Genomic DNA, 113,057 nt, shown 5'->3' with positions numbered 1-113,057 from the left:
CGCCCCGGACACCCCCATCAACCAGCACCGACATCTCGGAACCTCCTCGCAGCTCCACGGTCAGGCGGCACCTGTGCGACAGGGGGACCCGTCCTCGTGCACGCCTCGCAGTCGAACAGACGTTCTATCGAACGTCCGTGCGAATGTCTATCACCCGGAGCCGACAAAATCGAGCGAACACGGCGTGTCGTTCGAACAGATGTTTGATATCTTCCGATCATCGCGCTAGCGTCCTCGACCAGCACAAGGGCCGGTTCCGCGAGACATCGACCAGTGTCCGGCCGTCCGGAAACACGAGTTCGGCGCCGCCGGTGACACGCCGGGCAACGACGACGGCAACGCCCGCGACGGGCAGCAGCGAGAGCGGTACGGCGACAACAGCGACATTGCAACAACAGACAGCGACGGCGGGACGGCGGAACGAACCCGGCACCACAAGCACACACGCAACAGCACGACAACAACAGCAGTAGCAGCAGAGCAGAGCGAACGCAGTCGCGGCGGCACGCCGGCGGCCACGGTGACACCGAGCGGCACCACCGTGGCACGGGTGGCGGGGACGGCCGGACCGGCGGACCCCCGCGGCGATTCGCCGAGGGCCCGCGCCGGTGCGGTACCGGCGGGGGCGGACGTGGCGGCAGCGGTGCCGGCACGGGGCACGGCATCAACCGGGAGGCAGCACAGTGGCACGTGGGAGCAAGGACGAGACACCGGGCAAGGTGCACACACTGCCCGAGGTCGAGGACACCACCGACGGGCTGACTCCACGCCAGCGGCAGGTGCTGGAAGTCATCCGCGCGTGGGTGGACCGTTTCGGCTACCCACCCAGCGTTCGCGAGATCGGCGAGGCCGTGGGCCTGAACTCGACCTCCTCGGTCTCGCATCAGCTACGGGCCCTGCAGCGCAAGGGATACCTGCGCCGCGACGCCAACCGGCCACGCGCCGTGGGCGTGCTCGCCGCCGACGCCGATCCCGCAGCGACAGCGGAGGCAGCCGAGGCCGCCGAACGGATGCCGAAGCCCGCCTACGTCCCGTTGCTCGGCCGGATCGCCGCCGGTGGGCCGGTGCTCGCGGAGCAGGCGGTCGAGGACGTGTTCCCCCTGCCACGGGACATCGTCGGCGAGGGCGAGGTGTTCCTGCTCAGCGTCGCGGGCGACTCGATGGTCGACGCGGCCATCACCGATGGCGACTGGGTGGTCGTCCGGCAGCAGCCCGAGGCGGAGAACGGCGACATCGTCGCCGCGATGATCGACGGCGAAGCGACGGTGAAGACGTTCAAACGTAAGGACGGCCACGTCTGGCTGATGCCGCACAACGAGGCGTACGAACCGATCCCCGGCGACGACGCCAGCATCCTCGGCAAGGTCGTGGCCGTGCTGCGGCGGCTCTGACCCCGCGGAGTCAGCGACGCCGGGACGACCAGGCCCGGAAACCGACGAGCGCCCCCATGGCGACGAGCACCGAGATCACCGCGGCGGGCAGTGCCGGGATGCCCGCCCCGTCCGCTGAGGCAGCTTCCCCCGCACCCGCCGGTTCGGGCGAGCCCTCCGGGGTGTCACCGTCCTCTGCCGAACGGGCGGTGGCCAGTGCGGCGGCCTCGGGCACCGAACGCAGTGGCTCCCCGGCGCCCTCGCTCGCCGCCAGCAGCGCACCGTCCGGCGCGAACGCGATCGCCTCGCCCTGCCGCTCACCGGGCAGCGGAACCCGCACCGGTTCACGGCCGAATGCCGCGAGGACATCACCGTCCGGTACCGCGTACAGGTAGGCGTCGGTGTAAGTCCGGATGGCCACCACCGAACCGTCGGCGGCCGAGGCGGCACCGGTCACCAGGACCGAACCGGCCGAGCCCACCGGCCCGCCCGGGGTGTCGGTCGACTCGATGTCGAGCGAGCCGACCTTCTCCAGGTCCACCGGCCCCGGGCTCGACAGCGGGCCCACCGGCCGGTACACACCGGAACCGCCGAGCACGTTCTTCGTCACGATGTACGGCACGCCCGCGCCATCGAGCAGCAACGCCTCCGCGTCGTGCGCCCCGTCCGGATACCGCAGCCGGTACAGGGTCGCCGCCCCATCCGGGGTCACCGCGTGCAGCGCGACGGTCTCCCGCCGCTTGCGATTGTCACCGGTGTCGGCCAGCCAGAAGGTGCCGTCCGCTCCTCTGGCCAGGTCCTCCACGTCGAACGGGTCCGTCTCGGCGTTGATCACCCGCTGCCGGGCACAGTCCCGGCCCAGAACAACGATCTCGATCCGGGTTCCCCCGTCGCTGACCGCGTAGACGTGGTCCTCGTCGGCGACCATGCCGGACAGTTCGGCCAGCCGCGGGTCGTCCACCGTGCACACCGTGCGTGGTGCGGGCGGCTCGGCGGAGGCGGCGGGCACGGTGGTCGCCGCGGCCACCACCGAAACGGCGGCGAGCACGGCGGTCCGGCGGATCTGTGTCACGGCACCGACGCTAGTGGCCCGGCGCCGGGATCGGGGCGAACGACACCACCGCTCAGGCGGGCGAGCCGTGCACGACGAACTCGCTCAGTGCCGCGGCGAGATCGGGATGCACTCTGGCCCGCAGTCGCGTTCCGTCCTCGACGTGATCCTCGGCGAGCACCTCGCCGTCGGCGTGGGTTCGCGAGACCAGTTCCCCGCGGGTGTACGGGATGAGTACCTCGACAACGACCTCGGGACGCGGCAACCGGACGGCGATCGCCTCGGCCAGTGCGGGCACGCCCTCGCCGGTGCGTGCCGAGACGGCGATCGAACCCGGCAGCACATGCCGCAACCTGGCCAGCGCGATCTCGTCCGCCGCGTCCGACTTGTTGATCACCAGCAGTTCCGGCGGCAACGGCTCGGTGCGCTTCCCGGTGATCTCCGCCAGCACCTCGTGCACGGCGTTCACCTGCTCCTCCGGCGCCTGGTCGGCACCGTCCACGACGTGCACGAGCAGGTCGGCGTCCGCCGCCTCCTCGAGCGTCGAGCGGAACGCGTTCACGAGCTGATGCGGGAGGTGGCGGACGAAACCGACCGTGTCCGTCAGGGTGAACACCCGTCCGTCCGAAGTGGACGATCGCCTCGTGGTCGGGTCCAGCGTCGCGAACAGCGCGTCCTCGACGAGCACGCCCGCGCCGGTGATCGCGTTGAGCAGACTGGACTTCCCGGCGTTGGTGTAGCCCACGATCGCCACGCTGGGCACCTCGTTGGCGACCCGGCGGCCGCGCTTGGTCTCGCGGATGGTGTCCATCGACGCGATCTCCCTGCGCAGCTTCGCCAGCCGCTTGCCGATCCGCCTGCGGTCGGTCTCGAGCTTGGTCTCACCGGGACCACGCAGGCCCACTCCGCCGTTACCGCCGCCCGCCCGGCCACCGGCCTGCCGGGACAGCGACTCACCCCAGCCGCGCAACCGCGGGATGAGGTACTGGAGCTGGGCCAGTTCGACCTGGGCCTTACCCTCCCGTGAACTCGCGTGCTGGGCGAAGATGTCCAGGATCAGCGCGGTCCGATCGATGACCTTGACCTTCACCTTGGACTCGAGCTGCCGCAACTGCCCGGGTGAGAGTTCACCGTCGCAGATGACGGTGTCCGCGCCGGTGGAGCGCACGATTCCGGCGAGCTCGCGGACCTTGCCCGAACCGATGTAGGTGGCCGGATCCGGACGGGTCCGGCGTTGCACTATGCCTTCGAGCACCTCGGAGCCGGCCGTCTCGGCGAGCCGGGCCAGTTCGGCCAGCGAGGCCTCGGACTGTGCTGCGGTGCCCTCGGTCCACACGCCCACCAGCACCACACGCTCCAGGCGCAACTGCCGGTACTCGACCTCGGTGACGTCGTCGAGCTCGGTGGACAACCCGGCCACGCGGCGCAGCGACGCGCGGTCCTCGAGTTCCAGTTCGCCCGTCGAAGGATCGTCCTCGTAGGCGGGCCCGTCGACAGCTTCGATGTTGGTCAAGGGTCTCCCGTATGTCGGTGGTCGGTGTCGTTGTTCCATCGTCCCACGTGTCGGGGAAGAATCCGAGCGGATTACCCCGGGAGCGGGGCCGCTAGACCGGGGGTGCCGCAGCGGCGAGTTCGCCCCGCCTGCCCACGAGGTCAACCGGATGAGCCGCGCCGGTATTCCGGCGGCGAGCTGCGTTCGCCACGGGCGGAGGGCATCCGGGTGATAAGTGATGGACGCCTGTCTGGCAGGGGCGGCACGGTGTTCCCATGCCCACCGCCTCGCTGTTCCGTCACGCGGATTTCCGTCGGCTGTGGGCCGGGGACACGGCCAGCCAGTTCGCCACCTTCACCGGCCACACGGTGCTGCCCCTGCTCGCGGCGACGGTGCTGTTCGCCTCGCCCGCGCAGATGGGCCTGCTGGCGGCGGCCGAGCACGCGGCCTTTCTGCTGCTCGGGCTGCCTGCCGGGGTATGGGTGGACCGGATGCGCAGGCGGCCGTTGATGATCCGGGCCGGCCTGGTGCGTGCCCTGCTGCTGCTCAGCGTGCCGCTGGCCGGCTGGTTCGGCGTGCTGACGCTGACCCAGCTCATGCTGGTCGCCGCCCTGGTCGGCGTGTCGACCCTGTTCTTCGACATCGCGTACCAGTCGTTCCTGCCGTCGCTGATCGGGCGGGCGCGCCTGCTCGACGGCAACGCGAAGTTGCAGGCGAGCCAGTCGGTCGCGCAGGTCGGTGGGCCCGGGATCGGCGGCGGTCTCGCCCAGCTCGCCGGGGCCGCGAACGCCGTCCTGCTCACCGGCTGCGGCTACCTGGTGTCGGTGTTCGCCCTGTGGCGGATCCGTTCGGTGGAACCGCGACCCTCGCGGGACGTGGACACCACCCTGCGCGCCGAGGTGGCCGAGGGGTTGCGATTCGTGTTCGGCAACCCCTCGCTGCGGGCGATCGTCTGCGCGACCGCCACGGCGAATCTGTCCGGCGGCGCGTTCACCGCGCTGGAGGTCCTCTTCCTGACCCGTGACCTCAGTCTGCCCGCCGGGGAGGTAGGGCTGCTGCTCGCGCTGGGCGGGATCGGCGGGGTGACGGGGGCGCTCACCGCCCGGGCGTGGACCGCGCGGCTGGGACAGGCGCGTGCGATCTGGCTGGTCCCGTTGTGCACTTGGCCCTCTGCCCTGCTCGTCCCGCTCGCGGCGCCGGGCTGGCGGGTGCTGCTGGTGGCCGCCGGGCTCGCCGGGATCGCCTACGGCGGCGTGGTCTACAACGTGGCCCAGGTGACCTACCGGCAGGCGATCTGCCCGGACCGGCTGCTCGGCCGGATGAACGCCAGCGTCCGCTTCGTCGTCTGGGGCGTGCTGCCGATCGGCGGTCTGGCCGGCGGGTGGCTGGCCGAGGCGATCGGCGTGCACGGTGCGATCTGGGCGTGCACTGCCGTCATGGCACTGGGGCCGTTCTGGGTGATCTGCTCACCGCTGCGGCGCGTCCGGGACCTGCCCTCGGATCCGGACGCGGGACGACCGTGACTCGACGGACGGGCCCGGCTCGCGGGCTGGGGCCGTGGCGTGGACCGGTCTCCGCGACGGCCGGACTTGCGCGCGCGGAAGTCCGGTGACGGGGATCAGCGGATCGAGACGCCTCAGCCCGCGTCGTCCCACCAGCGGGTGTCGAGTTCGCCCCTGGCCACCAGTACCGCCGACCCGGTGAGCGTGGACTCCCCGGACCCGACGGTCACCGCGACGGTGCCACCGAGAATGTCCACAGTGGATTCACCGGTGTCGGTACCGGCCAGGTGCAGGGTCGCCGCCACGGCCGCGACGGTGCCGGTGCCGCAGGCCCGGGTCTCCCCCACGCCACGTTCGAACACCCGCATCCGCAGCGAGGCGGGGCCCGTCGTGTCGACGAACTCCAGGTTCACCCCGTGCGGGAAGAAGTCCGTGTCGTAGACCGGGGCCTCGCCGAGATCGAGGGTGTCCACGTCCCCGTCGGTGAAGGACACCAGGTGTGGATTTCCCACGTTCACGGCGACACCGGAGAACTCCCGGCCGCCGACCGTGGTGACCGAACTGCCGGTGACCGTGGCCGGTCCCATGTGGACGGTCACCGAGCCGTCCGGGTGGGCACGGACCAGTCGCTCGCCGGCCCTGGTGGCCACGGCGAACTCGTCGGCGGTGACCAGGCCTGCGTCGACGAGGTAGCGGGCGAAGACCCGCACGCCGTTGCCGCACATCTCGGCGATCGAGCCGTCCGCGTTGCGGTAGTCCATGAACCACTCGGCGCCCGGCCCGGCACCGTCCCGCCCGGCGCCACCCTGCTCGCCGAGGGCCGCGGTGCGGACCACACGCAGCACCCCGTCCGCGCCGAGGCCGGCCCGGCGATCGCACAGCGTCGCCACCCGGCTCGGGGTGAGGTCCAGTCGTCCGTCTATGTCGGGCAGCAGGACGAAGTCGTTCTGTGTGCCGTGTCCCTTGAGGAATTCGATACCGCCCATGCACCCAAGGTTACGTGCTGAGCGCGTCGAGGACGCGTCCGGTCAGGCCGTCCGCGGCACCGTCGAACCAGCGGATCCGCTCGTCCCGGCGGAACCACGATCGCTGGCGGCGGACGAAACGGCGGGTGGCCCGCGCGGTCGCGGTCGCCGCCTCGGCCAGATCGCCCTCGCCGTCGAAGACGCGCAGCACCTGCTGGTAGCCCAGTGCCCGGGCAGCGGTGGTGCCCCGGCGCAGGCCGGCCTCCTCGAGTGTGCGGACCTCCTCGGCGAGCCCGTCCGCGAACATGCGCCGCACCCGCAGGTCGACCCGCGCGTCGAGCTCGGTCACCTCGCGGTCGACACCGATCAGCACGGCGCCGTACCGGGCGGGTCCCGGCACCGGCAGGTTCGCGGAGAACGGTTCACCGGTGATCTCGAGGACCTCCAGTGCCCGCACGATCCGGCGCGCGTTCGACGGCAGGATCGCGGCGGCCGCGGCGGGGTCGAGCACGGCGAGCCGCTCGTGCAGCGCGCCGGAGCCGAGCGCGTCGGCCTCGGCGGACAGCCGGGCGCGCACGGCCTCGTCGGTGCCGGGGAAGCGCAGGTCGTCGAGTACGGCCTGCACGTACAGCCCGGATCCGCCGACCAGCACCGGCACGGTGCCCGCCGCGAGCAGGCCCTCGACGACGGCGCGGGTGTGCCGCTGGTACGCCGCGACCGACGCGGTCTCGGTGACGCCCAGTACGTCGAGCAGGTGGTGCGGCACGCCGCGGCGTTCGCCGGGGGTCGCCTTGGCCGTGCCGATGTCCATACCCCGGTAGAGCTGCATGGCGTCGGCGTTGACCACCTCACCGCCGAGGGCCAGCGCGAGTTCGACGCCGAGCGCGGTCTTACCGGTCGCGGTGGGGCCGACGACGGCCACCGGCCGGGTCATCCGGGGACCCGCCCGGACATCCCGGCCCGTGCCGTCACCGGGCCGGACTCCGGTCGTCGGAGTGTCTCCTGGGCTCGCACGATCACGTGGAGCGAGGCTACCGGTGGCCGGTGATCGCGCGCCGGAGTACCACCGAAGGCGCTGACCTGTTTGAATGCCGTCAGGGGCGCGAGCGTCCCGACGACACCGAAACACCACCGAGCACGACCCGGCCGCACCCTCGGGTGGGGCGCCCGCCGCCGGCGGGCTGACAGGCAGAAGGAGCCGGCGATGGCCGAGCAGAACACGCCCAGTGGTACCGGTGCCCCGGCACCCCACCCGGTCCCGCACGCGGTCGGCGGCACGCACGCCGCGCCCCCGGTGCCGCAGGCCGAGCCGCACCCGGACCGCTGGGGGCGGGTGGACGGGGAGGGCAACGTCTACGTCCGGACGACCGACGGCGAGCGCGCGGTCGGCGTCTGGCAGGCCGGCTCGCCGGAGGAGGGGCTGCTGCACTTCGCCCGCCGCTTCGACGATCTGCGTACCGAGGTCGAGTTGCTGGAAACGCGGCTGTCGGCGGGCAGCGGCGATCCCAAGCAGTCGCTGCACAGTGCGACCCACCTGCGGGACGGACTGGCCGACGCCGCCGTCGTCGGCGACCTCGCCGCACTGCGGGCCAGGGCGGACCATGTGGTCGCCCACGCCGAACGGTCCCTGGCCAACGCGAAGCAGGAACGCGAGCAGGCCCGTACCGCCGCGGTCGGGCAGAAGCAGGCACTGGCCGAGGAGGCGGAGAAGATCGCCGCCGAGTCGACGCAGTGGAAGGTCGCGGGCGACCGGCTGCGCGCCATCCTCGACGAGTGGAAGACGATCAAGGGCGTCGACCGCAAGACCGACGATGAGCTGTGGAAGCGTTTCTCCAAGGCGCGTGAGGGGTTCAATCGCCGTCGCGGTTCGCACTTCGCCGAACTGGACAAGCAGCGGGCGGCGGCGAAGAGCCGCAAGGAGGAGCTGATCGCGGAGGCGGAGGCGATCTCCGGCTCCACCGACTGGGGGACGACGGCCGGGCGGTACAAGGACCTGATGGCCGAGTGGAAAGCTGCCGGCCGGGCCCCCAAGGACAGCGACGACGCGCTCTGGCAGCGCTTCCGGGCCGCCCAGGACGTGTTCTTCGCCCACCGTTCCGAGGCGTTCTCCGAGCGGGACGCCGAGTTCGCGGGCAACGCCACCCAGAAGGAGGAACTTCTGGGTGAGGCGGAGAAGATCGATCCGGCGGCGAACCTGGACGCCGCGAAGGCGCAGCTTCGCCGGATCCAGGAGCGCTGGGACGAGATCGGCAAGGTGCCTCGCGAACGCATCCGGGATCTGGACGGCAGGCTCAAGGCGGTGCAGGACAAGGTCCGCTCGGCGGAGGAGTCCAAGTGGCGCCGCTCGGACCCGGAGGCGCAGGCGCGCGCGGCGCAGTTCAGGGAGCGGGTCGAGCAGTTCGAGTCGCAGGCGGAGAAGGCGCGTGCGGCCGGCGACGAGCGACGGGCGAAGCAGGCCGAGGAGCAGGCGGCGCAGTGGCGCGAGTGGATGGCCGCCGCGGAGCAGGCGGTCGCCGACCGCTGAGCGGGTGAGTGTGGTGTCCGGCCCGGGTGCGCGTCCGCGGCCCGGGCCGGTTCACGTCCGGGACCAGGCGGTGCGCATCCACAGCACGGCCAGCACGACCATCGCGATGATGGACAGGATCATGCCGGCACCCGGACCGCCGCCGACCGTGCCGGTGGCCGCCGAGGACTGCTGCGACCACACGGCGAGCATGCCGTCGACGGAGGCGAACCAGCCGCCGACCGCGCCCACCCAGGTGAGCCACCAGCGCCGGGTGAGCAGTGCGAGCACGGAGCCGACCACGCCGACGAGGGTGGCCGTGGCGGCGAACAGTCGCGGGATCGCGCCGCCGTCGCCGGTGACCAGCACCTGCCAGCCGGAGATCTCGCCCACCCATGGCAGCAGCAGGCCGGCGACGAGCAGCAGCACGGCGAGCGCGATGGTGACCGCGCGCTGCTGACCGAGGACGACCGTGCGGGCGGTGCGCGCACCGACCTGGTCGATCTCGGCGGCGAGCCCGTCCACGTCGGTCGCGGCGTCCGCCTCGGACCTGGCTTCGTGGCCCCCGGTGGTGTCCGGCATCAGGCACATCCTCCCGCGACGGGCAGCGGTGCGGGCGCGCCGAACGAGGGCAGGCCCAGCCCGACACCGTCGGTTCTGGGACGCAGGCCGGCCTCGGCGTTGTCACCCGCCCTGGTGCGCCGGTGGGTCGTCAGATCCCCGTCGGCGACGAGGTGGTGCGGTGCGGCGTAGGTGATGGCGGTCTCGACGACGTCGCCCGGCCGGACGGCGGTGTCCACCGCGGCGCCGACGGGGACGAAGTGCACCAGCCGCCCGTCCCGGGCCCGGCCGCTCATCCGGTCGGTGGCGGCGTCCTTGCGTCCCTCGCCGGTGGCCACGAGCAGTTCGACCGTGCGTCCGAGGAGTTTCTTGTTCTCTTCCCAGGAGATCTCGTTCTGTAACCGGACCAGTCGTTCGTAACGCTCCTGCACGACCGGCTTCGGAAGCTGGCCGTCCATCTCCGCGGCGGGCGTGCCGGGCCGTTTCGAGTACTGGAAGGTGAAGGCACTGGAGAACCGGGCCCGCCGGACCACCTCGAGGGTCTGCTCGAAGTCCTTCTCGGTCTCGCCGGGGAAACCGACGATGATGTCGGTGGTGAGCGCGGCGTCCGGCATCGCGGCCCGCACTTTGTCCACAATGGACAGGAAACGCTCGGACCGGTAGGAGCGGCGCATGTCCTTGAGCACCTTGTCGGAACCGGACTGCAGCGGCATGTGCAACTGGTGGCAGGCGTTCGGCGTCTCGGCCATTGCGTCGATGACGTCCTCGGTGAACGAGGCCGGGTGCGGCGAGGTGAACCGGACGCGCTCAAGGCCCTCGACGCCACCACAGGCACGCAGCAGCTTGCCGAAGGCCTGCCGGTCGCCGAACTCCACTCCGTAGGAGTTGACGTTCTGCCCCAGCAGGGTCACCTCCAGCACACCCTCCCCCACGAGCGCCTCGACCTCGGCGAGGATGTCTCCGGGGCGGCGGTCGCGCTCCTTGCCGCGCAGCGCGGGCACGATGCAGAACGTGCAGGTGTTGTTGCACCCCACCGAGATCGACACCCAGCCGGAGTGCGCGGAGTCGCGCCGGGCAGGCAGCGTCGAGGGGAACGTCTCCAGCGACTCGAGGATCTCCACCTCGGCCTCGGCGTTGTGCCGGGCCCGTTCGAGCAGGGTGGGCAGCGAACCGATGTTGTGCGTGCCGAACACGACGTCCACCCAGGGGGCACGCTTGACGATCTCGCCGCGGTCCTTCTGCGCCAGGCAGCCGCCGACGGCGATCTGCATGCCGGGCTTGGCGTCCTTCGCCGGGCGCAGGTGCCCGAGCTGGCCGTAGAGCTTGTTGTCGGCGTTCTCCCGGACCGCGCAGGTGTTGAACACGACCACGTCCGCGGCCTCGTCGCCCGCGGGGACGTATCCCGCCTCTTCGAGCCCGCCCGCGAGCCGCTCGGAGTCGTGCACGTTCATCTGGCACCCGAGGGTGCGGATCTGGTAACTCCGGCTCACCCGTTACTCCCGCATCGCCTGACAGCCTGAAACCGTGAACCCTCAGGGTATGCCCCCTGCCCGGGCGGCCGGACGCTGGCCGCGACCGGGAGTGGGGCCCGTCCGCCCGGGGTTCGCGCTCAGAGCCCGAGGTGGAGGCGGAGGGCATCGTCGAGGCGGTGCATGAGCGCGGGCGGGACGCGCCCCGCGCGCCGCCCGACCCGGCCCACCGAGACCGAGCGCACCTGTTCGGCCTGCGCCTTGGAGTCGAGGGCCAGACCGCAGTCCTGCGCGGGCAGCAGCACCTGGAACGGGTAGACGCTGGTCACGTTCGAGGTGACCGGGACGACGGTGACGACCCCGCGCCCGCGCCGGGCGGCGACCGCGTTCGCCCCGTCGTTGCTGACGATCACCGCCGGGCGGGTCTTGTCCGCTTCCGAGCCGCGCACCGGTTCGAGGTCGACCATGCGGATGTCGCTGCGGCGCATCAGCGGATGCCGGCGTGCGCGTGGCCGGCGATCCCGTCGCCGGTCGCGGCGTCCCAGGCCTGCTCGCCCTCGTCCGTCCACTCGTCCCAGGCGGCGCCGTAGGCATCCTCGAGCTGTGCGGTGCGCAGTAGGTCGACGGCACGCTGGATGACCGCGGAGCGGGATCGGATGTCCGCTCGCGCGGCGTAGTCGTCGATGAACGCCACATCGTCCTCGGCCAGGCTCACGCTCAGTTTCACAGGGTCAATGCTACTCATGGTGCCACCCGGGTGCCACCAGCTGCGGCACCGCCCTCGGGCACCGTGCGTGCCGGTCGCCCCGCTACAGTGACCCCGCCTACGGCCATCCGGGGGGCCATCGGTCCTACATCGGGTGACACGTAGGTTGCGTTTTGATCCATTACGACCTCCCGGTGCGTCGTTCGGTGTTAGATGCCCGGAGTCACCGAAATACAGCTATGCCCCGAGCAGCTCGCCAACTGGAGGCCAGATGACCGCAGCGACGCCCGCGCCGCCGATGATCAAGGCGGCCGCCGTGAACAAGTTCTTCGGCGACCTGCACGTACTCAAGGAGATCGACTTCGAGGTCGAACGCGGCCAGGTGGTCGTGGTCCTGGGACCGTCCGGGTCCGGCAAGTCGACGCTGTGCCGCGCGATCAACCGGCTGGAGCCGATCAACTCCGGCGAAATCGCCGTGGACGGCAAGCCGCTGCCCGCCGAGGGCAAGGAACTGGCGGCACTGCGCGCGGACGTCGGGATGGTCTTCCAGTCCTTCAACCTGTTCGCGCACAAGAGCATCCTGGACAACGTGATGCTCGCGCCGCTGAAGGTCCGCAAGGTCTCCTCGACCGAGGCACGCAAGAAGGCCATGGAACTGCTGGAGCGGGTCGGCATCGCCAACCAGGCCGACAAGTATCCGGCGCAGCTCTCCGGCGGTCAGCAGCAGCGCGTGGCGATCGCCCGCGCGCTCGCGATGAACCCGAAGGTGATGCTCTTCGACGAGCCCACCTCGGCACTGGACCCGGAAATGGTCCAGGAGGTCCTGGACGTGATGACCGACCTCGCCAAGGAAGGCATGACGATGCTGGTCGTCACGCACGAGATGGGCTTCGCCCGCCGTGCCGCGCACCGGGTCGTGTTCATGTCGGAGGGCGAGATCGTCGAGGACTCCAGCCCCGAGGAGTTCTTCACCGCCCCGAAGTCGGACCGTGCCAAGGACTTCCTCGGCAAGATCCTGACCCACTAAGAGATCCGCGGCGCGGGTTTCCGTGCCGTCGCAACCAGAAAGCGGGAGAGTGCACATGAGGATCCGCACCCTTGCGGTCGGACTGATGGTGGGCAGCCTTGCCCTGACCGCCTGCGGCAAGGAAGGCAGCCCGACCGACCAGGGCTCGGCCCCGCAGCAGGAGGCCGCCCAGGACGTCACGGTGGCCGGCTCGCCGACCTTCGACAAGATGAAGGCCGCGGGTCGCGTCTCCATCGGCGTCAAGGAGGACCAGCCGGGTCTGGGATACAAGGACCCGACGACCAACGAGTACTCCGGCTTCGACATCGAGATCGCCAAGCTCGTCGCGGCGAAGCTCGGCTTCGGCGATGACAAGATCGACTACAAGGCCGTTCCCTCGGCCGGTCGCGAGCAGGCCATCGCCGCCGGTGACGTGCAGTACTACGTCGGTACGTACACGATCAACGATAAGCGCAAGGAGCAGATCAGCTTCGCGGGCCCGTACTTCGTGGCCGGTCAGGGCCTGCTGGTGAAGGCGGACAACACCGACATCACCGGCAAGGACACGCTCAAGGGCAAGAAGGTCTGCTCGGTCACCGGCTCGACGCCGATCCAGAAGGTCCGCGACGAGGGCCTGACCGAACCGGGCAACATCGTCGAGCTCCAGCAGTACTCGCAGTGCATCTCGCAGCTCGACGCGGGCCAGGTCGACGCGGTCACGACCGACGACGCGATCCTGAAGGGCTACGCGGCGCAGGAGACGGACAAGTTCAAGATCGCCGGCGAGCCGTTCTCCGACGAGCCCTACGGCATCGGCCTGCCCAAGGAGGACAAGGCCCTGCGGGACAAGGTGAACGACATCCTGCAGGCCTCGATCGACGACGGCACCTGGCAGACCATCTACGACAACACGCTGGGCAAGTCGGGCGCTCCCGCGGAGAAGCCGACCATCGAGCGGTACTGATTCGACGGACACTAGCCGGCGGGGCGCCTTGCGTCCCGCCGGTTTCCGTACCGGGTCCGAAATCTTCGTCCCCGATCGCAAAAGGCACCAAGGAAGATCATGGATGTCCTGCTAGACAACCTCGACCTGTACGGTCCGGGTTTCCTGACCACGATCGAGCTGTTCGCGCTCTCGGCCATCGGAGCCCTGATCCTGGGCACCTTTCTCGCGATGTTGCGAGTCAGTCCGGTGCCGGTGTTCCGTATCGTCGCGACCACATACGTCACCCTGTTCCGGAACACCCCGCTGACGCTGATTTTCTTCTTCTTCGCGTTCGCGTTCCAGTTTCTGGAGATCGTGCAGATCTCCTTCTTCACCGCGGCGGTCGTGGCTCTGAGCCTCTACACGGCGGCGTTCATCTGTGAGGTCGTCCGCTCGGGTATCAACACGGTGCCGGTCGGCCAGGCCGAGGCGGGCCGGGCCCTGGGACTCACGTTCGGCCAGATCCTCGGCAACGTGGTGCTGCCGCAGGCGACCCGTTCGGTGGTGCCGCCGATGGTCAGCACCCTGATCGCGCTGCTGAAGAACACGACGATCGCCGCGGGCTTCTCGGTCGTCGAGGCGGGCGCGATCCAGGCGTACCTGTCCGAGCGCGGCTACAGCGTGCTGATCGGCCTGCTCTGGGTGGCCTTGTTCTTCGTCATCCTCGTGACCCCCCTGACCCTGCTGCAGCGCAGCCTCGAGAAGCGGTGGAGCGTGGCCCGATGAGTTCCGTCCTGTTCGACATCCCGGGCCCGAAGGCCCGGCTCCGCAACCGGCTCTACGCCGTGATCGGCACCGCCGCCATAATCGGGCTGCTGGCGTTCGTCATCATCAGGTTCGCCGCCGCCGGCCAGTTCGAGGGCAAGCTCTGGAGCTGGCTTCAGTACGAGACCGTCCAGATCGGCATCGTCCAAGCGCTCGGCAACACGCTTCGGGCGTTCGCCGTGGCCGCGGTGCTGGCGCTGATCTTCGGCGCGGTCTTCGCCATCGGCCGACTCTCCGACAAGGCGATCTTCCGGATCCCGTCCACGGCGATCGTGGAGTTCTTCCGCGCGATCCCGCTGGTAGTGATGATCTTCATCTTCTACTACGGCATGAGCGTCGGCGCGCCCTTCTATGCGGTCGTGCTCGGATTGACGCTGTACAACGGCTCGGTGCTGGCCGAGGTCTTCCGTGCCGGTGTCATTTCGCTGCCCAAGGGCCAGAGCGAAGCCGCCTACGCCGTGGGCATGCGCAAGACCCAGGTGATGACACTGGTGCTGCTGCCCCAGGCGTTGCGTGCGATGCTCCCGGCCATCATCAGCCAGCTCGTCGTGCTGCTCAAGGACACCGCACTCGGCTTCATCATCACCTACGAGGAACTGTTGCGCTACGCACGTTACCTCGGTGGCCTGGCCGAGTTCGGCCGTCCGCTGGTGCCGATCACTATCGTCGTCGCGGCGGTGTACATCGCGATGTGCCTGCTGCTCACCGGTCTCGCCCGTTATCTGGAGAAGCGCAACCGGCGTAGCAAGAAGGCGCCGGACGGGCCGACGGAAGCGGACAACGAACTGGCTCTAGCCAACGCCAATACCGGCCAGCTCCGGTAGTTCGTCAGCGGTACCGACCTACCCGACGCCCGGTGTGCGATTCGCACACCGGGCGTCGTCGTTGTCGGGGTTCGACGTGAACCCCTTGTCCCACAACGCTTTGCACACCGACCGTGCCCCTTCGGCGCTTACCGCGCGGCCGTCACGGCGCTAGGCTCGGACACGACCTGGTGGCGAGGAGAAGCCCGATGACGCAACCCGACCAGTACGACGTGATCGGCGAACTGTACGAACGGACCAAGGCCCTGCCGGTGTGCCGGGCGGAGACCGCGACGCTGATGTCCGCACTGCCGTCGCTGGCCGGACGTTCGGTACTCGACGTCGCCTGCGGCACCGGCTACTACCCGCGGTTGTTCAAGCGGGCCGGGGCGGGCCGGGTCACCGGAGTCGACTCCTCACGGGTGATGATCTCCTACGCCTCACGGGTCGAGGAGCACGATCCACTCGGCATCTCCTACGAGGTCAGCGATGCGGCGACGCTGCCCCGCTACGGCGAGTTCGACGTGGTGACGGCCGTGTGGCTGCTCGGCTACGCCGAGGGTGAGACGGCGCTGGACGGAATGCTCACCAACCTGCGGGCGAACCTCGCCGAGGGCGGGACCTTCGCCGCACTCGTGCCCAACCCGGAGATCGACTGGGACGGTCTGGGAATCCTGCCCCGGTACGGCATCGCGGCGCAGCGCACCCGCGACTCCAAGGGCAGACAGGGTTACGCGGTACGTGTCGAAGGCGACCCGCCGTTCGAGTTCGAGGGCTACACCTGGCCACCCGGCGTCATCGAGTCCGCGATGAAGCGCGCCGGGTTCACCGGTGTGCTCCGGCACGATCCGGTCGTGCCGGAGCCGAGCGACCACCCGCACGACACCGGCTACTGGGACGCGCTCTTCGCGAATCCGACGTTCGCCGTCTACAGCGCCCGCTGAGTGGCTACCTGCCGCGGCGGAACAACTTGTTGCCGAGCCAGACGATCGGGTCGTACTTCTGGTCGGCGACCCGTTCCTTCATCGGAATGAGCGCGTTGTCGGTGATGTGGATGCCCTCCGGGCACACCTCGCTGCAGCACTTGGTGATGTTGCAGTAGCCGAGACCGTGTTCTTCCTGCGCCTCCTCGCGCCGGTCCGCGACGTCCAGCGGGTGCATCTCCAGTTCGGCGATCCGCATCAGGTAGCGCGGCCCGGCGAACGATTCCTTGTTCTCCTCGTGGTCGCGGATGACATGGCAGGTGTCCTGGCACAGGAAGCACTCGATGCATTTGCGGAACTCCTGCGAACGTTCGACGTCCACCTGCTGCATCCGGTACTCCCCCGGCTTCAGCCCCTCGGGCGGGGTGAATGACGGGATCTCCCGGGCCTTGGTGTAGTTGAACGACACATCGCAGACCAGGTCCCGGATCACCGGGAACGTCCGCATCGGCGTGACGGTGATGACCTCGTCCTCGGTGAAGGTCGACATCCGCGTCATGCACAGCAGGCGTGGCCTGCCGTTGATCTCCGCCGAGCAGGATCCGCACTTGCCCGCCTTGCAGTTCCACCGCACGGCGAGGTCCGAGGTCTGGGTCGCCTGCAGGCGGTGCAGGATGTCGAGGACGACCTCGCCCTCGTTCACCTCGACCGTGTAGTCCCGCAGCTCGCCGTCCTCGGAATCCCCGCGCCACACCCGGAAACTGGCCTGGTAACCCATCAGTCGGTCCTCCCGGGGTGCGACGCCAGTTCTGGGTCGGTGTAGTACTTCTCCAGTTCCGTCAGCTCGAACAATGCGATCAGGTCGTCCCGCATCGGCGTCTGCTCCTTGCGGGACACCTCGACGGCAGGCGCGACCGGATCGTCGTCCGCGGTCGAGCAGACCAGCAAAGCGTTGCGCCACTGGGAATCCATCTGCGGATGGTCGTCGCGGGTGTGCCCGCCGCGGCTCTCCGTGCGCAGCAGCGCGGCCCGCGCGACGCACTCACTGACCAGCAACATGTTGCGCAGGTCCACGGCGAGGTGCCAGCCGGGGTTGAACTGCCGGTGCCCCTCCACGACCACGTTGCCGATGCGCGACTTGATGTCGGCCAGCTTCTCCAGTGCCCGCTCGATCTCCTCGGCCTTGCGGATGATCCCCACCAGATCGTTCATCGACTGCTGCAGCTCGGTGTGCAGGGTGTAGGGGTTCTCCTCGGTGCCCCCGCCGGGCGGATCGAAGGGCGACAGCGCCATCTTCGCCGCGGCGTCCACATCGGACTCCGACACCGCTGGCCTCGACTCCAGCGAGTCCACATAGGACGCCGCACCGAGACCGGCCCGCCTGCCGAACACCAGCAGGTCCGAGAGCGAGTTGCCCCCGAGCCGGTTCGAGCCGTGCATCCCGCCGGAGCACTCCCCCGCGGCGAACAGACCGGGCACACTCGCCGCCGCGGTGTCCGGATCGACCTCGATCCCGCCCATCACGTAGTGGCAGGTCGGCCCGACCTCCATTGGCTCCGCGGTGATGTCGACGTCGGCCAGTTCCTTGAACTGGTGGTACATCGAGGGCAGTCGCTTCTTGATCTCCTCGGCGGGCAGGCGGCTCGCGATGTCCAGGAACACGCCACCGTGCGGGGAGCCGCGGCCCTCCTTCACCTCGGAGTTGATCGCGCGGGCGACCTCGTCACGGGGCAGCAGGTCGGGGGTGCGGCGGTTGGCCTCCTGGTCGGTGTACCAGCGGTCCGCCTCCTCCTCGCTGTCGGCGTACTGGCCTTTGAACACGTCGGGGACGTAGGAGAACATGAACCGCTCGTTCTCGGTGTTCTTCAGCACGCCGCCGTCACCGCGCACGCCCTCGGTGACCAGGATGCCCTTCACACTCGGCGGCCAGACCATGCCGGTCGGGTGGAACTGCACGAACTCCATGTTGATCAGCTTCGCCCCGGCGCGCATCGCCAGCGCGTGCCCGTCACCGGTGTACTCCCAGGAGTTCGAGGTGACCTTGAACGACTTGCCGATACCGCCGGTGGCGAGCACCACGGCGGGCGCGTCGAACAGGATGAAGCGGCCGCTCTCGCGCCAGTAACCGAAGGCGCCGGAGATCCGGCCGTCGTCGGTGAGCAGCTCGGTGACCGTGCACTCGGCGAAGACCTTGATCTTGGCCTCGTAGTCGCCGTGCTCGGCGAAGTCCTCCTGTTGCAGGGACACGATCTTCTGCTGCATGGTGCGGATCAGTTCGAGCCCGGTGCGGTCGCCGACGTGGGCCAGGCGCGGGTAGGTGTGGCCGCCGAAGTTGCGCTGGCTGATCCGCCCGTCGGCCGTACGGTCGAACAGCGCACCGTAGGTCTCCAGCTCCCACACCCGGTCCGGCGCCTCCTGCGCGTGCAGCTCGGCCATCCGCCAGTTGTTCAGGAACTTCCCGCCACGCATGGTGTCGCGGAAGTGCACCTCCCAGTTGTCCCGTTCGTTCGCGTTGCCCATCGACGCCGCACAGCCGCCCTCGGCCATCACCGTGTGCGCCTTGCCGAACAACGACTTGCACACCACCGCGACGCTGAACCCGCGTTCGCGGGCCTCGATGACCGCGCGCAGGCCAGCACCGCCCGCACCGATCACCACAACGTCGTAGCCGTGCCGTTCCACCTCGGTCATGAAATGTGCCACCTCGGAATGTGTTCGCGCGCCACGCGGGCCCGCGCCGGTCAGTTGACGAAGCGCAGGTCGGCGATGGCGCCGCTGGAGACGAGCATGACGTACAGGTCGGTGAGCATGAGGGTGCCCAGCGTCGTCCACGCCAGCGTCATATGCCGATTGTTGAGTTTGGTGATCTGGGTCCAGATCCAGTACCGCACGGGGTGCTTGGAGAAGTGTTTCAGCCTGCCCCCGGTGATGTGCCTGCACGAATGGCAGGACAGCGTGTACGCCCAGAGCAGCACCACGTTGACCACCAGGACGACGTTGCCGAGCCCGAAGCCGAAACCGCCGGTTTCGCCGTGGAAGGCCAGGATCGCGTCGTAGGTGTTGACCAGCGAGATGATCAGGGCGACGTAGAAGAAGTACCGGTGCGCGTTCTGGATGATCAGCGGCAGCCGGGTCTCCCCGGTGTACTTCGCGTGCGGTTCGGCGACCGCGCAAGCCGGCGGCGACAACCAGACGGACCGGTAGTACGCCTTGCGGTAGTAGTAGCAGGTGAGCCGGAATCCCAGCAGGAAAGGCAGTGCCAGGAATCCGAGCGGGACGATTCCCGGCAGTTCCCCGAACGGCGTGCCGAAATGGCTGGAGCCGGGGACACAGGAATCGCTGAGACACGGCGAGTAGAACGGCGTCAGGTAGTGATACGCGTCGACCCAGTAGAAGTCGCGCATGAACGAGCGGATCGTCGCGTAGACGACGAAGACGGCCAGTCCGCCGGTCGTCAGCAGTGGCGACAGCCACCACCGGTCCGTACGCAGGGTCCGGTCGGCGATCCGGGCGCGTGCGCCCGAGAACACTCCGGTCCCGCTCCCGCCTGCCCTGCCGCGAGCGGGCGCGCTCACCGCTGGTGACGCTGGTAGCCGCCGACGCCCTCGTCATCGGCGCCGTGCCACAGGGACTCGTCGTACGGCGTGTCCGGGACGACGATGCTCTCCGGTGCCGAGGCGGAACGTTGCAGGGGCGCGGGCTGCACCTGGTCGAGTTCCACCGCGTCGATGTCGAGGCGTTCGATGTCGTTGCTCAGCCTGCGGACCGCGGGGGCGTCCCCGTAGCGCGCTCGCAGGGAACCGACGCATTGCCGCAGTTGCCCGATGGTGCGGCGAAGTTCCGTGAGTTCGGTGGTGGTCATCGGTTCTACCTCCGTCAATTCGTAGCGCGCGCCACGCTGCTTCCCTTCCGCCGTGCCCGGCGGCCGCGGCGTCGCGCTACCGACCTTGCCTTGCGGTGTGCAGTGTGACAAGTAGCACACCAGCGTGCCGACTCAGTGATGGGGGTCACGTTTTGTGATCTTCTGGATCGATTTTGTTGCGGGCGGGTGTCTGGGTTAGTGTGGCTGCTGTCACCACCGAGCGACGTCAGTGCCGCCGTCCGCCGGACCACCAGTCCCCGGCCGCGTCTGGCATTTCCGTGGTCGCGGTATTCGCGCCGAGACGGGTTCCTGACGGTGCTGGCGGAAAGCCCGAGTACGACATCGGTACGAGGACTCATCCCCGCCCCCAGGCAACCGTCTCGATCACGAATCCCCTCGACCGGGAAGTACCGGACACGCCCCAGTGATCCGAGGCGGAATTCTTCATGAGCAGTGCGCATCACGACCCCGTCCACCCCGTCGTCGCCGACGTCACCCGGCGCCTCGTCGAGCGCAGCGCGGCGACCCGCACCGCCTATCTGGAACGCATGGCCGCCACCCGCGCCCAGGGCCCGGCGCGTGCGGGGATGGCGTGCAGCAACCTGGCGCACGGTTTCGCCGCCTGCGAGGGTTCGGACAGGCTGGCAATCCGGGGACTGCGCAAGCCCGGCATCGCGATCGTCTCCGCGTACAACGACCTGCTCTCGGCACACCAGCCGCTGCGGGACTTCCCCGAGTGGATCAAGTCCGCTGCCCGCTCGGCGGGTGGCGTGGCGCAGTTCGCCGGTGGTGTTCCGGCCATGTGCGACGGCATCACGCAGGGCCGTGCCGGCATGGAGCTGTCCCTGTTCAGCCGCGAAGTGATCGCGATGGCCACCGGTGTCGCGCTCTCCCACGAGATGTTCGACGGCGCCCTGATGCTGGGCGTGTGCGACAAGATCGTTCCCGGCCTGCTCATCGGGGCGCTGTCGTTCGGTCACCTGCCGATCGTGCTGGTGCCTGCCGGGCCGATGACCTCCGGTCTGCCGAACAAGGAGAAGGCGCGCGTCCGGCAGCTCTTCGCCGAGGGCAAGGCGACCCGGGAGGACCTGCTGGAGGCCGAGTCGGCGTCCTACCACTCGGCGGGGACCTGCACCTTCTACGGGACCGCGAACTCGAACCAGATGGTCGTCGAGGTGATGGGCCTGCACCTGCCCGGTGCCAGCTTCGTTCATCCCGGGACCCCGATGCGCAAGGCGCTGACCGAGGAGGCGGGGCGGCGGGTCGTCGCACTGGCCCGGGACGAGGAGTACACGCCCATCGCCGAGGTGGTCGACGAGAAGGCCGTCGTCAACGGCGTCGTGTCGCTGCTGGCGACAGGCGGTTCGACCAACCACACTCTGCACCTCGTCGCCATCGCCGCGGCGGCGGGGATCCAGCTCACCTGGGACGACTTCGCCGACCTCTCGGCGATCGTCCCGCTGCTGGCGAACGTGTACCCGAACGGCAGCGCGGACATCAACCACTTCCACGCCGCCGGCGGCGTGCAGTTCCTCGTGGGCACCCTGCTCGACCACGGTTTCCTGCACGAGGACGTGCGCACCGTGGCCGGCGACGGACTGCACCACTACCGCCGCGAACCGGTACTCGACGGGGACACGCTGACCTGGCGGGAGGTGCCCACGCGCAGCCTGGACCGCGACGTCCTGCGCTCCGCCGACGATCCCTTCGCCCCGGACGGCGGACTCCGCATGATCTCCGGCAACCTCGGGCGGGCCGTGATCAAGGTGTCCGCCGTCGCCCCGCAGCGGCGCGTGGTGCACGCTCCGGCGCGGGTGTTCACCACACAGGAAGGGTTCGACGTGGCCTTCCGGGCGGGCGAGCTCGATCGTGACATCGTCGTGGTGATCCGGAACCAGGGTCCGCAGGCGAACGGGATGCCGGAGCTGCACGGTCTCACTCCCGCACTGGGCGTGCTGATGGATCGCGGACACCAGGTGGCGCTGCTGACCGACGGCCGGATGTCCGGCGCCTCGGGCAAGGTTCCGGCCGCCATCCAGCTCACGCCGGAGGCCGCGGCGGGCGGGCCGCTGTCCCGGGTGCGAGACGGCGACGTCGTCCGGCTCGACGCCGATGCAGGTGAGCTGGACGTGCTCGTCGAATCCGCGGAGCTGGCTGCCCGTCCGGTGGTCGACGGTCCGCCGGACGAGGCATCCTGGGTCGGGACGGGACGCGAACTGTTCGCGCCGTTGCGCCGGGCCGTCGGCCCCGCCGACCAGGGCGCCACGGTCTTCGGCGCGGTGACGCCGGGGCACTTCGGCGTCCCGGCGGGTGCCCGGTCCTGACGGACCGACCGGAACACCATTTCCTTTGTGCCGCAACGACAATCCACTCCATGGAGGTTTCCGTGACCACCGGGTCAGACCTGCTCGACCTGTCCCCCGTGATGCCTGTGGTCGTCCTCGACGACCCGGCCGACGCCGTTCCGACCGCGCGCGCCCTGCTCGCGGGCGGGGTACCGGTGATCGAACTGACCCTGCGCACCGACACCGCACTGGAATCGATCCGCCGGATCGCCGCGGAGGTACCCGAGATCGTGGTGGGAGCCGGAACGGTGACCACACCGCGGCACGCGCGACAGGCGGCCGAGGCGGGTGCGGGGTTCCTCGTCACCCCCGGGGTGACGGACGCCGTGCTGGACGCCGCCGCTGCCACCGGTCTGCCGTTCCTGCCGGGCGCGAGCACCGTGTCGGAGGCCATGCGGCTGGCCGAGCGCGGTCTGGGTGCGCTGAAGTTCTTCCCCGCCGAGGCGTCCGGTGGTACCGACTTCCTCCGGTCGGTCGCGGGGCCGCTACCCGCCCTGCGCTTCTGCCCGACCGGCGGGATCACCGCCGGCTCGGCGGGTGGCTATCTGGCCCTGCCGAACGTGGGCTGTGTCGGTGGTTCGTGGCTGACACCGAAAGATGCGGTGGCCGCTCGGAACTTCGGGAAGATCGAACTTCTCGCGAAGCAGGCCGCGGCCCTTCGCTGACGGACGGCACGCAGCAGCGGCGAGCCGTGTGTGTGGCGCGCGGGGGTGATGTCAGTCGGTGGTGATGTCGTCCAGCATGGTCGACTCAGCTCCGAGGTCGCGCAGCTCCTCGCGGATCACCGCGTACGACAGGCCCTGTGAGTAGCCCTTGCGGCCGAGCATCCCGAGCAGGCGCCGGGTGACGGTCTGCTCGTCGAGATGGGTCATGGTGCGCAGTCTCTTTCGAACGAGTTCACGGGCCCGTTCGTCTTCCGCGTCCCGGTCCACCTCGTCGGCGGCCTCCGCGGCGATGTCCCCGTCGACGCCCTTACGACGCAGTTCGGCGACCAGTGCCTTGCGGGCCAGGCCCTGGTTGCCGTGCCTGCTGCGGACCCAGAGTTCGGCGAACGCCCGGTCGTCGACGAGCCCAGCCTGGTCGAGCTTGCCGAGTATCGTCTCACCGATCTCCGGGTCGAATCCCTTGCGCCGCAACGCTTGCCGCAGCTCGTCCTTGGAGCGCGGACGGGCGGCGAGGAGATCGAAGCAGACATCCTTCGCCTTGGTCCGCGCCTCCTCTGGCGGCAGTTCGGCGGGATTGACCTTGGCCATGCCGGAAACACCCCTTCTGACAGACCGTTCCGGGCGCGGCGGCGCCATACCGGATCCGGTCCGACCTCGGCCGCACACCGGTGGATGCACAGCATCGGCACACCCACCGGACCGGCCGTTCTCACTGCAGGGTCAGAGATCCCTGCCGGATCAGAAGTCCACCGGGGCGGGGACGATCTCGTCCTCGTCCAGCTTCGCCCCGATGCCCAGCTTGTCCTTGATGCGCTTCTCGACCTCGTTGGCGATGTCCGGGTTGTCCAGCAGGAACTTACGGGCGTTCTCCTTGCCCTGACCGAGCTGATCGCCCTCGTAGGTGTACCAGGCACCGGACTTGCGCAGGATGCCCTGATCGACGCCCATGTCGATGAGCGAACCCTCGCGGGAGACGCCCTTGCCGTACAGGATGTCGAACTCGGCCTGCTTGAACGGCGGCGCGACCTTGTTCTTGACGACCTTGACCCGGGTGCGGTTGCCGACCGGCTCGCCACCGTCCTTGAGCGTCTCGATCCGGCGGACGTCCAGCCGGACCGAGGCGTAGAACTTCAGCGCCTTGCCACCGGTGGTGGTCTCCGGGGAACCGAACATCACGCCGATCTTCTCGCGCAACTGATTGATGAAGATCGCTGTGGTGCCCGAGTTGTGCATGGCACCGGTGATCTTGCGCAGCGCCTGGCTCATCAGCCGGGCCTGCAGGCCCACGTGCGAGTCACCCATCTCGCCCTCGATCTCCGCGCGCGGCACGAGTGCGGCCACCGAGTCGATGACCAGGATGTCGAGCGCGCCGGAGCGGATCAGCATGTCCGCGATCTCCAGCGCCTGCTCACCGGTGTCCGGCTGGGACACCAGCAGCGCGTCGGTGTCCACGCCGAGAGCCTTGGCGTACTCCGGGTCGAGCGCGTGCTCCGCGTCGATGAAGGCGGCGATGCCGCCGGCCTTCTGCGCGTTGGCGACCGCGTGCAGCGCGACGGTGGTCTTACCGGAGGACTCCGGCCCGTACACCTCGACCACCCGGCCGCGGGGCAGCCCGCCGATGCCGAGGGCGATGTCGAGGGCGATGGCGCCGGTCGGGATCACCGCGATGGGGGCACGGCCCTCATCGCCCAGGCGCATCACGGATCCCTTGCCGTACTGCTTGTCGATCTGCGCAAGGGCGAGCTCGAGCGCCTTGTCCCTGTCCGGTGCTGCCGGCATGAAAACCACCTCGCTGATTGAGCCTGTGGGGCTGTTTGGCTTGTGCGGAGCTGTCTGAAGCTGTCGTCGGCGACGCTACGGGCGGGGGCCGACAATTCCAGGCCCTAGGCGGCGATCTGTGGATCGTTGACCCCGATGTGGACAACACCTTAGCCGAACACCTGTTCGACCTCCGGAGTGACACACCCTCCGCGTAGACTTTTCCGGCCGTCCGGAGCGGGCACCGCCGCTAACGCCGCTCCGCCGGGACGTCGAACGCGAAGCAGACCTCGCCCCAGATCGTTTTCGGCGACACCCCGGCGGACAGGGCCTGCTCGACGGTACGGCCGCCGAGACCGCTGAGGACGTGGTCGCTGCTCAGGGTCTCGGCCCGCAACGCGCCGAACTCCTCCGACATCAACCGCCGGAACACCGTGATTCGCATCGGTTCCAGCGTAACCGCGACCGGGATGGGTACCGTGGCCGCATGGACATCGCCCAGGACATGCCGAGCTGGGGTTCGACCGCACTGACGCTGGCCTCGATCGCGGCACTGGTCTCCGTGCTGGTGGTGCTCATCCTGCAGTGGAAGCGCAACGGCGGCGGCAAGCGGTAGCCGTTACTCCCCCGGCTGGATGTTCTGCTCGAAGTAGTCCGAGATCGCCGAAGGACTGGACGCGGTCGGCTGGTCGGTGGAGTTCACCTGGTAGATGAACCCGACGAGCGGGCGATCCGGCACGGTGAAGACCAGCACCGAGGAGTTGCGCCCCGCGGCCGCGGTGTACCGGCCGGTCAGCCCGTTGCCCTTCCAGTCGGCCTGCACCTGATCGCCTCCGGTGGAGCTGAGCAGTCCGTCGGTGTATTGCGAGAGCAGGTCGGGTGAGCTGCCGTGGATGTAGGTGACCTGAGCCCCGGCCAGCCCGGGAGCCGAGCAGGTAGCGGTGACACCGAGATTCTCCTGGTCGGGAGCGGCGGGACTGTTTCCGGCGCCGGTGACGCACTGCCCGTCGGCGACCCCGCCCGCGAGCTGGCGCAGGCAGCCGGTGAAGCCCTTGTCGTCGGCCTGGCCGGGTTGCGCGCACTCCTGCGCGGTGTAGGTGGCGGCCGCGGATCCTGAGGGCACGAGGAAGAACGCGGCCACACCACCGATCAGCAGCACGGCGGCCACCGCGATGCCGATCAGCAGCTTCTTCCGGCCGCCCGCTCCGCTCTCCGTCTCCTTCGCCACCGGGAAACTGGGGAAGTTCGACGGCGCCTGCTGTCCGGACGCACCGGGTCCGCCGGGGCCGCCGCCCTGGTAGCCGCCGTACTGCGGTGCCCCCTGGTAGCCGCCGGGGGGCGGGGGTGCCTGGGCGGCATGCGGTCCGGTGCGGTGCGGTGCGGTCTGTGGGTACGTCCCGGTGGCGGCGACCTGCCCCTCGACGTTCTGTGTCCGCATGCTGAGGCCGTCGGCGGCGACATGGTGGGCACCGAGCGCCACCGCCGTCTCGGGCTGGTCGAGGCTCGCCGGGACGACCCCCAGCTTCTCGGCGATCATCGTACCGACCAGCGGCAGCCTGCTCGAACCGCCGACCAGGTAGATGCCCGCCAGGTGCTCGGGTGCCAGACCGGCCGAGCGGACCGTCCTGGCCAGTAGTTCGACACTGCGCAGCATCGCCGGCCGGACCAGCGCCTCGAGCTCCGCTCTGGTGACGAGCACGTCGGCGAAGGGTTCCGGCATCGGCACCTCGGTCTGCGGATGCCGGGAGAGCGCCTCCTTCGCCGCCTTGACGTCCTCCTGCAGCGCGCGCCGGGTCCGCCGGTCCGGGGTGGACTCCGGGCGCAGCAGTCGCTGCCAGCGCTGCGGATCGCGGTGCGAGACCTCGCGGCCCACGTGCACCAGCAGGGCCTGGTCGACGTCCAGCCCGCCGAGATCGGGCAGACCGTCCTCGGCGAGCACGGTGAACCCGTTCTGGGTGGCGCCGACGACCGCGACGTCGAAGGTGCCCGCGCCGAGGTCGTAGACGGCGAGCGCCTGACCGGGGGCGAGCGTCTTGCCGGGGAACGAGGCGAAGTGCGCGGCCGCGGCCACCGGCTCCGGGACCAGGGACACGGCCCGGCCCATGCCCGCCAGGCGCGCGGAGGAGAGCAGCACGTTGCGCCGCACCGGCCCCCACTGCGCGGGGTGGGTCAGCCGCACCTCGTCGGGCTGGTCCCCGCCGAGCTGGCGGGAGGTCTCCTCCAGCACCCGGCGCAGGATCGCCGCGAGCGCCTCGTTCACCGGGACGATGTCGTCGCCGAGCAGCAGCGTCTGCTCGTCCACGCGGCGCTTCGGGTTGGGCTCGAAACGGGTCGGGTCCAGACGCGCGCGACGTTCGGCGTCCCGGCCGATCATCAGCGTGCCGTCCTCGCCCGCGAACACGGCGGAGGGCATGGTCGCCGAGCCGTCCACCTCGACCACCCGTGGCGCACGTCCGTGTGCGGACAGCACCGCCACCGTGTTGGACGTACCGAGATCCACCGAAAGGACCCGCACAGCTCTCCCTCGCATGTCGTGTGCCGGGCAGGGATGCCCCGTGCGGCCCGCCGCGCCCCGCCGGCCGCGACCGGCACGATCCGCCCAGCTCCGCGATGATGCTGCCATGCCCGTGCCCCGGACGGGGACGGGCCCGCCGGATCGGTGACCCCCGCCGAAACTGTCGGTGCGGAGCGCGAGGATGGTGCCGTGGCTGCTTCCGGGAGCACGTCCGGTCCGCCGGACGTGCTCGACCTGTTCTCCCCGGCGACGCGTGACTGGTTCGCCGGTGCCTTCGCCGCGCCCACCAGCGCGCAGGAGGGGGCATGGCGCGCGGCGCACGCCGGCGAGCACGCGCTGGTGGTGGCACCGACCGGTTCGGGCAAGACGCTGGCGGCTTTTCTCTGGGGACTGGACCGGCTGGCCGCCGGCCCCGGCCCGGAGTCGGCCACCCGGCGCTGCCGGGTGCTGTACGTGTCGCCGCTGAAGGCGCTGGCGGTGGACGTCCAGCGCAATCTTCGCGCGCCGCTGGCCGGGATCTCGCAGGCCACGCGCAGGCTCGGTTCGCCCGCCCCGGAGATCGAGGTCGGCATGCGCACCGGGGACACCACCGCGGCCGAACGACGCGGCTTCAGCCGTACCCCACCGGACGTGCTGGTCACCACCCCGGAGTCACTGTTCCTGGTCCTCACCTCGGCCGCCAGGGAGTCGCTGCGCGGGGTGGAGACGGTGATCGTCGACGAGGTGCACGCCGTGGCCGGGGGCAAGCGGGGCGCGCACCTGGCACTGTCGCTCGAACGACTGGACGAACTGCTCCCCCGGCCTGCCCAGCGGATCGGACTGTCGGCCACGGTCCGCCCGGTCGACGAGGTCGCCGCGTTCCTGGCCGGCGGCCGGCCGGTCCGGGTCGTGCAGCCAGAACTCGCCAAGACGATCGAGGTGCGGGTCGAGGTCCCGGTGGACGACATGGCCAACCTGGACGCCCCGGGTGCCCCAGGACCGGAGCCGGGAAGCGGGGACGAGGACGCCCCGCTCGACGAACTGCCGGCCACCGCCGGGCGCAGGCCGTCGATCTGGCCCGCGGTGGAGGAACGGGTGCTGGAGCTGATCCGCGCCCATCGGTCGACGATCGTGTTCGCGAACTCGCGCCGCCTCACCGAACGGCTGACCTCACGGCTCAACGAGCTCGCGGCGGAGGCCACCGGTGGCGCTCCGGCGGGAGAACTGGTCGCGGGGCAGGGATTCCCGGCGGAGGCGATCGGCGAGTCGGGCCTGAGCACCGGCGCCGAGGCGACCGTGGCCAGGGCGCACCACGGGTCGATGTCGCGTGAGCAGCGCACCCGCGTCGAGGAGGAACTCAAGAGCGGCACCCTGCCGTGCGTGGTGGCCACCTCCTCGCTGGAGCTGGGCATCGACATGGGCGCGGTGGACCTGGTGGTGCAGATCGAGGCCCCGCCGACCGTGGCGTCCGGCCTGCAGCGGGTCGGCCGGGCGGGGCACCAGGTGGGTGCGGTCTCGCAGGGCGTCATGTTCCCGAAGTTCCGCGGCGACCTGGTGTCCTGCGCGGTGGTGTCCGAGCGGATGTCCGCGGGCGCCATCGAGGCCGTGCGCTACCCGCGCAATCCGCTCGACGTGCTCGCCCAGCAGATCGTCGCGATGGTCGCGCTGGAGCCGCGCGGGGTGGAGGAACTGGCGGCGGTCGTGCGGCGGGCGGCGCCGTTCACCGCCCTGCCCGACGACGCGCTGCACGCCGTGCTGGACATGCTCTCCGGCCGTTACCCCAGCGAGGATTTCGGCGAGCTGCGGGCCCGGATCACCTGGGACAGGGTCGCCGGGCAACTGCACGGACGGCCCGGGTCCCAGCGGCTCGCGGTCACCTCCGGCGGCACGATCCCCGACCGGGGCCTGTTCACCGTGATGACGCCGGGGGCGGAAGGCAGGCCAGGATCGCGGGTGGGCGAGCTCGACGAGGAGATGGTGTACGAGTCGCGGGTCGGCGACACGATCCTGCTCGGCACCTCCTCGTGGCGGGTCACCGACATCACGCACGACCGGGTACTGGTGGTTCCCGCTCCCGGGGAACCGGCCAGGATGCCGTTCTGGAAGGGCGACGCTCCGGGCAGGCCGCTGGAACTGGGCAGGGCACTGGGCGCCTTCCTCCGCGAACTGTCCACATCGGACTCCGAGACGGCGCGGGCGCGGGCCGCGGCGGCGGGGCTGGACGAGCGCGCTCGCGACAACCTGCTCGGTTATCTCGACGAGCAGCGGGAAGCCACCCGGCACGTGCCGAACGACCGGACGGTGCTGCTCGAGCGGTTCCGCGACGAACTGGGTGACTGGCGGGTCGTTCTGCACTCGCCGTTCGGCGGGCAGGTCAACGCCCCGTGGGCGCTGGCGATCGCGGCACGGCTGCGGGAGAACCGCGGGGTCGACGCCCAGGTCGCGCACTCCGACGACGGGATCGTGCTGCGGCTGCCGGACGCGCTCGACGAGGACGGGGGGTCGGTACTGGTCGGTGTCGAGGACGTGCTGCTCGATCCCGAGGAGGTAGAGGCCCTGATCGTGGCCGAGGTCGGCGGTTCGGCGCTGTTCGCGTCCCGGTTCCGCGAGTGCGCGGCGCGATCGCTGCTGCTGCCCCGGCGCGACCCGCGCAGGCGCACTCCCCTGTGGCAGCAACGGCAACGCGCCTCCCAGCTTCTCTCGGTCGCGGCGAAGTACGAACGGTTCCCGGTGGTGCTGGAGGCGATGCGGGAATGTCTGCAGGACGTGTACGACGTCGGCGGGCTGCGGGACCTCATGGCGGACGTGCACGCCCGGCGGATCCGGGTGGTGGAGGTGGAGACGCCGTCGCCCTCGCCGTTCGCGCGCAGCCTGCTGTTCGGCTACGTCGGTATGTTCCTCTACGAGACCGACGCACCGCTGGCCGAGCGCCGGGCGGCCGCACTGTCACTGGACTCGACGCTGCTGGCGGAACTGCTGGGCACCGAGGCGATCCGGGAACTGCTCGACGCGGAGGTCGTCGCCGAGGTCGAGCGCTCGCTGCAGCGGCTCGATCCCGACCGGCACGCGCGGCACGCCGAGGACGCCGCGGACCTGTTGCGCTTCCTCGGTGACCTGTCCGTCGAGGAGGCGGCCGAGCGCGGTATCGAGAGCGGGTGGCTGGCCGAGCTGGAGACGGCACGCCGGGCCATCCGGGTGCGGATCGCCGGGGCCGAGCGGTTCATCGCCATCGAGGACTCCGGCCGGATGCGGGACGCGCTCGGAGTGGCGCTGCCGGTCGGTGTGCCGGAGGCGTTCACCGAACCCGTCGCCGATCCGCTCGGTGACCTGCTCGCGCGGTTCGCCCGTACCCGTGGCCCGTTCGCGGTGTCCCGGGCGGCGGAGCGGTTCGGGCTCGGCCCGGCGGTGGTCTCCGGCGTGCTGGACCGGCTGACCGGCGAGGGCAGGCTGGTGCGCGGCGAGCTGAGTCCGGAACCGTCCGGTACCGGCATGGAGTACTGCGACGCGGCGGTACTGCGCCGCTTGCGCAGGAGCTCGCTTGCCAGGCTGCGCGCGGAGGTCGAGCCGGTGGAACCGGCGGCGCTGGGCCGGTTCCTGCCCGCCTGGCACGGAATCGGCGCACGATTGCGGTCGGCGCCGACCGCCGACGACGTGTTGTCGGTGGTGGAACAACTCGCCGGAGCGCCGCTGCCGGCGAGCGCGCTGGAATCGCTGGTGCTGCCGGGCAGGCTCCCCGGTTATCACCCCGCGCTGCTGGACGAGCTGACCACGGCGGGCGAGGTGACCTGGAGCGGGTGCGGGGCGCTGCCGGGCAGCGACGGCTGGGTGGCCCTCGCCCCGTCCGACGTCGCCGAACTACTGCTGCCGGATCCCGAGGACGACCCGCCGGAGAGCCCGCTGCACGCCGCCGTGGTCTCCGCGCTGGATGGTGGCGCGCTGTTCTTCCGGCAGCTCACCGACCGGGTGGCCCCGTTGCTGGAGGCCGCGCCGGGAGACGGCGACGTGGTGGCCGCGCTGTGGGACCTGGTGTGGGCGGGCGTGGTCACCGGCGACACACTCGCCCCGCTGCGTGCGCAGGTGGCCGGGCGCGGGGCCGCGCACAAGCCGCGGCGGTCGGCACCGCGAGGACGGTATGCCCGGCTGCGGGCGGGGCGTCCGGCGATGCCGTCCCGGACCGGCCCGCCGACCGTCGCCGGACGGTGGGCGCTCGTGCAGCCCCGAGCCGCCGATCCGACCCGGCGGGCTCTGGCCCGGACCGAGGCGTTCCTGGAACGGCACGGGGTACTCACCAGGGGCGCGCTGGAGACCGAGCGGGTGACCGGTGGTTTCTCGGGGGTATACAAGGTTCTCCGTGGGATGGAGGACTCCGGGCAGGTGGTGCGCGGGTACGTCGTGGAAGGACTCGGCGCGGCGCAGTTCGCGGCGCGCGGCGCGGTCGACCAGTTGCGTGCACTCGCGGATTCCGGCGCTCCCAGGGACAGGACGGGCGCGGTGGTGCTGGCGGCCACCGATCCCGCGCAGCCCTACGGTGCCGCCCTGTCCTGGCCCGCGGCCCTGGGCGACACCAAGCACCGGCCCGCGCGCAAGGCCGGGGCGCTGGCGGTGCTCGTGGACGGTGTCCCGGTGCTCTACGTGGAGCGGGGCGGGCGCTCGCTGCTGTCGTTCACCGAGGACGCGGACACGCTGCGGGCCGCGGCGCACGCGCTGACCGGCGCCGTCCGGGACGGATGGCTGGGCCAGTTGGCGGTGCAGCGCGCCGACGGCGAACAGGCGCTGACCTCGGAGCTCGCCGTGGTGCTGCGGGAAGCCGGTTTCCGGGCAACGCCGAAGGGCCTGCGGCTGCGCGCCCAGTGACCGGGCCGGGAACGCCAGGGCCGGAGCGGGCTCTCTAGACTGCGGCGCGAGCACACTGGGAGGGGAACTGTCATGGCAGTGCGCGAACTGCGCTACTTCGGGGATCCGGTGCTGACCTCGGCGTGTGACCCGGTGAAGACCTTCGACAAGGCCACCCAGGCCCTGGTGGCGGACCTGATGGACACGGTGAGAGCGCCGGGAAGGGCAGGCCTCGCCGCACCGCAGATCGGTGTCGGGATGCGGGTGTTCAGCTATGACGTCGACGGCCTGTCCGGCTATGTGATCAATCCGGAGATCGTGGAACTCTCGGCGGAGACGCACGAGATCGGCGAGGGATGCCTGTCCGTGCCGGAGCTGCGGTTCCCGACCGAACGGGCGCAGCGCGCCGTGGTGCGCGGGGTCGACCTGCGCAACGAGCCGATCACCGTGGAGGGCAGGGACGTGCTCGCCCAGTGCCTTCAGCACGAGACCGACCACCTCGACGGGGTGCTGTATCTCGACCGGCTCACCGCGGATCGCAAGCGTCAGGCGTTCAAGCAGGCACGTGGTACGTCGTGGTTCTGGAACGGTTGACCCACGCCGTCGGCGGCCGCTCGTCGGTCGTCACCGGCGGGATCGACCGCGCGAGACGGTCACCGTCCGGAACACCTGCGCCGGAGCCGGGGCCTCGCCGGACGCGGACCGGCGAGCAGGAGCCCTCGACGGCGGATCGTTCCACCCGGCGCTGAGCGGGCCGCGGACGCGTCGTGGCGGTACCGGGCCTGGCCCGACCCACACCGTCCACAATGGAATTCCACGTGGCGGCCAGGCGGGCCGGCCAGGAGAGCTCGGTGTCGGCGAGATCGTCATGATCCGGTGGCGATCTCCCGCCCGGACGGTCCCGCACCGCGCACCTGAGCCCTGACCCGGCGGAACGCGCGTGACAGGATGGACCGATGGCCGCCGGAACGGACCCGTCGAAGGCACCGCGCCGTCCCTGGCGCGGGGTGGGGGCGGACGAACGGCAGTCCCGGCGCCGGGAACAGCTGATCGACGCCGCCTTCGCCGTGCTGGGCGCCGAGGGCGCCGCCGCCGTCACGATGCGCGGCGTGTGCCGCGAGGCGAAGCTCACCGAACGGTACTTCTACGAGAACTTCGCCAGCCGCGCGGATCTGCTCGTCGCGGTACTGGAGGCGACCACCGCCTCGGCCAGGGACACACTGATCGCCTCACTCGACGAGGGGCCGAGCGAGTTCCACGCCCTGATCCGGCACGCGGTCCGCGCGTTCACCGGTTTCGTCACCGCTGACCCACGCCGCGGCCGGGTGCTGTTCGTCGAGTCGATGGCCGCCCCCGAACTCACCACCCGTGCCATCGAACTCGTCGACGAGTTCACCGTGACGATCGCCGGGGCGCTGCGCGGTTCCCGGCCCGGCGGCGACGATCTGGATGTCGAACTGAACTCGCAGGCGGTGTTCGGCGCGCTCGCCTTCCTGTACCAGGTCTGGCTGGAGCGGCGGGTCGCACTGCCCGTGGACCGGTTCGTCGAGCACGTCTCGCAGGTGATCGAACACCTCGGCCAGGCCAGCTCGGCACCCGCCGGCGGCTGAACTCCGCGACCCGCACGCGCCGTCCTCGTCATCACGGGCGACACCCGCGCCCGCCGGCCGGACTCCCGGTACCTCCACCGGCGATCAGTCGCGCGCACACTTTGACATCAGTTGATGTTGACATTGATTGATGTCAGAAATACCGTCGGGCTTGGCACGATGAGCCGACGCGAGGAGGCATCCGATGGCCGCGACACGGTCGAGGACCGTCACCCGGGCCCGGAACGAGCCCCCTCCGGCGCATCGGGTGCGGGTGGCGATCATCGGCGCCGGATTCGGCGGCCTCGGCATGGCGATGCGGCTCAAACAGGCCGGCATCGACGATTTCGTGGTGCTGGAGCGGGCCGCCGAGGTCGGCGGCACCTGGCAGGTCAACACCTATCCGGGCGCGCAGTGCGACATCCCGTCGATCCTGTACTCGTTCTCCTTCGCCCCCAATCCGAAGTGGACCCGGCTCTACCCGCTGCAACCGGAGATCCACGAGTACCTGCGCGACTGTGCGGAGAACTTCGGTCTCGGTCCACACCTGAGGCTGGGCCACGAGGTGCTCGACGCCTCCTGGGACGAGCGGGCGGGACACTGGACCATCGTCACCGGGCACGGAACCTGGCAGGCGCAGATCCTCGTCGGCGCGATGGGCCCGTTCAGCGAACCCGCCACGGCCGACCTGCCAGGCCTGGATTCCTTCCAGGGCAAGGTCTTTCACACGGCGGCGTGGAACCACGAGCACGACATGTCCGGCGGGCGGGTGGCCGTCATCGGCACCGGCGCGTCGGCCGTGCAGATCATCCCCCGGCTGCAGCCCCGGGTCGGCGCACTCACCGTCTTCCAGCGCACGCCGACCTGGATCCTGCCGCATCCGGACCGGTCGATGACCGGACGGTCGCGCCGGATGCTGGAGCGCTTCCCCGCCGTCCAGCGGATGGCCAGGACCGGCATCGACCTGTTCCACGAATCGCTGGTACCGGGGTTCGTGTACCGGCCGGGACTGCTCACCTGGATGGACCTGCTCGGCCGCGCACATCTTCGCCGTCAGGTACGGGACCGGGAACTACGCGCCAAGCTGACCCCTGCGTACAAATTCGGCTGCAAACGCCCGACGTTCTCCAGCACGTACTATCCGGCGCTCGCCGCGGCCAATACCGAGGTCGTCACCAGCGGCATCCGCGAAGTCCGCCCGGACGGGATCGTCACCGCGGACGGCGTGACGCACGAGGTGGACACCATCGTCATGGGCACCGGGTTCCGCACCACCGACAACCCGGCGTTCGGCCGTCTGCGCGGCCGCGGCGGGCGCCCCCTGAGCGAGGTCTGGGACGGCGACGCGAGCGCCTACCTCGGCACCACGATCAACGGCTTCCCCAACCTGTTCTTCTTGCTCGGCCCCAATTCAGTGGTCTACACCTCTCAGGTGGTGACCATCGAGGCGCAGGTGACCTACGTGCTGAGCTGTCTGCGCGCGATGGACCGGCGATCGCTGACCAGCATCGAGGTGCGCGGGGACGTGCAACGGAAGTTCGTCGAGGCGGTGGACCGCGGACTGCGCGGCTCGGTGTGGAACTCGGGCGGCTGCGACAGCTACTACCTCAACGACGCCGGCCGCAACCATGTGTTCTTCCCCGGATTCAACCGGCGTTTCCGCGCCCGCACCCGGAACGTCGACCTGTCCGAATACCACACCACCGGCCAGGGGAAAGCCATGCGCCACAACGGGTCCGGCTCGACCGAGAGGAGTTCCTGATGTTCCCGTTCAGCCGGCACGGCCGGAATCCGGTGATCGATCCGCGGGGCGCCCGCCGGTACACGGCGGAGGCACACACCATCGCCGCACGCGAGGTCGAGTTCTCCTGGGACGGCGTGCCGATGCACTACGTCCCCGGTGAGGTGATGGCCACGCACAGCATCAACTTCATGCACCTGGTGCTGCCCGAGGGTGAACGCGCGATGTCCGGCGCGCTGGCCGAGGCGCTACCGCTGATCGAGGACCAGCGGTTGCACGAGGAGGTCGTCGGCTTCGTCGGGCAGGAGGCGACGCACGCCTCCTCGCACGAGGGGGCGCGGGAGCACCTGGCGTCGATCGGACTCGACGTCGAGCCGATGGTGCGGACGATGGAGTGGCTGGTCGACAACGTGCTGAGCGACCGCGGACTGACCGGGCGGGCCCGGCACGCCTGGCTGTGCGAGCGACTCGGCATGTTCGCCGCGCTCGAGCACTACACCGCGGTGGCCGGGGAATGGCTGCTGCACGCGGGTGAACTGGAACGGGCCGGAATGCATCCGATGATGCTGGATCTGGTGCGCTGGCACGGTGCCGAGGAGGTCGAGCACCGCAACGTCGCCTTCGACGCCTTCATGTACGTCGACGGCAGTTACGCCCGCCGGGTCCGCACCGCGCTGCTGGCGAGCGCCACCCTGGCCGTGCTGTACCTGTCCACGCAGGCATATCTGTTCCGCAAGGACCCGTCACCTGGCAAGGGGCGCTTCTGGTTCCTCCAGCTCATCGGTACCGCACGCCGGGGCCTGATCCCCGACCTGCGGTTCCTGGTCACCGAGATCCCGAAGTACCTGCGTCCCGGATTCCATCCGTCCCAGCTCGGGAGCATGGACGCCGCGATCCGCTACCTGTCCGGCTCCCCCGCCGCGAACGCGGGACGAGAGGGGCTCCGGGGATGACGCCGACGGCACCGGGCGGGTTCCGGCCCGGCCCCGTACTGCGCGCGGTGGGCGGGTTCAGCGCCGCCTACCGGCGGCTGTTCGCCGCGAGCCGGGTGGCACCGCTGCTGTCCCGCCCGAATCCCGTGCGCTACGAGGGATTCGACCTCGACCTCGTGATCCGCGGGACGCGCCGGGTGGCCGACGAGGTGCTCGCCCTGACACTGAACGCGGCGGACGGCGGCGAGCTCCCCACGTGGGTTCCGGGCGCCCATGTCGACGTCTTCCTGCCCTCCGGCAGGCAGCGGCAGTACTCGTTGTGCGGGGACCCGGCCGATCGGTCCGTCTACCGGATCGCGGTGCGCCAGATCGGCGACGGGCTGGGTGGCTCCCGGGAGATCCACGAGGAGCTGCGCGTGGGCGACCGGCTCACCGCGCGCGGCCCCCGGAACGCCTTCCGCCTGGTCGAGGCGGACTCGTACCTGTTCGTCGCCGGAGGCATCGGAATCACGCCGATCCTGCCGATGGTGCGCGCCTGCCACCGCCGCGGTGTGCCGTGGCGGCTGGTGTACCTGGGCCGATCGCGCGACGACATGCCCTTCCTGGACGAACTCGCCGGATTCGGCAGCGGCGTGACCCGGATCCGGCCGGACGACGAATACGGCCCGCCGGACCTCGGCGCCGTTCTGCCGGCCACCGCACCGGGAGCCGCCGTCTACCTCTGCGGGCCGCCCCCGCTGATGGCCGCGGCCCGCGCGGTCGCACGGAAGACGGCGGGGTCACTGCACGCGGAACGATTCTCCGCGCCGCCGGTCCGCGAGGGCACTCCGTTCGAGATCCGGTTGCGGCGAAGCGGAAGGACGGTGTTCGTGGGCCCGGACGAGTCCGCGCTGACGGCCATCCGCCGGGAAGTCCCCGGCCTCGCCTACTCCTGCCGGCAGGGTTTCTGCCGGACCTGCGAGGTACGGGTGCTGGAGGGCAGCGTCGAGCACCGGGACACGGCGCTGCCCACGTCCGCCCGGGCGGACGCGATGCTCGTCTGCGTATCCCGATCGGCCGGCGGACCACTCACCATCGATCTCTAGGGCGGCGACGATGACACACTGGTATCCGCTCGCCGAGAGCGACGACGACTTCCTGCGCACGGCCGGACTCCGGTTCGCGCACACGATCGGTATCGACGCCCCACCGGAGGTGGTGTGGCGAGTGCTCGCCGCGGACGACGCCCTCACCTCCTGGGCACGCGGGATCACCGGCACCCACTGGACCTCGCCCCGGCCGTTCGGCGTCGGCACCACCAGGACGGTGACGGTCGGGCACGGCGTCGCCGCGCTGCGGGAACGGTTCTACCGGTGGGACGAGAACGAGCGGATGACGTTCACCGTGGACGCGGCGAACCGGGCGGGGCTGCGCCGGTTCGCCGAAGACCTGGTACTCACGGTCCACTCCGGCGGCACCCTGCTCACCTGGACGTTCGCCGTCGAGACCGCGTCCTGGTCCGCGCCCGCCGCGGCGCTGCTGCGACCGTTCGCGCATCGGACGACCGCGGCGTGGGCCCGAGGGGTGGCGCGGCGGGTGTCCGCCCGATCCGGTGGGGCATGCCGGTGAGCGCCACTCCCCGCCCGAAACCGCCTGCCAGTTCCCGCACGGAAGGTACAGACATGGTGATCAGTCCCGGCGCAGTTCTCGCGGGCATCGTCCGGGATCTCGGCATACCGTTGCCCGGCAAGGGAATCGACTACGACGTCGCGGGCCGGACCGTCCTGATCACCGGTGGCGGTGACGGAATCGGGTTCGCCCTGGCACGCGTCCTGCATTCCCGCGGCGCCACCGTGGCCCTGATCGACGTCGACGAGGCGGCGCTCGTCCGCGCGGCGGCGGGCCTCGGCGGGCAACGGGTGCTGACGGTGACCGCCGATGTCCGGGATCGCGGTGCGATGCGGTCGGCGGTGCGCGAGGTCCGTGCCCGCACCGGCCGGCTGGACGTGGTCGTCGCGAACGCCGGTGTGACACCACCTCCGGCCACCCTGCGGCAGATCGATCCGGCCGGGTTCGACCGGGTGCTCGGCGTCAACCTCACCGGCGTGTTCAACACCGTCCATCCGGCGATCGACGAGGTCGTCGCCCGCAGGGGACACATCGTCGTGGTGTCCTCGGCCGCCGCCTTCGCCCCAGGTCCCGGCGGTGCGGCCTACATGATCAGCAAGGCCGGGGTCGAGCAGCTCGGCCGCGCGCTGCGGCTGGAGATCGCCGGCGAGGGCGCGACGGCGGGCGTGGCCTACTTCGGCATGGTGGACACCCGGCTCGCCAGGGCGACGCTGGACGAGGACCCGATCGGCAGGCAACTTGATGCCCGGCTGCCCGCCCCGCTGCGCCGCCGCATCACCGCCGACGCCGCGGCCGCGGTACTCGCCGACGCGATCTCCCGGCGCGCCGCGCGCACCGTGGCCCCGGCGTCGTGGCAGGGCTGGGCGTTGCTGCGCGGCCTGGTGAACGTGTTCGCCGACGGCTACCTGGCGGCGGACGTCAGGATGCACCAGCTCGTCCGGGCGCTGGAGGCCGGGAACGAGGACCCGGCGGACGGCTCGCGGACGAACCCGGCACGAACGCCGCGGTGACCACACGGGGGCAAGGCAGTGGCGACGGCGACCGGCCGCTCACACCTCCGGCATCGCCCTGGCGAGGCGAACTCGTCCGCGCAGGCGGCGGCCGGGACCATTGGCACGCGGGCCCCGGCGTGAGTATCCGCTGCGCGCCTGGGCACGGCGCCGCTCGGCAGCCACGGCGCGAGCCGCGAGCCGGTACGACGGAGGATCGGCAGTGCTTCCCCACACGCCGGTCATCTCGTCGCCAGCCTGAGCAACGCCCACAACTGGCCCACCGCGTCGTCGTCGTGCCCGTCCAGGGTCACCGACCACCAGGGCTGGCGTCCCCACATCCACAAGTAGACTTTCTCCGCCGTGCCGGAGACGAAACCGTCCGCCATCTCCGCCTCCGCTGGGGAACATCGCCAGGCCGTGGTCTCCGCCGGTCCCGCCCGTGCGATCCAGTTGTGTCCGCCCGCGCGGACCCCCACCGAACCGGCGCGGGTACCGGTGAGCCCGAGCATCGGCAGTCTCTGCGCGAACCAGAGCGCGAGCGCCTCGTCGGCCCCGTCCGCCGCGATGTCCTCGTCGACCGGGCTTACCTGGTCCGGAGTCGCGGCCTGCTGCGCGTCGACCCGGTGCACGACCGTCTCGTGCACCATCCGGCGACACCAGAAACCGTACGTCCGGTCGGCGGGCCACCAGCTTCCGGCGCGTTCTCCCGGATCGTGCCGGGACAGTTCGGCGAACAGGGCGGCGTACCCGGTTTCCAGGTACTCCTCCAGGGTCTGCCCGCGGACCGGTTCGCGTTGCCATTCCGTCGGCTGCCGCCCGTCGGCGAGCCAGCCGAGCGCGACCCGGTACACGCTGCCGACGTGACGGAGGAGCTCACCCGTCGTCCACCCCGGGCAGGTCGTCACCGGGATGTCCGGTTGCACCGCGTGCGTGATCTCGCCGAGCAGTTCCCCTTCCATCCCAAGCACTTCCAGCAGCCGGCCGTGATCGACGAGTGCCTGCCCCCGCATCACCCGGCCCCGTGGATGACGCGCGTGACCAGAGTGAGGAAGTGCGCGGTCTGCCGGTGCAGCTCGTCCGCGGACTGAGCGCTGACCATCCGCGTGATGCCTGCCTGCGCGGCGGCCCGGGTGGCGGAGTTGGCGGTGTAGAACGCCGCCCACTCCCGCAGTTCCGGAGCAGCGGAGTCGAGCAGCACCCAGACACTGGCCGGCCGTGCCCGGCCACGGTGCGGCCTGCCACGGGCCGAGAGCACCGCAGCGGCGGCCCGCAGCGCGGACAGATACGAGCCGATGAACCGCTCCGCCGGGTCTGCCTCACCACCGGCCTCGGCAAGCCCTCGCCGGGCCTGCCGGAGCAGCGACTCCGCCGCCCGCGCGACCGGCGGACGGAACTGCATCGGCAGCACGGGCTGCGTACCGTGCTCCGCCGGATCGGTACCCCCGCTTTCCGGGATCGCGCCCGCCTCGGCGTTCTCCCGGACGGGTTCCGGTGCGGTTCGCCGGGCGGACGTACGTTGTGCCTGCCCGCGCGCCGGACCACGGCCCGGGACCGCGGCGCAGCCTCGCGCGGCGGTTCCTCCTGTGCCCTCTAGGGGCGCGACCGTGATGGACACGGCGACCTCCTCGGTGCACAGACGACTGTGCACATGGCTGTGCGGTCGCGACGGCTGACCTGCCGCCGCATCGGCGGGTGACCCGGATGGCACCCGGCGTGGAGACGCTTCCCCCGCCCCCGCACCGGATGCCGAACCGGCGAGTACTCACCGAACTTCGAACGTATGTTCGAACAATTCAAGAGTAACCCCGGTGCCCGCTTCGCTCAACCCCGGACGGGGTGTGACCAGGGATACGGCGTCGCACGCGCTCCTCGTCCGTGGTCTCATAACGGTCATGAGCTCGTTCGAACACCCAGCGATCGCCACGGTCGCGGCCGCACTCGCCGAAGCGGGACAACAGCGGGCGGCCGACCGGATCCGGATCCTGCCCGACGAGGCACGCACCGCCGCGCAGGCCGCACAGGCCCTCGGTGTCGAGGTCGGCGCCATCGCCAACAGCCTGATCTTCCGGGCGGTGGCCGCGGACGGTGCCGAGTTCCCCCTGCTGGCCCTCACCTCCGGAGCACATCGGGCCGACCTCGCGGCACTGACCTCGCTTTGTGGCGCGGCGAGCGTCGGCAAGGCCGATCCGGCGTTCGTCAAGCGGCACACCGGTCAGGTGATCGGCGGGGTCGCGCCGATCGGGCACGTCACCCGTCCGGTCACCCTCGTCGACACCGAGCTGCGGCGTCACGAGGAGGTGTGGGCGGCCGCCGGGCACGCGAAGTCGGTGTACCCGACGACGTTCGACGACCTTCTCGCCCTCACCGGCGGAACGGCGGCCGAGGTGGCCGGATCATGACCCCGCGTACCGGGACGGCATCATGACCGCCATGTCCTCGCGCTGCCACCGCTTCGAATCTCTGTCACCGGACGAGTTCCGGGAGCGGTTGCCGGAGGCGCTGCAGATCTACGTACGGGCGATGCACTACCCGCCGGGCACCGCCGAACAACGCGCACCGATGTGGCTGACCCACGTACTGCGTGAGGGGTGGCGCTGCATCGCCGCGCTGGCCGCCGACGGCACGCTGCTGGGCCTGGCCTACGGCTATCACGGGCGCGCCGGGCAGTGGTGGCACGAGCAGGTGCGGCGGGGGCTGGCCGAGCGGCAGGTCGCTCCCGAGACCGACTGGCTGGGCAACTACTTCGAACTCACCGAGATCCACGTCAGCCCGGACAGCCAGGGCTCCGGGATCGGCGAGGACATGCTCCGGCGACTGCTCGACGGTGTGCCCGACGCGCACGTCCTGCTGTCCACTCCGGAGGGCACCAGCCGGGCGTGGAAGCTGTACCGGCGGCTCGGTTTCGCCGACGTCCTGCGCGACTACCACTTCGCCGGCGACCCGCGGCCGTTCGCCATCCTGGGCCGTTCCCTGCCGCTGGACTGAACGCCCGACACGGGGTGCCAGAACGCGCGACACGGCATGCCAGAACGCGCGACACGGGGTGCCGGGGCGCACGACACGCCCGGCGGCCCGGCCGACCGCCGGGCACCGCCGGGGTGGGAACTAGCCGAGGCGGGCGAGTTCCTCGCGCAGGGTGTCCAGGCCCATGCCACCGAGACGCAGCGCTCTGGTGTGGAACTCCTTGAGGTCGAAGGAATCCCCCTGCCGCTCGCGGGCCTCCTCACGGGCACTGAGCCAGAGCCGCTCGCCGAGTTTGTACGAGGGCGCCTGGCCGGGCCAGCCGAGGTAGCGGTCGATCTCGTCGCGGACGTGGTCGGCGTCGGTGACCGTGCGGGTGAGCATGAACTCCAGGCCCAGCTCCGGTGTCCAGCGCTCCCCCTCGTGGAAACCCGTGCCCGCCGGGATCTCCAGCTCCAGGTGCATGCCGATGTCCACCACGACCCGCGCGGCACGGAAGAGCTGCTCCGACAGCATGCCGAGCAGGTTGCCGTCGTCGTCGAGGTACCCGAGATCCTGCATGAGACGTTCGGCGTAGAGGGCCCAGCCCTCCGCGTGTCCCGAGGTGAACGCCATCAGCCGCTGGAACCGGTTCAGCGAGCGCTCGTACACCGAAGTGGCGATCTGCAGGTGATGGCCGGGGACGCCCTCGTGGTAGACGACGCTGACCTCACGCCAGGTGGGGAACTCCTCCTTCTCCGGCAGCACCGACCACCACATGCGGCCGGGCCGGGTGAAATCCTCGTCCGGGCCGGTGTAGTACGCGCCGACGCCGCCACCCGGCGGGGCGATCCGGCACTCCAGTGCCATCAGCGCGTCGGGGATGTCGAAGTGCTCGTCCCGCAGGGCCGCCAGTGCCTCGTCGGACAGCCGCTGCATCCACTCGGCGAAACCCTGCTGGCCGCGCACCCGGTACTTCGGGTCGGCGTCGAGCACCGCGGCTGCCTCGGCGAGACCGCCACCGGGCGTGATCCGTGCCGCGACGGCGTGCATCTCCGCCTCAAGGCGGGAGAACTCCTGCCAGCCCCAGTCGTAGGCCTCGCGCAGGTCGAACGCCGCTCCGGTGAAGTAACGCGACCAGAGCCGGTACACGTCCTCGCCCACCGCGTCCTTGTTCGGCGCCCGCGGCGCGAGTTCGGCCCGCAGGAATCCGGCCAGTTCCGCGTAGGCCTCCTGCGCCCGGTCCGCGGCCCGGCCGAGCCGCTCCCGCAGATCGGCGGGTACCTCGGCGACCTCGTCCGCGGCCGCGACGAGCGCCCTGAAGTAGCCGGTCGTGCCATGCAACCCGGCCCAGGTCTCGGCCTGACCGGCCACCTTGCTCACCTGACGCAGAGCCGCCACCCTGCCCGCGTCGGCGGCGGCCAGCAGCGAACTCCGCACACCGTCCACACAGGACGGTACCCGTTCCATGCGGGTGGCGATCGTGGTCCAGTCGGCAGCCGTGGCCGTGGGCATCAGATCGAAGGTCATCCGGATCTCGTGCACCGGACTCGAGATGACGTTGAGCGCGGCCAGGTCCAGTCCGGCCTGATGGATCTCCAGATCGAGACCGACGCGCTCGGTGAACACCGCCTTCGCCGCGCGTTCGGAATCGTCGGCCGGCTCGGCGGCCGTCATCGCGTCGAGGGCGCGGCGGGAGATGCCCGCCCGTGCGGCGTGCCCTTCGGGCGAGTAGTCGGTGAGCTGGTCGTCGTAGCCCTTGATGCCCATCTCGGTGGCGACGATGGGATGTGCCGCGGCGATCTCGTCGACATAGCTGTCGCAGATCTCGTGCACGCCGGGTGTGGAAGCGTCGGAAGCCATGCCGGAACGCTACCGGCAGGCCCGCCGCGGGCACACCGGATTCACGCCCTGGCCGGAACCAGGCCGAGCCTGCTGACCACCTCGCGCGTCGCCTTCGACCGGTTGAAGGTGTAGAAGTGCAGGTCCGGCACCCCTTCGGCGAGCAGTCGCTCGCACAGAGCGGTCACCACGTCGAGTCCCTCGGCGCGGAACGCCGCGGGGTCTCCGGCCAGCGGCTCCAGCCGGTCCAGCAGAGCGGACGGGGCAGGCGCACCGGAGAGCTTCACGGTGGTGCGCAGCGTGCGCGGGGTGGTCAGCGGCATGACCCCGGGAATGAGCATCGCCTCGCAGCCCGCGGCGGCGACCCGGTCGCGCAGGCGGAGGAAGTCCTCGGCGTCGAAGAAGAGCTGGGCGATCCCGAAGTCGGCACCCGCCCGGAACTTGCGCACCAGGTGCCGGGTGTCGGTGTCCAGATCGGGCGACCTCGGGTGGCCGTAGGGAAAGGCGGACACGCCCACGCAGAAGTCACCCAGCGAACGGACGAGCTCCACCAGCTCCTCCGCGTAGTTCAGCCCGTCCGGGTGCGGCACCCACTCGCCGTAGACGTCGCCCGGCGGGTCGCCGCGCAGCGCGAGGATGTTGCGCACGCCGACGGAGGCGTACCAGCCGATGACGTTACGCAGCTCGGCGACGGAGTGGTCCACGGCCGTCAGGTGCGCCATCGGCACCAGCGTCGTCTCGGTGGCCGCTCTGGCGATGTTGCGGATCGTGCCGTCCCGGCTGGAGCCACCCGCGCCGTAGGTGATCGACATGTACGCCGGGTCGATCTGCTCCAGCTCCCGGATCGACCGCCACAGCACCGTTTCGTCCTCGGCATCGCGGGGCGGGAAGAACTCGACCGAGAACTTGGGCCCGTCTCCTCGCAGGCGCTCCACCACTGTCGTCATGGCGTTGATCCTAGTGGGTGACCCGGACCGTGGAATTCCTCTCCCGTTCCGTGAGAGCGGCCCTGCCTGGTACGCGAGTCAGCCGAGGCCCGCCATCAGGTCGGTCTCGGTGATCCCCGGGCCCTGCCCCGCACGGATGAACCACTCGGTGCCGAAGGCGAGCGCGAACCGGTCGTCCGGCAGCGCCAGGAAGAACGAGTCCTCGGCGATCTGGCTGGCGTGAGCGCGCATCGCGGTGCGCTTGTGCGCGAGGTAGGCCGACACGTCGACGACCGCGGTCAACTCCTCCTCGGGCTTGCCGAAATCGGACATCTCCGCCACCGAGGGCAGGTCCGCCCGCTCACCGGTCCGTTCGGCCTCCTCGGCCATCACCGTCAGGTGGCGGACGAACTCGTCCCGGTTCGAGGTGGACTGGTAGACGCGCGGCGTACCGGCGAGTTCCGCCGCGCGCATGCCGACCCGGTGCACCTGGATGTGGTCCGGGTGCCCGTATCCGCCGTTGTCGTCGTAGACGGTGAGTACCTCGGCGTTCTCCTCCCGCAGGATCGCGGCGAGCCGCTCGGCCGCCTCCTCCACCGGGGCGGTCCAGAAGGAACCGGGCTCGTCGTTGGTGGGCCTGCCCATCATCCCGGAATCCACGTAGCCCAGGAACTCCACCCGCGACGCACCGAGCACCTCGGCCGCGGCGTGCGTCTCCCGCACGCGGCGCTGCCACAGGCTCTCCCCCTCGGTGAGGAAGCCCTCGGCCACCTCGCCGTGCTCGCCGCGGGTGGCGACCACGAGCACCACCCGGTGCCCCTGCTCGTACGCCTTGCGCATGACACCCCCGCACGCGATGCACTCGTCGTCGGGATGGGCGTGGAAGGACACCAGGGTTGCCATGCGGCGAACCTACCGAACACCGGGGACGTGGCCGCGCGCTCGGCGCACCGGCTGCCGCGCGGGCCACATCCGGCGTACCCCGCGCTTCGCGTGCCCCGTGCCTGCGCGGACGATGGGGGCATGAGCCAGGCCGACCACGAAGCCGATCAGCACGCCCCGGACCACCACGGCGCCGAGGACTACGACGCGGACCTGCCGGCGCACGTGGAACGCGCGCTGGCCGGGTTCCTCCGGGAGGCGGGTGAGCCGATACTGGACGTCGAACCCACCTTCGGCCACGCCGTCGAGGCGCTGACCGGCTTCGTGCTCGGCGGCGGCAAGCGGTTGCGCCCCACGTTCGCCTGGTGGGGCTGGCGGGGCGCCGGCGGGGCGAGCCGCGGGACCGACGCCCGCGCCGTGGTGCGCGCCGTGGCGAGCCTCGAACTGATCCAGGCCTGCGCGCTCATCCACGACGACCTGATCGACTCCTCCGACTCGCGGCGGGGATCGCCGACGGTGCACGTCGCCTTCGCCAAGCGGCACGCCGACGCGGGGTGGCTCGGGCAGCCCGCCGCGTTCGGCCAGGCCGCGTCCGTGCTCATCGGCGATCTGGCGCTGGCCTGGGCCGAGGACATGTTCGCCGGGACCCCGCTGCCCGCCGCCACTCTCGACGCCGCCCGGCCCGCCTGGCGGGCGATGCGCACCGAGGTGCTCGCCGGGCAGTACCTCGACGTGCACACCCAGGCCACCGGGGACGCCTCCGCGGAGGCGGCGCTGCGGATCGACCGGCTGAAGACCGCCGCGTACACGGTGGCGCGCCCGTTGCACCTGGGGGCCGCGCTGGCGGGGGCGGGCCCGGAGCTGACCGGGGGCCTGCTCGCCTTCGGCGGGGATCTCGGCGTCGCCTTCCAGTTGCGCGACGATCTGCTCGGCGTGTTCGGCGACCCTTCGGTCACCGGCAAGCCCGCGGGTGACGACCTGCGCGAGGGCAAGCGGACGCTGCTGCTCGCCCTCGGTCTCGAACTGGCGGCCGGGCAGGGCAGTGAGGCCGAGCACGCCACCGTCGCGGCCGCCGTGGGCGACGCCGGGCTCACCGAGGACCGGGTCGAGCAGGTGCGCCGCGCACTGACCGCCGTCGGCGCGGTGGACGCCGTGGAGCGGCGCATCGAGGAGCTGACCACCTCCGCGCTCGCCGCGCTGCGCGCCGCGGACCCGGCGGCCCCCGCCGTCGACGAACTGGTCGCCCTTGCCGCCAGGGCGACCAGGAGGACGTACTGACCATGTCGCGCAACCCGTTGCGCCCCAAAGGATTCGCCAGGACCGCCGGACGGTCGGACCACGTCGTGGTGATCGGGGCCGGGCTGGCGGGCCTGTCCTCGGCACTGCACCTGCTGGGCTCCGGACGGCGGGTGACGATCCTCGAACGCGATCCGGCGCCGGGCGGCCGGGCAGGCCAGGAGGTCCTGGACGGGCACCGGGTGGACACCGGCGCGAGCGTGCTCACCATGCCGGAACTGCTGGACGAGGCGTTCGCGGCGGTGGATGAGACCACGGCGGGAAATCTGGACCTGGTGCGGCTCGACCCGGCCTATCGGGCCCGGTTCGCCGACGGCAGCACGATCGCCGTGCACACCGGCGCGGAGGCGATGGAGGAGGAGATCCGGCGGGTGGCGGGACCCGGTGAGGCGGACGGTTACCGGCGCCTGCGCCGCTGGCTCACCTCGCTGTACGCCGTGCAGAAGGACCACTTCATCGGCGCGAACTTCGACTCTCCGCTGGATCTGTTCCGGCCGGAACTGGTCAGGCTGGCAGCACTGGGCGGATTCGGCAGACTGGGCCCCAGGATCGCCCGCTACCTGCACGACGAGCGGGTGCGCAGGCTGTTCTCCTTCCAGTCGCTCTACGCGGGACTGGACCCGATGCGCGCGATCGGTGCCTACGGCGTCATCTCCTACATGGACACCGTCGGCGGCGTGTACTTCCCGATGGGCGGAATGGGCGCGGTGGCCAGGTCGATGGCCGAGGCCGCCGTACGCGCCGGGGCGGACCTGCGCCTTGGCACCGGCGCAGCCTGGCTGGAACGGGTGTCCTCGACGGTGCGGGCCGTGCGCACCGGTACCGGCGAGCGGATCGCGTGCGACGCGGTGGTGGTCGCCACCGAACTGGCGACGGCGTACCGGCTGCTCGGCACCCGGCCGCGCAGGCCCGCACGTCCGCGCTACTCCCCCTCGGCGGTGGTGCTGCACGCCTCCGCCGACCGGACCTGGGAGGAACTGGGCCACCACACGATCTTCTTCGGTGATGCCTGGACCCGGACCTTCGCCGAGATCATCCGCGAGGGCAGGCCGATGAGCGACCCCTCGCTGCTGGTGACCCGGCCGACGGCCACCGATCCGTCGCTCGGCGCGGACGGCAGGCACGTCGTCTCCGTCCTGGCGCCCGCACCGAACCTGCGTACCGGGGCGATCGACTGGCCCCGGGTCGGCCCCGCGTATGGCGAGGAACTACTGGCCACCCTCCAGGACCGGGGCCTGACCGGCTTCGCCGGGGCGGCGCGGGTGCACGAGCTGGTGACCCCGGCGGACTGGGCGGCACGGGGGATGTCCGCGGGCACACCGTTCTCGCTGGCGCACACCTTCGCGCAGACCGGCCCGTTCCGGCCGCGGAACCTGGTGCGCGGCGCGGGAAACGTCGTGCTGGCCGGCTGTGGCACCACACCGGGGGTCGGCATCCCGCCGGTGCTCATCTCCGGCAGGCTGGCAGCGGCGAGGATCACCGGGCACCTCCGGTGAACCGGCGCGAACTCGACGCCGCCGGGATCACCGGGACGGCGTTGCGGTCCGCCTACGCCGAGTGCCGCCGGATCAACGCCCAGCACGGCCGTACCTACTTCCTCGCCACCCGGCTGCTCCCCGCGCGCGCCCGTCCCGCCACGCACGCCCTGTACGGCTTCGCCCGCTCGTGCGACGACCTGGTCGACGATCCCGTGGCGACGGCCGACCCGGCGGCCGGGCTGCTGCGGATGGAGCGGGCACTGGACACCGTGTACGACGAGGGTGCGCCGGGCCCCGTGGCAGGGGACCCGGTGCTGGCGGCGCTCACCGACACCGTGCGCACCTACCGGCTCGACCGCGCGCTGTTCGACGCCTTCCTCGCGTCGATGCGGATGGACACCGTGGTCACCGAGTACCGGACGTTCGCCGAACTCGACACCTACGTGCACGGCTCGGCCCGGGTGATCGGCCTGCAGATGCTGCCCGTACTCGGCACCGTCGCCAGATCCGATCGGTCCACAGTGGATTTCGACGGCGCGGATCCCGGCGCGGCCGCGCGGCGCACGGCGGGCGCGGCCGGAGAGGCCTTCCAGCTCACCAACTTCCTGCGCGACATCGGCGAGGACCTCGACCGCGGGCGGCTCTACCTGCCGACCGCGGAGCTCGCCGTGCACGGCGTCGACCGTGAGCTGCTGCTCTGGTCCCGGCGCACCGGCAGGCCGGACCGCCGCATCCGGCAGGCCCTGGCCGCGCTGGTGGCCCGTACCCGCGCGATCTACCGGCGCGCGTGGCCGGGCGTGGCACTGCTGCGGCCGGAGTCGCGGGCGTGCGTGTCCACCGCGCTCACGCTCTACGAGGGGATCCTGGACGAGATCGCGGCGGCCGACTACGCGGTGCTGGGTCACCGGGTGGCCGTGCCGAACGGCCGCAGGCTCGCTGTGGCCGGGGCCGGGCTCATCCGCTCCGCCACCCGCCCGGCGGGAGGAAACCGTTGGCGTCCGGTCACTTCCGGCTCCCGAGCGCGTGCGGTCCGGCACAACTAGGGTGGTGTCATGACGACAGCAGCGAACAGGAAGATCCGCGTCGGACTGCAGATCCAGCCGCAGCACGCCGACTACGCCACGATCCGGCGAACCGCCTCGCAGGCCGAGGAACTCGGCGTCGACATCGTCTTCAACTGGGACCACTTCTACCCGCTCTACGGTGAGCCCGAGGGTGCGCACTTCGAGTGCTGGACCATGCTGGGCGCCTGGGCAGAGTCGACCTCGAACGTCGAGATCGGCGCGCTGGTCACCTGCAACAGCTACCGCAACCCGGAACTGGTGGCGGACATGGCGCGCACGGTCGACCACATCTCCGGCGGCAGGCTCATCCTCGGCATCGGTTCCGGCTGGTTCGAGAAGGACTACGACGAGTACGGCTACGAGTTCGGCACCGCGGGCGGCCGGCTGGACGACCTCGCGGAGTCGTTGCCGCGCATCGAATCCCGCCTGGCCAAGCTGAATCCGGCGCCGACCCGGGACATCCCGGTGCTGATCGGTGGCGGTGGCGAGAAGAAGACCCTGAAGCTGGTCGCCAGGCACGCCGACATCTGGCACGGCTTCGGTGACGTCGAGGTGGCCGGGCGGAAGGTGCGCATCCTCGACCAGCACTGCGCCGACGTGGGCCGTGACCCGGCCGAGATCGAGCGGTCCGTCGGCGTGCAGTCCGGTCCGGACGAGCTCGGCAAGCCCCTGCTCGACCTCGGCATCACCACGTTCACCGTCGGCACCGGCGGGCCGGACTACGACCTCGACCTGCTGAAGAAGTGGCTCGCCTGGCGCGACGCCCAGAACGGCTGATCCGCTCAGTTCCGTTTCGCCCTGCGGTGCGCGGCCACCCGCTCTCTGGTCGCGCACCGCGGGGAGCAGTACTTCCGCGGACTGCCGTTGCCACCGGTGACGAACGGTCTCCCGCACGGGGCCGAGGCGCACAGCCCGCCGGGTGGTTCCTGACGGTCGGCGAGCAGCACCGCGAGCGCCAGGCAGGACGAGGTGATCAGCCACCGCCCCCACGGCCCGTCGTCGGCGGCGTCCGCGTGCAGGTGCCACGGGTGCTCCCCGCCGTGCGTGGTCAGTCGCGGCGGCCGCGCGTGCGCGGTCAGCAGGGAGTTGAGCGTGGCGGCCGCACGGTGGGTATCCGGTGCGGCGAACACCTCCCGGATCGCCAGTGCGGCCTCCCTCAGCTCGGCCAGGTCCGGTGCGGTCAGCTCGAGCGGCTCCCGTTCGCCGTGGGCGCGCAGCACCTCGGCCACCCGCCCCGCGTCCGGCTCTCCCGGCCGCAGCAGCACCTCGAGCAGGTCGGCGGCGCGCACGGCGGCCGCACGCGCGGTGCGGCCCGGAGCGGGTTCGGCGGTTCCGTCGGGCACCCCGTCACTGTAACGTCATTCCTGTGCAAAGCCGTTACCGAGGACGGGTCACGCTCTTCGGTTACCTGATCGGCGCCGGCTGCGCACGTACCGGCGACGAACTGTCCGCCCCCGCCCTGCTGCTGCTGGGCCTGACCATGACGGGCTCGCCCGCCGCCGCCTCGGCACTGCTCGCGGCGCTGACGATCGCCGCCGCCGCGGGCGGCCCCGTCCTGGGCGCGTATCTGGACGCGAGCAGGCACCCCGGGCGCACGCTGGCCTTCGTGCTCGCCGGCTACTCGGCCGGACTCGCGGCGATCCTGCTCGCTCTGCCGACGCTCCCGCTGCCCGCCGTGCTGGCACTGGCGGCACTCACCGGACTGGCCAACCCGGCGGTGGCGGGCGGCTGGACCGCACAACTCCCCGCCGTTCTCGGCGACCGCACCCCGGCCAGAGGTCAGGCCATGGACGCCATGACCTTCGGCCTCGCCGCGCTGCTCGGGCCCGCGCTCGCCGGGCTGGTGGGCGGCCTCACCGGAGGCTCGTCGGCGATGATGCTGGCGGCCGCGCTCGTCGCGGGCGCGCTGCCAGCCGCCCGCGCCCTGCCTCGACGGGCGAGCCCGCCCGTCGCGGTGCCGCTGCGGACGCGCCTGCGCGAGGGGTTCGGCGTCGTCCTCACCCGTCGCCCGCTGCTGCGCGCCACCGTCACGTCGATGATCTCCTACACCGGGATCGGGATGGCGATGGTCTGCTATCCCCTGCTCGGCCAGGCCCACCTCGGCGGGGCCGGGCACGGCACGGCGCTGCTCGCCGTGGTGGCCGGGGCGGGCATGGCCGCCAACGCGGTGCTGGCCCGCCGCCCGCCCGCGTGCGGACCGGATCGGCTGCTGCTCGCCACCACCCTCGTCATCGCCACCGGACTGGCGGTCACGGCAGCGACCGGCGAGGTCGTCGCGCTGGTCGCCGGTGCGGCACTGACCGGACTGGGCGAGGGCCCGCAACTGACGGCCCTGTTCGGCGTGCGGCACCGGGAGGCACCGGAGTCCGCGCGAGCGCAGGTGTTCACCACGGCGGCGAGCCTGAAGATCGCCGCGTTCGCCGCGGGCGTCGCGCTGGCCGGGCCGCTCGCCTCCGCCTCGCCCGCCCACTGCCTTGCCGCCGCCGCCTGCGCGCAGCTCCTCGCCGCCGGGGCCTACCTGCTGCTCAGGGTCCGGCCGGCCGGATACCGGCTCAGAAAGCCATCGCCTGGGCGCGGCGCTTGACCTCGGTGCCGTGATTGCCGCGCAGCGCCTCGATCGGTGAACCGCCCGCCAGCGAGTCGTCCTTCTCGAACAGCCACCGGATCATCTCCGTGTGGCTGAAGCCGGAGTCGGAGAGGACGGTGATGGTGCCGGTCAGGGACTTCACCACGGCACCGTCGTCGAGGAACGCGGCCGGTACGTGCAGGTCGCCGTCGCGGCGGATCGCGATCAGCGTGCCCTCACGCAGGAACTGGCGCACCTTGTTCTCCGACACGCCCAGCGAGTCGGAGACCTCCGACAGCGGGAGCATGGCGACATCGGCGCCGAGAACGTCATCGGCGACTGGGATCCCACTCACGGGGCACACCATGCCACATGCCGCCGCGCGATCCTTCGCCAGAGGCGCGTCGTCCGCGGGCGCGCCTCTCCGTAGGATCGTCTGTCGTGACACGCACGGACACCGGCCTGATCGGCGCGCTGCTGGACCGCCGCTACCGCGTCGACCGGCTCATCGCGCGCGGCGGCATGTCCTCGGTCTACCGCGGGGTGGACACCCGGCTGGACCGGGCGGTCGCGGTGAAGGTGATGGACCCGCGGTTCGCCGACGACCGTTCGTTCGTGGAACGGTTCGAACGCGAGGCCCGGTCCGCCGCGCGGCTGCACCACCCGCACGTCGTCGCCGTGCACGACCAGGGTGTGGACCGCTCGGCGGGCCCCGAGCACGGCCGGGTCTTCCTGGTGATGGAACTGGTCGACGGCGGCACCCTGCGGGACCTGATCGACTCCGGCGGCGCACTTGACCACCGGCTCGCGCTGAGCGTGCTGGAGCCTGTGCTCTCCGCGCTCGCCGTGGCCCACGGGGCCGGTCTGGTGCACCGCGACGTCAAGCCGGAGAACGTGCTGATCGGCCCGGACGGCAATCCGGGCACCCCGGCGGGCGGCGGGGTGGTGAAGGTCGCGGACTTCGGCCTCGTCCGCGCGGTGTCCAGCGCGGGGACCACCAGCGCCAGCATCATCCTCGGCACCGTCGCCTACCTCGCTCCCGAGCAGGTCACCACCGGGACGGCGGGCGAACCCGGCGACGTCTACTCGGCCGGGATCCTGCTCTACGAGATGCTGACCGGTCAGCCCCCCTACACCGGGGACACCCTGCTCTCGGTCGCCTACCGGCACGTCAACGACGACGTGCCGGCGCCGAGCCGGGCGGTGGCCGCGATCCCCGCCGCGATCGACGATCTGGTGCTGCGGGCGACCCGGCGGGATCCGCGGGCCCGGCCCGCCGACGCGGGAGCGTTCCTGGCCGAACTGCGCCGCGTGCGCGCCGAACTCGACCTGTCCCCGGTTCCCGTTCCGGTGCCGGTGCCTTCCGCCCCCCGGGCCGCGGAAGGCGGAACGGACCTCGGCGCGGGAGCGGGCGACGGTGCCGCGGCGGACGCCGGCGCGGACGGGACGACGGCGAGCGAGACCACCCGGGGTCTGCCCGCCGCGATCGGGCAGGCCCCGGCCACGGACGGCAGCTCGACCGGGACGCCTCCGGCCGGTGTGCCGGGCGGGGACGCCTCGATGAACGAGGTCACCATGCCCGGCTTCGCCGCGGCCACCGTGCCCGCGATGTCCCCGGCGGTGCCCGGCGGCCCCGTGGACCCGGCCGGCCCCCGCGGCACGAAGGCCCTCCTGCGGCCCGCGGCCGGGCACGCTCCCGGCACCGGTCCTGCCCGGACCCCACCGGCCGCGGGTCCGCAGGGCCAGCAGGTGGCGGCCGCGCGGCAGGAGCCGGAGCGGGCATCACCCTGGTACAAGCGGTGGGCGGCGCTGTGGATCGTGGCCGCCCTGCTGGTCGCCGGCGGAATCGGTGCCGGGATCTGGGCGCTGTCCGGCCCGGCGAACGTGCCGGTACCGGATTCCGTCGGCCAGCAGGAGGCCGCCGCCGACACGCTGCTGCGCGGGGCGGGGCTGACCCCGCAGGTGACTCGGCAGCGGCACAACACGGTGCCCGCGGGCTCTGTGGTCAGCACCGATCCGGCCCCGGGCGCCGAGGTCACCGAGGGCTCGACGATCGCGCTCGTCGTGTCCAGCGGCCCGCCGACCGTGCCCGACGTCGCACCGGGAACCGATCCGGCCGCTGCGGAGAAGGCGATCGGCGACGCCCAGCTCACCCCGCGCAGGGACAAACCCGGCGAGTACAGCCCGGACGTGCCCGCCGGAACGGTGCTGCGACTGGAACCGCAGCCGGGCAGCCGGGCCAACATCGGTGACCCGGTGAGCCTCGTACTGTCCAACGGTCCCGCCCCGATCCAGGTCCCCGACGTGGCCGGACAGGGCAAGGACGCCGCCTTCGCCGCCTTGCAGGCGGCCGGTTTCGCCCCCTTCGAAGCGGGCCAGGAATTCGCCGAGAACGTGCCGGCCGGCGCCGTCACCCGCACCGAACCGGGTGCCGGGACCACGGTGGACACCACCAACAACAAGGTGGGCGTCTACGTCTCCAACGCCGCGGAGATGCCGACCGTGGTCGGCCGGACCACCAGGGACGCGGTGGCGGAGCTGCAGAGCAAGGGTTTCCAGATCGAGGGGGCGGACGGTTCCGCGCCCGCGTTCAGTTTCGTCATCGACCAGCAGCCCGCTCCCGGCACCCGGCTGCCCGCGGGCAGCACGGTGCGGCTGCGGACCATTCCCTGAGCGGGACGGATCGGCGGCTCAGCTCCGCAGCATCTCGGCCACGAGGAAGGCGAGTTCCAAGGACTGCTGGGTGTTCAGCCGCGGGTCGCAGGCCGTCTCGTAGCGGCCGGACAGGTCGAGGTCGGAGATGTCCTGGGCGCCGCCGAGGCATTCGGTGACGTCCTCGCCGGTGAGTTCGACGTGGATGCCGCCGGGGTAGCTGCCGATCGTGCGGTGCACCTCGAAGAAGCCCTGCACCTCGTCGACGATCCGGTCGAAGTGGCGGGTCTTGTAGCCGGTGGACGCCTCGTGCGTGTTGCCGTGCATCGGGTCGCACTGCCAGATCACCTTGTGCCCGGACGCCTCGACCTTCTCCACGATCGCGGGCAGCACCTCGCGGACCTTGCCGTTGCCCATCCGCGAGATCAGCGTCAGCCTGCCCGGCTCGTTGCGCGGGTCGAGCCGCTGCACGTACTCCAGCGCCTGCTCCGGCGTCGTCGTCGGGCCGATCTTCAGTCCGATCGGGTTGGCGAGCAGTTCGGCGAAGGCGATGTGCGCGCCGTCGAGCTGACGGGTGCGCTCGCCGATCCAGAGGAAGTGCGAGGACAGGTTGTACAGCTTCGGGTTCGAGGCGTTGGCGTTGTCCAGGCGCAGCAGTGCACGCTCGTAGTCGAGCAGCAGGGCCTCGTGGCTGGCGAAGATCTCCGTCGAGTGCAGCGAGGTGTCGGTGACCCCGCAGGCGGACATGAACCGCAGGCCCCGGTCGATCTCGGCGGCCAGCGCCTCGTACCGCTCCCCCGCCGGGGAGGTGAGGACGAAGTCCTTGTTCCAGTCGTGCACCTGCGCGAGGTCGGCCATGCCGGCCCCGGTCAGTGCGCGCATCAGGTTCATCGCCGCGCCGGCGTTGGCGTAGGCGCGGATCATCCGGCCGGGATCGGGCACCCGCAGCTCGGGTTCGGGTGCCAGGGAGTTGATGATGTCGCCGCGGTACACCGGCAGGCCGAGCGCGTCGGTGCTCGCCGAGCGCGGCTTGGCGTACTGGCCGGCGATCCTGGCCACCTTGACCACGGGCAGGCTCGCGCCGTACGTCAGCACCACGGCCATCTGCAGCAGGGTGCGCAGGTTCGCGCGGATGTGCGGCTCGGTGTTGGACTCGAAGGTCTCGGCGCAGTCGCCGCCCTGCAGCAGGAACGCCTCGCCATGGGCCACCATCGCCAGCCGCGCGTGCAGCCGGTCGATCTCGGCGGGCACCGTCACCGGCGGCACGCTCTCGAGTACGCCCCTTGCCCGGCGGGCGAGCTCGGCGTCGGGCCAGTCGGGCTGCTGCGCCGCGGGCAGGGCCAGCGCGTCGTCGAGACGGCCGCGCAGCTCGGGAGGCAGGGGAGGCAGTTCGGGAAGGGTGTCCACGGGCACGTCCACTGTCCAGTTCACGCTCCTCAGCATACGAACGGCTCACCGCGGCCGACGCGGTGGGACACCGCTCCCAGTGAATGGACACCCGGCTTCGCACCGTCGGAGGTTCGCGGAGCAGATCGCCCGGACGACGCCGAACGGGCGGCGTACGCTGCACCCACTCGGCGGTACCACCGAATCCCAACCGTTACCCCGACGGCGGAACCGTGGCCCCGCGCGCTCGGTCGTAGCCCCGGGCGTTTCCCCGACAGCGTTGTCGCGGTCCTCCGGCCGGTCGGCCGGGCGACCCGCCCCGTGCCGGAGACGGCACACGCTCGCCGGCCGTCCCCGCCCGGCGAGCCCCCGACGAACGACGAAGGAGTCCCCATGAAGCGCGCACGCCTGGGTCTGATCGGCACCGTGGCCATCGCGGCGAGCCTGCTCGCCGGCTGTTCGGACGAGGAGGGCGCCGCCGCACCGCCGGCCGCTCCCCCGGCGCCCGCGCCCGTCGACGCCGCACCGGAGAATGAGTCCGAGGCACCCGCGAGCGACTCCGAGGAGGCGCCCGCCGGCGAGGCCGCGGCGCCGGGAACCGAGTACTCGCTGGGCGACAAGGCCGTCGTGCCCTACAAGTCGGGCAGCAACGAGGGCACGATCGGCATCACCATCTCCGCGATCGAGAAGGGCACTCCGGAGGACCTCGCTCCGCTCGACCTCGGCGACAAGGCCGAGGGGCAGGTTCCCTACTACATCCGCGTCGCCATCTCGAACGAGGGCGGCGAGGACATGGCGTTCACCTCCGCGCCCCGGCTGACCGGGCAGCTTCCCGACGGGGGCATGGCGGGCCGGGTGAGCATCATCGGCGACTTCGAGAAGTGCCAGAACGAGAGTGCTCCCAAGGACTTCACCGCCAAGGGCGCCAGCTACGAGACCTGCGTCCTCGCGGTCGCCCCTGAGGCGAGTTCGGTGGACTCCGTCCGATTCACCGAAGGCGACCAGTACGAGGACGCGGCACTGGTCTGGAAGGCGTGAGCGGCGCCGGTTCCTGATCGGGGGCCGGGGTGTCCCGGCCCCCGGCCACCTGCAGTACTGCGACGAGTCGCGGGTCCGCCCCGCGGACCCCCTCCGGCGGCGAGGGCGAGCGGGCAACCGGAGCCGTCCGGCGTCCGGCCGGGTCCGCCCGGGCGGTTCAGCGGCTCTGGTCGGTCGGGAACACCCGGTCGAACAGCCGTTCCAGCGGCGCACGGTGGTCGGCGTCGGCCGGGCCGGGCACGGCCTCGCCACCGCTCTCGACGTACTCGGCGAAGCGCTTCATGTCGTGCTGCACTCGGGAGCGGATCAGCCCGAGAGCGTCGCCCATGCTGTCGATGATCCCGGCAGGACGCAGATCCACCTTGATGTACAGCTCGCTGTTCCCCTCACCGGCCGCGGAGACCCGCGCCAGTCCGGTGTGCTGCGGGCCGTCCACGCTCGTCCAGTGCACCTCGGCGAACTCCTCGCTGCTGTCCACGTCGATCGTGTAGTGCCGCGGAATACCGCCGATCGAGTAGACGAAACGCAGCCGGTCCTGCTGGGCGGAATCGCGGGTCACCTGGTCGACGGACCGCATGAAGGCCGGATAGGACTCGAAGTCGGTGAACCGGGCGAATGTGTCCGCGACGGACGCCCGCACCGCGGTCGACGTCTCGATGATGCTCACCGTGGGCCACCTTTCTGGTTCGCACCCTCGTCGGAGGGGCATCCCAGTGCACCACAAGGGCTCCGGGCACGCAGACCGGCCGTCACCCCGCCGATCGGCGGACGGGCAGCGCACCATCGTCCTCGGTCAGCGCGGCGATGTCGTCGCCGGTGCCGAGGGTCAGCCCGTGCTCGGCGAGCAGCCCGGCGATCTTCGCGGCCGCGTTGCGCCTGCCCGCCGGGCCCGCGTTCATCACCAGCGCCAGGGTGGGGTCCGCGCCCTCGCCGATCCGGTAGACAGAGGGGCGCACGCGGCGCAGCGCGTGGGCGATCTCCCCGGGAGTGACGGGTTCGTCGGGCATCACCCCAGTGTCGCCGACGCCGCCCGGCGACCGCGCGCGCCCCTGTCTGTGTCTCGTCCGATGTGGACGTTCACGCGGCGGGCGAGCGACGGACCAGCACGCCGAGAATCAGCGCGAGCAGCGTGATCCCACCGAGGACGACGCCGATACCGGGATACCCGGCGACCGCAAGACCGGCTCCGCCGAGCGCTGCCCCGGCGAACACGCCCAGGCTCATCCCGGCGGCGTTCAGGCCGAGTGCCGCTCCGCGCAGGTCGGGGCAGCGGCGTACGAGCAGACCGATCAGGCAGGCCGCGACGACCGCGTGTGCCCCGCCGAGAGCCGCGGTGAGCAGCAGTGCCACCGGCAGCGACTCGGTGAGGTAGAAGCCGCCCATCGCGAGGGCCGCCGTGACCAGGCCCGCCTGCAGTACCCGTTCGGTACCGATCCGGGCGCTCGCCCGGTTGGTGAGCCGCCCGGTGATCAGGTTGCCGACGAAGAACGACGCGCCGCTCAGCGTCCAGACGAAGGCGAACGGCCCCGGCTCCAGGGCGAAGCGCTCGTCGTAGAACGCGGCCAGGTACGACAGGTAACCCATGAACGCCGCGGTGCGCAGCAAGGCGATCAGCAGCAGCGGCACGGCACCGGGAATCCTCGCCAGCGCGGCGAACGAGGCGAGGTATCCGATCCGGGCGTCCGATGTGGACGGACCAGCTACCACGGCGCGCCTGCCCCGCACCAGGAACAGGGCGGCCAGAACGAGCGCGATCGCCGCCACGGCCAGCAGGTTGCCCTGCCAGCCCCAGAGCAGGCCCGGCGCGACGACCAGCGGTGCGGCGAGCATCGCGGCCAGCGACTGCGTCGCGGTGACCAGCGTCGCCGCCCGGCCCGAGGCCGCGGCGGAGTCGAACCGGTTCGCCGCCGCGGTGGCGAGCGCGGGACCGAGCACCGAGGTGGCGGCGCCGACCAGGAAGCAGAACACGGCCAGCGCGAGGAAGTGCCCGGCGGCGCCGAGAACGGCCGACACGCCGAGCAGGGCCAGCCCGGCCGCCGTGACGAGATCGGTTCGGACGCGGTCGATCAGCGGGGCGCAGGCGACCCCGACGGCGAGCGAGGCGAGTCCGCCCAGTCCGCGCAACCCGCCCATCGCGGCGACACCGCTGTCCGCGTCCTCGGATATCGGCACCAGGAAGGTGCTGAACACCGTGAACGGCAGCAGGCTCACCGCCGATGCCAGCAGGATCGGCCAGAGCAACCGCGCCATCCGCAGATCGCCCGGCGGTTCGTCCACCGGGCCACCTCGCGGACCGGACAGCACGGGGGAACGCCCCTGGCCGGTGTCCTCCCGGCGCGCGCCCCTCACCCGCATCTCCCCGCCCTCACGTCTCCGACCCGTACGTGCACTGTCTTTTCCTTGCCGTGCAACGGTTTCCCGAACGATCACGGTTCACTCCGGCCGGTCACGGTAGCGGTACAGCACGGTCGGGTCCGCGCTGAACTGGGAGAAAGGGAAGGGTTCCGCGGAGAGGGCGGTGACGCCGTCGCCGAGGAACGCCCTGGCGACCGCGCTGCCGGTCTGCGCGTAGACCACGAGCGGCTTCGCCTTCGCCCGGCAGTGCCCGAGCAGGGCGTCGAAGCTGCCGTTGCCCAGCGTCATGCCGGTGGCGACCACGGCGTCCGCGGCCTCAATGGTCTCCGTCATGTCGGCGGACACCGGATCGCCCCACTGGGTACTGCGCAGGCTCAGGTCACAGGGCAGGCATTCGGCCCCTCGCTCGCGGATCGCCGCCACCAGCGGGTTGACCACACCGATGAGCGCGACCCTGCTGCCGGGGGCGACGTCGAGCAAGCCCGCGATCGCCGCGTCCCTGGCGCGGGCCCTGGTCTCGGGGGTGCCGCCCGGCAGCGTCACGGGTTCGGCGGCGGGGTCGTCCCGGTGCGGGCGGACCGCGCCGAGGTAGGCGTCCATCGCGGCTATCCGCACCGCCGGCGAGTCGTGCCGCAGCAGCTCGGCGAGCGGACGGCCGGACGCCTCCGCGCAGAAGTCCGGCGGCAGCTCGGATTCCTCGAACGAGCAGGCGCCGAACGCCGTGCCGGTACGCAGGAGCAGGTAGTGGTTGCGGTACGTCGTGGCGCCCCCGGCGAGTCGGGTGGTGTGGTGCAGCCAGAACGCGCTGGTGACGAGCAGTTCGCGGGGGGCGGGTCCATGGGCGCGGCCGAGTATCGACTCGGTGAGCGCGGCGACGTCGTGTACGGCCGGGAGGGCGGTCATCGGGCCGCACCCCGCAGTACCGAACGCGCTGCCTGGTGCGGGATCCACCGTTCGCGGCGGCGTCCCCAGTCCATTGTGGACCACGGCAGGTCCAGATCGCCGACGGTACCGATTTCGTGCGGGCGCATATCGCCGAAGGGCACCGATTCCCGATGCCGGGCGAAGGCCGAGTCGACGTAGCGGTGCCCGGTGTCCGGCGCCAGGAAGACGTACGAGCGGCGGCTGTCCCGGTGCCGCTCCCACCGGGTGGCGAGGTAGGCCGCCCCGGAGGACAGCCCGGCGAAGATACCGCTGGTGCGCAACAACTCCACGGCCGCGGAGGTGGCGTAGTCGAAGGAGATCCAGTGGATCCGGTCGAACAACTCGTGCCGGACGTTGCCGAACTCGATGGAACTGCCGATACCGGCGATCAGCATGTCCGGATCGGGCACCCGTTCGCCACCGAAAGTGACGCTGCCGAACGGCTGGACCCCGTGCAGGGTCACCTCCCGCCCCGCCGCCCGCAGCCGGGAGGCGATCGCACAGCTCGACGCGCCGGTGCCGACACTGCAGACCAGGCCGAGCGGTCCGGCGGGCGCTTCCCGATCGATGGCGGCGGCGACCTCGTGGTAGCCGAGGTAGTGGATGTCGTCGTGGTACTGCCGCATCCAGTGGTACGAGGGGTTCTCCCGGAGGATCTCGGCGACGCGCCGCACCCGCAGATTCTGGTCGAGGCGCAAGTTGTCCGAGGGCGGCATCCGTTCCAGCGTCGCGCCCAGGATCTCGAGCTGGACCCGCAGTGTCCGGTCGACGGTGGTGGATCCGACGATATGACATCGGAGCCCGAAACGGTGACAGGCCAGGGCAAGCGCGTGCGCGTAGATGCCGCTCGAACTGTCTACCAGCGTGTCCCCCGGCGCCACCGCCCCGGTGTCGAGGAGGTGGCGTACCGCGCCGAGTGCCGAGTAGACCTTCATCGTCTCGAACCGCAGGCACAGCAGGTCGCCGTCCACCGCGATCGCGTCGGGTTCCTTCACCGCGTCGGCGAAGTGCTCGTACATCCGTGCTCCAGCCTCCGGGGCGTCACCGCCCCGGAAATCGTGGGATACATCGACATCGGCGCCGGGGACGCCGGCATCCCGGGCTCGCCCGCCGCGCGGGCCGGGCAGGCTGGGTCGCCGCTCCGGCCACGCGAAGGTTTACATACAATGAAAACCATTGTCAACTAATTCGGACAGTAGTGCCCGCAGGCACCCTGGAGCGAGGAACCTGCCGTCCACAGTGGACCGACGGTGAAACGAACGGCTTCCGGCGCCTCAGCGCGGCATGCGCCGCCAGATCGCCCTGGGCACGAAGCGCAGGGCGGCGAAGACCGGTCGCAGCACACCAGGGACCCACGCGACCCCGCGGCCACGCCGCAGCGCTCCCACCGTCGCGTCGGCCACCTGCTCGGGCGTGCTGGAGAACGGCGCCGGGGTCATCCCCTCGGTCATCCGGCCGATCACGAAACCGGGCCGGACGAGCAGCAGGCGCGCGCCGCTGCCCGCGAGCGCGTCCCCCAGGCCGCAGGCGAAGCCGTCCAGCCCCGCCTTCGCCGAGCCGTAGACGTAGTTGGCCCGCCGCACGCGCACCCCGGCCACCGATGAGTAGACGACGAGGCTCCCGCTGCCCTGGCGCCGCAACAGGTTCGCCACGTGGGTGAGCACACTGACGTGGGCGAGGTAGCCGGTGTGCGCGATCCGCAGCGCGTGCTCGGCCTCGCGCTCGGCCCGGTCCTGCTCGCCCAGCAGGCCGAAGGCGGTCACCACGACCTCGATCGGGCCGTGGCGCTCCGCCAGGCCGTTCAGCAGCGGACCGTGCGCGGCGGTGTCGTCGGCGTCGAATTCCACCGTCTCGACGGCCGTCGCCCCGGCCGAGCGCAACCGGGCACTCTCGCCGCCCAGTTCGCCCGCGCGGCGGGCGGCGAGCACCACGGGGCGGGCCCGCTCCCGCACCAGCCGCTCGGCCACGGCCAGACCGATCTCGCTGCGCCCGCCGAGTACCAGGATCGTCCCGTTCATCGCGGCGAGTCTGCCACGGTCACCGTCGGCGCCTCAGCCGTGCTCGGCGCTCGCCCCGCGGGCGGGCTCGACCGTGCCGGTGACCTCGCCGAAACCGATCCGCGCGCCCCCGGCGCCCGGCGCCCAGGCGCGAATGGTCACCGTGTCGCCGTCCTCGAGGAAGGTGCGCGTCACCCCGTTCGCCATGGTCAGCGGCTCGGCGCCGCCCCAGGACATCTCGATCAGCGAACCGCGCTGGCCGGGCTCGTCGCCGGAGACGGTGCCGGAGGCGAACAGGTCCCCGGTGCGCACCGACGCCCCGTTCGCCGTGAGGTGGGCCAGCATCTGCGCGGGTGACCAGTACATCGCCGCGTACGGCGGACGGGACACGATCTCGCCGTTCAGCTCGATCTCCAGCCGCAGGTCGAGCGCCCAGGAGCGGTCCTCGCGCAGGTAGGGCAGCGGCCGGGGGTCCTCCTGCGCGGGCGTCGGCACCCTGGCGTGTTCGAGCGCGGCCAGCGGCACCACCCACGGTGAGACCGAGGTGGCGAAGGACTTGCCGAGGAACGGGCCCAGTGGGACGTACTCCCAGGCCTGGATGTCGCGCGCCGACCAGTCGTTCACCAGGCACACCCCGAAAACGTGCTCGGCGAAGTCCCCGGTCGGCACCGGCTCGCCCAGCGTGGACCCCGAGCCGACGACGAAGCCCACCTCGCACTCGATGTCGAGCCTGCGGGAGGGGCCGAAGGTGGGCACCTGCTCCGCGGGCGCCTTGCGCTGCCCGCACGGGCGGACCACCGGGGTCCCGGAGGCGACGACCGTCCCGGCGCGGCCGTGGTAGCCGACCGGCAGGTGCTTCCAGTTCGGCAGCAGCGCCGCCGAGTCCGGGCGGAACATCCGGCCCAGGTTCGTGGCGTGCTGCTCGGAGGCGTAGAAGTCGACGTAGTCCGCGACCTCGAAGGGCAGGTGCATGGTCACCGCGCCGAGTGGGTGCAGGCAGCGCTCGACGGCGTCCCGTCGTCCCGGGTCGGTGAGCAGGCCGGTGACCGACGTGCGCACCGCGTCCCACCGGAGGCGGCCCCCGGCCAGGAAGGCGTTCAGCGACGGGCGGGCGAACTCCGCGTCCCCCAGCACCGCCGCGAGGTCGAGCACCTGCTCCCCCACCGCGACGCCCACCCGGGCGTCGCCTCCCTCGGGTGAGAACACGCCGTAGGGCAGATTCTCCATTCCGAAGCCGGATTCCCGGGGTACGGGCAGCCAGGTCTCGCTCACAGCCAGGTCCTCTCATCTCACATCGTCGTTCTCGCCCGCCCGGGTGCGCCCCGCCGGGAACGTCCGCCTCAGCCTGCGCGCAGGCCCAGCGCGCCGATCTCGGCCAACGGGGTGCTGGTGCTGCAGGAGCCGTAACTGGTGAACACCGCGCGGGCGACGGTCAGCACGTCCGGCTCCGCGGTGGCGACGATCCCGGCGAGCCGGTCCGGGTCCTGCTCGCGCAGCGTCCTGGCCACGGCCGCCTCGTCCGCTCCCGACACGGCGCCGATGACGCCGGCCAGGAGGTTGACGAAGCCGTGGTGAGTGAAGCCGGTGTCCGGGTCGCGGTACCGGACGGCGCGGTGCAGGCCCGCCGTGGCCTTCATCGGGACCCGAGCGGCGGCCACCACGGACAGGACGTGCGCCAGGGTCTCCACGCTCGGGAACAGGTCGGCGCGGACGCCCCCGCAGCGCACCTTCAGCCCGGCGGGCCGTCCGCCGACCGCGGCGAGGGCGGCGACGAAGATGTCCGCCTGCTCCATCGCCGCCGGTTCGACGAACAGTGGAATGGTCTCCGGGGTGCGTTCCAGTACCGCCGCGAGCGCCGCCACCGGGTCCGCCTCGTCCGCCGCGGCGAGCGGGAACTCGACCACGGCGAGGTCCAGTCTGCGATCGGCCATCACCGCGGCCAGCGCCATGCCGAGGCCGTCCGAGCCGGTGTCGCAGATCAGGCCGAGCCGGATGGGCTCCTGCGGGCCGAGCAGTGAGGCGAGCTCACTGATCCGGCTCGCCGGGCAGAGGAACCTGTTGGTGTGCAAAGGATGCGCACGCCGGACGTCGTTGCGGTGCCGGGCGAGCGCCGCGTCCATCGGCAACGCGGTCGGCGGGAACAGTCCCGCGTCGTCGACGAGCGCCCAGACCGGTGCGGTCGCGGTCATGACGGCCTCCTCCGATGACACCGGGCGGGGGCGGCGGCCACCACCGATGGTCAAGGTCTTGATTACTTCGCTGCCGAAGCCTACGCGGCACGTCCCGGTGGCGGAACCCTCGTCGACCGGGATTCAGCAGCACCGCTTCGGCGAAACTCAGAAGCGCCGCTTGGCCGCCACGTCGGCCGAGCCGTCCACCAACTTGCCGAGCAGGCCGATCAGCACGGTCCGCTCCTCGGCGCCCAGTGCCCCGGTCCAGGCCTGCTCCCGCTCGTTGTGTGCGCTGAACGCTCCGAGAATCGCCTCCCGCCCGGCCGCGGTGAGCTCGATCCGGACGGCACGACGATCCTCGGTGTCCTGGCTGCGCGAGACCAGACCGTCCCGTTCCAGCGTGTTGACCAGTGAGGACACCGAGGCGCGGCTCATCCCGGACAGCTCCGCGGTGCGCTTGCCCTCAAGCGGTCCCGCCAGCCAGAGCACGAACAGCACCCGGAAACCGGGCCAGCTCCAGCCACGCGGCCTGTGCACCGAGGACTCCAGGTCGTAGGCCATCGCGCCGGCGGCCCGGCTCAGCATCAGCACCAGCCGCATCGCCACCGGGTCGACGCCGGGCAGTTCCCGCTCCGCACGCTCCACCGCGAAGTCCACGAACGACAGGAAATCGAGACCGTCGGCCGGACGGGGAGCACTGGGCATCCCCACAGCGTAGGGCCGGGACGCCCCTGGCGGGCGCCTCGCGGGGTCGCGGACCGGGGCAAGCGGCCGGCGTTCAGCCCAGGTCGGCGATGTACTTGCCCAGCGCGCTGATCGTCTCGGCGTCCACCGGTGCCACCGCGGCCCGCACGTCGGCGAGCGACCAACCGCGCAGGCTCTGTGCCATCTTCAGGTGCGCCACACTCGCCCCGGCGACCCCGGCGAGACCGTCCAGCCGCGCGCCCAGCTCGTGCACCCGCTCCGCGTCCCCCTCTGCGATCGCGTCGGCGAGCCGCCGGTAGGCCTCGGGAAACACGGCAGCCACCCCCGACACCACGCCGGTGCCGCCGTCGGCCGCGACCCGCGGCAGCGCCACGTCGCCGGCCGCGTACAGCCGCACGTCCGCCGGCAGCGCAGCGCGGAACTCGGCGAGGCGCGCGGCCGCGGAACCACCGAGCAGCACGCCGTTCAGGTCCGCCCTGGCGACGATCCAGGCAACGTCGTCGGGTCCGAGGTCCGCGCCGGTGTGCTCAGGATCGACGCGGGCGTGCAGCTCGCCGTCACCGGCGGCGGAACGGATGTCGCGGTAGTAGTCGACGATCCGGGACAGCGGGGACCGGTAGAAGTACGGCGTGACGGCCGCGAACCGGCGGGCACCCCGGCGCACCGCCCGGCGGGTCAGCTCCACGGCCTGGCGAGCACTGGGCGCACCGGTGTGCACCATGACGGCGTCCCTGCCCGCGGCCGCCAGTGCGATCACCGCGAGATCGGTGCGCTCGTGGTCGTCGAGCGCGGGGAACTCTCCCTCCGGCCCGGCCACGAACACGCCGTCGACGACCCCGGCCAGGGCCGTGACACGCTGCCGGACCGCCACCAGGTCGACCTCACCGTTCTCGTCGAACGGCGTGGGAACGGCCGCGAGCACCGCCGGACGCTGGACCATCGGCTACCTCCGTGTGCAGAGCAGGGCTGCTTGCCCTGCCCCTGGCGGCAGCCTAGGCGGTGCCCGGTGCTTCCGGGTCGACGGGATTCACGATCGACGGCGATGCCCGGCGCTTCCCGAGGCTCAGTCCGGCGGCGGGACGTCGGCGGAGTTGGGCGGGCCGCCGACCTCACGGGTGCGGCCCACGCCGGTGTCCCGGCCCGGCGGCACCGGCACGTCGGGACCCAGCGGCGGTTCGGCGCGACCTGGCTCCTGGTTCTCCTCCGGCTCGCGGTCCTCGCGGTCCCGCTCGTGCCGGTGCTCTCGCTCCGTCATCCCGTCCAGCATGCGCCGTCGGCCGGGGCCGGACAAGCACGAACGGGATCAGAGCACCAACGGGACCACCGGGGCGGGCTCGTCGGAGAGCGGAAGCTGGTACCGCTGGGCCAGATACGAGGCGATGTCGTGGAACAGCGGCGCCGCGGAGTGGCCCTCGGGCAACGTGCCGTCCGGAGCGTCCAGGCGGATGCCGACCACGAAGCGCGGGTCGTCGGCGGGCAGGATCCCGGCGAAGGTGATGTTGTACAGCGAATCGCTGTACGCGCCGGTGTTCGGATCCACCTGCTGGCCGGTCCCGGTCTTGCCGGAGATCTGGTAGCCCTCCAGCGCCGCCGCGGGCGCCGTCCCGCTGTTGCCCGATGACCCCTTCTGGGTCACCGCGCGGAGCATGTCCTTGACGGTGTTCGCCGTCTGCGGGCTGACCACCTGCGTCGTCCTGGGCGCGGGCTCCTCGGTGCGGCTGCCGTCCGGGTTGATCTGCGACCGGACGATGCGCGGCTCCACCCGCAGGCCCTCGTTCGCGATCGCCTGGTACATCCCGGCCATCTGCAGGACCGTCATCGACAGGCCCTGCCCGATCGGCAGGTTGCCGAAGGTGGTTCCGGTCCACTGGCTGCGCTTCGGGACGCTGCCGGAACTCTCGCCGGGCAGGCCGATTCCGGTGCGCTGACCGAGCCCGAACTTCGTCATCATGTCGGCGTAGGCGTCCTCGCCGATCTTCCGGGAGAGCAGCAAGGTGCCGACGTTGGACGATTTGGCGAAGATGCCGGTGGTGGTGAACGGCTGTGTGCCGTGGCTCCAGGCATCATGCACCGTGTGGTCGGCCACCCGCAGCGAGCCCGGCACCGGCATGGTCGACTCTGGCGTGGCGATACCGTTCTCGATGGCCGCCGCGGCCGTGATGATCTTGTTCACCGAACCGGGCTCGAACGGCGTGGTCACCGCGCGGTTGCTCTGGTCGGACCGCAGCGAGGCCGGATCGTTGGGATCGATGCTCTTGTCGTTGGCCAGGGCGTAGACCTCACCGGTCTTCGAGTCCATGATGACGGCGCTGCCGCCCTTGGCGTGCGACTTCGCCACGTAGTCGGTGAGCTTGCTCTGCAGGTCGTACTGCAGGTCCGAGTCCACCGTCAGTTCCAGGTCCGAACCCGCGGTGGCGGGTTCCAGGTCCCGTTCGGTACCGGGGATCACGACGCTGTCGCTGCCCTGCTCGGTGCTGACCAGCCTGCGGCCGGGGGTTCCGGCGAGATCGTTGTTGCGCAGGCTTTCCAGCCCGGCAAGACCGCCCAGGTTGTGCTTCGACGGGTCGGGATCGTCCATCCGCCAGTTCGCGCTGCCGATGATGTCCGCGGCGAGGGTGCCGCCCGGGTACTCCCGCAGTGCCCGCTTCTCCATCCCGATCTCGGGGAACTTCTCCCGGATCGCGTCGGCGGTCGACGGCTCCACATCGTTGACGAGGTAGGTGAATGCGTTCGGCTTGGTGAACTTGTCCAGCAGCTCCCGCTCGGTGGTCTTTCCGGGCAGCTTCGCGGCGATGAACTTCGCCGCCTCGGTGGCCCGGGTCTGGAAGTTCTGCCCCGATTCCGGTGCCTTCTGGGCCGCCTCGTCCCAGTTCTTCCGCATCAGCCGCAGGTTGACCGTCAGCGTCCGGGTCTCCACGGAGAACGCGAGGTCGGATCCGTTGCGGTCCTTGATGGTGCCGCGCTGCGCGGGGATGTCGATCGTGGTGGTGCGCTGTTTCTCCGCCCGCGCGGACAGCGCCTCGGCCTCGAAGGTCTGCACGTGGACGAGCTTCAACCCGGCGATGGCGAGCAGTACGACCAGAGCGATGCGGACGGCGGTGAACCGGCCGCGCCCGCTGGTTGCCCCGGTGGGCGCCGCGGTGCGGCGCGCGGTCGTCGAGTAGGTGCGGCGCGCGCTGGCGGGACGGCCGCGTCCGGCCCCTGCCGGTCCTGTGCGGCCGGCCATCACCGTCCCCCGGCCTGGGGCGCCTGGGCGCCCTGGTCGGGTGCGGGCTCCGCACCGGGTGCGGCCTGCTGGTCGGCAGGCGGCTGGCCGGCGGCCGGGTCCGCGGGCTCCTCCTCCGGGGCGGGCGGGGGTGCCTGGTCGACCGGGGCCGGGGCCGGCGGGGCGTCCTCCTGCGGGGCTGGCTCCGCTGCCGGGGCAGGGGGCGCTGCCGGTGCCGGTTCGGTGGCGGCCGTGGGCTCGCCGACCACGCGGGTGGTGCCGTCGGGGGCGACGACGACGTGCGCGGGATCCCCGCCGGGCACCATCCCCAGCTTCTTCGCCTTGTCGGCGAGGGTGAACGCGGACTCCTCGCGGGTCACGTCCTGCTGAAGGCGCTCGGCGCGCTCGGCGAGACCGGCGGTGTCCTTGCGCACGTCCTCGAGCCGGTACGAGTCGGCGATCGACTGGGTGGTCAGCCACAGGGTCGCCGCGACACCGGCGACGAGCAGCCCCATCAGCATCAGCACGAAGGTCGCGCGGGAGGTCGGCCTGCTCAGTCGCAGGCGCAGCGCCGGAATGCGGCCCGCCTCACCGACCGCGGCCTCCGGTTCGCGGCGGACCTGCTCGGCACGCTGTGCACGGCGGGCGTACGCGCGCTCGGCGGCGGTGGTCCGGTTCCGGGACTGCTGCCTGCCGGACCTCGCGGGCTGCTCGGTGGTCGTCGCCCGCGCCCCGGTCGAGGCGGGCCGGGAGCCGGTCTGGGTGCGGGAGCGGGTCGGCGCCGTCATGTCGCCACCTCCACGGTCGGCTGGGTCATCGGAAGGACGGGAACGGTCGGCTCTGGTCTGTGCCCGGTTCCGGATCCGCGTCCGGCGGGATGGACGTCGATCGGCATCAGGCGGCCCAGCCGATCCGTTCGGCGGCCCGCAGGCGTACCGAACCGGCCCGGGGGTTGCGCGCCGTCTCGTCCTCGCCCGCGACCTCCGCGCCGCGGGTGAGCAGCCTCAGCTCCGGGCCGTGGCCGGGCAGCTCCACCGGAAGTCCTTCGGGCGTACGGGATTTCGCGCGCCCGGCGAACTCCCGCTTCACCATCCGGTCCTCCAGCGAGTGGTACGACTCGACGGCGATACGTCCCCCGGTGGCCAGGACGCCGAAGGCCGAGGGAAGAGCGGCGCGCAGGGTCTCGAGTTCGCCGTTGACCTCGATGCGCAGTGCCTGGAAGGTGCGCTTCGCGGGATGGCCGCCGGTACGCCTGCTCGCGGCCGGAACCGCCTGGTACAGCAGTTCCACCAGTCGCGCGCTGTGCTCGAAGGGGGCCTTCGAGCGCTCGGCCACGACCGCTTTCGCGATGCGGTGGGCGAACCGCTCCTCGCCGTACTCGCGCAGCACCCTGGACAGTTCGCCGATCTCGTAGGTGTTGAGCACGTCCGCCGCGGTGACTCCGGTGGTCGGATCCATGCGCATGTCCAGTGGCGCGTCCCGGGAATAGGCGAATCCGCGCCCCTCCTGGTCGAGTTGCATAGAGGAGACGCCGAGGTCGAACAGCAGGCCGTCTACTGTGGACAGACCCAGCCTGGCGAGTTCCTCGGGGATGCGGTCGTACACGGCGTGCACGAACTGCACCCGCTCACCGTGCCGGGCCAGCCGCGCGCCGGACCGCTCCAGCGCGGCGGGGTCGCGGTCGAAGGCGATGAGACGGAGTTCGGGGTGCGCGGCGAGCAGCGCGTCGGAGTGGCCGCCGAGGCCGACGGTCGCGTCCACCAGCACCGCTCCCGGACGGGCCAGCGCCGGGGCGAGCAGGGCCAGCACGCGATCCAGCAGGACCGGGACGTGCTCGTGGTCTCGCCTGAGTTCGTCCGGCATCGCCCCGCCCCCTTTCGCCCATCACCTCGGTGCAGCCTTGCCAGCGGAGGACGTCCGCCGATGCGGTCAGGTCTCCGTCCGCCCGCTGACGGGCCTGGTGCCGGGGAAGGTGCACCAGGGCCACCGAGAGCGGACAGAGGCCTCACGGCATCCGCCACCGGGCACCCGTGCCGGCCGAGGGGACCCCCGCCCCCCGACGGCGTGGGTGCACCACGACCGCGCGTCTAGAAGACGCCCGGCAGAACTTCCTCTTGAGCCTTCGCGTAGCTGTCCTCGTGTTCATCCAGGTAGCCCTGCCACGCCTCGGCGTCCCAGATTTCCAACCGGGTGATCGCTCCGATCACCACGCACTCCTTGTTGAGTCCGGCGTAGCGCCGGAGCTCGGACGCGATGGCCACGCGCCCCTGCCCGTCCGGACGCTGTTCGTCCGTCCCGGCGAACAGATAACGCTGATACGCACGTACCGCCTCGTTGGTGAACGGGGCGTCGGCGACCTTGCGGGCCATCTGCTCGAACTCGGCGCGCGGGAAGACGTACAGGCAGTGGTCCTGACCTTTGGTGACCATCAGCCCGCCCGCCAGCGCGTCGCGGAACTTCGCGGGCAGGGTGAGCCGCCCTTTGTCGTCCAGCTTCGGGGTGTGGGTACCGAGGAACACGGCCGCCACCTCCCCTGCCGAAGCCGACGCACACGCCGGAATCGACCACAGGGCTTCCCTTCCGCCCCACTGATCACCACCGTACCCCACTTTTCACCACAGTCAACGCGAAATCGACGCGATCTCCCGTGATCATTCAACGTTTCCGCAGCTCACAACGGTGGGGTTCAGGTGGGGGCGAGTGGGGGCCGCCACTACCGCTCCCCCCGCGGGGGTGAGAATTCCGGCGCCACAGCGGACGAAAAACGCCCACAACGGACGTCCCCGCACGGCCTGCCCGGGTGCAGGGGGCCCCTGGGGGGCGTTGTGGGGAGCGCGGGGGGAGGTGGTGGGGAACGCCGGAGAACCGTGCGCGGACGCGGTGGGAGAAGTGGGCCGCGCCCGGTGGATGCGATGGGAACCGGAGCCACCCGGGTACGGAAGGCGCGGGTCTCAGCGGCCGGCGGGCCGGTTCGGCGCGCCACCGGTCCGCTCGTCGCCGTCCCGGCCGTCCGGCCCGCCCGGCGGGCGGCGCCGGGTCCGCCGCGGCGCCGGCGTCCGGGACGGGCGCGGGGGCGGGGGCGGGGGCGGCTGTTCGGCGGCGAGGTCGCCCGCCTGCGCCGCGAACACGGTCCGTCCCCTGGATCCGCCCGCACCACCCTCGGCAGGGGTCTCCCCCGGCTCGGCGGGCAGCGAACCGCGGACCAGGCGCACGGTCTCCGCGTCCGCGCCGGCCGCCGGTGGAGCAGGAACGGTGCCCGCGGCAGCGTCGGCGGCCTCCCGGTAGGTGGCCAGGATGATCTCCGCGAGCCGGTGCGCGGGCATGCCCTCGGCGGACGGGGCGAGGACGAGCGAGGCCAGGTCACCGCCGGGGCGCACGCCGAGCGTCACCGAGCCGTCCCGGCTGCTGCGGGTGACCGGTGGCTGCGCGCCCACCGGGGGCAGTCGGTCCGGTCCACGCCGGCCGCGCGCCGGACCCGGGGACGGAACAGTCATGGGTACTCCTCGGCAAACCCGGAACCCGGCTCCCGGAACCGCGCCGGGCTCCGGAGACGACGACGTCCGGGACTGACATCTGGAATTGGCATCTGGGACCGGCATCCCGGGGGCCTGCCGGTGGCGTCCCAGCGGAAGAGCCCCAGCCGCCGGACGCGGTTCCCACGCTACCCAACCGTCACCCGTTTACACTAAGCACTCGTGCCCGGCGGCCGGAAGCAAAGGCCTATCGCGTCGAGTTCGCCCGGGTTTGACACACTTCGTGGGAGGCTGACCGCAACGCGGGCAGCCGGGAAAACCAGGGCGCCCACCGCGCGTCCCCTGGACGCGAGGGCATCTGCACCAGGAGGTCGTGTGACGTCGAGAACCCAGCCTGCCTCGCCCGGCGGGACAGCGGGCGCCCCGGGAACGGAGCAGTCCCGGTCCCTCGCCCACCCGGGTGCGCAGGCCGTGGGAGACGCCGGCCACCGGCCCGTGGCGGCGAGCCTGACCGAACTGCACGACACCGCCCACCGCATCGCGGCCAACGTCGAGCGGGTACTGGTGGGCAAGCCCGAGGTCGTGCGTATCGCGCTGGTGACGCTGCTGGCCGAGGGGCATCTGCTCGTCGAGGACGTACCCGGCGTCGGCAAGACCTCGCTGGCCAAGGCGCTGGCCCGATCGATCGACTGCACGGTGAGCCGGATCCAGTTCACCCCGGACCTGCTGCCGAGCGACGTCACCGGCACCTCCATCTTCAACCGGCAGAACAACGACTTCGAGTTCCGCGCCGGGCCGGTGTTCGCGAACATCGTCGTCGGCGACGAGATCAACCGCGCCTCGCCGAAGACCCAGTCCGCGCTGCTGGAGTGCATGGAGGAGCACCAGGTCACCGTCGACACGACGACCTACCACCTCGACGAGCCGTTCATGGTCATCGCGACCCAGAACCCGATCGAGATGGAGGGCACGTACGCCCTTCCCGAAGCGCAGCGCGACCGGTTCACCGCCCGCGTCTCCATCGGCTACCCCGACCCCGCCGCGGAACTCGCGATGGTCGACGAGCACGCCGGCCACAACCCGCTGGCCGACCTGACCCCGGTGTCCGACGCGGCCGCCGTGCGCAGGCTGATCGAGGCCGTCCGCGCGGTGCACATGACCCAGGAGATCCGCCAGTACGCGGTGGAACTCGCGTCGGCTACGCGCCAGGTGCCGGAACTGCGGCTGGGCGCCTCGCCGCGGGCGACGCTGCAGCTCGTCCGCGCGGCTCGCGCCCAGGCCGCACTGTCCGGCCGGGAGTACGTGGTGCCCGACGATCTGCACGCCGTCGCGGTGCCGGTGCTGGCCCACCGGCTGGTGCTGACCACCGAGGCGCACGCCGCCCGGCGTTCCGCCACCGATGTCGTGCGCGCCGTCCTGCACCGCGTTCCGGTGCCGCACGGCACCGCCGCGGGCAACGGACAGAACCGCCGGTAGATGCTGCGCTCGCTGTCCGGCCTCACCACCCGCGGACGATGCCTGCTGGCAGCGGGGATCGCGGCCGCCGTGTGCTCGGCGGTACTCAACGAACGGGACCTGCTGCGGGTGGCGGTGTTCGTCATCGCGCTGCCCATCCTGGTGGCGTTGTTCGTCTCCGCCTCACGGGTGCGGATCAGCGCGACGCGGCGGCTGCTGCCGGACCGGGTCGCGGTCGGCGTCCCCGGTGAGGTGCAGCTCGACCTGTGGCGCACCGGCAGGCTGCCCGCCGGGGAGATCCTGCTGGAGGACGGGCTGCCGTACGCGCTGGGTGCCCGCCCCCGGTTCGTCGTCGAGCGTCTCCCCCATCGTCCACCGGTGGCCCTGCGGTACCCGGTGAACCCGGTGCTGCGCGGGGTGCACCAAGTGGGGCCGCTGCGCGCGACGGTCACCGACCCGTTCGGCCTGTGCGAGTTCGAGCGTGAGCTGATCGCACACTCGCGGCTGGTCGTCGTGCCGCGGATCGCCGGCCTGTACGGGCTGCCCACCGGGGCGGGCGTGGGCGCGGGCGACGACGGCAGCATCCGCCTGCACGCGGGCCAGGGCGAGACGGACGTGATCGTCCGGCAGTACCGCCAGGGTGACGACCTGCGCAAGGTGCACTGGCGCTCCACCGCGCGGCGGGACGAGGTCATGGTGCGCGTCGAGGAACGCCCGTGGCGGGGCGGGACGACCGTGCTGCTCGATCACCGTGCCGCGGCACATCACGGCAGCGGCCCCACGGCCAGCCTGGAATGGGCGATCTCCTTCGCCGCCAGCATCAGCCTGCACCTGCGCCGCGCCGGGCACCACGTACGGCTGGTCAGCGAGCACGGCCTGCTGCTCGCCGATGCCCCCGGGGACGGCGGGTCGAACTACGACAACCTGATGCTGGACTCGCTGGCGGCGCTGCAACCGGCACACCAGCGGGACATCACCACCGGACACGACCCGGCGGACGGGCAGGAACTGGTCGCCGTGCTCGGCACGGTCAGCAACGAGTCCGTCGAGGAGCTCGCGCGCTACCGCAGGCGCGGCATCCGCAGTCTCGCCGTCCTGCTCGACACTCCGGCCTGGTCGGGCGCGGTGAGCGCGCCCGAGCACCGGGCCGCGGCGACCGAGGAGTCGGCACAGCTTCTCCGCGCGGCGGGCTGGGGCGTGGTCGTCGCCGGGCCGGACACACCCATGCAGCAGGCGTGGACAGAGCTGTGCCACAGCGCGACCGGACGCGGGTCGCTGATCGGGGGGAACGCATGACGGCGACCATGAACCGTCCGCCGTCCCCGCCACCCCCGGACGCGCCCCAGCCGCAGTACCGGCCGCCGGTGGACTGGCGCAGCTCGGTACTCGCCCCGCTGGCCGCCGGCGTCGCCACACTCTGCGCCTCCACCTCGCTGACCGGCGTGGTGAACGGCTGGAGCTGGCTGGGTTACGTCTTCGTGGCCGTGGTGCTGGTCGCCTGCACGGGCCTGGCACTGCGCTCACTGCGCGCGCCCGCGTTCGTGGTCGGGATGGCCCAGCTCATCGTGCTGGCCTGCCTGGTCACCGGGGTGTTCACCCGCAGCGGGATCCTGGCGATCATCCCCGGCCCCGCCGCCCTGTCCGAACTGGGCGATGTGCTGGGAGCGTCGGCGGAACAGATCCGCACCGGTCTCCCGCCGGTCGAGGCGAGCCCGCCGATCCTGTGCCTGGTCGTGATCGCGATCGGTCTCGTCGCGGTCCTGGTGGACACGCTGGCCGTCGCCGCCGCCGCCCCTGCCGCGACCGGGCTGGTTCTGCTGTGCGTCTACGCGGTGCCCGCGTCGCTGTCGGAAAGCATGCTCCCGTGGGTCACGTTCGTGCTGGGGGCCGCGGCGTTCGCGGGCCTGCTGGCGGTGGACGGCAGCCACCGGCACCGCCGCTGGCGCAACCGGTACGCCCCCGGCCTCGGCAGCACCCCCGGCTCGGCCAGCACACCGGTCGCCGTGGTCTGTGTCGCGGTCGTGTTCGGCCTGGTCGCCGGCATCGCCTTCACCGGTATCGGCACGGTCGGCAGGCTGCCCGGCAGCAGTGGCGACGGCGAGGGCACCAGCACGGCGGGGGGCCTGGGCGTCAATCCGTTCACCTCGCTGCGCGGCATGCTGGACCAGGGCGGCAACGTCGAACTGTTCCGCGTGCGGGGCCTCGGCGAGGACAAGCGCCTGCTGCGTGCGTTCACCCTGGACACCTACCGGCCGAATCAGGGCTGGGGGCTGGCGGACGGACCGATGCCCGCGGGCGTCCCGGCCGAGCAGCCGCTGCCGGCCGCACCGGGCGACGACGCGAGCGGGGAGACCCGCGAGATCCAGATCGAGCCGATCAACTGGGTGGACGTCTGGCTGCCGGTGTACGGCGCGCCCCGCAAGCTGGACCGGATCCCGCCAGGCTGGTTCTACGACCGCACCAGCGGCGCGGTGTTCAGCGAGCGCAAGCAGCGGCCGCCCGCGTACACCGTGGCCACCTCGCTGGCCGAACCGGACAAGGACATCCTGCGGACGACGGCACCGGGTACCCGTGACCTCCCGCCGATCTACAGCGACGCGGGCCAGGTCGATCCCCGGGTAGCCGAACTGTCGAGCAGGCTCACCGAGAACGCGGACAACAACTTCGACAAGGCGACCGAGATCTGGCGGTACTTCACCGCGCAGAACGGGTTCACCTACGACACCCAGACCGCGCAGGCCACCGATGCCGACGCCCTCGCCGACTTCGTCCTCAACGGCAAGCGCGGGTTCTGCGAGCAGTTCGCCTCGGCGATGGCGGTGATGCTGCGGGCACAGGGCATCCCGAGCCGGGTGGCCGTCGGTTTCACCACCGGCTATACCACCGGCGACTACCGGGCGATCACCTCGCAGGACGCCCACGCCTGGGTCGAGGTGTACTTCGGCGATCGCGGCTGGGTCAGTTTCGATCCGACACCGCTGGCCGACGGCCGCGGCTACGTGCCGCCGTACCTGCGCCCGGACGACGTGCCCTCACAGTCGCCGTCGGAGACCGGTGAGGATTCGCCGAGCGCGTCCGAGTCCGCTCAGGCTCCGACGGGGGTCGCCCCGGAGGACCAGATCGATCCGGATCTCGGTGCGGCACAGGGACAGGACAGTCCGCTGAGCGCGCCCTCCTGGGTCACCTGGGGAGCGGTCGCGGCGGCCGTGGCGGCGCTGCTGGCCTCGCTCGGCGCCGGTGCCCTCGCTCGTCGTACCAGCGCGTTGCGGCGTTCGGCGGACGGCGCTGTCCGGGAGCGGCCCGCCGCGGCCGACTGGCTGCCGCTGGCGGCGGCCGCGTTCTGGGTGCTGGCGATCGCGCTGGCCGGCTGGCTGGTGCACTGGACCATCGCGGTGGTGTTCCTGGCGCTCACCGGGCTGGCGATGGTCCCGGCGGCGGTTCGCTCGCTGACCCGGCGGCGCAGGTTGCGGACGATCGCGGGGCTGCGCAGTGGCGCCGCGGACGACGCCTGGGCTGAGTTGCTCGACGAGTGGGCAGACCGCGGCACAGCGGTCTCCGAGTCGGACACGGTGCGCGTGACGGCACAGAAGGTGGCGCAGAAGCACCATCTCGACGAAGACGGCCGGGACGACCTGCGCACCGTCATCGGGGTGGTGGAGCGCTCCTGGTACAGCAACGCCGAGGTGGACGATCCGGCGTTCGTCGAGGCGTTCAACGGCGTACGCCGGAGCCTGCACAAGAACGCACCGATGTCGTGGCGGGGACGGCTTCTGCCCCGTTCGCTGTTCACCCGCGGCAAGCAGCGCTGAGGGGCTGGCCGGTGGACCGGCCGCACCGATCGGCACCCGGACGGAACCGGGTCCACGGGTAGCGGCGGCTTCGACGGGCGGTCACCGTGGTGCGGCCCAGGCTCGAGCCGGGTTGCCCGGCCGGCCGACGACGGCGTTGCCTGCCGGGGCCGGTGTGCCGCGCCGCCGGTGATCAGTCGAGGGCACCGTCGTGTACCGGCGAGCGCCCGGCCGGCATCTCGGCATCGCGACTCACTCGCTCGGATCCGTGAGGTGTCAAGGTCCTGCGGCGCGGGCCGCGCGAACGCTCAGGAGCGGACCGGCCGGGGACGGCGCCTGCTGACGGCGTCCCTGCCGGGGGCGGCCGCAGGTTCCGGGCCTACTGCTCGTCGAAGCGTTGCCGGAAGCGGGATTCCATGCGCTCGGTGAACGAGTTCCGCTTCGGCTGCTGCTTGGGTGACCCGCCACCGCTCGGCGGTGGGTCACCGTCCTTCGACTCCGGCTCGTCCTGTCCCCCCTTCAAGGAGGTGACGGCGAGCAGGACCCCGAAGAACATCACCAGGAACCCGAGAACGCTCACCAGAGGGATATCGGCGACCCGGAACGGCACGATCACGCCCAGCACGAGAAGCGCCACACCGACGATGAACAGGGCGGCGCCCTGCAACCGGCGGCGCCGCGCGGGGCGGCGCATCTTCGTGCCACGGACCGTGGACGCGAACTTGGGGTCCTCGGCATAGAGCTCGCGCTCGATCTGGTCGAGCAGCCGCTGCTCATGCTCGGAGAGTGGCATCTTTCCTCCTCCGGCACAGCTGTCGCGGGCGCCGGGCCGCGCAACGTCGTGGACCCAAACAGACATCCCGAACGGGGTGTCGCTGTCCAGGATACGAGCCCTTTGCGCGGACGACTACCCGATCCCGCAGGAAGCACATACGGATTTGACGTGATTCGGCCCGGAAGGGGCTTTCCTGCCGACTCGGAAGCCACCGATCCACGGCGTCAGCCCTCGTCCGGGGACAGCAACGACGCAGGCCGGACGGCTGCGGTGCCGAATCTGGACCGGGCCACATCGGCCGCCAGCTCGGCATCCCGCCATCGCGGGCCCTCGGCGGCGAACTCGAGTTGCTCGCCATCGGCTCCGTCACCAAGTCCGACAGCACGGACCCCGATCAGCCGTATGGGTGAACCTTGTCGGCCCTTGAGAGTGGTATCCGGCGCGACGCCGTCGAGTTCGGCGAGCAATGCGACCGCCGTCGCGTGGATCTGGTGCGTGACATCGGTGGCGGAGACCAGGGTGCGTGCCCGGGTGACCGTGCGGAAATCGCTGTAGCGGACCTTGATCGACACCGTCCGGCCGCGCAGCCCCTTCGACCGCAGGCTCCCGGCGACACGTTCGGACAACCGCAGCAGCTCACGCTCCAGGACGTCCCGCTGCGCCTGATCGACGTCGAAGGTGCGCTCCGCGCTGATGGACTTGTCCGGCGAGTCGGGTTCGACCGCACGATGGTCCCTGCCGTTCGCCAGGGCGTGCAGATGGTCGCCGGTGGCGACGCCGAGCGAACGGCGCAGGGACGTCCTCGGCGTACGGGCGATGTCGGCGATCGTGTGCATGCCCAGCCGCAGCAGGTGTTCCTCCGTGCGCTTGCCCACGCCCCACAGGGCGGACACGGGCAGCGGGTGCAGATAGCCGAGCAGGTCTGCCTCCGGCACCACCAGGATCCCGTCCGGCTTCGCCATCCCCGAGGCGAGCTTGGCGACGAACTTCACCGGCGCGACGCCGACCGAGCAGGTGATGCCGTGCTCGGCGACGACCCGCGCGCGGATCCGCGCGCCGAGCGCGGCCGGGGTACTGCCGAGCCTGCGCAGGGCCCCGCTGACGTCCAGGAACGCCTCGTCCAGGCTCAACGGTTCGACCAGCGGGGTCAGCTCACGGAAGATCTCCATGACGCCACGGGAGACCTCGCTGTAGGCCCCGCGGGACGGCGGGATGCAGACCAGGCCCGGACAGAGCCTGCGGGCCGCGCCGACCGGCATGGCCGAGCGCACGCCGTACTCCCTGGCGATGTAGTTCGCCGAGGTGACGACCGATCGCGGCCCCTCACCGGCCACGGCGACCGGCCGGTGCACGAGTTCCGGACGGCTGCGCAGTTCGACCGCGGCGAAGAAGGCATCCATGTCGACGTGCAGGAAGCCGCAACCGGTGTCGTCCGGCCAGGTGCTCGCCGGGGTGCTCTCGTCGACGCGGAAGCGCGCGAGGCGGGCCGGTAACCCGGTGTTTCTGCCCATCGGAGCCGAGGTTAGCCGGTGGGTCCGACAAACCCGCCGCCGCCGGCGGCGCTCACGAGCCGGCGCGGCGGGCGAGCGCGTGCAGGCGGGTGGCGATGTCGCGCAGCGGTGACTCGGCGGCCGCGGCGAGTTCGAACTCGGTCAGCTCGTCCTCCCTGACCGGGACGTTGCCGCTGGGCAGTACGTCGGCGACCACGCCGTCGCCGCGCAGCAGCACCGGCTCCAGGCCGCCCGTGCCGAGCAGCGCCCGCAGCCCGGCGGTGTCGAATCGCCGCAGCAGGGTGTCGCCGTCCGCGGGCAGCACCCCGTCGGGCGCGGTGAGCAACTGCCGGGCCTCGGCGAGCCTGCCGCCGAGGGCGCGGTGCAGCACGGCCGCGGGCCGGTTCGCCACCAGCACCGACACGGCCCCGTGCGGGGCCACGGCCTCGGCCAGTGCCCCGATCACGCGGGCCGGATCGTCGACCACCTCGAGCAGGCCGTGGGCGAGCACCAGGTCGGCGGAACCGGCCGGGACATGCGCGCCGAGGGAGTCGGAATCGTCCGCGATCGCGGTGATCCGGTCCGCCACGCCCTCCTCGGCGGCGCGGCGGCGCAGGGTGGCCAGCGCGTTGTGGTTCGGCTCGACCACGGTGACCAGGCAGCCCGCCGCGGCGAAGCGCACCGCCCACACACCACTGCCGCCACCGACGTCGACCACCCGCGGGCGCCCGGTCCTGGAGGCCGCGGCCTCCAGTTCGGTCTCCAGCGCCCGCCGGACGGCCACCGATCCGCGGGCCACCGATGAGTCCGTTCGCATAGCGCCACACCCTAGGCCCTGTCCGATGATTCCCGGTCGATGGGAGTCGTGACCAAGCAGGCCCCGGAGGTGCCAGGACAGGGCCGGGCGCCCGGCAGGTGGCCGCCGCCGGGCCCACGGACGGGCGGGTGCCCGTAGGCTTGCCCGCGTGCACACGGTCGCCGTACTCAGCCTCAAGGGTGGTGTCGGGAAGACGACGGTTGCGCTCGGCATCGCCTCCGCAGCGCTGCGCAGGACCAACCGCGCGCTGGTGGCGGACCTGGACCCGCAGGGCAACGCCACCGCAACCCTCGATCCCCCGGACACCGAGACGACTCTGGCCGACGTGCTGGAGACCCCGCGCCGCCCGGTGATCGGTGGCGCCATCGCCCCCAGCGCGTGGAGCGACCGGCTAGACGTACTGGTGGGCTCCGAGGAACTCGAACTGCTCAACGACCCGGGGCCGGAGAGCCGCCGGATGGACAACCTCGCCCGTGCGCTCGGCGAGCTGGAGCGGGAGCCGGACGGCGCGCCGTACGAGCTCGCGATCCTCGACTGCCCGCCCTCACTCGGCAGGCTCACCCGCTCCGCCCTGATCGCGGCCGACAGTGCGCTGCTGGTGACGGAGCCGACCATGTACGCGGTCGCCGGGGCACAGCGGGCGCTGGAGGCGATCGATTCGATCCGGCTGGAGGCCAACCCGCGGCTGCGCCCGGCCGGAGTGCTGGTGAACCGGCTGCGCGTACGGTCCTACGAGCACCAGTTCCGTATCCAGGAACTGCGCGAGTCCTTCGGCAGGCTGGTCATGCCGACCGCGATCCCCGACCGGCTCGCCGTGCAACAGGCCCAGGGCGCGTGCACCTCGATCCACGACTGGAACTCCCCCGGGGCGCAGGAGATCGCGTTGACGTTCAACATGGTGCTGGCCAAGATCCTGCGCTCGGACCGGGCCGGGCGGCACCGGGCCGCGAACGAGGCCGGCGAGCCCGTACGCGCCGCCGGGCAGCCGCGGAACGCGGGCTGAGGACTTGCCCGAAGGCGACTCCGTCTTCTTCACGGCCCGGCGCACGCACCAGGCACTGGCCGGGAAGACGCTGGTGCGCGCCGACTTCCGGCATCCGGCGCTGGCGACCGTGGATGTCGCCGGACGGACCGTACTGGGCGTCCACAGTGTGGGAAAGCATCTGCTCACCCGGTTCTCCGGAGACCTGAGCCTGCACAGCCACCTGCGGATGGACGGCTCCTGGCAGGTGTACCGGCCGGGCCAGCGGTGGCGCAGGCCGGGCCATCACGCGCGGGTGGTGTTCGACGTCGAGGACGCCCAGGTCGTGGGCTTCCAGGTGCACGATCTGTCCGTCCTGCGCACCGGACGGGAAGACAGCGTGGTCGGGCACCTCGGTCCGGACCTGCTCGACCAGGCCTGGACCGAGGCACACGAGGAACGGGCGATCGCGGCGCTCACCGCCGATCCGGACCGCGAACTGGGACTCGCTCTGCTCGACCAGCGGGTGATGGCCGGTGTCGGCAACGTCTACAAGGTCGAGGTGGCTTTCCTGCTCGGTGTCACACCCTGGACCGCCGTGTCCGAAGTGGACGGTCAACGAGTCGTTCGACTGGCACGGAAACTGTTGCGCGCCAACGCGTGGCGCCCAGAGCGGAGCACCACCGGCGAACTCGCGCGCAATCGGCGGTACTGGGTCTACGAGCGCCACCGCTCCGGCTGCTTCCGTTGCGGCGGCCCGGTGCGCTGCGCGTGGCAGGGTGCCGACGTCACCCGCAGGCACACCTGGTTCTGCCCCCGCTGCCAGGACGGGCCCGCGCCCGCGGCGAACGCCCCGCGATGATCGCCGCCCTGCCCCGCGGGGCGGGAAATCTCCTTGCAGCATGGCGAATTCGCGTTTAGCGTGGCGGTTACACGAGAAGGGAGGTGGTCCGAAGTTGAAGAACTACAGGACTCGTGAGGTGACTGTCCGCTAGCGGACAGCGCGCACTGGACTTTCTCCACAGGGACTTCACCCGACCACCTGTCGGCTCGTCACCTGTGTGCGTGCCTGCCTGCTGGCGAATACCAGGCGGTCACCGGATCCCCGGCACTCCCGAGACCCAGTCCTGCTCGGGCCACGGACGGCTGACGACGTCTGCGGAGCGGTGCCGGGGATTCTCATATCCCGGGAGCCGGTCACCGGTAACGTCGCGTCCGTGCTGACCCCCACCTACCCGATCCGCACAGCCCGTCTCGTTCTGCGCCCGTTCACCCAGACCGATCTGGACGAACTGCATGCTTTCCAGTCCCTGCCCGAGGTCGCGCGCTACCTGTACTGGGAGGCCCGGTCCCGGCAGGAAACCGCCGACGCACTGGAGAAGCGCATCGCCGGCGCCCGGATCACCACCGAGGGGCAGACCCTCGCCCTCGCCGTCGAACGCACCGATACCGGTGCCCTGATCGGCGACCTCACCCTCTGCTGGCTCAGCGCCGAGCACCGCCGTGGCGAGATCGGCTTCGTGTTCCACCCGGACCACCACGGTCACGGATACGCGCAGGAGGCCGCGGAAGCCTTGCTGCTCCTCGCTTTCCGGGATCTCGGGCTGCGCCGCGCAGTCGGCCACTGCGATGCCCGCAACACGGCGTCGGCGGCGCTGATGCGGCGCCTCGGCATGACCCTGGACGCCAGGCTCCGGGAGAACCAGTTCTTCAAGGGCGACTGGACTGACGAACTCGTCTACGCGATCCTCGAGCGCGAATGGGCGGCCGGCCGCGGCACGCCGGCCTGACCGCACCGATCCGCGATCCGCCCACGGGCGGGCCGGGGCGCGATCGGCAGGGGTACTGCGGCACGATGGGCTCGTGCTGTTCGACCGAGTCCTGCGCCCCGCCATGTACCGCCTGGGCGGAAACGACGCCGAGACGGTGCACGAGCGGACCGTCTCCGCCCTGGAGCGCGTCGCCGCGATGCCCCCGGTGCTGCGCGCGCTGCGGCGCGTGCACGGCATCGACGCGCCGGTCACCACGTTCGGCGTCCGCTTTCCCTCCCCCATCGGCCTGGCCGCCGGAATGGACAAGGACGGCCGCGCCCTGCCCGCCTGGCCCGCACTCGGTTTCGGCTTCGTCGAGGTGGGCACCGTGACCCGGCTGACGCAGCCCGGGAACCCGCGTCCACGCCTGTTCACCCTCCCGGCGACCGACGGCGTCATCAACCGGATGGGCTTCAACAATTCCGGCGCGGACGCACTGGCCGCGCGGCTGGCCGCGCAGGGACCACTGGGCGTACCGCTCGGTATCAGCATCGGCAAGTCGAAGGCAGCGCCCCTGGACGACGCAGTCGAGGACTACCGGTACTCACTGCGCGCACTGCGCCCGTACGCCGACTACATCGCGATCAATGTCAGCTCGCCGAACACTCCCGGCCTGCGCGCCCTGCAGGACCGGGGGGCGCTGGCGGCGCTGCTGTCGGCGCTGCGCGAGACGACGACGGAACCCTCCGGCGACCGCCCGCCGACACCGCTGCTGGTGAAGGTCGCGCCGGACCTGACCGACGAGGCGCTGGGCGAGTTGCTGCAGGTGTGCACCGAGCACGGGGTGTCCGGGATCATCGCCACCAACACCACGCTGTCCCGCGAGGGGGTGGCCCCGGCGGAGACGCGCCTCGCCGAGGAGGCGGGCGGGTTGTCCGGGCGGCCGCTGACCCGGCGTTCGGTGCAGGTGGTGCGCTTCGTGCACGAACAGACCGCCGGGGCGCTGCCGGTGATCGGCGTAGGCGGGATCCTCGGGCCGGACGACGCGCTGCGGATGCTGGAGGCGGGCGCCTCGCTGGTCCAGCTCTACACCGGCTTCGCGCTGCACGGTCCAGGCCTGGTGCGGCGGATCAACCGGAGCATCGCGCCCCGCCGGTAGCGGCGGCGCGGTCGGCCGCCGGTCAGGACAGTTCGCGCAGCGCGATCGCCAGCCCGGCGAGGTGGTCGGTGGCGTCGGTCAGTGCGTCCTTGGCAGGCTGCACGGCCCCGCTGCTGGCGGCGACCGCACGACCCGCCGCCGCGACCAGGCTGCCGTACCCGTCCAGCCCGTCGTCGAGTTGCTCCTGAAGGGTGGCGACGGCTGAGTCGAGCGCCGATCGCTCGTGGTCGGGGGCGGCCCTGCGGGCCCGCTCGATCGCCTCGATCCGGTCGGCGATGCCGTGCAGCGCCTTGGCGGCCTCGTCGGCCGTGCGGCGAGCGTCCTCGACGGACATCTCGGGGACGGCGCCGGGGGCACCGGTCGTGCTGGTGGAGAGCTGGCGGAGCAGTTCGGCGAGGGTGGCCTCGGACTCGCGCAGCCGCTCCATCGGAGCCCTGGCCGCCGAGCCGGACGCCGGGAGCCGTTGCGGCGCGGCGGCCACCGGTAGTTCGGTGCGTTTGAGGGTGCGCAGCCGGAGTGCGGAGTTGATGCCGAAATAGGCGGCGATGACGGACAGCACGGAGGCACCGATCGCCCCGGCCGTGATCGTGCTCGCGTCCGCCGCGGCGGACATGAACCCGGCGAACGAAAGTCCGGCCACGGTGGCCAGGATCAGGCAGACGACGATCCAGAACGAGATCGCGCGCGCGGCACGCCGCTTGCGGCGTTCCAGCTTCGCCTGCGGTGCGTTCCACTCGGCCCACTTCGAGCGGGCCTCCTCGACGACCGGCACGTTCACCGGCACCGGGGGCATGGACAGGCGCGGACGCTGGCGTTCGGCGCCGCCCTCGTCGCTCCTGCTCGCCGAATCCGCGGTCCCGGATCCTCCCGGTGCCGTACCGGACCGGCCCGCCTCGTTCGGCGGCAGGTACTTCTGCAGCCTCTCCTGGGCCCGCTGCGCGTAGTCGGGCAAGCGTTCGATGTGCTTCTCCAGCTTCGCGCGCCGCTCGCTGAAGTCGCGCTTGCCCGAACCCTTGCCCGACGCCGCCACGGTGCTACGCCTGGTTCTTCTGCTCGGCCTGGACACGCTTCTGGATCTCGGCCTGCACGTTCGCGCTGGACTGAGTCGCAGCGGAGCCGGAAGCCGCGGCGCTGTTCGCGCCGCCATCGGTGACCTGGGCGACCGAGTCGCCCTTCATCGACGCGCGAATCTGCTCCAGCCTGCTGTGCCCGGCGAGCTGCGTGGTGGAGTGCTGTACCTCCATCATGCGGCCCTGGACCGAGTTCTGCGCCAGCTCCGCCGACCCGAGGGCGGTGGTGTAGCGCTTCTCGATCTTGTCGCGGACCTCCTCCAGCGACGGCGTGTTGCCCGGCGAGGCCAGCTCCGTCATCTGGTTCAGCGAGGCCGAGACCTTCTCCTGCATCTTGGCCTGCTCGAGCTGGGAGAGCAGCTTCGTGCGCTCGGCCAGCTTCTGCTGCAGCATGCTCGCGTTGCGCTCGACGGCCTGCTTCGCCTGGGCCGCCGCCTGCAGCGACTGGTCGTGCAGCGTCTTGAGGTCCTCGATGTTCTGCTCGGCGGTGACGAGCTGCGCGGCGAAACCCTCGGCCGCGGTCTCGAACTCCTGCGCCTTGGCCTCGTCGCCCTTGCCGCGGGCCTCGTCGGCCAGCACCAACGCCTGACGGGTCGAGGCCTGCAGCTTCTCCACGTCGCCGAGCTGGCGGTTGAGCTTCATCTCCAGCTGACGCTGGTTACCGATCACCGATGCGGCCTGCTGGGAGAGCGCCTGGTGGTTGCGCTGCGCCTCCTCGATGGCCTGCTGGATCTGCACCTTCGGATCGGCGTGCTCGTCGACCTTCGACGAGAACGCCGCCATCAGGTACTTCCATGCCTTCACGAAAGGGTTGGCCATCTCCTCCGCCTGCCTTCTTGCGTCCCACTGGCTGTATCGCCGGATGTCGTCGCCGGGTGTCGTGCGGGGCGTGTCGCGCTCCCCTGCTCAGTGCAACGTCCCGCCCCCGGCGTTGGGTTCCATCGTGTCAGGTCAGCGTCCGTCGTTCCAGGCGACCCCGCCGAATTCCGGGATCGCCCTGACCGGGGCGCGCCCACCCGACGTCGACGCGGGGCCTACGGACGGCGACGACCCCGAGTCGTGACTCGGGGTCGTCCGCGGCACGCCGCTCGTCGCGACGGATCTCAGGCCGCGATCGTCGAGGCCAGCTTCGGCGTGGTGATCGTGGTGCGCAGCGTGGTGGACATCCGGGGCGAAGCGGACACGTGCGGAGTGGAAAGGCGGAGGTCGGTCAGGTCGTTGCCGACCACGCTGGGCAGCAACCTGCCGCCTTCCAGGTCACCCCCGGCGGCTGCCGGGACAGCCTTCGCGGTGCCCGCGGCCTGCTCGGTCACCGGGGCGACCTCGACGTCGTCGAGCGCGGACACGTCCGCCGCCACATGGTGCAGGAGCTCCGAGAGTGGCAGCTCCAGGGCATCGCAGATCGAGGCCAGCAGCTCGCTGGAGGCCTCCTTCTGGCCGCGTTCGACCTCGGACAGGTATCCGAGGCTGACCCTGGCGGCGCGGGAGATGTCGCGCAGAGTCCTGCTCTGGTTGGTGCGGGCATGACGGAGCCGATCACCGATCGCCTCACGCAACAGCACGGTCATCACGCGCCTCCCTTCGTCTGCCTCCCACGTTACCCAGTCCGGCCGTCCGGCCGCACGAGTACACGCTGTGCTTCCGCCAAGGGCGAACGATCGGGTTACCCGAGTTGTTCCCGCAGCAGTGCCAGCGCGGCCGCCACCGAGGCCGCCCGGACGGCCTGCCTGTCGCCGTCGATCCGCAGCGTACGGCCGGTGCGCGCGGGGTGGTCACCACCCGGGCCCGCGAGGGATACGTGCACCGTGCCCGCCGGTACCCCGTCCTGCGGGCCCGGACCCGCCACGCCGGTCAGTCCCAGCCCCCAGTCGGCGCCGCACCGCGTGCGGGCACCCTCGGCGAGGGCCGCGGCGACCTCCGGGTGCACCGGGCCGAGGCGGGCGAGCAGCGCACCGTCGACACCGGCCAGGCTTGTCTTGAGGTCGCTCGCGTAGACGACCAGCCCGCCCCGCAGCACGGCACTCGATCCGGGGACGCAGGTGAGCGTCGCGCAGACAAGGCCCGCGGTGAGCGACTCGGCCGCGGCCACCGTCTCCCGCCGGGCGGACAGCGCCGCCACCACCGCTGCCGCGACCGGGTCCGGCGGGTCCGTGGCAGACGGGACCGAAGTCACGGCCCGACCGCCGCGCGGCGACCCGCAGCCCGCAGCTTGACCGCGCGCAGCACGTAGTCGAGTCCGGTGATGACGGTGAGCAGCAGCGCGACGCCCAGCACCACCCAGCGCACCGGCTCGGCGCCGTCCGGCAACGGCAGCAGGTAGAGGGTGATGGCGGCGATCTGCGCCATCGTCTTGGCCTTCCCGCCCCGGCTGGCCGGGATCACCCCGTGCCGGATCACCCAGAACCGCAGCACGGTCACCCCGACCTCGCGCAGGGCGATCACGGTGGTCACCCACCAGCCGAGCTCGCCGAGGATGCTCAGGCCGACCAGCGCCGCGCCGATCAGTGCCTTGTCGGCGATCGGGTCGGCGATCTTGCCGAAGTCGGTGACCAGGCCGTACTTGCGGGCGACCCAGCCGTCGATCTGGTCGGTGAGCGAGGCGATGGCGAACAGGGCCGTGGCGATGGAGCGCCAGGTGGTGTCCGAGCCGTCGCCAACGAAGAGCGCGGCGACGAACAGCGGAACCAGCGCGAGCCGGGACAGCGTCAGGATGTTGGCGACGTTGAGTGTCGGGACCGGGGTCGCCTCGGGCGCGGCCGCCGGAGTGGGTGCGGGCAGCCGTTCCGGCGGCCCGGTCCCGGCGGGCCGCTCGGCTGCCGGAGCCCCTGCGCCGCCGCCGGTCCCGCTCCCGTCGCCGGTGGCGGTGCCGAGACCGGCCTCGCCGGACGCGTCGGAGGCCTCGGCCGGCCCGCTGGCCGCCGTGCTCACCGGTCCGCGTCCGCGCCGGGTCCCACCGGGTGCTCCACGGGACGCACGATCAGGTCGACGCCTTCGCTGTCCACCACCTCGCAGCGGACGACCTCGCCCACGCTCACCTTGCCCGCGTCGACGAGCACGCACTCGCCGTCGACCTCCGGTGCCTGGTGCGCGGCGCGGCCCGTCGGCTCGCTGTGGTCGCTCTCGTCGGCGTCCACTCCCCCCTCGGACTCCACGAGCACCTCGACGAACTCGCCGATCCGCTCCTCCGCGCGCTGCGTGGTGAGCTCCTCGACCAGCGCCGACATCCTGGCCACGCGCGCGGTGACGACCTCATCGGGCAGCTTGCCGTCGTAGCCCTCGGCCTCGGTGCCGTCCTCGTCGGAGTAACCGAACACGCCGACCGCGTCCAGGCGCGCCGCGACGAGGAACCGCTCCAGCTCGTCGACGTCCTGCTCGGTCTCGCCGGGGAACCCGACGATGACGTTGCTCCGGATACCCGCGTCCGGGGTGTACTCCCGGATCTGCTCGATCAGCGCCAGGAAGGACTCGGTGGACCCGAACCGGCGCATCCGGCGCAGCACCGGCTCGCTGGAGTGCTGGAACGACATGTCGAAATAGCTCGCCACGCCGGGCGTGGTCGCGATGACCTTCACGAGCTGCGGCCGGGTCTCGGCGGGCTGCAGGTACGACACGCGCACCCGGTCGATGCCCTCCACGTCGGCGAGCCGTGGCAGCAAGGCCTCCAGCGCGCGTCCGCCACCCTGCTCGCGGCCGAAGTCCTTGCCGTACGAGGTGGAGTTCTCCGAAACGAGGAACAATTCGCGCACGCCCTGGCCGGCCAGCCAGGCCGCCTCGGCGACGATCTCGTCCGGCCGGCGGGACACGAACGACCCGCGGAAGGACGGAATGGCGCAGAACGAGCAGCGGCGGTCGCAGCCGGAGGCGATCTTCAGCGCGGCGACGGGCGCGTCGTCGAGCCGGGTGCGCAGCACCCGCGGTCCCCAGCCCGCCTGCGCGTGCCCTGGCACGGCGACGTCCTCGGCGGCGGCGGGCCGCTGGACGGGGCTGATCGGCAGCAGGGTGCGCCGGTCGGTGGGCGTGTGCGAGGCCACGGAGCGGCCGGCCACCACGTCGTCGAGCCGCTCACCGAGCGCCGCGTAGTGGTCGAAGCCGAGTACCGCGTCGGCCTCGGGCAGGTTCCGGGCGAGTTCGTCGCCGTAGCGCTCGGCCATGCAGCCGACCGCGACGACCTTGGCCCCGGTATCGGAGGCGGCGAGCAGGGTGTCGACGGAGTCCTTCTTGGCCGACTCCACGAATCCGCAGGTGTTGACGACGACCACGTCGGAACCCTCGGCCTCGTCGGTCAGTTCCCAGCCGTCGGCGGCCAGCCTGCCGGCGAGTTCCTCGGAGTCGACCTCGTTGCGGGCACAGCCCAGCGTCAGCAGGGAGACCTTGCGACCGGATGACTCGGTGGTGGGAGAAGGCACGGGACTCAGGGTAGCTGGCGCACGTGCCGGTATCGGGGTGCGGCCGCTCACCATCCGAGGGCGTCGGTGATGTCCCGCTCCACGACCGGGGCCAGAGTCGTCATGAACGTCGCGCTGAGATGGTTGTCGTCCATGAAGGTGTAGACGTTGCCCGCCACCGGGGTGCACCACTCACGTCCGCAGAAGAAGTCGCTGAAATCGAGGAAGGAGACGTTCGGCGGCACGTCGCCGACGGCCTCGTACGGCGGGCTCTCGGCCAGCAGTTCGTCGCGTGGCGCCCGGCACTCGGCGGCGGCCGGGCCGTTGGCCGCGACGCAGTCCGGCGGGGAGAAGTCGAAGCGCGGGTTGTCCCGTACGGCCAGCACCGGGATGCCGGCCGCGTCCAGGTTGTGCCACTGGTCGACGAAGCCGCGCGGGGTGTTCTCGGTGAGCCCGGCGCGAACGTCCCTGCTGGCGAGGGTGAGCACGGCGTCCGGGGCGCGGTCGATGATCTCGGCCAGCGTGGAGGCGTTCCAGTCGACGCAGGACTGATCGTCCGGGTTGACGTCGGAGGTGACGGAGAAGGGGCAGGCTCCGCGCAGGATCGTGGTGATCTCCCAGCCGCGTTTCTCCGCGATGGCGCGCAGCGAGGCGGTGTACTGCTGGATGTGCGAGTCGCCGACGATCACCACCCGCCGCTCGGGGCGTTCGGCGGGGATGGTGCAGATCTCCATCCGCTCGTCGCGCTCGGCGGGTCCGCAGTCGTCGATCCGGGCGAAGTCGTCGGGCAGGGTGACCAGTGGCGGGCCGAACTCGACGTCCTCGTCGCCCTGGTACTGGAAACCGGGCAGGCGCGCGTTCGCGCCCGGGTAGTTGCGGTCGTACGGTGCGGCGGCGAACGCGCCCGCCCGCTCGGTGGCGACGAACTGCCAGGTCCCGGCCGCGACGAGCACCGGGATCATGGCGAGCACGGCGAACCGGTAGCTGCCCCAGGGCCGCTCGACGCCGATGCGCGAGTCGCGGACCGGCTTCTCGACGAAGTGGTACGTCAGCGCGGAGAGCGCCAGCGAGACGCCGATGACGACGGCGCCGCCCAGCAGCCCGACCTGCTCCCGTCCCCTGGCCAGCAGGTAGAACAGCAGCACCGGCCAGTGCCACAGGTACAGGGCGTAGCTCAGGTTGCCGAGGTAGGCCATCGGCCGGGAGCTCAGCGGCCGGTCCGCGGCGAAGCGCGAGCCGGTGGCGCCGGCGACGATCACGAAGGCCGCGCAGAGCGTCGGCCAGAGCGCCGCGTAACCGGGGAACACGGTGCCGACCTGAAGCACCATGCCGCAGGAGACGAGCCCGGCGACGCCCAGCCAGCCGAGCGTGATCCGGGCGGCGCGTGGCAGCACCAGTGCGTCGACGGCGAGTGCGAGCAGCCCGCCGAGGGCGAACTCCCACACCCGCGTCAGCGAGTGGAAGTACGCCAGCGGCTGGTCGGCGGCGGTGAGCACCACCGAGTAGGCCAGTGAGGCGGTGAACAGGATCCCCAGGGCGAACGCGAGCGTGCGGCGCAGCGACCGTCCCGCCCGGCGCGCGATCCAGGCCACCAGCAGCACCAGCAGCGGCCACACCAGATAGAACTGGCCCTGGATCGACAGTGACCAGAAGTGCTGCACAACGCTGGCCGAGTCGTGCTGGGCGAAGTAGTCCACGGAGTCGGCGGCCAGCCGCCAGTTCTCCACATAGAACACCGAGGCGACGACCTCGCCGATGGTCTGGAACCAGCGGTGCTCGGGCAGCAGGACGAGGGCGGCCGCGATCGTCGCCGCGAGAACGGTCAGCGCGGCGGGGAGCAGCCGTTTGAGCATCCGGCCCCACATGGGACGCAGCGTGATGCCGCCGCGTCCGGCCGCGCGAGCGAGTTGACCGGTGATCAGGAAACCGGAGATGAGGAAGAAGACGTCGACGCCGCCGGAGATGCGGTCCAGCCATACGTGGTAGATGACGACCAGGGTGACGGCGAGCGCGCGCAGCCCCTGCAGTTCCGGCCGGAACGAGCGGGCGGCGGGGCGGCTGGTGGGGGCACCGGTGGCGACGCTCGTACCGGGCAGCATCCGCTCTGCGCACCTTTCTCTTCCGCCGGCCCACGGGCAGGCCCTGACGCCCCCGCGAGCGAGTCCGCCTCGCTGGTCAGGCGTGTGTCGGGGAGCCCGGTCACAGGGCGGCACAGGCGGTCGAGGAACCGCGCCGTGGCACCGCTACGGTCACCTCGTGCCTGACGTTCCCGACGATCTTATCGTTCGCCGTGCCCGCATCGCCGACGTGCGCACGATCAAGGCGCTCGTCGACGCGGACGCCGGCAAGGTGCTGCTGGAGAAGGAACTCGTGACGCTGTACGAGAGCGTGCAGGAGTTCTGGGTCGTCGAACTCGAGGACAGGGTCGTCGGGTGCGGCGCACTGCACGTGCTGTGGGAGGACCTCGCCGAGATCCGCACCGTCGCGGTGGCCCGGGACCTGCGCGGGCGTGGCATCGGGCACGTACTCGTCCGCGGGCTGCTCGACCTCGCCGTCGAGCTGGGCCTGCCCCGGATCTTCGTGCTGACCTTCGAGACCGGCTTCTTCGCCCGGCACGGCTTCGTCGAGATCGACGGCACGCCGGTGCCGAACGAGGTGTACGAACAGATGCGGCGCTCCGCCGACACCGGTGTCGCGGAGTTCCTCGACCTTCCGTTCGTGAAGCCGAACACGCTGGGCAACACGCGGATGCTCCGCCGGCTCTGAGTCTCGGAACGCGCCCGGATACCCGGGAAGCGGCCCGACGAAACCTGATTGCGGGAGGAAATTCACCGACAATCGACCGAACAGCGGTAGAGCTGTGGCACAGAACACACAAGGCTGACGCTGACGTGACAACATGATCAGCGAGGAGCCCGCCATGACCGCGACAACCCTGCGTCGCGCAGTTCGCCGGATGGCCGTCACGGCCGCGATCACCGGCACCCTCTTCGCCGGTGCGGGCACCGCACAGGCACAGAGCATCGAGACCACCACCGACGAGTACCTGTTCAGCACCTCGTTGTCGCAGTTCTCCTCGATCAGGGCGGAACAGCCGAACGCCGGGCAGCTCGACTGGTCCTCGGACGCGTGTTCCTGGTCCCCCGACCAGCCACTGGGTTTCGACTTCACCGGCGCCTGCCACCGGCACGACTTCGGGTACCGCAACTACAAGAAGCAGAGCCGGTTCACCGACGCCAACCGGCTCCGGATCGACGACAACTTCCACGCCGACATGAAGACCATGTGCAACGGCAACACGGTCTGCAACGGGGCGGCCTGGACCTACTACCAGGCGGTGCGCAACTTCGGCGCGAGCTGATCCCGCACCCACGCGGCGGGCCGCTTCCTGGAGGGAGCGGCCCGTCCTCGCGCGCTGCTCGTCCACAGTGGACTCAGGCTTCGTCCTCCCCGGACGGGTCGGGTGCGCCGGATCCGCCACCACGGATCATGAACAGCACGCCCTCGAGTTCCTCGGGTTTGATCAGGACGTCGCGGGCCTTCGACCCCTCCGAAGGGCCGACGATCCCGCGTGACTCCAGCAGGTCCATCAGCCTGCCCGCCTTCGCGAAGCCGACCCGCAGCTTGCGCTGCAGCATCGAGGTGGACCCGAACTGCGAGGTGACGATCAGCTCGGCCGCCTGCAGCAGGACGTCCATGTCGTCGCCGATGTCCGGGTCGATGTCCTTGGCCTCGCCGGACTTCTGTGCGGTGACACCGTCCTGGTACTCCGGCTGCGCCTGGTTCTTGGTGAACTCGACGATCGCGGAGATCTCGTCGTCGCCGACGAAGGCGCCCTGGATGCGGACCGGCTTTCCCGCACCCATCGGCAGGTAGAGCGCGTCGCCCATACCGATGAGCTTCTCCGCGCCCGGCTGGTCGAGGATGACCCGCGAGTCGGTGAGCGAGGAGGTGGCGAACGCCAGCCGCGAGGGCACGTTCGTCTTGATCAGGCCGGTGACGACGTCCACCGAGGGCCGCTGCGTGGCCAGCACCAGGTGGATCCCGGCGGCACGGGCCTTCTGGGTGATCCGGACGATCGCGTCCTCGACGTCGCGGGGAGCGGTCATCATCAGGTCGGCCAGCTCGTCGACGATCGCCATGATGTACGGGTAGGGCCGGTACTCGCGTTCGCTGCCCGGCGGGGCGGTGATCTCCCCGGACTTCACCTTCTTGTTAAAGTCGTCGATGTGCCGGACCCGGTTGGCCTGCATGTCCTGGTAGCGCTGCTCCATCTCCTCCACCAGCCAGGCCAGCGCGGCGGCCGCCTTCTTCGGCTGGGTGATGATGGGCGTGATCAGGTGCGGGATGCCCTCGTACGGCGTCAGCTCGACCATCTTCGGGTCGATCAGGATCATCCGGCACTCCTCCGGCGTGGCCCTGGCCAGCAGCGAGACGAGCATCGAGTTGACGAAGCTGGACTTACCGGAACCGGTGGAACCCGCGACCAGCAGGTGCGGCATCTTCGTTAGGTTCGCCGTGACGAAGTGGCCCTCGATGTCCTTGCCCAGCCCGATGACCATCGGGTGCTCGTCCTTGACCGCCTTGGCGGAACGGAGCACGTCGCCGAGGCGCACCATCTCGCGGTCCGAGTTCGGCACCTCGATGCCGACGGCGGACTTGCCCGGAATCGGTGCCAGCAGCCGGACGTTGTCGGTGGCCACGGCGTAGGCGATGTTCTTGGTCAGCGCGGTGATCTTCTCGACCTTCACGCCAGGGCCGAGCTCCACCTCGTACCGGGTCACCGTCGGGCCCCGGGTGAAACCGGTGACCTGCGCGTCGACGTTGAACTGCTCCAGCACGCCGGTGATCGCCTCGATCATGGCGTCGTTGGCCTTGCTGCGCGTCTTCGGCGCGTCGCCGAGCGAGAGCAGCTCCGGCGACGGCAGCGCGTAGTCGCCCTCGACCCGGCGAGGGGTGACGTCCAGCGTGGTCTGCTCGGCCTTGCGGGGCTTGCGCTCCGGCACCTCGGCCGGTGGTGCCACCCGGGGCTTCGCCGGCTTCGCGGGAGGCGGCTCGGCGGCGGCTTCGGCAGCCGCGCTCGCTCCCACCAGCTCGCCGGCCAGATCGCCGTCCTCGGCGGCTCCCCGGGCCTGCCGACGTCGGGAGGGCTTGCGCAGGCGCATTGCGGCGGTCTCGGCGTCGGCGCCGTCCGGCTCCCCGGGGCCGGCGCCTCGCCCCTCAGCCGACGCCCTGCGCTCGGCCTCGGCCTCCTCCCGTTCCTCCGGGTCGAGGCCCCAATCGCGCAGGCGCTGCGGGATCTGGCGTACCGGGGTGCCGGTGAACACCAGCAGCCCGAAGCAGAGCACCAGTACCAGTAAGGGAATCGCCACCCAGGTGGTGACCCCCTTGGCCAGCAGGCCGCCGGAGAACCAGCCGACCCAGCCACCGGCGAACATCTGTTCCTCGTGCCCTTCCGGCCTGCCGTTGAACAGGTGCAGCAGGCCGAGCAGGGACAGCGAGACCAGCAGGGTGCCGATGACCATCCGGGGCCGGGTCTCCGGCTGCGGTTCGGAGCGCATCAGCGCGATCGCGGCGACGAACAGCGCCAGCGGGAGCACCACCGAACCGGCGCCGACCACGCTGCGGATACCGACGGCGAGCCCGTCGCCGATCGGCCCGGCCGAGCGCCACCAGACGCCGAAGCCCGCCACCAGCGCGACGGCGATCAGGCCGAGGGCCAGCCCGTCGCGACGGTGCTCGGCCTCGAGGTCGCGGCTCCGTCCGACCGTGCGGGCCAGACCGCCCGCGCCGCGCGCGATCAGGGTCCAGCCGCCGCGCACGGCCCGGCCGAAACCCCCGCTCCTGCGGGCGGGACGCCGGGCGGGCGCCTTGCGGGTGGCGGATTTCGCGGGCGTGGACCGTGGCCGCGCGGAACCGCGGGTGTTCCGGGCCGGACTGCTGCCGGTCCGGCCTCGTGCCGGACCGCGTCCCTTGGTCGTCGAACCGCTCGCCATGCCCCTACGGTAGCCGCCGAACCCCTCCAGTCACGTGTGCCACTCGCGGCGCAGCCGGATCAACCACCACATTCGACCTGCTCGGCGAGCCCGCGTACCCCTCGACGTCACAACCGGCACGCATCGGTACCGCAGGGCGTGCGCATCGGTGCGGATACGGCCGGAAGCGGAGGTCCGGGCCCATGTCATGCTCTCCCCCATGGTGGCTCTGCACCAGGATGACGATCCCCTGCCGCACCGTGGCCCGCTGCCGTCCGGCGTGCCGGCGATCTGGCGGACGATGCTCGCGATCGACCGCCGCGTGGTGGGCATGGCGGGCAGACTGCGCGTCAGCGGTGCCGTCCCCGCCGAGCTGCGTGGACGCCCGTATCTGCTGGCCGCCAATCACATCGGCGTGTTCGACGCCTTCGTGCTGATGGCCGCCTGCCGCCGGATCGGGATCGCCCCGCGGTTCATGCTGGCCGGCGGCCTGCTGGACGCCCCTGTGCTGGGCCCGGCGCTGCGCCGCAGCGGCCACCTGCGCGTCGACCGCGGCACGGCGACGGCGCTGGAGCAGTTCGCGCAGGCCACCGAGGCGCTGCGGACGACCACCGCGCCGGTGCTCGTCTACCCGGAGGGGCGGATCAGCCGCGAGCCGGGCCTGTGGCCCGAGCGCGGCAAGACCGGAGCCGCACGCCTGGCGCTGGGTGCCGGGGTGCCGGTGATCCCGATCAGCCAGTGGGGCGCGCACGAGGCCGTCTACTGGGGTACCGAGACGGTGAACGGTGTCGCCGACGTCCTGCCGCTGGCGCGGTCCGGGCTGTCCTCACCCTTGCGCAGGCCGACGTTCCGGGTGCACTTCGGCTCGCCGGTGGACCTCAGCGGCTTCACCGCGGGCACGCCGGGGCACGCGGTCCGTGCGCACGCGCGCATCATGCGGGCGATCACCGACGGCCTGGTACCGCTGCGCCGGGACGAGCCGGACGTCCCGCGTTTCCGCGATCCGACGCGGCCGACGGACAGCACCAGCCCCTGGCGGCCCGGCGGCTGATCCGCGCGGGTGGCTTTGGGCACGCGCGTACCAGAACTCCGGTGGCAGGAACTACCCTCCAGCCGTGACCGATCTCGCCTCCGCTCCCCCGCGCGTCTTCGTGCCGCACCGCGGCCGGGGAATCGCGCTGGTCCTGTTGTCCTCGCTGTGTTTCGGCAGTTCCGGCGCGGTCGGCAAACCGGCGATGACGGCCGGCATGGCCCCGGAGCAGGTCACCGCCGTCCGGCTGTTGCTCGCGGCCGTGCTGCTCGTCGTCGGTGTCGCGGTGTTCCGGCCGTCCCTGCTGCGGGTGGGCCGCGGGGACGTGCGTGTCCTGGCCGGTTACGGCCTGCTCGGGGTCGCCGGGGTGCAGTTGTTGTACTTCGTGTCGGCGTCCCGCATCCCGGTGGGGATCGCGATCCTGCTCGAGTTCACCTCACCGGTGCTGATCGCGCTGTGGGTGCGGTTCGTCCGCCGTGTGCGGATGCCGCCGCCGGTGTGGGCGGGCATCGCACTGGCGATGGTCGGTCTCGCACTGGTGGCGCAGGTCTGGCAGGGACTGCGGCTGGACGCCCTCGGCGTGCTCGCCGGGCTCGGCGCGGCCGTCTGCTCGGCCAGCTACTTCCTGATCGGCGAGCACGCGGTGGCCACCCGGCCGCCGCTGGGCATGATCACCTGGGGCATGGCGATCGGCGCCGTGTCGCTGGCGGTGGTGGTGCCGCCGTGGACGCTGCCGATGGACGTGCTGGCCGGCAGCGCCGAGTTCGGACCGTGGCAGCCGCCGGTGTGGTTGCTGATGGTCGTGCTCTCCGTCGTCTGCACCGTCATGGCGTACCTGAGCGGGATCTCGGCACTGCGCCACGTTCCCGCCACCGCGGCCAGCGTGCTGGCGATGGTCGAGCCCGTCATCGCCACCACGGCGGCGTGGGTGCTGCTCGGTGAGGCGCTGACCGCGGTGCAGATCGCCGGGGCGGGAGTGCTGCTGACCGGGGCGCTGATCGTGCAGCTCACCTCACCGGGCAAGCAGCAGGCGGGCACCCCGGCCGAACCGCTCCCGAGTGGACCGGACGTGGACCAGGCCCCGCCGGAGCGTTGATTCAGTTCGCGCGCAGGTCCCGTACCTCGGCGATCTCCCGCTGCCGTGCCTCGGTGACCCCGTCGGCGATCTCGCGAGCCTGCGGGCTGGTGCCCGCGGTGCGCTGCGCCGCGGCGAGATCGATCGCGCCCTGGTGGTGGCGCTCGGTCAGTTCGAGGAAACGGCTGTCAAAGGCCTCGGCGGACAGGCCCTGCAGCTCCGCCATCTCCTCGGGCGTCAGCATCCCGGACGCCTCCGCGGGCCCGGTCAGGTGCAGTCCGGGGTCGGCGGGCGCGGGCTGGCCCCAACTCTCCAGCAACGCGGACATGCGGGCGATCACCGGGTCCTGCCCGTCCCGCAGGCGCAGGGCGAACCGGGCGACCTCGGGAGCGGCGGCGCGCTCGCCCGCCAGCGCCGCCATGTCCACCACCTGCTGTTCGTGCGGGATCATCGTGGTCGCGAACTCGATGTCGGCCGCGTTGAACGGCCCCGCAGCGGCGGGCGCGGCCGGAGCCCCGTCCGGCTCCGTGCCCGCCCCGGAGTCCGCGCTGCAGCCGGCGAGAGCCAGCACCGCGACGGCGGACGCGATGATCTTCAGATGGTGCCGTGACACGTGGGGAACTCCTGCGGTGGGACGGGGAAGAGGAACCGGCGAGCACGCTCGGGCGGGGCCGCACGGTGCCGGTCATGATAGCGAGCCGGTGTCACGGCGTGATCGTGGAGCTACCGCCGGCCATACCCGAGCGTGCGGAGCCGGCCTCCGGGCAGCACACGGGCGCGCACCGGGCGGTGCGCGGAGGACCCCCGGGGGCGGTGCCCGCCCGGTTGGATGCGGGCGGGGCGGGCCGGACGGTCAGACCGGGAGGACCGTGGGGACGATCATCGGCCTGCGCCGGTAGGTGTCGGCCACCCAGCGGCCGACCACGCGGCGCACCGACTGGGCGATGCGATGCGAGTCGGTGATGCCCTCGGACTCGGTGCGAGCCAGCTCCATCTCCACCAGCGGGACCACGGCGTCGAGCGCCTTCGGGTCGTCGGAGAAACCGCGCCCGGAGACGGTCGGCGGGGCGACCGCCCGGCCGGTGCTGGAGTCGATCGCGATGGTGATGGCGATGAACCCGCCCTCGCCGAGGACCAGCCGGTCGGACAGGGTTGACTCCCCCACGTCGCCGACGGACAGGCCGTCGACGTAGACGTGGCCGACCTCGACGCGGCCGGTGATGCGGGCCTGGCCGTCGACCAGGTCGACGACGACGCCGTCCTCGGCGATGACCACGTTCTCCGGGGCCACCCCGGTGCGCACGGCCAGTTCGGCGTTGGCGCGCAGGTGTTTCCACTCGCCGTGCACCGGCATCACGTTGCTGGGCCGGACCGCGTTGTAGAGGTAGAGCAGCTCGCCCGCCGAGGCGTGCCCGGACACGTGCACCTTCGCGTTGCCCTGGTGGACGACGTTCGCGCCGAGGCGCACCAGGCCGTTGACGACACCGAAGACCGCCGTCTCGTTGCCCGGGATCATCGAACTGGCCAGCACCACGGTGTCGGCCGCCTTGATCGAGATCTGCCGGTGCTCGCCGCGGGCCATCCGGGACAGCGCGGACAGCGGCTCGCCCTGCGAACCGGTGGAGACGAACAGGACCTTGCTTTCCGGCAGGTTCGCGGCCTGGTCGAGGTCGACGAGCAGGCCGTCCGGAACGTTCAGCAGGCCGAGGTCGGCGGCGATGCCCATGTTGCGGACCATCGACCGGCCCACGAAGGCGACCCGGCGGCCATGGGCCACGGCCACGTCGAGTACCTGCTGGACGCGGTGCACGTGGCTGGCGAAGCAGGCGACGATCACCCGCTGGTCCACCCGCCGGATCACATCCTCGAGCACCGGGCCGATGTCGCGTTCGGGCATGACGAAGCCGGGGACCTCGGCGTTGGTGGAGTCGACGCAGAACAGGTCGACGCCCTCGTCGCCGAGCCGGGAGAACCCGGCCAGGTCGGTGAGCCTGCCGTCCAGGGGCAACTGGTCGAGCTTGATGTCGCCGGTGTGCAGCACGACGCCGGCCGCGGTGCGGATGCCGACGGCGAGCGCGTCCGGGATGGAGTGGTTGACCGCGAAGAACTCGAGGTCGAACGGGCCGACCGTGCGCTTCTCGTTCTCCCGCACCTCGATCAGCTTCGGCCGCTGCTTGTGCTCCTTGCACTTGGCCGCCAGCAGCGCGAGCGTGAACCTGGAGCCGTAGACCGGCAGGTCAGGGCGCAGGCGCAGCAGGAACGGCACCGCCCCGATGTGGTCCTCGTGCCCATGGGTGAGCACCAGCGCGTCGATCTCGTCGAGCCGGTTCTCGATGGCCCGGAAGTCCGGCAGGATCAGGTCGACCCCGGGCTGGTCGTCCTCGGGGAAGAGCACCCCGCAGTCGACGATCAGCAGTCTGCCGTCGTGCTCGAACACGGTCATGTTGCGTCCGACCTCGCCGATGCCGCCCAGAGCGACGACGCGCAGGCCGCCTTCGGGCAGCGCCGGGGGCGCGGTGATCGGACCTGGTCCCGCGGAAAGTGGGCTCACCTGTGGAGATCTCCAACGCTGGTGTGGGTGGTGGGTGCGACGTAGGCGGCTGCCGAGTCGGCGTGTGCGACCCGGGCGCCGTGCCAGTCGGCGGCCGGGGATTCGTCGAGCGGGACACCGGCCTGCGTCAGGTCGCCGGCGATGGCCGCGATCTGGTCGCTGGTCGCCGGGACGATGGGCAGCCGCGGATCGCCGACGTCCTGCCCGCGCATCCGCAGGGCGGTCTTGCCGAACACCACCCCGCCGACCCGGGAGAACGCCCGGTAGACCGGGAGCAGCCCGCGGTGGTTCGTGCGCGCGGTGGAGGTGTCGCCGTTCTCGTAGGCATCGATCATCGCGCGGATCCGGCCGGCCACCACGTGCCCGACCACGCTCACGACACCGGTGGCGCCCACCGACAGCCACGGCAGGTTCAGGCCGTCGTCGCCGGAGTAATAGGCGAGGTGGGTGTTGGCGATGACCTCGCTGCCGGCGAGCAGGTCGCCCTTGGCGTCCTTGACGCCGAGGATGCGCGGGTGCTCGGCCAGCCTGCGCAGCGTGTCGACCTCGATCGGCACGATGGAGCGCGGCGGGATGTCGTAGAGCATGACGGGCAGGCCGGTGCCGTCGGCGACGGCGGTGAAGTGCGCGTACAGACCGGCCTGGGTGGGCCGGGAGTAGAACGGCGTGACGACCAGCAGGCCGTGTGCGCCCGCCTGCTCCGCCTGGCGGGCGAGTTCCACGCTGTGCGCGGTGTCGTAGGTGCCTGCGCCCGCGACGACGGTCGCGCGGTCCCCGACCGCCTCGACGACGGCGCGGATGACCGAGACCTTCTCCGCGTCGGTCGTGGTCGGCCCCTCGCCGGTGGTGCCGTTGACGACCAGCCCGTCGTTGCCCAGATCCACCAGGTGCTCGGCGAGCTCGCCCGCCCGCTTCAGGTCCAGCGCCCCGTCGGCGTCGAAGGGGGTGACCATCGCGGTGAGTACGCGCCCGAAGGGCCGCCCCGGTGCCGCGCTCGGTGGGGTGGGTGTCGAGGTGGACATGATGTTAGACGGTACCTCCTGACGGTGACGTTCCCGGCGACCACCTGGGGTGATGTCGGCGGCCGGGAGACGTGGCGGAGAAACGCCGCCGGCGCGCGGGCGCGGCGGGAATTCCTGCGGTCACGCCGGGGCCCGCCTCAGGTGGTGTCCTGCGCGATCGGCCCGGTGAGCGGAGCGCCGGTGGAGTCCTGCAGCACGCAGAGCACCCGCCGGTTGAGTTCGCCGCCGTAGTCCTCGGCCGGCTGTTTCTCCCAGAGCGCCTGGGCGGGCGCGAGTGCCCGGTAGCTGAGCTTCGCCCGTTGATCGGCCGGCACGACCGAGGAGTTGAACACCAGCGCGCACTTCGCCTCGGCGAAGGCCTTGAGCTGTTCCTCGCCCGGGTACTCGGTCAGCGGCTTGGGGTCGGCACTGCTGGACGGCGACTCGTCGCCGACCGCCACGATGTCGGCGAAGATCTCGAAGGTGTGCGTCTTCGCGCAGTCGCTCCAGTTGTCGTCGGTGAGCGACTTGCCGCTGTCCAGCGGGGTGTTACCGCAGTCGTAGGAGGATGTCCGGTTCAGCGCCGGGATGTCGGAGTCGAACGCGCCGTAGGTGAACGAGGGCAGCATGGCGGCGTCCTCGGACGGGCCCCAGAAGGGCTTGCCCGCGAAGAAGCCGCCGGCCAGCAGGGCGACCCCGAGCAGCGCGCCGCCGGCGAGCATCAGCTTGCGGCGGCCCGTGCCCTTCGCGGATGGCCGGGCGGGTCCGCTCATCGGCGGGGCGCCGAGCATGGTGTGCCCGCCGACCATGGTCTGGTTCGGCTGCCGGCCCGGGTGCACCGCGGTCGGGTTCGGGCCATGGTTACCGCCCGGCGGGGTGGACTGCCCCTGCCCCGCGGCTGCCATCTGCAGCAGGCCCCGGGCCTGCTCGGCGGGGAGCCTGCCCTCCGGACTGACGGCGAGCAGGCCCATGATCGCGGAGGCGAGCGGCCCCTGCGCGTGGGTCAGGTACGGGACCTCGTTCATGATCGCGTGCAGGGTCGCGGCGGTGCTGGTGCGCTCGTGCGCCACGATGCCCTCGACGGCGAAGAACAGGGTCGCGCCCAGCGACCACAGGTCGGAGGCGGGCATCGCCTCACGACCGGCCACCCGCTCCGGGGCCATGAACGCCGGCGAGCCGACGAGCATGCCGCTGGTGGTCAGCCTCGGGTCGTCGACGGCCTGCGCGATGCCGAAGTCGGTCAGCTTCACCCGGCCGGACGCGGCGACCATGATGTTGCCCGGCTTGACGTCGCGGTGGACGATCCCGGACTGGTGGGCGGCCCCCAACGCGGCGAGCACCTGCTCACCGATCGAGGCGACCTGGTGGGCGGGCATCGGCCCATGCGTGCGCACCAGGTCCGAGAGGGTGGGCGCCTCGACCAGTTCCATCACGATGTAGGTGGCGCCGTGGTCGACGACGACGTCGTACACGGTGACCACGGCGGGATCGTTGATGCTGCCGCCGGTCCGCACCTCGCGCAGCACGCGCTCCTGGAAGACCCCCGCTTCTTCGGCCACGTCGGGCAGACGGAGTTCCTTGACGGCGACGACGCGGCCGATCACCCGGTCCTCGGCCCGCCAGACGATGCCCATGCCGCCGCGGCCGAGTTCGCCCAGCACGGTGTAACGGCCGGCGATCACCCGCTGACCCCCGGCCGGGGCCTGCTGGGTCCGCTGAGCCTGCTGGGTCTGCCGGGTCTGTTCGTCGGTCACCGTCCGCGCCTCCCTCTTCCGACGGAATCGTATCCACCCGCCGGATGGGTGAACCGTCGCCCACCACTGCGACCCGGGCGGGAGGCTGCCGGTTCCGTTGCCGGGCGAGCGGCGGTCCGGCGCGGATCAGCCGGCGAAGGTCAGGTAGATCAGGACGACGTTGAGCACGATGATCACCGCGGCGACCAGCCAGGCGAGCGCGGTGGTGACCCGGTGGTTGACGTGCCCGCCCATGAGTTCCCGGTTGCTGGTGAGCTTGACCAGCGGGGCGAGCGCGAACGGGATGCCGAACGAGAGGACGACCTGCGACACGACGAGGGCGCGGCTGGGGTCGACGCCGACGGCCACCACCACCAGCGCGGGCATCAGCGTGACCAGTCTGCGCAGCAGCAGCGGGTACTTCCGGCGCAGCAGCCCCTGCATGATCATCGAGCCGGCGTAGGCGCCGACCGAGGTCGAGGCGAGCCCCGAGGCGAGCAGCCCGATGGCGAACATCAGCGCGATACCGGGGCCGAGCGCTTCGCCGACGGCCGCGTGGGCGCCCTCGATGGAGTCCACGCCCTCCTGCCCCTGCAGGTTGGTCGCGGCCAGCAGCAGCATGCCCAGGTTGACGGCGCCGGCCAGCAGCATGGCGAAGCCGACGTCGAACCGGGTGACCCGCAGCAGGGTGCCGAGACGGGCGCCGGTGGTATGGCCGTGCCGGTCGCGGGCGAGCCCGGAGTGCAGGTAGACGGCGTGCGGCATGACGGTGGCCCCGAGCATGGCCGCCGCGATCAGCACGCTCTCCGCGCCGTCGAAGCGCGGCAGCACCCCGCCGAGCGCCCCGGCGGCAGAGGGCGGTTCGACGAACAGGCTGGCCAGGAACCCGACCGCGATCACGATCAGCAGGCCGGTCACCACCCGCTCGAACGGCCGCTGGCCACTCCTGTCCTGCACGAGCAGCAGGCCCATCGACACCACCCCGGTGACCACGGCCCCGGCCAGCAGCGGCAGGTCGAACAGCAGGTAGAGGGCGATGGCGCCGCCGACGACCTCGGCGAGGTCGGTGGCGATGGCGACGAGTTCGGCCTGCAGCCAGTAGGCGATGCGGCCGGAGCGGGGCATCCGGTCCCGCAGCGCCTCGGGCAGCGACTGTCCGGTGACCAGGCCGAGTTTCGCCGACAGGTACTGCACCAGCCCGGCCATCAGGTTGGCGGCGAGGATCACCCAGACCAGCAGGTAGCCGAACTGCGCGCCGGCACTGATGTTGGAGGCGACATTGCCGGGGTCGACGTATGCGATGGCCGCGACGAACGCGGGCCCGAGCAGCAGCGAACCCGAGCGAATCCGCGCCAGCCGGGGCCGCAGTGTCTCCGCTGGCGCCATCGTTCACCACTCCCGTCCATGCCGGTGCACCCAACCTCAAAGTTAGGCATGCCGAAATTTGATCTGCGGGAGATGTTAACCCGAGCGGGGCCGGGACGGGAGGGTCAGCCGGACTCGACCACGTGACCTGCCGCACGCAGGGCGTCGGTCGCGCGCGCCAGATCATCGGACTTGACCAGGACGTGGTCGGTGTCGAAGGTCGAGATGCTGAAGATCGCCACGCCCGCCGCGGCCAGCTCACTCGACAGGGCGGCGATGATCCCGGTGAGCGTGAAGGCCAGCGGCCCCCGCACGCTCAGCAGCCGCCACCGCCCGTCCACGCTGACTCCTTGTGGCACAAGGCTTTCCGGGCACACGATCGACAGCTCGGTGGCGGTTCGGGTGATCGAGACCAGCCCGTCGGCATTGGGGTCGGTCAGCACCGGGGGTACGACCGCCCCGGCCGCCATGCCGGCCACGGCGTAGACCTCCGGCCGGACGTCGAGGGTCAGGCGGCGCATCGCTCAGCCCTCCAGCACCTTGGGACTGGACGCGATCTCGGTGCCGTCGGGCAGCGTCGAGATGGTGAAGTCGGCGAACACGTTGCCGGCCACCTTCTGCAGCTCGCGCAGGCAGTCGACGGCGAGCGCGCGGATCTCCACGTCGGCGTGCTCGGTGGCGCGCATCGCCACGAAGTGCCGCCACGCCCGGTAGTTCCCGGTGACCACGATGCGCGTCTCGGTGGCATTCGGCAGGATCGCCCTGGCGGCCTGGCGGGCCTGCTTGCGGCGCAGCGTGGCGCTCGGCGCGTCGGCGAACTTGTCCTCCAGTCCCTCCAGCAGCGCCGTGTACGCGTCGACGCTGGCCTGTGCCGCGTCGAGGAACTTCTGATGCAGCTCGGGATCGTTCGCGATGACGTCCGGCTCGACGAACGCCGCGTCCCGCTCGGGCACGTAACGCTGGGAGAGCTGCGAGTAGGAGAAGTGGCGGTGCCGGATCAGCTCATGGGTCAGCGAGCGGGAGATCCCGGTGATGTAGAAGCTGGCCGATCCGTGTTCGAGAACGGACAGGTGCCCGACGTCGATGATGTGGTCGACATAGCCGGCGTTGGTGGCCGTCTTCGGATTCGGCTTCTTCCACGACTGGTAGCAGGCGCGGCCGGCGAACTCGGCGAGCGCCTGGCCGCCGTCGGCGTCGGTGGACCACGGCACGTCCTCCGGTGGGAAGAACTCCGTCTTCGCGATCAACTGCACCTTCGGCGACACCGTTTCGGCCACGTCGGCCCTCCTGCTCCCCTGGTTCCACGCATGCGACTACCCGACGCCGGAAGCCTAACCGCCGCTTCTCCGCACCCCGGCTGACGCCCATTGCCACCATGATGCCGTCAAGATCGACATTGCGCGACATCATGATTGACGCCATAGTGGCGTCATGGATTTGAACCCGTACATCACGAGTCTCCGTGAGGACCTCACCGCCACCGCCTCGGCGGGCGACGACCAGACCCGGCGGGCCGCCGCGGTGCTCTCCGGAGCACTCGAACCCGCCGTTCGGCTCGCCCTGATGAACGCACTGGCCGACCTCGCCGCCGAGGTCACCGCCAACCTGCCCGACCATGTCGTCGACGTCCGTCTCGACGGAAGGGACGTGCGGGTGGTGGTCACAGCGACCGGCGAACACCAGGCCGAGGAGCCGGAGGCCAGCGAACCGCCGCCGTCGCACTCCGGTAGCGGCTCCCCGTTCGACGGCGGCGACATCAGCCGGATCACCCTGCGCCTGTTCGAGCAGATCAAGGGCCAGGCCGAGCAGGCCGCCGCCTCCCAGGGCGTCTCGCTGAACACCTTCGTCTCCCAGGCGGTACAGGGAGCGCTGCATGGCAAGGGCCCGGACCACGGCGGCCGGGGCGGGCGGGGTGGCGGCCGCGGCCCCCGGCAGGGCCGCGGCGACGATTCCCGTCTCGACGGCTGGGTGGAGGGCTGACATGGGCGGCGAGGGCACGGACGATCCGGTCCGCACGCGATCCTTCCCGGTCACCGGTCCGCTCGACCTGGACATCGGTGTCACCGTAGGCAGCGTCGAGGTGCGACTGGCCTCGGCGGACGACGGCGACGGCCCGTCCGACGCGCAGGTGGAGCTGCGCACGGCGGACTCCGGCCAGGCGCTCTGGGCGGACGGTATGTCCAGCGTGCTGGACTGGGTCAGCGAGCGCTTCGGCGACCAGCTCGGTTCCGAGCTGCGGGGCCGCCCGGCCGACGCGATCGAGCAGTCCCGGGTCGAACTGACCGGCGGCAGGCTGGTCGTCCGTGGTCCGAAGGCCCTGCCGCTGCGCAACGTCCCGCTGGCCGTCACCGTGCACGCGCCGGCCGGCTCACGACTGGAGATCCGCGCGGGCGCGGCCGAGGTGACGGTCACCGGCACCAGCGGACGCGCCGACGTCACCACCGGCGGCGGGGACGTCGCCCTCGACGCCGCCGAGGGGCCGGTGACCGTGCGCACCGGGTCCGGCTCGATCAGGCTCGCCTCCTCGCCCTCCGGCCTGCAGGCGCGGACCGGCAGCGGGGACGTCGAGATCGGCAGCCAGTCCGGTTCGGCCACGCTGGGCACGGGCACCGGCGCGGTGTGGCTGGGCACGGTCGCCGGCGAGGTCATGGTGCGCAGCGGCAGCGGGGACCTGACGGTCGCCGAGGCCACGTCCGGCTCGATCGAGCTGATCACCGGGTCCGGCGGGATCCGGGTGGGCGTCGGCGCCGGGGTCGCGGCGAAGGTCGAGCTGTCCTCCGGGGCGGGCCGGGTGTCCAGCGAACTGGACGTCGCGGACACTGCCCCGGCGGGCCCCGTCGGCGTCCGGATCCGCGCCCGGACCGGCTCGGGGGACGCGGTGGTCACCAGCGCCACCCGCTGACGCACCGGGTGGAGGGGCGGCGCGCGCTCAGCCCGCGGCGGCGCGCAGCGTGCCCGCGAGGTCGCCGCGCTCGCCGACCTCCACCCCGGACAGTCCGAGCCAGTCCGCCATCAGCCGCAACTCGGCGGCCAGCTCCACGGCCACCCGGCCGTGCGGCACGCCGGGTTCGGCGAACGCGCCCGGCACGCGCAGCACCCCGCGCCCCCGGTCGGCCTTGAGGTCGACGCGGGCCACCAGTTCCCCGTCCAGCAGGAACGGGAAGACGTAGTAGCCGTGCACCCGTTTCGGCTCCGGCACGTAGATCTCGATGCGGTACCGGAAGCCGAACAGCCGCTCGGTGCGATCGCGTTCCCAGATCAGCGGATCGAACGGGCAGAGCAGGGCGCGGCCGGTGATGCTGCGCGGGGTGCGTGCCCGCACGTGCCGGTACGCCTGCTGCCGCCAGCCGCTCACCAGCACCGGTTCCAGCGTTCCCGCGTCGACGAGCTCGGCCACGGCGCGACGTCCCGCCTCGGGGCCGAGCCGGTAGTAGTCGCGCAGGTCGGGCTCGGTCGCAACACCGAGCGCGGTCGCGGCGCGGGTGACCAGCTCGCGGGCGCCCTCGGCCGGGTCCACCCGGCGGGCCAGCACCTCCGCGGGCAGTACCCGCTCGGTCAGGTCGTACATCCGCTCGAAACCGCGCCTGGTGCCGGTGCTGAGCTCACCGGTGCCGAACAGCCACTCGCAGACCTTCTTCACCTCGGAACGGTCCCACCAGGCCCCCGGCCCGCGGGTGACGCCGCCCGCGAGCGTCCGCTCGATGGTGCCCGCGCCGACCGGGCCGAGTTCCTTCACCACGGAGAGCACGTCCTCGGTGAGCCGCGGATTCGCGTCGACGATGGGACGGTAGTTGCGCCACCAGCCCGGCCGCTTGGCGCCGGAGTGCAGCAGCGGCCAGTCGTCCACCGGCACCAGGCTCGCCTCGTGTGCCCAGTACTCCACCAGCAGCCGGGGACGACGCGCGCTGTCCGACCACGCGGCCTCGTCGACCAGCGCCGAGTCGTAGGCACCGAGACGGGCGAACAGCGGCGCGTAGTGGGCCCGCACGGCCACGTTCACCGAGTCGAGCTGGAGCAGCCGGATCCGGGACAGCACCCGGCCCAGGTGCCGCCTCGTCGGCGCCTGAGCGGGCCGGGGGTCGGCGAATCCCTGTGCCGCGAGGGCCGTGCGGCGGGCGATCGCCTCGCTCATCGTTCGCATGGATACGACATGCTGCCAGGCGCCCCCGACATTCCGGCGGCACGCACCCGGTCACCCCGCGCCCCGGCCGTCCGGGCGGTACCTCCGGCGCGCTAGGTTGCGATCATGAGCATCCCCGAGGTCCGCCCGGCCACCGCCGACGACGCCGCGGAGATCGCGCGCATCCAGCGGGACACCTGGCGGACGGCGTATGCGGACCTGGTCGGTGCCGACGCTCTCGCCGAACTGGACTCCGCCGAGGTGGACCGCCGGTGGGCCGAGGCGATCGCCCACCCGGACAGCTCGGTGCTGGTGGCCACCGAGGCCGGTGCCACCGTCGGCTTCTGCGTCGCGGGCCGGGCGCCCGAGGAGGAGTCCGCGGCCGCCGACGGCACCGCCGCCGAGGACGCGGCCACGGTCGGCCTGGTCTCGACGATCCTGGTGGAACCGCGCTGGGGCAGGCGCGGCCACGGGGGCAGGCTGCTCGCCGTGGCCGCCGAGGCGATGCGTGCGGAGGGGGTCACCCGGGGCATCACCTGGGTGGCCGAGTCCGACTCGGCGGCACTCGGCTTCTTCCGCACCGCGGGCTGGAACCCGGACGGCACCGTGCGGACGCTGGACACCGGGGGCGGAACCCTGCGGGAGATCCGCCTCACCGGCGAGGTGGACCTGCACCTGGACGCCTGAGGGGTGTGGGGCGTGGGCCGGTGCCGCACGCTCCTCCCTCCGGACGGGGCCGGATGGCGCAATGGTGCCCGCACCACGGGAAGACTCCAGCGGGCCCCCGTGCGCGGGGCCTGCCGGCTGATAGCTTGGAAAACGCCCTCGGCGGCGGCCCGGACCCACCAGCGGGACAGCGGAGCCGGGAACGTGTGTAGGAGGCGTGGTGTTCGGATGGCTGTGCGTGACCTTCGGCGTCGCGTTCGGCTCCGCACTTCTGCCCCTGATGAGCATCGAGGTCTTCGTGCTCGGCCTGGTGACCAGCGAGCCCGGCGTGCACTGGCTCGCGATCGGCGCCGTGGTCGCCCTCGGCCAGGTCGCCGGGAAGCTCATCTACTACCTGGCCGCACGCGGCACGATCCGGCTCCCCGCGTTCCTGCACGACCGGCTGCACCGCCAGCGCCCGCCCTCGGAGCGCAAGGAACGATGGCGGTTGCGGACCAAGCGCCTCCGGATGCTCGTCGACTCACTGCGTGAACGCTGCCACCGGCACCCGCACTGGATGACCGGCACCTACGGGCTCAGCTCGATCCTCGGCCTGCCGCCGTTCATGGCGACCACGGTGCTGGCCGGCCTGGTCCGGATGAGCGTGTCGACGTTCCTCGCGGCCGGGCTGCTGGGCCGGTGCATCCGGTTCAGCGCGCTCGCCGCCTCCCCCGCGCTGTTCGCCGGCTGGTTTCACGTCTGACGCCCCGTCCGGACCGCTACGTCCGGGACGGGCGGCGGCCGGCTATCCGGCGTCCCCGGCGTCCCCGGCCTCCAGGTCGACGGCGCGGCGCATCGTCTCCCGCGCCCGGCGCCGGTCCCCGGCGATGTCGTAGGCGTGAGCGAGCCGGTACCAGGGCCGCCAGTCGTCCGGTGCCGCTTCGACCTCCGCCTGCCGAGCCGCGAACCAGTCGTCGGCGGCCCCGCGATCCACCCGGCCGGACGGCAACCGCGGCAGCCCGCTCACGTCGGGCAGCCCGCCCTCGGCCTCCAGCCGCCGCGCCAGCCGCTGGATCCGGGTGCCGGATCGCCAGGTGCTGTACAGGATCCAGACACCGAGCAGTGGCAGCAGGAGCACACCGGCGCCGAAGATCACCGGCACCGTCTCGCCGGTACTCAGCAGTGCGATCGCGCGCCCGGCGAGCAGAACCAGGTACACCGCCACGGCCAGGGTCAGCAGCAGCGCGATGTTGCGGGCCCTCATAGCGCCAGCACGTTCTCCAGGCCGACCGTCAGGCCCGGCAACCCGGCGATCGACCGGACACCGAGCAGGACACCCGGCATGAACGAGGACCGGTCCATCGAGTCGTGCCGGATGGTCAGGGTCTCACCATCCGCGCCGAACAGGATCTCCTCGTGCGCGACGAGACCCGGCAGCCGCACCGAGTGCACTCGCACCTCGTCGACGAGCGCTCCCCGCGCACCGTCCACTTCGGACGTCGTCGCGTCGGGACCGGGCGGGACACCGGCTTCCGCTCGGGCGGCGGCGATCAGCCGGGCGGTGTGCGCCGCGGTACCGGAGGGCGCGTCGGCCTTGCGGTTGTGGTGCAGCTCGATGATCTCCACCGACTCGTAGTACCTGGCGGCGATCTGGGCGAACTTCATCGAGAGCACGGCGCCGAGCGCGAAGTTCGGGGCGATCAGCACGCCGAGCCCCGGGGCCCCGTCCAGCCAGCCCCGCAGGGTGTCCAGCCGTTCCTGGGCGAACCCGGTGGTACCGACGACGGCGTGGATGCCGTGCTCGACGGCGAACCGCAGGTTGTCCATCACCGCGTCCGGGTGAGTGAAGTCGACGATCACCTCGGCGCCGGCCTCGGCGACGGAACCGAGCCGGTCGCCCGCGTCGATCGCCGCCACCACCGCGAGGTCCGGTGCGGCCTCGACGGCCCGCACGGCCTGGGCTCCCATCCGGCCGGCCGCACCGAGCACCCCGACGCGGATCGGATCGTTCTCGCCGCGCTCGGTTGCCTGGCTCATGACGCGATCACCTCGTGAAGATCGTGCGGAAGGTCGTCCCGGTGAGCGTACGGCCCGACGACGGCGACGGTGGACACGCCACCTCCCGCTCCCCCGCGCCGGCCACCGGAGCCGTCGAACAGGTTCCGGGCGAGATCGCGGACGTCCTCGCCGGTGACCGCGTCGATCCGGCCCACCGTGTCGCCGACGCCGAGATAGCGACCGTAGTTCAGCTCGTTCTTGCCGATCCGGGACATCCTCGAGGCCGTGTCCTCGAGGCCGAGCACCAGTCCGCCGCGGAGCTGCCCCTTCGCCCTGGTCACCTCCGCGTCGGTGAAGCCGTCCTCGGCGACCTCGGCGAGCACCTCACGCAGCACCCCGGCGACCTCACCGAGCCGTTCCGGCTGGCAGCCCGCGTACACCGACAGGTGCCCGGCGTCGGCGTAGCTCGCGATCGAGGAGTAGACCTGGTAGGCGAGCCCGCGGCGTTCCCGTACCTCCTGGAAGAGCCGGGAGCTCATGCCGCCGCCCAGCGCGGCGTTGAGCACCGACAGGGTGAAGCGCCGCTCGTCGTGCCGCCCCGGAGAGCGCAGGCCCAGCATCACGTGCGCCTGCTCGGTGTCGTCGTGGTGCAGCACGAGCCGCCGGTCCCCGCGCGAGCGGGCGTTGCCGCGGCGGGGCGGGATCGGGGCCCGGGTTCCGGAAAGCCTGTCGCCGAGCGCCTTGCGCACCAGGCGGAGTACCTGGGCGTGCTCGATGTTGCCCGCCACCGCGAGCACCATCCGCGGGCAGGTGTAGCGGCGGCGGTAGAAGCCGCGCAGGGCGGTGGCGGACATCCCCCGGATGGATTCCTCGCTGCCCAGTACCGGTTCGGCGAGCGGGTGCCCGTCGAGCACCGCGCTCACGAAGGTCTCGTGCAGCAGGTCCTCGGGATCGTCGTCACGCATCGCGATCTCCTCGAGCACGACGCTGCGTTCGGTGTCCACATCGGACTCGGCACAGAGGGCCCCGAACACGACGTCGGTGACCAGGTCCACGGCCAGCGGCAGGTCCTCGTCGAGCACCTGCGCGTAGTAGCAGGTGTGCTCCTTGGCGGTGAACGCGTTGAACTCCCCGCCGACCGCGTCGATCTCCTCGGCGATGTCGGTGGCCCCGCGCCGGCTGGTTCCCTTGAACAGCAGGTGTTCCAGGTAGTGCGCGGCCCCGGCGACGGCGGGCCCCTCGTCCCGGGATCCGGTGCCCACCCACAGGCCGACCGTGGCCGAGCGCACGGCGGGCAGCCGTTCGGTGATCACCCGCAGGCCGCCGGGCAGCACCGTGCGCTTGACGATCGAACCGTCCGGAGTGGACTCCAGGGTCCGGGTGCTGCCCGGACGCTGCTCGTACCCGGGAATCTGCTGGGCCATGTGGTGTCCTCGCTGCGAATGCGGGAACGGCCCGCCGCGCGCTCGGAGCGCGCGACGGGCCGTTCGCGGATGTACCTGCGACGCTGCCTCAGTTGGCGGCGTCGGCCGTCTCGGGTTCGGCACCCTCGGCGGACGTCGCCGCGTCGTCCTCGCTGACGACGGTGAGGCTGATCTTGCCGCGGTTGTCGATGTCGCCGATCTCCACGCGGAGCTTGTCGCCCACGTTGACGACATCCTCGACCTTGTTGATCCGCTTGCCCTGGCCCAGCTTGGAGATGTGCACCAGGCCGTCCTTGCCCGGCAGCAGCGAGACGAACGCGCCGAACGCGGCCGTCTTCACCACGGTGCCGAGGAAACGCTCCCCGACCTTCGGCAGCTGCGGGTTGGCGATGGCGTTGATCTTGTCGATCGCGGCCTCGGCGGACGGGCCGTCCGCGGCACCGACGTAGATCGTGCCGTCGTCCTCGATGGAGATGTCGGCGCCGGTCTCCTCGGTGATCGAGTTGATCATCTTGCCCTTCGGCCCGATGACCTCGCCGATCTTGTCGACCGGGACCTTCACGCTGGTGACGCGCGGCGCGAAGGGGCTCATCTCGTCGGGCTCGTCGATGGCCTCGGCCATGACGTCCAGGATGGCGAGGCGGGCGTCCTTGGCCTGGCCGAGCGCGG

Annotated in this window: 107 protein-coding genes (2 of these 107 cut by a window edge); 43 read left to right on the top strand and 64 right to left on the bottom strand. The window is 71.7% G+C overall.

The window, feature by feature from the left end:
- Positions 1-34 carry the beginning of a LysM peptidoglycan-binding domain-containing protein gene (locus CFN78_RS05035; RefSeq protein WP_110494988.1) on the bottom strand. It extends 512 nt beyond the left edge of the window, so 34 of the gene's 546 nt are visible here — the first part of the coding sequence; its start codon is at positions 32-34; the stop codon falls past the left edge of the window.
- A gap of 649 nt (positions 35-683) precedes the next feature.
- Between CFN78_RS05035 and lexA the strand changes: the two genes are divergently transcribed.
- A complete protein-coding gene (lexA, locus tag CFN78_RS05030; protein WP_094861380.1) occupies positions 684-1,391 on the top strand; it encodes a transcriptional repressor LexA in 708 nt (235 codons plus the stop codon).
- 10 nt (positions 1,392-1,401) lie between these two features.
- On the opposite strand, the gene CFN78_RS05025 is transcribed toward lexA, so the two are convergent.
- Both CFN78_RS05025 and hflX read right to left on the bottom strand, forming a co-directional pair.
- Positions 1,402-2,433, bottom strand: coding sequence for a hypothetical protein (locus tag CFN78_RS05025; RefSeq protein ID WP_240519290.1), 1,032 nt, complete (start codon positions 2,431-2,433; stop codon positions 1,402-1,404).
- Between the two features lie 61 nt (positions 2,434-2,494).
- Positions 2,495-3,934, bottom strand: coding sequence for a GTPase HflX (gene hflX, locus CFN78_RS05020; RefSeq protein WP_420807852.1), 1,440 nt, complete (start codon positions 3,932-3,934; stop codon positions 2,495-2,497).
- A gap of 254 nt (positions 3,935-4,188) precedes the next feature.
- Between hflX and CFN78_RS05015 the strand changes: the two genes are divergently transcribed.
- A complete protein-coding gene (locus CFN78_RS05015; RefSeq protein WP_094861378.1) occupies positions 4,189-5,436 on the top strand; it encodes an MFS transporter in 1,248 nt (415 codons plus the stop codon).
- 113 nt (positions 5,437-5,549) lie between these two features.
- Here the strand turns inward: CFN78_RS05015 and dapF are convergent, their stop codons facing one another.
- Both dapF and miaA read right to left on the bottom strand, forming a co-directional pair.
- A complete protein-coding gene (gene dapF, locus CFN78_RS05010; RefSeq protein ID WP_094861377.1) occupies positions 5,550-6,401 on the bottom strand; it encodes a diaminopimelate epimerase in 852 nt (283 codons plus the stop codon).
- Between the two features lie 10 nt (positions 6,402-6,411).
- Positions 6,412-7,314, bottom strand: a complete 903-nt coding sequence (gene miaA / locus CFN78_RS05005; RefSeq protein WP_094861376.1) for a tRNA (adenosine(37)-N6)-dimethylallyltransferase MiaA — start codon at positions 7,312-7,314, stop codon at positions 6,412-6,414.
- A 270-nt stretch (positions 7,315-7,584) separates the two neighbouring features.
- Here miaA and CFN78_RS05000 point away from each other — a divergent pair, with 270 nt between their 5' ends.
- Positions 7,585-8,904 (top strand): DUF349 domain-containing protein, encoded by a 1,320-nt coding sequence (locus CFN78_RS05000; RefSeq protein WP_094861375.1) that lies wholly within the window; start codon positions 7,585-7,587, stop codon positions 8,902-8,904.
- A gap of 51 nt (positions 8,905-8,955) precedes the next feature.
- On the opposite strand, the gene CFN78_RS04995 is transcribed toward CFN78_RS05000, so the two are convergent.
- The 4 genes from CFN78_RS04995 to CFN78_RS04980 all read right to left on the bottom strand — a co-directional run bounded on the left by CFN78_RS04995 (position 8,956) and on the right by CFN78_RS04980 (position 11,640).
- The gene (locus tag CFN78_RS04995) at positions 8,956-9,465 is read right to left on the bottom strand and encodes an Rv2732c family membrane protein (RefSeq protein WP_094861374.1); all 510 of its coding nucleotides are present in this window, start codon (positions 9,463-9,465) and stop codon (positions 8,956-8,958) included.
- Positions 9,465-10,934: a tRNA (N6-isopentenyl adenosine(37)-C2)-methylthiotransferase MiaB gene (gene miaB, locus CFN78_RS04990; RefSeq protein WP_094861373.1), complete on the bottom strand. Its 1,470-nt coding sequence runs from the start codon at positions 10,932-10,934 to the stop codon at positions 9,465-9,467. Before miaB ends, CFN78_RS04995 begins: the two co-directional genes overlap by 1 nt.
- 119 nt (positions 10,935-11,053) lie before the next feature.
- Positions 11,054-11,401, bottom strand: coding sequence for a type II toxin-antitoxin system PemK/MazF family toxin (locus CFN78_RS04985; RefSeq protein WP_094861372.1), 348 nt, complete (start codon positions 11,399-11,401; stop codon positions 11,054-11,056).
- Positions 11,401-11,640, bottom strand: a complete 240-nt coding sequence (locus CFN78_RS04980; protein WP_094861371.1) for a ribbon-helix-helix domain-containing protein — start codon at positions 11,638-11,640, stop codon at positions 11,401-11,403. Before CFN78_RS04980 ends, CFN78_RS04985 begins: the two co-directional genes overlap by 1 nt.
- 277 nt (positions 11,641-11,917) lie before the next feature.
- Here CFN78_RS04980 and CFN78_RS04975 point away from each other — a divergent pair, with 277 nt between their 5' ends.
- The 5 genes from CFN78_RS04975 to CFN78_RS04955 all read left to right on the top strand — a co-directional run bounded on the left by CFN78_RS04975 (position 11,918) and on the right by CFN78_RS04955 (position 16,122).
- Positions 11,918-12,646, top strand: a complete 729-nt coding sequence (locus CFN78_RS04975; RefSeq protein ID WP_205660436.1) for an amino acid ABC transporter ATP-binding protein — start codon at positions 11,918-11,920, stop codon at positions 12,644-12,646.
- 55 nt (positions 12,647-12,701) lie between these two features.
- Positions 12,702-13,589 carry a glutamate ABC transporter substrate-binding protein gene (locus tag CFN78_RS04970; protein ID WP_094861369.1) on the top strand — a complete coding sequence of 296 codons (888 nt, stop codon included), beginning with the start codon at positions 12,702-12,704 and terminating at the stop codon, positions 13,587-13,589.
- A 99-nt stretch (positions 13,590-13,688) separates the two neighbouring features.
- Positions 13,689-14,336 (top strand): amino acid ABC transporter permease, encoded by a 648-nt coding sequence (locus CFN78_RS04965; RefSeq protein ID WP_094861368.1) that lies wholly within the window; start codon positions 13,689-13,691, stop codon positions 14,334-14,336.
- The gene (locus CFN78_RS04960) at positions 14,333-15,199 is read left to right on the top strand and encodes an amino acid ABC transporter permease (RefSeq protein ID WP_094861553.1); all 867 of its coding nucleotides are present in this window, start codon (positions 14,333-14,335) and stop codon (positions 15,197-15,199) included. Before CFN78_RS04965 ends, CFN78_RS04960 begins: the two co-directional genes overlap by 4 nt.
- A 188-nt stretch (positions 15,200-15,387) precedes the next feature.
- A complete protein-coding gene (locus CFN78_RS04955) occupies positions 15,388-16,122 on the top strand; it encodes a class I SAM-dependent methyltransferase (RefSeq protein ID WP_094861367.1) in 735 nt (244 codons plus the stop codon).
- Between the two features lie 4 nt (positions 16,123-16,126).
- Here the strand turns inward: CFN78_RS04955 and CFN78_RS04950 are convergent, their stop codons facing one another.
- Genes CFN78_RS04950 through CFN78_RS04935 form a run of 4 tightly spaced genes read right to left on the bottom strand, consistent with a single transcriptional unit; the run spans position 16,127 to position 19,963 of the window.
- Positions 16,127-16,879 (bottom strand): succinate dehydrogenase/fumarate reductase iron-sulfur subunit, encoded by a 753-nt coding sequence (locus tag CFN78_RS04950; protein WP_094861366.1) that lies wholly within the window; start codon positions 16,877-16,879, stop codon positions 16,127-16,129.
- Complete coding sequence (locus tag CFN78_RS04945) at positions 16,879-18,792, bottom strand: fumarate reductase/succinate dehydrogenase flavoprotein subunit (RefSeq protein ID WP_094861365.1); 1,914 nt, start codon at positions 18,790-18,792, stop codon at positions 16,879-16,881. The genes CFN78_RS04950 and CFN78_RS04945 overlap by 1 nt, the downstream gene beginning before the upstream one ends.
- A gap of 50 nt (positions 18,793-18,842) precedes the next feature.
- Positions 18,843-19,676 carry a hypothetical protein gene (locus tag CFN78_RS04940; RefSeq protein WP_094861364.1) on the bottom strand — a complete coding sequence of 278 codons (834 nt, stop codon included), beginning with the start codon at positions 19,674-19,676 and terminating at the stop codon, positions 18,843-18,845.
- Positions 19,673-19,963 (bottom strand): hypothetical protein, encoded by a 291-nt coding sequence (locus tag CFN78_RS04935; protein ID WP_094861363.1) that lies wholly within the window; start codon positions 19,961-19,963, stop codon positions 19,673-19,675. Before CFN78_RS04935 ends, CFN78_RS04940 begins: the two co-directional genes overlap by 4 nt.
- A gap of 446 nt (positions 19,964-20,409) precedes the next feature.
- Between CFN78_RS04935 and edd the strand changes: the two genes are divergently transcribed.
- On the top strand, positions 20,410-22,287 hold the full coding sequence (edd, locus tag CFN78_RS04930) for a phosphogluconate dehydratase (RefSeq protein ID WP_094861362.1): 1,878 nt from the start codon (positions 20,410-20,412) through the stop codon (positions 22,285-22,287).
- Positions 22,288-22,349: 62 nt separating this feature from the next.
- Positions 22,350-22,973, top strand: coding sequence for a bifunctional 4-hydroxy-2-oxoglutarate aldolase/2-dehydro-3-deoxy-phosphogluconate aldolase (eda, locus tag CFN78_RS04925; protein ID WP_094861552.1), 624 nt, complete (start codon positions 22,350-22,352; stop codon positions 22,971-22,973).
- Positions 22,974-23,024: 51 nt separating this feature from the next.
- On the opposite strand, the gene CFN78_RS04920 is transcribed toward eda, so the two are convergent.
- From CFN78_RS04920 to CFN78_RS04910, 3 genes are all read right to left on the bottom strand, one after another.
- Complete coding sequence (locus CFN78_RS04920; protein ID WP_094861361.1) at positions 23,025-23,561, bottom strand: regulatory protein RecX; 537 nt, start codon at positions 23,559-23,561, stop codon at positions 23,025-23,027.
- Between the two features lie 150 nt (positions 23,562-23,711).
- Entirely contained in the window at positions 23,712-24,752 is a 1,041-nt protein-coding gene (gene recA, locus CFN78_RS04915; protein WP_094861360.1) for a recombinase RecA, read from the bottom strand.
- A gap of 229 nt (positions 24,753-24,981) precedes the next feature.
- Positions 24,982-25,176 carry a DUF3046 domain-containing protein gene (locus CFN78_RS04910; protein ID WP_094861359.1) on the bottom strand — a complete coding sequence of 65 codons (195 nt, stop codon included), beginning with the start codon at positions 25,174-25,176 and terminating at the stop codon, positions 24,982-24,984.
- A 42-nt stretch (positions 25,177-25,218) separates the two neighbouring features.
- Between CFN78_RS04910 and CFN78_RS30055 the strand changes: the two genes are divergently transcribed.
- On the top strand, positions 25,219-25,347 hold the full coding sequence (locus CFN78_RS30055; RefSeq protein ID WP_276307321.1) for a hypothetical protein: 129 nt from the start codon (positions 25,219-25,221) through the stop codon (positions 25,345-25,347).
- Positions 25,348-25,350: 3 nt separating this feature from the next.
- Here CFN78_RS30055 and CFN78_RS04905 read toward each other — a convergent pair whose 3' ends face one another.
- On the bottom strand, positions 25,351-27,246 hold the full coding sequence (locus CFN78_RS04905; RefSeq protein WP_094861358.1) for an Hsp70 family protein: 1,896 nt from the start codon (positions 27,244-27,246) through the stop codon (positions 25,351-25,353).
- A 189-nt stretch (positions 27,247-27,435) separates the two neighbouring features.
- On the opposite strand from CFN78_RS04905, the gene CFN78_RS04900 reads away from it, so the two are divergent.
- From CFN78_RS04900 to CFN78_RS04865, 8 genes are all read left to right on the top strand, one after another.
- Positions 27,436-32,079: an ATP-dependent helicase gene (locus CFN78_RS04900; protein ID WP_094861357.1), complete on the top strand. Its 4,644-nt coding sequence runs from the start codon at positions 27,436-27,438 to the stop codon at positions 32,077-32,079.
- A 72-nt stretch (positions 32,080-32,151) separates the two neighbouring features.
- Complete coding sequence (gene def, locus CFN78_RS04895) at positions 32,152-32,652, top strand: peptide deformylase (protein WP_094861356.1); 501 nt, start codon at positions 32,152-32,154, stop codon at positions 32,650-32,652.
- A 362-nt stretch (positions 32,653-33,014) separates the two neighbouring features.
- Positions 33,015-33,668 (top strand): TetR/AcrR family transcriptional regulator, encoded by a 654-nt coding sequence (locus tag CFN78_RS04890; RefSeq protein WP_094861355.1) that lies wholly within the window; start codon positions 33,015-33,017, stop codon positions 33,666-33,668.
- Positions 33,669-33,852: 184 nt separating this feature from the next.
- Positions 33,853-35,409, top strand: coding sequence for a flavin-containing monooxygenase (locus CFN78_RS04885; RefSeq protein WP_094861354.1), 1,557 nt, complete (start codon positions 33,853-33,855; stop codon positions 35,407-35,409).
- On the top strand, positions 35,409-36,341 hold the full coding sequence (locus tag CFN78_RS04880; RefSeq protein ID WP_094861353.1) for a metal-dependent hydrolase: 933 nt from the start codon (positions 35,409-35,411) through the stop codon (positions 36,339-36,341). The genes CFN78_RS04885 and CFN78_RS04880 overlap by 1 nt, the downstream gene beginning before the upstream one ends.
- Positions 36,338-37,405, top strand: coding sequence for a PDR/VanB family oxidoreductase (locus CFN78_RS04875; protein ID WP_094861352.1), 1,068 nt, complete (start codon positions 36,338-36,340; stop codon positions 37,403-37,405). The genes CFN78_RS04880 and CFN78_RS04875 overlap by 4 nt, the downstream gene beginning before the upstream one ends.
- A 10-nt stretch (positions 37,406-37,415) precedes the next feature.
- The gene (locus CFN78_RS04870; protein WP_094861351.1) at positions 37,416-37,928 is read left to right on the top strand and encodes an SRPBCC family protein; all 513 of its coding nucleotides are present in this window, start codon (positions 37,416-37,418) and stop codon (positions 37,926-37,928) included.
- A 53-nt stretch (positions 37,929-37,981) separates the two neighbouring features.
- Positions 37,982-38,938, top strand: coding sequence for an SDR family oxidoreductase (locus tag CFN78_RS04865; protein ID WP_094861350.1), 957 nt, complete (start codon positions 37,982-37,984; stop codon positions 38,936-38,938).
- Positions 38,939-39,159: 221 nt separating this feature from the next.
- Here the strand turns inward: CFN78_RS04865 and CFN78_RS04860 are convergent, their stop codons facing one another.
- Positions 39,160-39,930, bottom strand: coding sequence for a maleylpyruvate isomerase family mycothiol-dependent enzyme (locus tag CFN78_RS04860; RefSeq protein WP_094861349.1), 771 nt, complete (start codon positions 39,928-39,930; stop codon positions 39,160-39,162).
- Positions 39,930-40,535, bottom strand: coding sequence for an SAV_6107 family HEPN domain-containing protein (locus tag CFN78_RS29700; protein ID WP_240519266.1), 606 nt, complete (start codon positions 40,533-40,535; stop codon positions 39,930-39,932). Before CFN78_RS29700 ends, CFN78_RS04860 begins: the two co-directional genes overlap by 1 nt.
- Positions 40,536-40,812: 277 nt before the next feature.
- Here CFN78_RS29700 and CFN78_RS04850 point away from each other — a divergent pair, with 277 nt between their 5' ends.
- Both CFN78_RS04850 and CFN78_RS04845 read left to right on the top strand, forming a co-directional pair.
- Positions 40,813-41,319, top strand: coding sequence for a YbaK/EbsC family protein (locus CFN78_RS04850; protein ID WP_094861348.1), 507 nt, complete (start codon positions 40,813-40,815; stop codon positions 41,317-41,319).
- 22 nt (positions 41,320-41,341) lie between these two features.
- Positions 41,342-41,905 carry a GNAT family N-acetyltransferase gene (locus CFN78_RS04845; RefSeq protein WP_094861347.1) on the top strand — a complete coding sequence of 188 codons (564 nt, stop codon included), beginning with the start codon at positions 41,342-41,344 and terminating at the stop codon, positions 41,903-41,905.
- 120 nt (positions 41,906-42,025) lie between these two features.
- On the opposite strand, the gene CFN78_RS04840 is transcribed toward CFN78_RS04845, so the two are convergent.
- From CFN78_RS04840 to CFN78_RS04830, 3 genes are all read right to left on the bottom strand, one after another.
- Complete coding sequence (locus CFN78_RS04840; RefSeq protein ID WP_094861346.1) at positions 42,026-43,723, bottom strand: DUF885 domain-containing protein; 1,698 nt, start codon at positions 43,721-43,723, stop codon at positions 42,026-42,028.
- Positions 43,724-43,764: 41 nt separating this feature from the next.
- Positions 43,765-44,649 (bottom strand): methylenetetrahydrofolate reductase, encoded by an 885-nt coding sequence (locus CFN78_RS04835; protein WP_094861345.1) that lies wholly within the window; start codon positions 44,647-44,649, stop codon positions 43,765-43,767.
- A 78-nt stretch (positions 44,650-44,727) separates the two neighbouring features.
- Positions 44,728-45,531: a PIG-L family deacetylase gene (locus CFN78_RS04830; protein WP_094861344.1), complete on the bottom strand. Its 804-nt coding sequence runs from the start codon at positions 45,529-45,531 to the stop codon at positions 44,728-44,730.
- Positions 45,532-45,651: 120 nt separating this feature from the next.
- Here CFN78_RS04830 and CFN78_RS04825 point away from each other — a divergent pair, with 120 nt between their 5' ends.
- Genes CFN78_RS04825 through CFN78_RS04810 form a run of 4 tightly spaced genes read left to right on the top strand, consistent with a single transcriptional unit; the run spans position 45,652 to position 50,125 of the window.
- Complete coding sequence (locus CFN78_RS04825; RefSeq protein ID WP_094861343.1) at positions 45,652-46,788, top strand: polyprenyl synthetase family protein; 1,137 nt, start codon at positions 45,652-45,654, stop codon at positions 46,786-46,788.
- A gap of 2 nt (positions 46,789-46,790) precedes the next feature.
- Positions 46,791-48,302 (top strand): phytoene desaturase family protein, encoded by a 1,512-nt coding sequence (gene crtI, locus CFN78_RS04820; RefSeq protein WP_094861342.1) that lies wholly within the window; start codon positions 46,791-46,793, stop codon positions 48,300-48,302.
- Positions 48,299-49,327, top strand: coding sequence for a phytoene/squalene synthase family protein (locus CFN78_RS04815; RefSeq protein WP_094861341.1), 1,029 nt, complete (start codon positions 48,299-48,301; stop codon positions 49,325-49,327). The genes crtI and CFN78_RS04815 overlap by 4 nt, the downstream gene beginning before the upstream one ends.
- A 9-nt stretch (positions 49,328-49,336) precedes the next feature.
- On the top strand, positions 49,337-50,125 hold the full coding sequence (locus CFN78_RS04810) for an LLM class F420-dependent oxidoreductase (RefSeq protein ID WP_094861340.1): 789 nt from the start codon (positions 49,337-49,339) through the stop codon (positions 50,123-50,125).
- 5 nt (positions 50,126-50,130) lie between these two features.
- Here the strand turns inward: CFN78_RS04810 and CFN78_RS04805 are convergent, their stop codons facing one another.
- Positions 50,131-50,691: a CGNR zinc finger domain-containing protein gene (locus CFN78_RS04805; protein WP_094861339.1), complete on the bottom strand. Its 561-nt coding sequence runs from the start codon at positions 50,689-50,691 to the stop codon at positions 50,131-50,133.
- A 23-nt stretch (positions 50,692-50,714) separates the two neighbouring features.
- Here CFN78_RS04805 and CFN78_RS04800 point away from each other — a divergent pair, with 23 nt between their 5' ends.
- Complete coding sequence (locus CFN78_RS04800) at positions 50,715-51,932, top strand: MFS transporter (RefSeq protein ID WP_240519265.1); 1,218 nt, start codon at positions 50,715-50,717, stop codon at positions 51,930-51,932.
- Here the strand turns inward: CFN78_RS04800 and CFN78_RS29030 are convergent.
- On the bottom strand, positions 51,901-52,269 hold the full coding sequence (locus CFN78_RS29030) for an Rv2175c family DNA-binding protein (protein ID WP_165777448.1): 369 nt from the start codon (positions 52,267-52,269) through the stop codon (positions 51,901-51,903). The genes CFN78_RS04800 and CFN78_RS29030 overlap by 32 nt on opposite strands.
- An 86-nt stretch (positions 52,270-52,355) precedes the next feature.
- Between CFN78_RS29030 and CFN78_RS04795 the strand changes: the two genes are divergently transcribed.
- Entirely contained in the window at positions 52,356-54,587 is a 2,232-nt protein-coding gene (locus tag CFN78_RS04795) for a Stk1 family PASTA domain-containing Ser/Thr kinase (RefSeq protein WP_094861338.1), read from the top strand.
- Positions 54,588-54,605: 18 nt separating this feature from the next.
- On the opposite strand, the gene CFN78_RS04790 is transcribed toward CFN78_RS04795, so the two are convergent.
- Positions 54,606-56,009, bottom strand: coding sequence for a class II 3-deoxy-7-phosphoheptulonate synthase (locus CFN78_RS04790; RefSeq protein WP_094861337.1), 1,404 nt, complete (start codon positions 56,007-56,009; stop codon positions 54,606-54,608).
- A 336-nt stretch (positions 56,010-56,345) separates the two neighbouring features.
- Here CFN78_RS04790 and CFN78_RS04785 point away from each other — a divergent pair, with 336 nt between their 5' ends.
- The gene (locus tag CFN78_RS04785) at positions 56,346-56,990 is read left to right on the top strand and encodes a hypothetical protein (protein ID WP_094861336.1); all 645 of its coding nucleotides are present in this window, start codon (positions 56,346-56,348) and stop codon (positions 56,988-56,990) included.
- A gap of 157 nt (positions 56,991-57,147) precedes the next feature.
- Here CFN78_RS04785 and CFN78_RS04780 read toward each other — a convergent pair whose 3' ends face one another.
- The 16 genes from CFN78_RS04780 to CFN78_RS04705 form a co-directional block, all read right to left on the bottom strand.
- The gene (locus CFN78_RS04780; protein WP_165777447.1) at positions 57,148-57,657 is read right to left on the bottom strand and encodes an SRPBCC family protein; all 510 of its coding nucleotides are present in this window, start codon (positions 57,655-57,657) and stop codon (positions 57,148-57,150) included.
- Between the two features lie 82 nt (positions 57,658-57,739).
- Complete coding sequence (locus tag CFN78_RS04775; protein ID WP_094861334.1) at positions 57,740-57,997, bottom strand: hypothetical protein; 258 nt, start codon at positions 57,995-57,997, stop codon at positions 57,740-57,742.
- 70 nt (positions 57,998-58,067) lie between these two features.
- The gene (locus CFN78_RS04770; RefSeq protein WP_240519264.1) at positions 58,068-59,339 is read right to left on the bottom strand and encodes an MFS transporter; all 1,272 of its coding nucleotides are present in this window, start codon (positions 59,337-59,339) and stop codon (positions 58,068-58,070) included.
- 84 nt (positions 59,340-59,423) lie between these two features.
- Complete coding sequence (locus CFN78_RS04765; RefSeq protein WP_094861333.1) at positions 59,424-60,248, bottom strand: Rossmann-like domain-containing protein; 825 nt, start codon at positions 60,246-60,248, stop codon at positions 59,424-59,426.
- Complete coding sequence (locus CFN78_RS04760) at positions 60,245-61,288, bottom strand: pyridoxal-phosphate dependent enzyme (protein ID WP_094861332.1); 1,044 nt, start codon at positions 61,286-61,288, stop codon at positions 60,245-60,247. Before CFN78_RS04760 ends, CFN78_RS04765 begins: the two co-directional genes overlap by 4 nt.
- Before the next feature lie 255 nt (positions 61,289-61,543).
- Positions 61,544-62,287 (bottom strand): decaprenylphospho-beta-D-erythro-pentofuranosid-2-ulose 2-reductase, encoded by a 744-nt coding sequence (locus CFN78_RS04755; RefSeq protein WP_094861331.1) that lies wholly within the window; start codon positions 62,285-62,287, stop codon positions 61,544-61,546.
- Positions 62,288-62,320: 33 nt separating this feature from the next.
- Complete coding sequence (gene fahA, locus CFN78_RS04750; protein ID WP_094861330.1) at positions 62,321-63,538, bottom strand: fumarylacetoacetase; 1,218 nt, start codon at positions 63,536-63,538, stop codon at positions 62,321-62,323.
- Positions 63,539-63,606: 68 nt separating this feature from the next.
- The gene (locus CFN78_RS04745) at positions 63,607-64,455 is read right to left on the bottom strand and encodes a hypothetical protein (RefSeq protein ID WP_094861329.1); all 849 of its coding nucleotides are present in this window, start codon (positions 64,453-64,455) and stop codon (positions 63,607-63,609) included.
- 147 nt (positions 64,456-64,602) lie between these two features.
- Complete coding sequence (locus CFN78_RS04740) at positions 64,603-65,142, bottom strand: MarR family winged helix-turn-helix transcriptional regulator (RefSeq protein ID WP_094861549.1); 540 nt, start codon at positions 65,140-65,142, stop codon at positions 64,603-64,605.
- Between the two features lie 73 nt (positions 65,143-65,215).
- Entirely contained in the window at positions 65,216-66,082 is an 867-nt protein-coding gene (locus tag CFN78_RS04735) for a dihydrodipicolinate synthase family protein (RefSeq protein ID WP_094861328.1), read from the bottom strand.
- Positions 66,083-66,205: 123 nt separating this feature from the next.
- Positions 66,206-66,397, bottom strand: coding sequence for a hypothetical protein (locus CFN78_RS04730; protein ID WP_133116285.1), 192 nt, complete (start codon positions 66,395-66,397; stop codon positions 66,206-66,208).
- A 48-nt stretch (positions 66,398-66,445) separates the two neighbouring features.
- A complete protein-coding gene (locus CFN78_RS04725; protein ID WP_094861326.1) occupies positions 66,446-68,368 on the bottom strand; it encodes a peptidoglycan D,D-transpeptidase FtsI family protein in 1,923 nt (640 codons plus the stop codon).
- Entirely contained in the window at positions 68,368-69,135 is a 768-nt protein-coding gene (ftsL, locus tag CFN78_RS04720; protein WP_205660428.1) for a cell division protein FtsL, read from the bottom strand. Before ftsL ends, CFN78_RS04725 begins: the two co-directional genes overlap by 1 nt.
- A 106-nt stretch (positions 69,136-69,241) precedes the next feature.
- Entirely contained in the window at positions 69,242-70,210 is a 969-nt protein-coding gene (gene rsmH / locus CFN78_RS04715; protein ID WP_094861325.1) for a 16S rRNA (cytosine(1402)-N(4))-methyltransferase RsmH, read from the bottom strand.
- Between the two features lie 224 nt (positions 70,211-70,434).
- Positions 70,435-70,866, bottom strand: coding sequence for a division/cell wall cluster transcriptional repressor MraZ (gene mraZ / locus CFN78_RS04710; protein ID WP_094861548.1), 432 nt, complete (start codon positions 70,864-70,866; stop codon positions 70,435-70,437).
- Positions 70,867-71,298: 432 nt separating this feature from the next.
- Positions 71,299-71,841, bottom strand: a complete 543-nt coding sequence (locus tag CFN78_RS04705) for a hypothetical protein (protein WP_133116284.1) — start codon at positions 71,839-71,841, stop codon at positions 71,299-71,301.
- A 450-nt stretch (positions 71,842-72,291) separates the two neighbouring features.
- On the opposite strand from CFN78_RS04705, the gene CFN78_RS04700 reads away from it, so the two are divergent.
- From CFN78_RS04700 to CFN78_RS04690, 3 genes are read left to right on the top strand one after another with little or no spacing between them, the layout of a single operon-like run.
- Positions 72,292-73,296, top strand: coding sequence for an AAA family ATPase (locus CFN78_RS04700; RefSeq protein ID WP_240519287.1), 1,005 nt, complete (start codon positions 72,292-72,294; stop codon positions 73,294-73,296).
- Positions 73,297-74,571: a DUF58 domain-containing protein gene (locus CFN78_RS04695; protein ID WP_094861322.1), complete on the top strand. Its 1,275-nt coding sequence runs from the start codon at positions 73,297-73,299 to the stop codon at positions 74,569-74,571.
- Entirely contained in the window at positions 74,568-77,084 is a 2,517-nt protein-coding gene (locus CFN78_RS04690; RefSeq protein WP_094861321.1) for a transglutaminase TgpA family protein, read from the top strand. The genes CFN78_RS04695 and CFN78_RS04690 overlap by 4 nt, the downstream gene beginning before the upstream one ends.
- Before the next feature lie 358 nt (positions 77,085-77,442).
- Here the strand turns inward: CFN78_RS04690 and CFN78_RS04685 are convergent, their stop codons facing one another.
- The 3 genes from CFN78_RS04685 to CFN78_RS04675 form a co-directional block, all read right to left on the bottom strand.
- Positions 77,443-77,856 (bottom strand): DUF3040 domain-containing protein, encoded by a 414-nt coding sequence (locus CFN78_RS04685; RefSeq protein WP_094861320.1) that lies wholly within the window; start codon positions 77,854-77,856, stop codon positions 77,443-77,445.
- Between the two features lie 206 nt (positions 77,857-78,062).
- Positions 78,063-79,349: a DNA polymerase IV gene (gene dinB / locus CFN78_RS04680; RefSeq protein WP_094861319.1), complete on the bottom strand. Its 1,287-nt coding sequence runs from the start codon at positions 79,347-79,349 to the stop codon at positions 78,063-78,065.
- Positions 79,350-79,401: 52 nt separating this feature from the next.
- A complete protein-coding gene (locus tag CFN78_RS04675; protein WP_094861318.1) occupies positions 79,402-80,145 on the bottom strand; it encodes a methyltransferase domain-containing protein in 744 nt (247 codons plus the stop codon).
- Positions 80,146-80,293: 148 nt separating this feature from the next.
- On the opposite strand from CFN78_RS04675, the gene CFN78_RS04670 reads away from it, so the two are divergent.
- The 4 genes from CFN78_RS04670 (at position 80,294) to CFN78_RS04655 (ending at position 84,016) form a co-directional block, all read left to right on the top strand.
- Positions 80,294-81,148: a ParA family protein gene (locus CFN78_RS04670; RefSeq protein WP_094861317.1), complete on the top strand. Its 855-nt coding sequence runs from the start codon at positions 80,294-80,296 to the stop codon at positions 81,146-81,148.
- Between the two features lie 4 nt (positions 81,149-81,152).
- The gene (locus CFN78_RS04665; RefSeq protein WP_094861316.1) at positions 81,153-81,968 is read left to right on the top strand and encodes a DNA-formamidopyrimidine glycosylase family protein; all 816 of its coding nucleotides are present in this window, start codon (positions 81,153-81,155) and stop codon (positions 81,966-81,968) included.
- Positions 81,969-82,323: 355 nt separating this feature from the next.
- On the top strand, positions 82,324-82,896 hold the full coding sequence (locus CFN78_RS04660) for a GNAT family N-acetyltransferase (protein WP_094861547.1): 573 nt from the start codon (positions 82,324-82,326) through the stop codon (positions 82,894-82,896).
- A 73-nt stretch (positions 82,897-82,969) separates the two neighbouring features.
- The gene (locus tag CFN78_RS04655) at positions 82,970-84,016 is read left to right on the top strand and encodes a quinone-dependent dihydroorotate dehydrogenase (RefSeq protein WP_094861315.1); all 1,047 of its coding nucleotides are present in this window, start codon (positions 82,970-82,972) and stop codon (positions 84,014-84,016) included.
- A 22-nt stretch (positions 84,017-84,038) separates the two neighbouring features.
- Here the strand turns inward: CFN78_RS04655 and pspM are convergent, their stop codons facing one another.
- The 7 genes from pspM to CFN78_RS04620 form a co-directional block, all read right to left on the bottom strand.
- Positions 84,039-85,046, bottom strand: coding sequence for a phage shock envelope stress response protein PspM (gene pspM, locus CFN78_RS04650; RefSeq protein WP_094861314.1), 1,008 nt, complete (start codon positions 85,044-85,046; stop codon positions 84,039-84,041).
- Positions 85,047-85,050: 4 nt separating this feature from the next.
- Positions 85,051-85,905: a PspA/IM30 family protein gene (locus tag CFN78_RS04645; RefSeq protein ID WP_094861313.1), complete on the bottom strand. Its 855-nt coding sequence runs from the start codon at positions 85,903-85,905 to the stop codon at positions 85,051-85,053.
- 284 nt (positions 85,906-86,189) lie between these two features.
- On the bottom strand, positions 86,190-86,654 hold the full coding sequence (locus tag CFN78_RS04640) for a helix-turn-helix domain-containing protein (protein WP_165777446.1): 465 nt from the start codon (positions 86,652-86,654) through the stop codon (positions 86,190-86,192).
- Between the two features lie 95 nt (positions 86,655-86,749).
- Positions 86,750-87,259 (bottom strand): CinA family protein, encoded by a 510-nt coding sequence (locus CFN78_RS04635; protein ID WP_094861311.1) that lies wholly within the window; start codon positions 87,257-87,259, stop codon positions 86,750-86,752.
- Positions 87,256-87,864 (bottom strand): CDP-diacylglycerol--glycerol-3-phosphate 3-phosphatidyltransferase, encoded by a 609-nt coding sequence (gene pgsA / locus CFN78_RS04630; protein ID WP_094861546.1) that lies wholly within the window; start codon positions 87,862-87,864, stop codon positions 87,256-87,258. Before pgsA ends, CFN78_RS04635 begins: the two co-directional genes overlap by 4 nt.
- Before the next feature lie 146 nt (positions 87,865-88,010).
- Positions 88,011-89,492 carry a 30S ribosomal protein S12 methylthiotransferase RimO gene (gene rimO / locus CFN78_RS04625; protein WP_094861310.1) on the bottom strand — a complete coding sequence of 494 codons (1,482 nt, stop codon included), beginning with the start codon at positions 89,490-89,492 and terminating at the stop codon, positions 88,011-88,013.
- A gap of 47 nt (positions 89,493-89,539) precedes the next feature.
- Positions 89,540-91,570 (bottom strand): acyltransferase family protein, encoded by a 2,031-nt coding sequence (locus CFN78_RS04620; RefSeq protein ID WP_094861309.1) that lies wholly within the window; start codon positions 91,568-91,570, stop codon positions 89,540-89,542.
- A gap of 157 nt (positions 91,571-91,727) precedes the next feature.
- On the opposite strand from CFN78_RS04620, the gene CFN78_RS04615 reads away from it, so the two are divergent.
- Both CFN78_RS04615 and CFN78_RS04610 read left to right on the top strand, forming a co-directional pair.
- Entirely contained in the window at positions 91,728-92,237 is a 510-nt protein-coding gene (locus tag CFN78_RS04615) for an amino-acid N-acetyltransferase (protein WP_165777444.1), read from the top strand.
- 154 nt (positions 92,238-92,391) lie between these two features.
- Positions 92,392-92,832: a phospholipase gene (locus CFN78_RS04610; RefSeq protein WP_094861544.1), complete on the top strand. Its 441-nt coding sequence runs from the start codon at positions 92,392-92,394 to the stop codon at positions 92,830-92,832.
- 73 nt (positions 92,833-92,905) lie between these two features.
- Here CFN78_RS04610 and CFN78_RS04605 read toward each other — a convergent pair whose 3' ends face one another.
- Entirely contained in the window at positions 92,906-95,467 is a 2,562-nt protein-coding gene (locus CFN78_RS04605; protein ID WP_094861308.1) for a DNA translocase FtsK, read from the bottom strand.
- Between the two features lie 199 nt (positions 95,468-95,666).
- Between CFN78_RS04605 and CFN78_RS04600 the strand changes: the two genes are divergently transcribed.
- On the top strand, positions 95,667-96,497 hold the full coding sequence (locus CFN78_RS04600) for a lysophospholipid acyltransferase family protein (RefSeq protein ID WP_420807851.1): 831 nt from the start codon (positions 95,667-95,669) through the stop codon (positions 96,495-96,497).
- Between the two features lie 64 nt (positions 96,498-96,561).
- Positions 96,562-97,572 (top strand): EamA family transporter, encoded by a 1,011-nt coding sequence (locus tag CFN78_RS04595; RefSeq protein ID WP_094861306.1) that lies wholly within the window; start codon positions 96,562-96,564, stop codon positions 97,570-97,572.
- Position 97,573: 1 nt separating this feature from the next.
- On the opposite strand, the gene CFN78_RS04590 is transcribed toward CFN78_RS04595, so the two are convergent.
- The 7 genes from CFN78_RS04590 to thyX form a co-directional block, all read right to left on the bottom strand.
- Positions 97,574-98,164 carry a DUF305 domain-containing protein gene (locus tag CFN78_RS04590; protein WP_094861305.1) on the bottom strand — a complete coding sequence of 197 codons (591 nt, stop codon included), beginning with the start codon at positions 98,162-98,164 and terminating at the stop codon, positions 97,574-97,576.
- A gap of 240 nt (positions 98,165-98,404) precedes the next feature.
- The gene (locus CFN78_RS04585) at positions 98,405-100,102 is read right to left on the bottom strand and encodes a ribonuclease J (RefSeq protein ID WP_165777443.1); all 1,698 of its coding nucleotides are present in this window, start codon (positions 100,100-100,102) and stop codon (positions 98,405-98,407) included.
- Positions 100,099-101,124: a 4-hydroxy-tetrahydrodipicolinate synthase gene (gene dapA / locus CFN78_RS04580; RefSeq protein ID WP_094861304.1), complete on the bottom strand. Its 1,026-nt coding sequence runs from the start codon at positions 101,122-101,124 to the stop codon at positions 100,099-100,101. Before dapA ends, CFN78_RS04585 begins: the two co-directional genes overlap by 4 nt.
- Positions 101,125-101,261: 137 nt before the next feature.
- Entirely contained in the window at positions 101,262-102,857 is a 1,596-nt protein-coding gene (locus tag CFN78_RS04575; protein ID WP_094861303.1) for a serine/threonine-protein kinase, read from the bottom strand.
- Between the two features lie 126 nt (positions 102,858-102,983).
- On the bottom strand, positions 102,984-104,222 hold the full coding sequence (locus CFN78_RS04570) for an Nramp family divalent metal transporter (protein ID WP_094861302.1): 1,239 nt from the start codon (positions 104,220-104,222) through the stop codon (positions 102,984-102,986).
- A 104-nt stretch (positions 104,223-104,326) separates the two neighbouring features.
- The gene (locus tag CFN78_RS04565; protein WP_094861301.1) at positions 104,327-104,722 is read right to left on the bottom strand and encodes an ACT domain-containing protein; all 396 of its coding nucleotides are present in this window, start codon (positions 104,720-104,722) and stop codon (positions 104,327-104,329) included.
- Between the two features lie 3 nt (positions 104,723-104,725).
- On the bottom strand, positions 104,726-105,478 hold the full coding sequence (gene thyX, locus CFN78_RS04560) for an FAD-dependent thymidylate synthase (protein ID WP_094861300.1): 753 nt from the start codon (positions 105,476-105,478) through the stop codon (positions 104,726-104,728).
- Positions 105,479-105,632: 154 nt separating this feature from the next.
- Between thyX and CFN78_RS04555 the strand changes: the two genes are divergently transcribed.
- Positions 105,633-106,181: a toxin-antitoxin system HicB family antitoxin gene (locus CFN78_RS04555; protein WP_094861299.1), complete on the top strand. Its 549-nt coding sequence runs from the start codon at positions 105,633-105,635 to the stop codon at positions 106,179-106,181.
- Position 106,182: 1 nt separating this feature from the next.
- Entirely contained in the window at positions 106,183-107,103 is a 921-nt protein-coding gene (locus tag CFN78_RS04550) for a DUF4097 family beta strand repeat-containing protein (protein ID WP_094861298.1), read from the top strand.
- Positions 107,104-107,130: 27 nt separating this feature from the next.
- On the opposite strand, the gene CFN78_RS04545 is transcribed toward CFN78_RS04550, so the two are convergent.
- Positions 107,131-108,342, bottom strand: coding sequence for a winged helix-turn-helix domain-containing protein (locus CFN78_RS04545; RefSeq protein WP_094861297.1), 1,212 nt, complete (start codon positions 108,340-108,342; stop codon positions 107,131-107,133).
- Positions 108,343-108,447: 105 nt separating this feature from the next.
- On the opposite strand from CFN78_RS04545, the gene CFN78_RS04540 reads away from it, so the two are divergent.
- Together CFN78_RS04540 and CFN78_RS04535 are read left to right on the top strand one after the other, a co-directional pair.
- The gene (locus CFN78_RS04540) at positions 108,448-109,008 is read left to right on the top strand and encodes a GNAT family N-acetyltransferase (protein WP_094861296.1); all 561 of its coding nucleotides are present in this window, start codon (positions 108,448-108,450) and stop codon (positions 109,006-109,008) included.
- Between the two features lie 199 nt (positions 109,009-109,207).
- Positions 109,208-109,729: a YqaA family protein gene (locus tag CFN78_RS04535; protein ID WP_094861542.1), complete on the top strand. Its 522-nt coding sequence runs from the start codon at positions 109,208-109,210 to the stop codon at positions 109,727-109,729.
- Positions 109,730-109,771: 42 nt separating this feature from the next.
- On the opposite strand, the gene CFN78_RS04530 is transcribed toward CFN78_RS04535, so the two are convergent.
- The 4 genes from CFN78_RS04530 to CFN78_RS04515 all read right to left on the bottom strand — a co-directional run.
- Positions 109,772-110,230, bottom strand: coding sequence for a hypothetical protein (locus CFN78_RS04530; RefSeq protein WP_094861295.1), 459 nt, complete (start codon positions 110,228-110,230; stop codon positions 109,772-109,774).
- Positions 110,227-111,003: a 4-hydroxy-tetrahydrodipicolinate reductase gene (gene dapB / locus CFN78_RS04525; RefSeq protein WP_094861294.1), complete on the bottom strand. Its 777-nt coding sequence runs from the start codon at positions 111,001-111,003 to the stop codon at positions 110,227-110,229. Before dapB ends, CFN78_RS04530 begins: the two co-directional genes overlap by 4 nt.
- Entirely contained in the window at positions 111,000-112,388 is a 1,389-nt protein-coding gene (locus tag CFN78_RS04520; RefSeq protein ID WP_094861293.1) for a M16 family metallopeptidase, read from the bottom strand. The genes dapB and CFN78_RS04520 overlap by 4 nt, the downstream gene beginning before the upstream one ends.
- 88 nt (positions 112,389-112,476) lie before the next feature.
- Positions 112,477-113,057, bottom strand: partial view of a polyribonucleotide nucleotidyltransferase gene (locus tag CFN78_RS04515; RefSeq protein WP_094861292.1) — the end only. 1,678 nt of this gene lie beyond the right edge of the window; 581 of the gene's 2,259 nt are visible here — the last part of the coding sequence; its start codon lies off the right edge, out of view — the gene reads right to left on this strand; the stop codon is at positions 112,477-112,479.

It is taken from the genome of Amycolatopsis antarctica, assembly GCF_002262875.1.
Taxonomy (GTDB): domain Bacteria; phylum Actinomycetota; class Actinomycetes; order Mycobacteriales; family Pseudonocardiaceae; genus Amycolatopsis; species Amycolatopsis antarctica.
Note: the sequence above shows the minus strand (reverse complement) of the source record. Positions and strands in the feature narration are given on the sequence as shown.

What these genes read in the sequence shown, in the direction of transcription:
- CFN78_RS04545 (WP_094861297.1), bottom strand. Translation starts at nt 108,342, where the DNA reads ATGCGAACGATGAGCGAGGCGATCGCCCGCCGCACGGCCCTCGCGGCA.
- CFN78_RS04550 (WP_094861298.1), top strand. Translation starts at nt 106,183, where the DNA reads ATGGGCGGCGAGGGCACGGACGATCCGGTCCGCACGCGATCCTTCCCG.
- CFN78_RS04840 (WP_094861346.1), bottom strand. Translation starts at nt 43,723, where the DNA reads ATGGCTTCCGACGCTTCCACACCCGGCGTGCACGAGATCTGCGACAGC.
- CFN78_RS04910 (WP_094861359.1), bottom strand. Translation starts at nt 25,176, where the DNA reads ATGCGAATCACGGTGTTCCGGCGGTTGATGTCGGAGGAGTTCGGCGCG.
- CFN78_RS04935 (WP_094861363.1), bottom strand. Translation starts at nt 19,963, where the DNA reads ATGACCACCACCGAACTCACGGAACTTCGCCGCACCATCGGGCAACTG.
- CFN78_RS04565 (WP_094861301.1), bottom strand. Translation starts at nt 104,722, where the DNA reads ATGCGCCGCCTGACCCTCGACGTCCGGCCGGAGGTCTACGCCGTGGCC.
- recA (WP_094861360.1), bottom strand. Translation starts at nt 24,752, where the DNA reads ATGCCGGCAGCACCGGACAGGGACAAGGCGCTCGAGCTCGCCCTTGCG.
- CFN78_RS04705 (WP_133116284.1), bottom strand. Translation starts at nt 71,841, where the DNA reads ATGACTGTTCCGTCCCCGGGTCCGGCGCGCGGCCGGCGTGGACCGGAC.
- CFN78_RS04825 (WP_094861343.1), top strand. Translation starts at nt 45,652, where the DNA reads ATGAGCCAGGCCGACCACGAAGCCGATCAGCACGCCCCGGACCACCAC.
- dapA (WP_094861304.1), bottom strand. Translation starts at nt 101,124, where the DNA reads ATGTCCACCTCGACACCCACCCCACCGAGCGCGGCACCGGGGCGGCCC.
- CFN78_RS04785 (WP_094861336.1), top strand. Translation starts at nt 56,346, where the DNA reads ATGAAGCGCGCACGCCTGGGTCTGATCGGCACCGTGGCCATCGCGGCG.
- CFN78_RS04845 (WP_094861347.1), top strand. Translation starts at nt 41,342, where the DNA reads ATGACCGCCATGTCCTCGCGCTGCCACCGCTTCGAATCTCTGTCACCG.
- CFN78_RS04765 (WP_094861333.1), bottom strand. Translation starts at nt 60,248, where the DNA reads ATGACCGCCCTCCCGGCCGTACACGACGTCGCCGCGCTCACCGAGTCG.
- CFN78_RS04540 (WP_094861296.1), top strand. Translation starts at nt 108,448, where the DNA reads ATGAGCATCCCCGAGGTCCGCCCGGCCACCGCCGACGACGCCGCGGAG.
- CFN78_RS04810 (WP_094861340.1), top strand. Translation starts at nt 49,337, where the DNA reads ATGACGACAGCAGCGAACAGGAAGATCCGCGTCGGACTGCAGATCCAG.
- CFN78_RS04775 (WP_094861334.1), bottom strand. Translation starts at nt 57,997, where the DNA reads ATGCCCGACGAACCCGTCACTCCCGGGGAGATCGCCCACGCGCTGCGC.
- CFN78_RS04695 (WP_094861322.1), top strand. Translation starts at nt 73,297, where the DNA reads ATGCTGCGCTCGCTGTCCGGCCTCACCACCCGCGGACGATGCCTGCTG.
- CFN78_RS04755 (WP_094861331.1), bottom strand. Translation starts at nt 62,287, where the DNA reads ATGAACGGGACGATCCTGGTACTCGGCGGGCGCAGCGAGATCGGTCTG.
- CFN78_RS30055 (WP_276307321.1), top strand. Translation starts at nt 25,219, where the DNA reads ATGGACATCGCCCAGGACATGCCGAGCTGGGGTTCGACCGCACTGACG.
- CFN78_RS04760 (WP_094861332.1), bottom strand. Translation starts at nt 61,288, where the DNA reads ATGTACGAGCACTTCGCCGACGCGGTGAAGGAACCCGACGCGATCGCG.
- CFN78_RS04920 (WP_094861361.1), bottom strand. Translation starts at nt 23,561, where the DNA reads ATGGCCAAGGTCAATCCCGCCGAACTGCCGCCAGAGGAGGCGCGGACC.
- CFN78_RS04690 (WP_094861321.1), top strand. Translation starts at nt 74,568, where the DNA reads ATGACGGCGACCATGAACCGTCCGCCGTCCCCGCCACCCCCGGACGCG.
- CFN78_RS04735 (WP_094861328.1), bottom strand. Translation starts at nt 66,082, where the DNA reads ATGGTCCAGCGTCCGGCGGTGCTCGCGGCCGTTCCCACGCCGTTCGAC.
- CFN78_RS04850 (WP_094861348.1), top strand. Translation starts at nt 40,813, where the DNA reads ATGAGCTCGTTCGAACACCCAGCGATCGCCACGGTCGCGGCCGCACTC.
- CFN78_RS04640 (WP_165777446.1), bottom strand. Translation starts at nt 86,654, where the DNA reads ATGACCGTGCTGTTGCGTGAGGCGATCGGTGATCGGCTCCGTCATGCC.
- CFN78_RS04945 (WP_094861365.1), bottom strand. Translation starts at nt 18,792, where the DNA reads ATGACCGAGGTGGAACGGCACGGCTACGACGTTGTGGTGATCGGTGCG.
- CFN78_RS04610 (WP_094861544.1), top strand. Translation starts at nt 92,392, where the DNA reads ATGACCGCGACAACCCTGCGTCGCGCAGTTCGCCGGATGGCCGTCACG.
- CFN78_RS04555 (WP_094861299.1), top strand. Translation starts at nt 105,633, where the DNA reads ATGGATTTGAACCCGTACATCACGAGTCTCCGTGAGGACCTCACCGCC.
- CFN78_RS04645 (WP_094861313.1), bottom strand. Translation starts at nt 85,905, where the DNA reads ATGGCCAACCCTTTCGTGAAGGCATGGAAGTACCTGATGGCGGCGTTC.
- CFN78_RS04875 (WP_094861352.1), top strand. Translation starts at nt 36,338, where the DNA reads ATGACGCCGACGGCACCGGGCGGGTTCCGGCCCGGCCCCGTACTGCGC.
- CFN78_RS04790 (WP_094861337.1), bottom strand. Translation starts at nt 56,009, where the DNA reads ATGCTGAGGAGCGTGAACTGGACAGTGGACGTGCCCGTGGACACCCTT.
- CFN78_RS04675 (WP_094861318.1), bottom strand. Translation starts at nt 80,145, where the DNA reads ATGCGAACGGACTCATCGGTGGCCCGCGGATCGGTGGCCGTCCGGCGG.
- CFN78_RS04995 (WP_094861374.1), bottom strand. Translation starts at nt 9,465, where the DNA reads ATGCCGGACACCACCGGGGGCCACGAAGCCAGGTCCGAGGCGGACGCC.
- CFN78_RS04970 (WP_094861369.1), top strand. Translation starts at nt 12,702, where the DNA reads ATGAGGATCCGCACCCTTGCGGTCGGACTGATGGTGGGCAGCCTTGCC.
- def (WP_094861356.1), top strand. Translation starts at nt 32,152, where the DNA reads ATGGCAGTGCGCGAACTGCGCTACTTCGGGGATCCGGTGCTGACCTCG.
- CFN78_RS04740 (WP_094861549.1), bottom strand. Translation starts at nt 65,142, where the DNA reads ATGCCCAGTGCTCCCCGTCCGGCCGACGGTCTCGATTTCCTGTCGTTC.
- CFN78_RS04880 (WP_094861353.1), top strand. Translation starts at nt 35,409, where the DNA reads ATGTTCCCGTTCAGCCGGCACGGCCGGAATCCGGTGATCGATCCGCGG.
- CFN78_RS04620 (WP_094861309.1), bottom strand. Translation starts at nt 91,570, where the DNA reads ATGCTGCCCGGTACGAGCGTCGCCACCGGTGCCCCCACCAGCCGCCCC.
- CFN78_RS05015 (WP_094861378.1), top strand. Translation starts at nt 4,189, where the DNA reads ATGCCCACCGCCTCGCTGTTCCGTCACGCGGATTTCCGTCGGCTGTGG.
- CFN78_RS04530 (WP_094861295.1), bottom strand. Translation starts at nt 110,230, where the DNA reads ATGAGGGCCCGCAACATCGCGCTGCTGCTGACCCTGGCCGTGGCGGTG.
- CFN78_RS04870 (WP_094861351.1), top strand. Translation starts at nt 37,416, where the DNA reads ATGACACACTGGTATCCGCTCGCCGAGAGCGACGACGACTTCCTGCGC.
- CFN78_RS04890 (WP_094861355.1), top strand. Translation starts at nt 33,015, where the DNA reads ATGGCCGCCGGAACGGACCCGTCGAAGGCACCGCGCCGTCCCTGGCGC.
- CFN78_RS04865 (WP_094861350.1), top strand. Translation starts at nt 37,982, where the DNA reads ATGGTGATCAGTCCCGGCGCAGTTCTCGCGGGCATCGTCCGGGATCTC.
- CFN78_RS04885 (WP_094861354.1), top strand. Translation starts at nt 33,853, where the DNA reads ATGGCCGCGACACGGTCGAGGACCGTCACCCGGGCCCGGAACGAGCCC.
- CFN78_RS04965 (WP_094861368.1), top strand. Translation starts at nt 13,689, where the DNA reads ATGGATGTCCTGCTAGACAACCTCGACCTGTACGGTCCGGGTTTCCTG.
- miaA (WP_094861376.1), bottom strand. Translation starts at nt 7,314, where the DNA reads ATGACCCGGCCGGTGGCCGTCGTCGGCCCCACCGCGACCGGTAAGACC.
- CFN78_RS04520 (WP_094861293.1), bottom strand. Translation starts at nt 112,388, where the DNA reads ATGGCCCAGCAGATTCCCGGGTACGAGCAGCGTCCGGGCAGCACCCGG.
- ftsL (WP_205660428.1), bottom strand. Translation starts at nt 69,135, where the DNA reads ATGACGGCGCCGACCCGCTCCCGCACCCAGACCGGCTCCCGGCCCGCC.
- CFN78_RS04950 (WP_094861366.1), bottom strand. Translation starts at nt 16,879, where the DNA reads ATGGGTTACCAGGCCAGTTTCCGGGTGTGGCGCGGGGATTCCGAGGAC.
- CFN78_RS04835 (WP_094861345.1), bottom strand. Translation starts at nt 44,649, where the DNA reads ATGACGACAGTGGTGGAGCGCCTGCGAGGAGACGGGCCCAAGTTCTCG.
- CFN78_RS04570 (WP_094861302.1), bottom strand. Translation starts at nt 104,222, where the DNA reads ATGGCGCCAGCGGAGACACTGCGGCCCCGGCTGGCGCGGATTCGCTCG.
- dapF (WP_094861377.1), bottom strand. Translation starts at nt 6,401, where the DNA reads ATGGGCGGTATCGAATTCCTCAAGGGACACGGCACACAGAACGACTTC.
- CFN78_RS04830 (WP_094861344.1), bottom strand. Translation starts at nt 45,531, where the DNA reads ATGGCAACCCTGGTGTCCTTCCACGCCCATCCCGACGACGAGTGCATC.
- CFN78_RS04975 (WP_205660436.1), top strand. Translation starts at nt 11,918, where the DNA reads ATGATCAAGGCGGCCGCCGTGAACAAGTTCTTCGGCGACCTGCACGTA.
- CFN78_RS05000 (WP_094861375.1), top strand. Translation starts at nt 7,585, where the DNA reads ATGGCCGAGCAGAACACGCCCAGTGGTACCGGTGCCCCGGCACCCCAC.
- CFN78_RS04960 (WP_094861553.1), top strand. Translation starts at nt 14,333, where the DNA reads ATGAGTTCCGTCCTGTTCGACATCCCGGGCCCGAAGGCCCGGCTCCGC.
- dinB (WP_094861319.1), bottom strand. Translation starts at nt 79,349, where the DNA reads ATGGGCAGAAACACCGGGTTACCGGCCCGCCTCGCGCGCTTCCGCGTC.
- crtI (WP_094861342.1), top strand. Translation starts at nt 46,791, where the DNA reads ATGTCGCGCAACCCGTTGCGCCCCAAAGGATTCGCCAGGACCGCCGGA.
- edd (WP_094861362.1), top strand. Translation starts at nt 20,410, where the DNA reads ATGAGCAGTGCGCATCACGACCCCGTCCACCCCGTCGTCGCCGACGTC.
- CFN78_RS04600 (WP_420807851.1), top strand. Translation starts at nt 95,667, where the DNA reads ATGGTGGCTCTGCACCAGGATGACGATCCCCTGCCGCACCGTGGCCCG.
- CFN78_RS04685 (WP_094861320.1), bottom strand. Translation starts at nt 77,856, where the DNA reads ATGCCACTCTCCGAGCATGAGCAGCGGCTGCTCGACCAGATCGAGCGC.
- CFN78_RS04985 (WP_094861372.1), bottom strand. Translation starts at nt 11,401, where the DNA reads ATGCGCCGCAGCGACATCCGCATGGTCGACCTCGAACCGGTGCGCGGC.
- CFN78_RS04860 (WP_094861349.1), bottom strand. Translation starts at nt 39,930, where the DNA reads ATGCGGGGGCAGGCACTCGTCGATCACGGCCGGCTGCTGGAAGTGCTT.
- rsmH (WP_094861325.1), bottom strand. Translation starts at nt 70,210, where the DNA reads ATGCCGGACGAACTCAGGCGAGACCACGAGCACGTCCCGGTCCTGCTG.
- CFN78_RS04955 (WP_094861367.1), top strand. Translation starts at nt 15,388, where the DNA reads ATGACGCAACCCGACCAGTACGACGTGATCGGCGAACTGTACGAACGG.
- CFN78_RS04730 (WP_133116285.1), bottom strand. Translation starts at nt 66,397, where the DNA reads ATGACGGAGCGAGAGCACCGGCACGAGCGGGACCGCGAGGACCGCGAG.
- CFN78_RS04745 (WP_094861329.1), bottom strand. Translation starts at nt 64,455, where the DNA reads ATGACCGCGACCGCACCGGTCTGGGCGCTCGTCGACGACGCGGGACTG.
- CFN78_RS04725 (WP_094861326.1), bottom strand. Translation starts at nt 68,368, where the DNA reads ATGGCCGGCCGCACAGGACCGGCAGGGGCCGGACGCGGCCGTCCCGCC.
- dapB (WP_094861294.1), bottom strand. Translation starts at nt 111,003, where the DNA reads ATGAGCCAGGCAACCGAGCGCGGCGAGAACGATCCGATCCGCGTCGGG.
- CFN78_RS04605 (WP_094861308.1), bottom strand. Translation starts at nt 95,467, where the DNA reads ATGGCGAGCGGTTCGACGACCAAGGGACGCGGTCCGGCACGAGGCCGG.